A 97,763-nucleotide genomic window follows, 5' to 3' on the forward strand; every position below is an offset into this window, starting at 1 on the left:
TTACCATGAAATTAGTGCCAAGATACACAGATATTGCGGAAAACTTCGCGATTGAAGATTTCCCTGCAAGTGTTGCCTCCCCTCAGTTATTGCTGTGGAACGAGAGCTTAGCAAAACAGTTTAATATTAATGTCGCTGATGATTTACGTGCTAATACTTTTAGCGGTAATGAAAAGCAGGCGATTCCTGCAGTAGCACTTGGTTACTCTGGGCACCAATTTGGACATTTTTCACCACGTTTAGGTGACGGACGAGCCCACTTATTAGGGGCTATTACTGACAATGAAAACCAGTTATGGGATATTCAATTAAAGGGCTCTGGCGCTACTCCTTATTCAAGAGGGGGTGATGGCCGTTGTGCACTTGGGCCCGCTATTCGTGAATACGTAATGAGCGAAGCAATGCATGCACTAGGCATTAAAACTACCCGATGTTTAGCGGTCGTTGGCAGCGGTGAAACGGTTTATCGTAACCCACCACAAGCAGGCGCAATAGTTACTCGTTTAGCAACCAGTCATATCCGCGTTGGCTCGTTTCAATATTTAGCGACGCAAGGCGATGTTGAAGGGCTTAAAAATTTAGCTGATTTAGCTATAGAGCGACATTATCCAGAAATAACCGACACAGGACCACAGCGCTATTTAGCATTTTTAGGCGGTGTGATTAAAAACCAAGTTAAGCTAGTTGTGAGCTGGATGCGTGTTGGCTTTATTCATGGAGTAATGAATACCGATAATACGCTAGTGAGCGGAGAAACCATTGATTACGGCCCCTGCGCCATGATGAATAATTTTGATTTTGACACCGTATTTAGCTCTATCGATAAACAAGGTCGGTATGCCTTTGGGAATCAGCCAAATATGGCTAACTGGAACTGCGCACGCTTGGCCGAGAGTTTAATACCACTTATTAATAATAATGACGAGCAGGCTGTTACGTTAATGACGCCATATATTAATAGCTTTGCTGAGCAATTTAATATTGGGTTTACTGCTATGTGGGAACAAAAACTGGGTTTAAATGAATCTAGCAGCAGTGATGGCGAGTTAATCGCAGAGTTGTTAACACTATTAAAAGATAACCAGCTCGATTACACCAATACTTTCGATGTGCTTACTGAATCCTTAAAAGGAGAAACAGTCGTACCTGAGTCGCTAATTGAATGGAGAGCTAAGTGGGTAAGCTTAACTGACAATAATAGTTATGAAGTAATGAGAGCTGCAAATCCTCGTGTAATACCGCGTAATCATGTGATCGAAGAAATAATTACACAATATGACGCTACAGGGTCTAGTGAGTTACTACAGCGCTTTATAAAAGTAGCGGGTAGCCCGTATTCTGATAGTGAAAAATTATCAGAATTTCAAACTTCACCGATAAATGATAATGATTACCAAACCTTTTGTGGTACTTAATTCTTAACATTTAATATAACTACATGATTAAAAAGAGTCATTTTTTAATCAAATATGCGCATATATCTAGGGGAATGTTAATTCTGATGGTATTATGCGCCGAATTAAAGCCAAGCAATATTTCTTTGCATTTATAAGTGCATTTAATTGCTCTTACATTCCTTGCTAAGTACTAATTTACAAAAAACTACTATATTTATTTTTCAATAAAGTTTCAATTTCGCCTATAGTAAGTGGATGTGTGTTGTGACAGGGCATAGAAAAAAGTTATAAACTTTATTTTTCGTTAAGTATTGATTAACAAAGGCTCAGTTAGTCTATATAAAACTGATTGAGCTAGTATCGATTAGCTACAATTTAAAATTGTTCAAATGGGAAGAAAACAATGAAATTAAAATCACTTACAATTGCAATCGCGTTGGCTGCAACTAGCGCATCTACATTCGCTGCTGATAAAGAAGAAGGTTTCTACATTGGCGCATTTGGCGACTACTATGACGCATCTTGGAAAAACATGCGTGCTCAAGCTGGTCTTGACGTGAATGAATCAACTGGCTGGGGTGTTGAAGCTGGTTACCGTTTCAGTGATTACTGGAGCGCACGTCTTGAATATGCAGATATGGATTTTAATGCTTTTGATAAAGTTGCTGGTAACCGCAACAGTATTGATGGCGAGCGTTACGGTATTGATGCTCTTTACCATTTAAATGGCGGTCCTTTCTACGGTCTTTTCGGTATTAAAGAAATGGACGTAGTAGATGACAACACATTCTTAAATGCAGGTGTTGGTTACCAACATTTCATTACAGATGGCTTATTTGTTAATGCTGAAACAGCTGTATACCAAGGTCTTGACCGTGGTTACACTGATGTAGGCGCTAAAATAGGTATTAACTACTTATTCGGCCAAAATTCAGCACCAGTTGAGCCAGTTAAGCCAGCTCCTGAAGTTGTTGAAGTAGCTGTAGCTCCTACAGATAGCGACAACGATAACATTGCTGATGCAGACGATAAGTGTGCTAACACACCTATGACTGATGCAGTTGATGGCACTGGTTGTACTTTATATGAAGATAAAGAAGTAACTGTAAGCTTATTAGTGACTTTCCCTAACAATGCTTCAGCAGTATCTACTCAGTACTTAAACGATATTGAAAAAGTATCTGCATTCTTAAAAGAGTACCCAGATACAACAGTACTTTTAGAAGGTCACACTTCTTCTGTAGGTAAAGCAACTTACAACAAATGGTTATCTAAAAAACGTGCTGATGCAGTAGCTGAGCAATTAGTTTCTGATGGCATTGCTAAAGACCGTATTACTACAGTTGGTTTAGGTGAAGAGCGTCTTAAAAATGATGCAAACACTAAAGCTGCAAATGCAGAAAACCGTCGTGTAGAAGCGCATATCAAAACTATCAAAAACGTTAAAGTTTTACGTTAATTAAATAGTTTGTAATAAAAACCCAGCCAAGTGCTGGGTTTTTTTATGGCTATAATAAATTAATATTGGTTAATGGTAATGATTATTACTTAATAAGTATTCATGAAAATAGTTTTTACTACAACCACTATTCATAGTATTTATAATCGGTATAATCAGTTGCGCAACTGGATGGATTTTCATCTATCCATAAAAGCTTTATAATTACGCGTTAGAATACTATAAGTATTGGGTAACTTATTTGCGCTTGAAGCGCTACCGGATACTTTCACGTCACCAAGAGGGCAATATTGTGCTACAAGAATATCGTAAACACGTAGAAGAACGTGCCGCGTTAGGTATCGTACCAGCGCCATTAGATGCTCAGCAAACTGCTGATCTTATTGAATTAATAAAAACTCCACCAGCAGGTGAAGAAGAATTCATTTTAGATTTGTTCATTCAGCGTATACCAGCAGGTGTTGATGATGCTGCTTATATTAAAGCGGGATTTTTAGCAGCTTTAGCTAAAGGTGAAACTAATTCTCCACTTGTTTCTAAAGAAAAAGCGGCAGAATTGTTAGGTACAATGTTGGGCGGTTACAATATCGCACCAATGATTGACCTACTTGATGACGAAACACTTGCACCAATCGTAGTTAAAGGCCTTTCAAATACATTACTTATGTTTGATGCGTTCTACGATGTAGAAGAAAAAGCAAAGGCGGGTAACACATTCGCTAAGCAAATTATCGAATCTTGGGCAAATGCAGAATGGTTTACTAATAAGCCAGCTGTTGCTGAAAAGATCTCAGTTACTGTATTTAAAGTAACTGGCGAAACAAATACTGATGACTTGTCACCTGCACCAGATGCATGGTCTCGTCCAGATATCCCACTTCATGCTTTAGCAATGCTAAAAATTGAACGTGACGGTATTACACCTGATAAAGCGGGCGAAGTAGGTCCAATTACTCAGCTTGAAGAATTAAAAACTAAAGGTTTACCACTTGCTTACGTAGGTGATGTTGTTGGTACGGGTTCTTCTCGTAAGTCTGCAACTAACTCTGTACTTTGGTTTATGGGCGATGATATCCCGTTCGTACCAAACAAGCGTGTTGGCGGTGTATGTTTAGGTAATAAAATTGCTCCAATCTTCTTCAACACAATGGAAGATTCAGGCGCATTACCAATCGAATTAAATGTTGATGAACTCAACATGGGTGAGCAAATCGACATTTATCCGTACGAAGGTGTTGTTAAGCAACATGGTACTGATAAAGTGATTTCTACTTTTGAACTTAAATCTGATGTGATTTTAGATGAAGTTCGTGCTGGTGGTCGTATTCCACTAATCATCGGTCGTGGTTTAACTGATAAAGCGCGTACATCTCTTGGCTTAGGCGCAACTGATACATTTAAAGTACCAACAGCAACAGAAGTTTCTGATAAAGGCTTCACACTAGCGCAAAAAATGGTTGGTAAAGCTTGTAACGTTGCAGGTATTCGCCCAGGTCAGTACTGTGAGCCTAAAATGACAACTGTTGGTTCGCAAGATACAACAGGTCCTATGACACGTGATGAACTTAAAGATTTAGCATGTTTAGGTTTCTCTGCAGATTTAACAATGCAGTCATTCTGTCATACATCAGCTTATCCTAAGCCTATCGATGTAAGCACTCACCATACGCTTCCTGATTTCATCATGAACCGTGGCGGTGTTTCACTTCGTCCAGGTGATGGTATTATTCATTCGTGGTTAAACCGTATGTTATTACCAGATACCGTAGGTACTGGTGGTGATTCACATACACGTTTCCCATTAGGTATTTCATTCCCAGCAGGTTCGGGTGCAGTAGCATTCGCAGCAGCAACGGGTGTTATGCCACTTGATATGCCTGAATCTATTTTGGTTCGTTTTAAAGGCGAAATGCAACCAGGTATCACGTTACGTGACCTTGTTCATGCAATCCCTTACTACGGTATCAAACAAGGTTTATTAACAGTTGAGAAAAAAGGTAAAATTAACGAATTCTCTGGTCGCGTACTAGAAATTGAAGGCGTTGAGCACCTTACTGTTGAGCAAGCGTTTGAATTATCAGATGCATCTGCAGAGCGTTCTGCTGCTGGTTGTACTGTTAAGTTATCTAAAGAGTCTATCTCTGAGTACCTTGAGTCTAACATTGTTATGCTTAAGTGGATGATTTCTGAAGGTTACGGCGATGTACGTACGATTGAACGTCGTATTACTGCAATGCAAGATTGGTTAGCTAACCCAGAATTAATGGAAGCTGACGCTGATGCAGAGTACAAGCATATCGTTGAAATTGATTTAGCTGAGATTAAAGAGCCAGTTCTTTGTGCTCCCAATGACCCAGATGATGCGCGTCTTCTTTCTGATGTTGCTGGCGAGAAAATTGATGAAGTATTCATCGGTTCTTGTATGACTAACATTGGTCACTTCCGTGCTGCTGGTAAGTTGCTTGATGGCTTTAAAGGTCAACTTCCGACTCAGCTTTGGGTTGCTCCACCTACTAAGATGGACAAAGACCAACTTACAGAAGAAGGTTACTACGGTATTTTTGGTCGTGTTGGCGCACGTATCGAAACTCCAGGTTGTTCACTATGTATGGGTAACCAAGCACGTGTTGCAGATAAAGCAACGGTTGTGTCTACCTCTACACGTAACTTCCCTAACCGTTTAGGTAATGGCGCGAACGTATTCTTAGCATCATCTGAGCTTGCTGCAATTGCTGCAATCATAGGTAGACTACCTACAGCTGCTGAGTACCAAGAATATGCAGCGAAGATCAATGCAACGGCTTCAGATACATACCGTTACTTGAACTTCCACCGTATGCCTGCTTACACTAAAAAAGCAGACAACGTGATTATTCAACAAGCTGTATAATTTTTAGAGTTTGTTTAAAAACCCGCTTAGGCGGGTTTTTTATTGGCTAAAATAAATATTAGATAGTTCATGCTTCTTTTTTTATATTATTGTATTAAATCTAGTCTCAAGTTACTTTTAAAGTAATTAATCGCGCAAAAATTCCTATCAAAATGCATTAAAATCCTCATCAATATTCTCATTATTTTAGGCGAGATTTTATGACAGCATTAAACAACCAGAATTTATTGCAACTACGTTTTGTTAACCAAGCAAATATTGATTTGGTTAAGCCTTCTTTTGATAACCTGCCTGCTAATCCTTATGCAGATGGTGCCTTTCGTAAACGTCGTTACTCAGTAGTTAAAATGCAAAATGGTGAAATAAAGCTACAGCAAGCCAAAGCATTTGTTCAAGACGATTCAATTAATACTTTTCAAGGTAATGTAGAGCGCACTTACGAAAACTTAGAGCAAAGTTTACTTGAGTCAGAAGGTATGAAAAGCATTGTAAATGAGTTTCGCCAACTTACCGGCATTGATGAGCAGCGTGATATTGAAATTCATCAGTTCCGTATGCTTGCTATTAATAGTGATACGCCAGCAGCGCCAGAAGGCGTGCATCAAGATGGTTTTGACCATGTATGTATATGCGGTGTTTCTCATGAAAATTTAGAAGGTGGCGAGCTACTTGTATACGAAAACAAGCAAGCTGAGCCTTGTTTTAAAATGGAAATAAAAGACGGCATGTTTGCATTAATAAATGACCGTCAAGTGTGGCATAACGCAACACCTATGAACAAAATTGATGCTAGCAAACCAGGTTACCTGGATTGTTTTGTATTAACGTCTTAAGGGAGTTAGGCATGAACATAACACAATTACGTGAGCAGTATCCTGCATTAATGCAGACCGTTGATGGTAAATCGCCAATATTTTTAGATGGACCAGGCGGCTCGCAGGTACCAACATCGGTGCTTAATGCGATGACAGCTTATTTAGGGCACTACAACTCAAACTTAGGTGGCGCGTTTTTTTCAAGTGATAAAACGGTTGAATTGATGGCGAATGCGCGCCAAGCAGGCGCTGATTTACTTAATGCACCTAGCTCACAACAAATTGTGTTTGGTCCAAACATGACCAGCCTAACATTTAGCTTTAGCCGTGCTATTTCACGCGACTGGCAGGCTGGCGATGAAATAATTGTAACCAATGCCGATCACTTCTCAAATGTATCGTCGTGGCAGCAAGCCGCAGAAGATAAAGGCGTTGTTGTAAATACAGCGCTTATTAATGAAGCAGATTGCAGCTTAGATATGGTGCAATTTGAAAGCTTATTAAACAGCAATACTAGGCTTGTAGCGGTAACGTATGCGTCAAATACCACAGGTTCAATTAATAATATTAAACGCATTGTAGAGCTTGCTCACGCTGTAGGCGCACTTGTTTATGTTGATGCCGTACATTACGCACCGCACGAACTTGTTGATGTACAAGCGCTTGATTGCGACTTTTTAGCCTGCTCTGCATATAAGTTTTTTGGCCCGCATTTAGGTATGGTTTACGGTAAAAAAGAACATTTAGAAGGGTTTACACCGTACAAGGTAGAACCCGCTAAAGACGTAGCGCCAAGTCGCTGGGAAACTGGTACACAAAGCTTTGAAGCAATGGCGGGTTTTATCGCGGCAGTTGATTACATTGCGGCAATAAGCGAGCTTGATGATAGCCATTCACGCCGCGAAAAGTTAAGCGTCGCTTTTGCTAAAACTAAGCAGCATGAAATGGCGCTTAGTGAGCACTTTTTAACACGCTTAGTTAATTATCCACGCATTAAGTTGTTTGGTATTGATGACTTTGATCGCTTGGATGAGCGTACACCTACTTTTGCTTTAATTTTTGAAGGGCTTGAGCCACGCGCCGTTTCAGAATTTTTAGGTAAGCAGCATATATGTGTGTGGGATGGTAATTTTTACGCGCAAGGTTTATGCAAGCAGTTAGATGTGCTTGATAAAGGCGGTGTAGTGCGCATTGGTTGTATGCACTACAACACTATTAAAGAGCTTGATCAACTGTTTGATTTATTTGATGAGCTACTAGGTTAATCATATAAGCTATGGTGCGCTAACTTTTTGGCGCACCATATATTTGTTCTGCACGATTAAACAGCACCCACGAGGTTAAAATATACTTATCGTTTGATACTGGCTTATTACCTCTATGAGTATGTGTAAAGTAGCCTGGGGCTATTACCATAGTGCCTTTTTTAGGTGCTATTTTACGATTTTGATAGTAAAACTCAGTTTCACCACCTTCTTCTACATCGTTTAAATAAAACATAAATAACAACACGCGATGCAAAGCTTCATTGTGTTGTAGCTGCGGATATACCTCACTGTGCCAGTAAGGATAGCCACCCTTATTTACTTCGTATTTTTGCGCCTGGATATTGCCAAGTCTAAAAATTTGCTGTACTAAAACAGGTAGTTGCGGTTTACCTACTTCTTCAAAATTGTCTTGAGTTAAATCGACTACTTCACCTGTTTTTGGGTGATAGACCTTTAATCCAAACGCCCCAATCATCATAAAAATATGTTCTTCAACATACTTAAAAACATGCTGTGCAGTCGTTTGTTGTATATGTTTTAATTGTTGTGCATATTCGGGGTGATTATTTAAATGCAGATCGTGGCTGTCTTTTTTCTTTAAGTCGACACCGCCCGATGTTACCCCTTGTTTTACATGCGGGCTTTGCGCGAATGTGGTAATAAATTCATCGCAAAACTCATCGCTTAATGCGTTATCAATAACGCGTATAAAGTCCGTCATGGTTTACCTTTATATAATTATTATTGGATTTTTATGTTTATTGAAAAAGTGATGCCGCGCTTTAGCGAAACAGATGCACTCGGACACATTAACAATACCGTACTCCCTGTATGGTTTGAAGTCGCGCGTGGACCTATTTTTAAGTTTTTTACACCGGACTTAAATCCACATGATTGGAAGTTGATAATTGCCAAAGTAGAAGTGTCGTTTGTAGGCGAATTATTTTATGGTCACGAGGTGACAGTTAAAACCTCTGTAGAGCATATAGGCACTAGCTCTTTCACACTTCGACAAGAAGCATGGCAACACGATAAATGCTGTGCGATAGGCAAAGCCGTGATGGTGAGATACGATTTTATTGCTAAAACAAAGCAAGCGCTTAGCATTGACGAAAAAGCAGCGCTTAATGAGCATATTTACCAAAGCAGTTAACCTTACGAAGCTTATATTTTATATAAGCTCGTGCTGAGCTGAATTATTGTAAATATATGACGGCAACTGTAAATTTTTGTCGAGAAATTTTAACGCATTTAGATTGAGTTACAGGCTTCAGTTATATACTATTTATAATATATATTGTTGCGCCGTTATAACAGGAAATGTTAATTCGGTAATTTGATTGGAGTATGCGTGTGACATCTATTGCCAGTGACCAACCTTTACAAGTTATTCAGCTCAGTGATGGTGAAAATTTAACAGCTGAAATTTTGCCGTTTGGCGCAATAATAAAAAGCATTAAATTTAAAAAACAAGAGATGACGCTTAGCGTCGATGACCCTCAATACTATCTTGAAAATCCATTTTATCTTGGCGCTACAGTAGGTCGATACGCTAATCGCATTGCAAAGGGGCGTTTTAACTTATCTGGTACGCAGTATCAACTGGAAGCAAATAACGGTCCTAATAGCCTGCATGGCGGCGTTAAAGGCTTTAATAAAGTACTTTGGCAAGTAACCAAACAAACTGAAAGTCAAGTTGAGCTTTATTATTGCTCTCCCGACGGCGAACAAGGTTTCCCTGGTGAGTTGCAGGTTTGGCAAACTATTAGCGCTAAAAACGGCGAGCTTACTCTGCACTTTAAAGCGCTAACCAATAAAGAAACGCTCGTTAACTTTACCAACCATTGTTACTTTAATCTTGATGGCAGCGAATCAATTAATGAACACCTTGTTCAAGTTAATACCAATTACTATCTTCCTATCGATAAAACCAGTATTCCACTTAATGAATCCGCTTTAGTTACAGGCACCTGCTTTGATTTTACCAAGCCAGCTCAAGTTGGTGCGGCATTAAGCGCTGTTCATCCTCAGTTAGAAGCTGGAAATGGCTTTGATCACTGCTATATTTTTAATGATGACAGCAGTTTAAAGACGATGGCTACATTAACTTCGCCACACACGAAGGTTAATTTAACGCTTAAAAGCACTCAGCCAGGTATGCAACTATATACTGCTAACTTTGTTGGTGCGCCTTTTAAAGCACGGCAAGCTTTGTGTTTTGAAGCGCAAAATTGGCCTGATGCGCCAAATCGTGAAAATTTCCCAAAAGCTAATTTATTGCCGGGAGAGGATTACGAGCAGGTTATTATTTACTCTTTTTCTGAGTGAACACAGCCTTTCAATGTTAATTTAAAGAAAATTAAAAGCAAAAATACGGTGATTAAATGCTATCTATAATTCAGGAAAAGGTTGCACTTTTTGCTGTTTTAAAGTATTTATAATATAAATAGTATTTGAAACTATATGCACTACCACAACGACACAACGACTACACACAATCAGGAGTTTTTAAAAAATGATAATTAACAATAAGTTATCGTTCAACAAGAAAACCGCGATCAGTATTGCTATCACTGGCATATTGGCAAGCGGAAACGTTGCAGCTCAAGGCGCTGAAGGCAACACGCCTACAGTAGTAAATGAAGATGTTGAAGTTATCGCAGTAACGGGTATCCGCAGCAGCTTACGTTCATCAATGTTGGATAAAAAAGCATCTAATGTTGTCACAGACGGGATTAAAGCAGAAGATCTTGGTAAATTTCCTGATTTAAACGTAGCAGAATCTCTGCAACGTATTACAGGTGTAGCAATTGACCGTAGTGGTGGTGAAGGCCAAGCGGTAACTATTCGTGGTTTTGGTCCACAATTTAATACTGTACTTGTTAATGGTCGTCAAATTGCGACAGACAGCGCAGGTCGTGAATTTAACTTTGATGTATTGGCCGCGGATCAAATCACTGGTGCTGATATTTATAAAAGTAATACAGCAACTCTTCAAGAAGGCGGCATTGGTGGTACGGTTAACGTAACTACAGCACGTCCTTTTGATTTTGGTGGTTTACATATTTTAGGTTCAGTTAAAGGTATGTACGAAAGCCTTTCTGAAGAAGTATCTCCATCAACATCATTCTTAATAAGTAATACGTTTAACGATGACAAGCTAGGTGTGCTTTTTGCCATCACTAATCAACAACGTAAACTTCAAAATAACCAAATTTTAACGGCAGGTTGGCGCGGTGGCCAAACAATTTCTAACCCAACTGATGGTGTATTGTTTGAAAATGCTTACATTCCACGTAACTGGGACCAAGTAGTTGATGAGCAAGACCGCGAGCGTACAAATGCAAGTTTAGTACTTCAATACGCACCGTCTGACGATGTTACGATTACTGTTGATGGTATGATTTCAAAATTCGAAGTTGACTCAACAGTACGCGATTTAGCATCTTGGTTTGAACCAGACCGCGTAGGCAGTGCAACGATTGATCCTGAAACAGGCACGCTTTTAACTTTCTCTCAAGAAGTTGGCTTAGGCGCGCCAAGTGGCGACCCTGCAAGCGACTTTGTATCACATACACGTAACTCACGTGATGTAACTAATAAAGCATTTGGTATTAACGTTGACTGGCAAGTAAACGAGTCATTAAAAGCTAAATTTGATGTATCTCGCTCAACAGCCGAAAACGACCGTGCTGGTAGAGATCGTTTTAACGTTGTAGGTGTTATTAATAGCTATACTTTTGACGGTACAGGCAGCATTCCTACTGTACAGCATGACGGTTTTGAAAATGGTTCGTTGCCAGATCCAAGCCTAGCGCGACTTCATTACAACGAAATTGGTAATCAATTTACAGATGAAGATGAAATTACTGAAGTAAAAGCCGATTTTGAATATGTGCCAGATAAAGGCCCAGTTGATCGTATTAACTTTGGTGCTTATCGCCAAGAGCGTGAAAAATCAAGCTTTCAAATCTTTGGTAGTCAATGTCAGTTCTGTGGTTATGGTACACAAGCACCACTTGATGCAATTGATTTTGAAGCATACCAAGCAAGTAACTACTTTCCAGGCTTAATCGATACATTCTACACCTACGACGGTGATAAAATGCTTGATTACCTAGCCGATCAAGGTTTCCCAGTAGAGCCAACGCTACAAAATAACCGTTACACAATTAACGAAGACATCACTAGCTTATACATGGACTTTACGCTTGGTTTTGACCTAGCTGATATGCCAGTAACCGTTAATATGGGTGCTCGTTACTCAGAAACTGATATTGAAGTTGCTGCAATACAAAGCTTTATTAGCGATGTAATACCAACATCTGACGCAACATTGTTTCAGAATGTTTTTGGGCCTGCAACGAACATCGAGCAAGGCACTAGCTACTCAAACTTATTACCGTCTTTCAATGTTAAGTTAGAGCTGCAAGACAACATGATTTTACGCTTTGCGGCGTATGACAGTATTACTCGTCCAACGATGTCTCAGCTATCTCCTGCGACAAACTTTAACGAGCCACGTCGTCAAAACTTAACGGCAAGTGGTGGTAATCCAGCACTTAAACCATTCCAATCAGAAAACTGGGATATTTCTTACGAGTGGTACTACAACGATGCTAACTTATTTAGCTTTGCAGTATTTAGTAAAGAAGTAGATGACTTTATTGTTACCCTAACAGGTGCCGAAACATACGAAATGTCTGATCGTTCAGGCCCTGATTTTGCGTGTACTACATGTACAGATCAAACAGATGACGAACTTATTGGTAGTTCAGAAGTTTACACTGTAAGTCGTCCTCAAAATGGTGAGTCTGCAACTGTAACCGGCTTTGAAGTCGGTGTTACTCACATGTTTGAAAATGGCTTTGGTTTTATTGCTAATGCAACTGTTGTGAATAGCGACATTAGTGTGGGTGACGATACTACACAAACATTTGCACTAGAAGGTCTTGGGGATTCACAAAACTTAATATTTTTCTATGAGCAAGAAAACTGGCAAGCACGTGTTGCATTTAACAACCGTGAAGGCTTTTTACGCTTAGTTGATAACGGCTTTAACGGTGAACCAGTGAACGTAGAAACTTACGGCCAGTGGGATATTAGTGCAAGCTACGATATTAACGAAAACTTCACTATTTTTGCAGAAGGCATCAACATCACTGAAGAAGAGTTAGTGCAAACAGGTCGTTTTGCTAACCAAATCTATTCAGTAGAAGATAATGGCTCACGTTACGCGTTTGGTATTCGCGGATCGTTTTAATTAATGATGGAGGCGTATTTTTCGCCTCTTAGTTTTCATTACAGCACCAAGGTGCTAATACCAATTAGGTTAATTTAGCAGTAATGTATATTAGTTAACCTAATTGGCTAAAATGAATTCATATTAAATCAAAATGCCCTAACGGGCATTTGTTGTATAAAACGTTATCAAAAAATACTCAAAGAGTAGTCCATTATGAATAAAGCAATAAAAACAGTAGCGGTAGTTGGCGGTGGTACAGCAGGATGGCTGAGCGCTGCAATTATAGCTTCGTATCACCAAGGTCAAAATGGTGACGGCTTAAAAGTGATGTTGGTTGAATCGTCAGACATTCCAACTATTGGCGTAGGTGAAGGTACCTGGCCCACGATGAAAAACACACTTCAGCAAATAGGCTTGCGTGAAGTTGATGTGTTTAAAGCCTGTAATGCTACCTTCAAACAAGGCGGAAAGTTTGTAAATTGGACGCATGGCAATAATGACTTTTACTACCATCCATTTACTGTACCGCTAGGCTACGGCCGTATAGATTTAGCCCCATATTTAGATAATGTTGAAGACTTTGCACAGCAAACTAATTTTCAACATGATATTTGCGAAGCAAGCTTAGCCCCAAGAGGTATAGCGCAAGGTGAATATCAAGGTAATTGTAATTACGCTTATCACTTAGATGCCGGCGCTTTTGCCGAAATGCTTAAACAGCATTGTAAAAGTAAGCTTGGTGTAGAGCATATTATTGGTACTGTTGATCAGGTAAAGCTTGATGACGATGGCGCAATAAATGAGCTTACTCTAAAAGATCAAACCCGCACTATAAACGCCGACTTATTTATAGACTGTACTGGTTTTTCATCACTGTTATTAGGCCAAGCGCTCAACGTACCGTTTAAAAAAATGGACCACGTGCTATTTAACGACAGCGCACTGGCTATGCAAGTCCCTTATGATGAAAGCGACGACTCCTTGGCCAGCCATACCATAGCAACAGCGCAAAACGCTGGATGGATTTGGGATATAGGTTTAACGCACCGCCGAGGTGTAGGGCATGTTTATTCAAGCAAGTTTTTATCAGACGATGAAGCAGAGCAAAACCTAAGAAATTATTTAGGCGATGCAGCAAACGGTTTAACTGCCCGTAAAATTAACTTTGAATCAGGATACCGTGAGAAGTTTTGGCATAAAAACTGTGTTGCAGTGGGTATGTCAGCAGGGTTTGTAGAACCGCTTGAAGCAACCGCTATTATGCTTGTTGAAATTTCAGCACGCTTTGTAGCAGAGCATATGCCAGCAGATACACAAGTAATGCCTATTGTAGCTAAACGCTTTAACGAGCAGATGGATTACCGCTGGCAGCGTATTATCGACTTTTTAAAGCTGCATTACATGCTAACCAAGCGCCCAGAACCTTACTGGCAAGCACATGTACAGCCCGACACTATTCCACAAACCCTGCAAGAAGATTTACTGCTTTGGGGAAGCCGTGGCCCGCTAATTCAAGATTTTCATGGCGCATTAGAGTTATTCCCTGCTGCCAGTTATCAGTATGTTTTGTACGGTATGGGCTTTAAGCCTGACTTTACTAAACAAGCATATTTGTATTCACAACATGTGCAAGCCAAACAAATAATTGAACGTAACAGCCAGCTTACACAGCAGATGTTGCAAACTTTGCCGCCTCACCGTGCTTTTATAGAGCAGTGGTTAGCAGCTAACCCAGTTTAAGGATGTGTAACTATGGCTATTAGTGAACTAGTAAACACCAAACACCAAACATTAAAAATTAACCCCAATGCAGCTGTTGAATATGCAAAAACGCAGCATTTAGTTAATTTAAGAGCAAATGAAATAGCAAAAGCAGCCTGCGACTTACCTATTTTTTTAGCACGTAATACACAAAATGGTAGTTATACCGTATCAGCGTTAACCAGCTTTAGTGCAGGTCAAAGTTTATTGGTTAATAACAACCAATGGCAGGCACTTTACACACCGGTATGTATGCAAACCCAGCCTCTTTATTTAATGACCCGAGAAGCAAATAGTAGCGATTATTTTATTGCAATTGATGATCAAAGCTCAGCCGTAAACACGCAGCAAGGTGAGGCACTATTTGATGCTAAAGGTAACCCGAGTTTATTTTTAAATGCACAGCAAAAGCTGTTAGAAAGCGACTTAAAAAATGACTATCAAACGTATCAATTTACCCAAGAAGTTGCGCGGTTAGGGCTCATTAAAAACATAGATATTGTATTGCAGTTTGAACAAGGCGAAACCCAACCTATTCAAGGTTTGAGCACCGTTGATGAAGACAAACTGCAAACATTAAATAGCGATACCGTTGCAAACTTACACAAGCAAGGTTACTTGAGTGTGCTTAACAGCATGCTTATTTCACTGTTTCAGTTAAATGCATTGGTAAAGCTGCATAACCAACGTCCCGAACTTATGCCTTTAAAGCAGATTAAGTTAGAACTAAGTCGAGATGCGCACGCGCTGTAGCGTGCACTTTTTTATTACACAGACATTGCGTATAACGCGCAGGAGACACACACATGTCAGATAACATTTTACAGCTGGTGGTTTTTGTTTTTGTCACCGCTTTAATTGGTGGCCTTACTTATTGGAAATGCCGAGGCCAAAATCGCAATAACGGACAAAGCCAAACCAAAGAGTATTTTTTAGCGGGCGGTGGCCTTACTTGGATGTTTGTTGCAGGTTCAATCACATTAACTAATTTAAGTACTGATCAGCTTGTAGGTATGAATGGTAACCAAATGGCTTTACTGGTTTGGTGGGAGCTTGCAGCAATTATAGGTTTGATTATTTTAGCCAAAGTGTTCATTCCTGTTTATTACAAATACAACTGTACAACTACCACAGAGCTTTTAGAAAAGCGCTATAACAACAAACATATTCGCGCTGTTATTGGTGGTTTATTCTTTTTAGGTAATGCACTTATTTATATGCCAGCGGTTATTTATTCTGGCGCGCTATTTATGCAAACCATGTTTAAGGTTGATATTCCGCTAATGTATATTGCCACCGCATTTGCCATTATTGGTGCTGTTTATGCGTTTTTTGGTGGCCTGAGAGCAGTTGCTGTATCGGATACCTACAATGGCATACTTGTACTAGGCATGGCTGTTTTAGTCGTGTTTTTAGCACTTAATGCGATTGATTATGACTTTACGGGTATTCCTGAGGAGCGCTTAACACTCATAGGTGATGCTGACTCACCTATTCCGTGGCCAACACTTTTAACCGGTATGATCTTTATTCAAATGTATTACTGGGGTACTAACCAAACAATCACACAGCGAGCAATGGCAGCACCTAATGTTAAAGAAGCGCAAAAAGGTATATTTGCCGCAGCGGGTATTCGCTTTTTAATCGTCCCTGCAATTGTGGTATTACCGGGTATTATTTCGTTTAAACTTTATGGCGATATTGGCGACGCTGCTTATGGTCGAATTGTGGGTGATGTAATGCCAGCATGGTTAACCGGTGTGTTCGCAGCGGCAATGGCAGCAGCTGTACTCTCTACTTACAACAGCTTATTAAATTCAGCTACAGCACTATATGTGTGTGACATTCACGAAGCGTACTTTAATAAAGAGCCAAGTGTTGTAAAGCTAAGTGGTTACGTAACATTGCTACTAACAAGCTTAACACTGGTACTTGTACCAATTTACCAGCAAGCAGATAGCATTATTAACTTACTACAGCAATTAAATGGCTTATTAAGTATGCCTATATTCTCTATTTTTGTAGTGGGCTTATTATTTAAAAATGTTGATGCACGAGCGGGTATTGCTGCAGTAATTTTAGGTGTTGTAATGTACGGCATGCTTACATTTGCAAACTCACCACTACATACTGATATTCATTACATTCACTTAATGCCAATTACATTAATCGTATGTGTAGCTTTTGCATTGATAGTAAATAAAGTGGTATTTGGTTTGAATGCGCAGTGGGCAGGTAAAACACCGGCACTTGATGACGCAGGCCAAGCACAAGTACAAAAATAACGTATAAATAGTTTAAGCTGACAAAATCGGTCATGGGGAAACTCTGGCCGATTTTTTTATATGTATTAAAAGCAACATGACAACTTCAAAGCTAAGGTTAGTTTAATACTTTTTATTACAGTGGTACTTCCAGTGAGTTTATCTGACTATTTGCGATGTAAAGACTATCAAAATCTAATTTATATGATATATACTATTATTGTTGAATGTCACTGTCTAATAGATTGTGGCTCAAGCAATGAGATACATTTAGTACATAGTGTAGCTTACTAATTTTCGTTATATTTATAACTCATACAATGAACAAGAGGATAGGAAAATCATGGCCGACACTAAATCATTTTATCGATTAGACAGTGTAAACAGCACCGTTATTTTCGACTGCCAGAGCAAAACACCGGCGTTACTGTACTTTGGTAAATGCCTATCTGAGCAAACAACAGAAACAATGCTAACTCAGCTTGCTACGCGTCAAGAAGTAAAATGTGCCGTGGTTGAAGAAGCACCTATTTCTCTATCTCCATTACTAGGTGAGGGCTTTACTGGTGCGCCAGGGCTTGAGCTAGTAAACGACTCAATCGCATGGTCAGTAGGGCCAGAGCTTCAAGAAGTGCGTCAGCCTTCAGCCGCAACACTTGAATTTGTAAGCGTAGATAAGCTTCGTGGTATTGAAGTCGTGCACAGCATTACACTTGATAAAAACACTGATGTACTAAGCGCACATACTGTATTAACTAATTTAGGCGGCTTACCGCTAAGCGTGAACTTTTGCGCAGCACCAACATTTCAGCTACCAGATAGCGTAAGCAAAATAGTGAGCTTTGAAGGTCGTTGGTCAAACGAATTTCAACGTCAGTCGGTTGATTTAGTTTTAGGCAGTTTTGTTCGTGAAAACCGTAAAGGCAAAACATCACACGATGTATTTCCTGGTTTGTTAGTGCATAACGAAAATGCAGGCGAGCAACACGGCGAATGTTATGGCTTTCATTTAGGTTGGAGTGGCAATAATAAACTACGTGCAGAGCTTTTAGCTGAAGGTCGTCGTTATGTACAAATGGGTGAGCTATTACTTCCTGGTGAGCTTACGCTTGCTAAAGGTCAAACGTATCAAAGCCCGAGCATTTATGGCTCGTTTTCGAGTGAAGGTTTTAGTGCGCTTTCTCGTAATTTTCATCGTTTTGTTAAAGCTAATTTACTTAGCCAAGCACAGCGTGAAAAAACACGCCCTGTGCATTACAACACATGGGAAGGCATTTACTTTGATCACGATGTAGACACGCTTAAGCAACTAGCCGACAAAGTAGCGCCGTTAGGCATTGAACGTTTTGTACTTGATGATGGTTGGTTTAAAGGCCGCCGTGGCGATAACGCTGGTTTAGGTGATTGGACAGTAGATTATAAAATTTATCCAGATGGTTTATCACCAGTCATAGATCATGTGAATAGCTTAGGTATGGAGTTTGGTATTTGGTTTGAACCAGAAATGGTCAACCCAGATAGTGATTTATACCGCGCGCATCCAGATTGGGTTTTAGGATCTGAAAACAACGAACAGTTAAGCTTTAGAAATCAGCTAGTACTTGATTTAACGCGCTCTGAGGTTGTTGAGTACCTATACAAAGCCATCGACGATATTTTAGTTGAATACCCAACTATTAAGTACATTAAATGGGATATGAACCGCGATATTAACCATGCGGGTAATTTTGATGGTAAGCCAGCAGTGCACCAGCAAACATTAGCACTTTATCGTTTAATTGACCGTATTAAAGCGGCGCACCCAGGGCTTGAAATAGAAAGCTGTTCGTCAGGTGGTGCACGTGTAGATTACGGCGTACTTGCACACACAGACCGTGTATGGACGTCAGATTCAAACGATGCGCTTGATCGCCTTGAAATACAGCGTGGGTGTTCGTTCTTTTTCCCATCGTCGGTTATGGGTGCACACGTAGGTCCACGCGATTGTCATATCACAGGGCGTAATGTAAGTATTGAAATGCGTGCTGCGGTATCAATGTTTGGCCACATGGGCATTGAAATGGACCCACGTGAACTGACCGATCACGAATACAATGCACTTAAAGCGGCAATAGCACTTCATAAAGAGCATCGTGAGTTTATTCATAGCGCCGATTTATACCGCTTAGATAGCGACGATTTATCAATTAACTTTGGTTTAATCGATGAGCAAAAAACAAAAGCGTTATTTGCGTATAACAGCGTTCGCGAAACACCGCGTACAGCGCCTAATAAATTACGTTTTGTTGGCCTAGATGGCGATGCGCAGTACACACTTAATTTAGTGTGGCCGGTAAAATTTGAAGAGTATCGCCCATCTTCTATTGCTGCGGTAAATGGTCAAACATTTACAGGTGAAGCACTAATGCAGTTTGGTTTACAAATGCCAATATCATTCCCGCAAACATCGCTTATATTTGAGCTTAACAAAGCTTAAATTTAACTAAGAGCAGTAAAAGGCGCTAATCGCTTTTATGCTGCTTAGCTTAGATATCAGTAGTCAGCTCTATATTGTTTAGAGCTGACTTTTTTATATCCTTTGTAAATGCAAACGAATAAATTTAGCATCTCTAACTTAGTAAATTAACTTAGCAAACTCAAAAGTATCGAAAATAGAGTGGTTACGCTTGTGCGTAATTTTGCTTATTACCCAACCAACGTTGAATTAGTGGGTCAACAGCTTCAGGGTGTTGCTTAAGCATTTGCTGTGCAATCGGTCTAACTTGGTTAAGTATGTGCTTATCGCGGGTAAGGTCGGCAATTTTAAACTCGGCTAAACCTGTTTGTTTTGTACCAAGTACTTCACCAGGGCCACGAATTTCTAAATCGCGCTCAGCTATCACAAAACCATCGTTACTATCGCGTAGTACTCCTAATCGCTTTTGAGCAGTGTGAGACAGTGGTGCGTGGTATAAAAGTACGCAATGCGATGCCGTAGCGCCACGGCCAACTCGCCCACGTAATTGATGTAATTGTGCTAAGCCTAAGCGCTCGGGGTTTTCTATAATGATTAAGCTCGCATTAGGGACATCTACACCAACTTCAATAACCGTAGTGGCAACTAAAACATGTATATTACCTGCTTTAAACTCACTCATAATGGCTTGTTTTTCAGCTGATTTCATTCGTCCATGTACTAAGCCTACGTTTAGCTCTGGTAGCGCTTCTTTTAACTGCAGTGCGCTGTCCTCCGCTGCTTGGCACTGCAGTACTTCAGATTCATCAATAAGTGTACATACCCAATAAACTTGGCGGCCTTGCTCGTTACACGCTAATTTAACGCGAGCAATAATATCGTCTCTGCGAGTATCAGGAAGTGCCACTGTTGTGATTGGCGTACGCCCTGGTGGCAGCTCGTCAATCACAGAAGTTTCTAAGTCGGCGTAGGCGGTCATAGCGAGTGTACGTGGGATAGGTGTTGCGGTCATAACTAGTTGATGAGGGTAACAATCACCAAATTTACCCTTTTCGCGTAGTGATAAACGCTGGTGGACACCAAAGCGGTGTTGTTCGTCAATAACGATAAGCACTAAGTTATTAAACTTAACTTCATCTTGGAATAAAGCGTGAGTACCTACAATCATTTGCGCCTCACCAGAGGCGATTTTTTCAAGTGTTGCTACGCGCTCTTTGCCCTTTGTTTTACCGCCAAGCCACGCAACTGTTATGCCTAGTTGATTAAACCACGTTGTAAAATTAACACCATGTTGCTCTGATAAAATTTCAGTAGGAGCCATTAAAGCGACTTGAAAGCCCTGGGCAATGGCTGTTAGTGCACTAAGTGCTGCTACTAGGGTTTTACCTGAGCCTACATCGCCTTGTACTAAACGCATCATGGGATACGCGTGTTGCATGTCACCTTTAATTTCAGCAACTACGCGGCTTTGCGCATTTGTGGGTGCAAAAGGAAGTTGCTCTAAAAATTGGCTTTCTAATGTGTTGACCGGATTTAATGCCACGGCTTTAACTTGTTGCCCTTGCTCTCGTACTTTTAATAAGCTGAGATTTTGTGCAAGTAATTCTTCAAATACAAGGCGCTGTTGAGCAGGGTGAGTACCTTGCTCTAATGCAGTTACATCAACATCATTAGGTGGGCGATGTAGCAATAATAAGGCGTCGCTTAACGCCATACTTGATAGCTGCCATTTTGAGGGCAGTAGTTCTTCTACTGAATATTTGTGTAGTAAATCAATAGCCTGTTCGCTTAAAGCTCTAATCGATAGCTGCTTTAAACCTTCGGTTGTTGAATAAACGGGCGTTAATGTCGTTGCTACCGGCTGCTCGTTAGAGGTATCGCTGATGCTGTATTCAGGATGACTCATTTCAAAGCCAACACGGCCTCGGCGTATCTCACCAAAACAACGTATTATTTTACCTGCACTAAATGCGTTCTTTTGTGCGGCGGTAAAATTAAAAAATCGTAGTGTTAGCCTGCCAGNGGCTTCAACACTTACGTGGCTATGCAGTGACAACTCGCTAATCGCGTATAAGCGAGTACGATCTTCGTAGCGAAGTGGCAAATGAAAAAGCATATCTTGCACAGTTAAAATACCTAGCTTTAGCAAACGCTCAGCCATTTTTGGGCCGACCCCTTTGAGCTCTGTAATTGGGTATTGATTTAAGCTAGGTTTAGACAAATTGTATCAATCTTATTATTTGTGAGTAAGTTAAGTGTACTTACAGAGCTTTAGTCCATCAAGTATGTTTTAAAGCTTGCCAAAATTGCTCATCAGCGACGATTTCGCCGTTTTCGTCAAGTGCAGGGTAAGGTAATTTTTTTTGCTTGCACTGCCTTGCGATAATAGGATGGCAGCCTTCAAAGTAAAGTGGGTGCTTAACTTCGGCGCTCAGCATATCTCTATTATATAAACCAGCCAGCTCTCGTTGGCGCTGTGCTTCAAACAATATTAGCGCAGCAGCAACCGAAACATTTAGCGATTGCACCATGCCTTGCATTGGAATAATAATATTTTGATCGGCATATTCTAGGGCTTTTTCTGATATCCCTGTTTTTTCTTGTCCAACAATAATTGCAGTTGGCTTAGTGTAATCTACTTCTCTAAAATCAACGGCATCTTCTGATAGATGAGTTGCTAATATTTGTATTTCTGGATTGCTTTCACGCATTGCCACTACAGCATCATCAATATTTCTATGCAGGTGCGTCTCTAGCCAGTTTTTACTGCCACCCGAGGTATTGTTTGTTAGCCATTTTTGTTTTTCAGGCCATACAGCATGTACGTGATGGCAACCAACCGCATCAGCACTTCGTACTATTGCCGATAAGTTATGGTGTTTATGCACGTCTTCTAAGCACACGGTTAAGTCTGTTTGACGGCGCGAAAGTACGTCTTCGATTCTTTGATAGCGAGTTTGCTGCATGGTTATCCTCTTTTTTCGGCAATTATACGAGATTTTTACAGTTAAGGCATTACCGTACGGCTAATTGGGTTTTGTAGAGAAATAAGTGTTTCTGTTGATTGGATTGCTTCTATGGCCTGTATTTTATTAATCAGCACATCTTGTAAGTGATCAATGGATTTTGTCATTACTTTTATAAATATACTGTAGTTACCTGTTGTGTAATAAGCCTCTACCACTTCCTCCAATGCTTCTAGCTTTATAAGTGTTTGTGGATAATCACGTGCGTTATTTAAATTAATACCTATAAAGCAACACACATCGTAGCCTAGCTGTTTAGTATTAATCGTTAATTGGGTGCCTGTAATGATCCCTGCTTGCTTCATTTTTTCAATTCTTACGTGAATTGTCCCCGCGCTTACATTAAATCTTTTTGCTAATTCGGCGTACGCAGTACGGGCATTTGCCATTAACGCATGAAGTATCTGTTTATCGAGATTATCGATTAAATAATTTTCCATTATATTTTTCTCATAAAATTATCGAATATATGGTTTTTATACCACTTAATTAATGATTTTTATATATTAAGGCTATTTTTGTTATGGGATATTGAATTAATCCTTTAAATCGTTACATTAACTTCATTAAGGGGGCTAGTTAGAGCGCTTTTTATCAATTAAGCAAGTAACAATAACTGGGAATGAGGCCAATTATTATGAGTTCACACTATGTGCAGCAACAGCAGCAAATAAGTAAAGTTAAGCAATTTTTTTCACAACAACTAGAAACCCAACTTGGGCTGGTTGAGGTTCAAGCCCCAATTTTGGCTAAGGTTGGCGACGGCACGCAAGATAACTTAAGCGGCCATGAAAACGCAGTTGCTGTAAATGTGAAAGCGATTACAGATAGCCGCTACGAAGTGGTGCATTCACTGGCTAAGTGGAAACGTAAAACACTGGCTACTTATGGCTTTGGTGTTGGTGAGGGTATTTACACTCAAATGAAGGCCTTGCGCCCAGATGAAGATTCATTAAGTCCTATTCATTCTGTATATGTTGATCAGTGGGATTGGGAAAAAGTAATTAGCGAAACGACAGAGCGTTCGCTGGCAACACTAAAGCAAACTGTTCAGTCTATTTATAAAGGGATAAAAGAGACGGAAGCTTTTGTAAGTGAGTCTTATGGTTTAACGCCTTTTTTACCGGACGATATTAAGTTTGTGCACAGTGAGGAGCTACGTAAAATGTATCCTGACTTTAGTGCTAAGCAACGCGAAAAAGCCATTGCACAAGAATATGGTGCTGTATTTTTAATTGGTATAGGTGGCGCGCTTGGAGATGGCAAAATCCATGATGTAAGAGCCCCAGATTACGATGATTGGTCTACACCAACATGCGATCAATATATGGGTTTAAATGGCGATATTTTAGTATGGAACCCAGTGCTTGAAGATGCATTTGAAATATCATCAATGGGTATACGTGTAAGCCCTGAAGTTTTAAAAGCACAGTTAAGTACAACTGGAGATGAAGACCGTTTAGAGTTTGATTGGCATAAAGCGCTACTACAAAGTAAATTCCCGCAAACAATTGGCGGTGGAATAGGGCAGTCGCGCTTAGCGATGCTATTGCTACAAAAGCAGCATATTGGTCAAGTACAAGTGGGTGTATGGCCGCAGCAAACACATGTTGAGGTAAGTGGTTTACTTTAAAACATGAATTAATTTGAGTGCTCAATAGAGCACTCTGTTCTTAGCTTGTTTTAAACTCTATTTCAATTTTGTTATTCAAAAGTTTAACGTTGCACGGAGGGTAATTACGGATTGTTTTTAGCACTTTATCAAAAATATGAATTTCTACACCTGAATGCAAAACAGAATTTACCGCTAACTTAGCGTCGCTAAGTAAATCGTGCAAGTCGTGATCTAAGTTTGAAAGACGTTTTTCTAATAGCTCTGCTTGCTCACAATAATGTTTTTGAGTAGCGCCAATTTTGGTGATTAATATTTTCTTCTTTTCGGCATCCTTCACTAAATCAGTTTTTTCTAGCGCTGCTTGAAGCGTATCTAATTGTGCATCTGTTTTAGCTAAGTCTTTAAAGCAATTATCAGTATCCGCTGTTATTTCGGCGCCCGAAGCCGCTAGGTTAATAATCATTTTAGCGCCTGATTCATTCCCTATTTCGCCAGCAATGAGAGTTGTTGCATCAAGTATTTCGCCACCAAATATTTTACCCTTAGGTAAGTCTGGTTGGCCTACTTGCAGTAAACGCTTAGCTTTCATGACACAATGGCTTGTTTGACGCTCAATAAAAATATTATTTGCTTCTAGATAGCAATACTGTGAGTGAGATACATGAATATCACCCAGCGAAATTAGTTTGCAAGAAAGTGATTTACTATCCACTTTTTGATGGCCAATAATACCTTGTTTAACAGTGATGTTTCCGCCGGCGGTAAGCTCGCCAGATTCAACCGTGCCAAATATAGTAATATCGCCTTTGGCAGTTACTTTCATCCCTGGGTCTATATTGCGAGTAACAATAACACTGCCTTGAAAGTCAATATGGCCGCTTTTTACATTTACATCTGAAATGGTAAAAATATCGTCGACACGCATGCCATTATTAATTTCAACCGGAACACCAGCAATGGTAGAGACTAACTCAAGCGGATTCATTTTTGATATTTCAGTGCCTTCGCCAGCCACTAATTGTTTATTTTCTCCGGGTTTTGCAGGCAGTATGTCACCTATTACGGTAAATCCTTCTTTACCGGGAGTTGCTGGTTGTTGGCGTATAAGCACAGAGCCAGGCTCTACGCTTGCAAGCTTGCCAAAGTCGCGCATGTCCACACTGCCGTCTTCTTTGAGTTTGGGCGCTTTTAAACGATCTTTTAAAGTTTCTACCGTTGTTATTAGTTTAGTGGCTAAACCATCGCTTGGGAGTCTACCTTTAGCTAATATCCCCTTAACTACAGATCCCGCAGAGTGTTCAGATTGTTTTTGTAGCAGCTGTTCTAAAAAAGCTTGTTTATACCCACGCACAATACCTGCTTTAACGAGTTGTTTTTTTGCATCTTCTAAGCTTAATAACTTTCCACCTTGGGCAAGCGTTAGCTCGCCAATGGCCAGCATTTTATCGTCGCTAATTGTTACATTTAAAGTGGCATTGTGTTTTGTTGCTACAACCAGAGTTTGTTGTGTGTTTTCGTTTTTAAAAAAATCATTAATAGCGTCATGATCTATTTTACAGTCGCAAAAAGCTGACTTTTCGAGAGCCTCTAAAATAAATGCAGCGCTGGGAGGAATATGTTCTTTTACATCAAGTAAAACATTTCCATTGTTGGCAAGCTTAAACACGAGTTAATCCTTTTTTACTACTTAAGTTAAGTTTGTTTTTTAAAACACAACTACAGATTGCTAGAAATTTACATTTGAGTCAAGAAGTCAGAGAAAACGAAGTGCGGAGCGAGAAAATAAAGGCTATAGAGAAGCTCTATAGCCTGTAATACTTAATTGGTAGAAGGTAATTCCATTATTCCGTCTATTTCAACTTGTGCACCTTTTGGGAGTGCACGAACACCTAATGCAGCTCTCGCTGGGTAAGGTTGTTTAAAGTATTGGCTCATTACTTCATTTACAGTGGCGAAGTTAGATAGATCTGTTAGGTAAATATTGATTTTAACTAAGTCTTGGATTTTTCCGCCTGCTTCTTCACATACCGCAGTAATATTTTTAAATACTTGATGCGTTTGTTCGCTAAAGTCTTCTGAAATCATTTCCATCGTTTCTGGAACTAGTGGAATTTGACCAGATAAATAAACAGCGGTACCTACTTTAACTGCTTGGCTGTAAGTGCCAATAGCTGCAGGTGCTTTGTCGGTAGAGATAAATGCTTTATTCATGTGTTTCCTATTTTATTTTTTACGATAGACTTTTTGCACATCAGGCATAACGCGAATGCGGCGCATAATGTTGGCAACGTGGATACGGTTTTTAACGGTAACCCCTAAATCTATCACGTATAAATTACTTTCTTTTTCATCAGTGGCAATTTCTACAATATTGGCTTGGGTTGTAGCAACAACATTGGTTAGCTTAGCTAACGCGCCTTGATGGTTAATAATTTCAACTCTCAGAGCTGCAATATATTCTTTTTCTGGGCTATCGTCCCATTTTACAACTAAGTATTTAGAGCGCTCATTTTCCCAACCACGAATGTTTTTACATTCTTGGCGGTGAACAGTCAGGCCTTTACCTTGGCTTATGTGAGCTGTAATGGCATCACCTGGTACAGGTCGGCAGCACTTAGAGTAATTCACTAACATACCTTCAGTACCAATAATGGTCGCTTTGGCTTGGTTTGTTATATCAGTTAAATCGTCATTGTCATTTTGCAATAAGCGCTTGGCAATTAACATGCTCATTAAGTTACCAGAGCCAATTTCTACCAACAACTCTAAAACTGTGGAGAGTTCGTGTTCTTCAAGTACTCTCGCTATATTTTCATCAGCAATACTATCTAGTTTGTTTTCGCCTAATGCCGAATCAAGTAAACGACGCCCTAAAAGCATAGCTTCTTCATGATGCTGGCTTCTAAGGTAATTACGAACACCTAAGCGTGCTTTACCAGTAACAATAAAGTTTAGCCATGTTGCATTAGGGTGGGCACCTGAGCTTGTTATTATCTCTATGGTTTGCCCTGTATCTAACGGCCTACTTAAAGGATGTGGCTTGCGATTAACGCGTGCGCCTACACAAGTGTTGCCTACATCAGTATGAACTGCATACGCAAAATCGACTGCGGTAGCGCCCATTGGTAGCTCAACAATACGACCATCAGGTGTAAATACGTAAATTTCTTCTGGGAATAGCTCAGTTTTTACATTTTCAATAAATTCAAACGATGAACCCGCACTTTGCTGAAGCTCTAATAAGCTTTGCATCCATTGGCGAGCACGTTGCTGCGAAGTATTACCTGCACCATCACCTGATTTTTTATACATCCAGTGCGCCGCTACACCTTTGTCGGCCATCTGATCCATATCGTGAGTACGAATCTGAATCTCAACAGGTATTCCGTGTGGGCCAACTAATGAAGTATGAAGCGATTGGTAACCGTTAGTTTTTGGTACTGCAATATAATCTTTAAAGCGTGTTTCTATAGGCTTATAAAGACTATGAGCCACACCTAATACGCGATAACACGTATCCATAGAATCAACTGCAATTCTAAACGCGTAAATATCCATAACTTCGTTAAATAGCAGTTCTTTATTAAGCATTTTTTTATAAATACTATATAAATGTTTCTCACGGCCTGACACAGTCGCTTTAATGCCTGACTCTTCAAGACGTGCTTCTATTTCGTGTTGGATATTAGTGATAACTTCTTTGCGATTACCACGTGCTTTTGCTACTTCAGATTTAAGTGCGCGATGACGCATAGGATATAAAGCTTGAAAACCTAAGTCTTCAAGCTCATTTTTAATATCGTGGATACCTAAACGGTTTGCTATTGGCGCGTAAATTTCAAGCGTTTCACGTGCTATTCTGCGGCGCTTATCTGGGCGCAGTGCCCCTAAGGTACGCATGTTGTGTGTTCTATCAGCAAGCTTGATTAAAATAACTCGAATATCCTGAGTCATTGCCATAATCATTTTACGGTAGTTTTCGGCTTGGAATTCTTTTTTATCTTTAAAGCTAAGTTTATCGAGCTTACTTACACCTTCAACGAGTTCTGCCACTGTTTCGCCAAAAATTTCGGCTAAATCTTGTTGGCTAAAATCAGTATCTTCAATTACATCGTGCATTAGCGCGGCCATGAGCGTTTCATGGTCAAGATGCATGCCTGCAAGAATTTGGGTTACTTCAACAGGATGAGTAATATAAGGTTCGCCACTTGAGCGAGTTTGTCCTTCATGGGCCTCTCGGGCTACCACGTAAGATTTTTGAACCAGCTCTACATCAGCAGCGGGCAAGTATTCTGAAATTTTCTTTTTAAGACCTTCAAAAAGATACATTCACACTCCAATGTTCTAGGGCCTGTTGACCTTTCAGGATTAAAATTTGTTCAATCTAAGGGCGATTTAATCGCGGCGCGAGGTTTTTAGCCTAGCGAGCTAAGTAAAAATCGAGCAACAAAGAGTAAATTGCCCCTAGGCAGAACCCTTTGGGCAGCTCATGTTTGGCATTTATGCAAGCATACTACTGCAAATTTAACCTCGAAAGATAGACAGCCCTAGTGAAGCAAATTAGGTAAGTTACGAATATACGATGAAATGAAAGGATTGCCAACGGCTATAGTAGAAATACTGCGCCGTTGGCTAAATCAGACCGGGAGGTCGATTATTGGTTGCCACCAACAATGGCAGCAACAGCAGCTAATTCTGCTGCTTCTTGGTGTTGTTGTTCTTCACGGTCAATTAAGTCCATTGAAGAGCTATCAACTAAACCTAATTCAATTTCACGTAAAGCAACTACCGTTGGCTTATCGTTTTCAGGGTCTACTAGTGGAGTTTTACCACCAACAGCAATTTGGCGGGCACGACGAGCCGCAACTAAAATTAAGTCAAAACGATTACCAACTGCATCTACTGCATCTTCAACTGTTACGCGGGCCATCACAGCACTCCAAAAATAATTTAAAAGCAAAGGCGTAGTTTACTCCAAGGAGCCACTTTCGCCAATAGCCAGTGTTCAATTTTTATCAGTTTTACTTGCCTAAGCCTAATTTAAGTAGGCTTAAATTATTTAAGCAGACTATTTAGTAAAACTTGATGACGATCTTCTTGGGTTTTTAGCGTTAAGCGCTGAGCCATTACAATTGTTTCTATGTCGGCAAGTGCGCTCTCAAAGTCATCATTAACAATTACAAAGTCGTATTCGTTATAATGTGATGTTTCAGATTGTGCTTTTGCCATACGAGAGGCAATAACTTCAGCCGAATCTTGGCCACGGTTATTTAAGCGTTGCTCTAATTCTTCTTTTGAAGGCGGTAGAATAAAAATAGTTTGTACGCTTGGCATAATTTTGCGCACTTGCTGAGCGCCTTGCCAATCAATATCTAAAAACACATCAATACCTGCATCAAGTTGCGACTCAATAGCTTGCTTTGATGTGCCGTAGTAATTATCGAATACTTGAGCCCATTCAAAAAAGTCATCTTTGGCAATAAGCGCTTTAAATTCGTCTGTAGATACAAAGTGATAATGCACGCCATTTTCTTCACCTGGGCGAGGGGCGCGAGTTGTATGTGATACAGATACTTTCATGTCAGCGTGTTTTTTTAATAACGCATTGATTAAGCTTGATTTACCAGCACCAGAAGGGGCTGACAAAATAAATAAGTTACCGCGAGTTTGTGCCATTTTTTCTCTACCTAAAAATAAACAGGCCTGGGTTACAAGTAAGCCAAGCCTTTAATTAACTGCATTGTACTTTAATTAGCTCACCTTGCTCAAGTTAGTCATGCTCATGTTGGTCATGCCCAAATTGGCTTGGGCGTATTTTGCTAAGTTAGATTTTAAATAAAATTGCAGTTTAAAATTGTCAACAGAACTAGCCGCTAGATATAAGTATTTGATAAGGTGAAGTATCACCTAGTAAAGGAGCCTTTATGCTTAATAAAACCTTATTTACCGCACAACAAGTAAGAGACAATGAAGCTTTAGCGGCTAAAAATAGTCATTGTGATTTATTTACCCTAATGCAGCGTGCAGGCGAGGCTGTATATAAGCAGTGGCAGTTATTTGATGCACGGCATACATTAGTCATTGTTGGCCATGGTAACAACGCTGGAGACGGTTACGTTGTAGCTAGGCTTATTATGCAATCAGGTAAAAAGGTAACAGTATGCGCAGCTGAGCCTAATAAAGTATTAACCGGTGATGCAGCAAAAGCGCAGCAGTTATGGATTGAGGCGGGTGGGCTCGTTTCTCATTTTACAAAAGATGCCCTTAATGAGTGCAATATCGTTATTGATGCTCTCCTTGGTACTGGGCTTAAAAGCGCAGTGCGTGATAACTTTGCGAATATAATTAAGGCTGTAAATAACAGTGGTAAGCCCGTAATAAGCATTGATATTCCATCAGGCATTGAGGCTAATACAGGGCAGCCTTTAGGGTGCGCTGTACAAGCGACTTCAACCGTTACCTTTGTGGGTATAAAGCAAGGGCTCACAACGACTGCAGGTAAACAATATAGCGGTAAGTTAGTATTTGATGATTTAGCAATTGGCGATGCATTTACTTGTATAGCGCAATCTTCAGGAACCCTTGTCAATTTCAATAGCTTTAAAGGAATAGCCACGCGAGCAATCAATAGTCACAAAGGAAGCCACGGTAAACTTTTATGTGTTGGTGGCAATCAAGGTACTGCAGGTGCAATTAGGTTAAGTAGTGAAGCAGCTCTTAGAACGGGTGCTGGCATGGTAAGAGTGTATACACACGAAAGCTCAATAACGCCTATTAGCATTGGCAGACCAGAACTTATGGTGAGCAGTAATAACTTACATCAAGCGCTAGAGTGGGCAAGCTGCGCTGTTATTGGCCCAGGGCTTGGGCAAGACGAATGGGCACAGCAAACATTCGATGAAGTAATGCAATATTGCCAAAACAATAAAATGCCATTGGTTATAGATGCAGATGCCCTTAATTTACTAGTTAAGCAAGCTTCATCATATACGTTAGAGCAATGCGTACTTACGCCACATCCAGGCGAAGCCTCTAGACTGTTGAGTGTTAGCACCAGCGAAATCGAATCTGATCGTTTTAATTATGCCCGCCTTTGCGCCAAGCGCTATAACGCGACTTGTGTATTAAAAGGCGCAGGAACATTAATAGATAATGCCCAGCACACGTGGGTATGTGAAGATGGCAACCCGGCATTGGCAGTTGGCGGCAGTGGCGATGTACTTACCGGTATTATTGGTGCATTACTTGCTCAAGGTTTAAATATTGATGAAGCAGCACGCTATGGTGTAACACTGCACGCTAAAGCCGGTGATATCGCAAGTGAGCGAGATGGGCAAAGGGGAATGCTACCCAGTGATTTATTCCCAATTGTAAGAGAGTTAGTTAATAAAGTGACGCGAGTTTAAGCGTCACTTTATCTTGCTAATTATTAAGCTGTAGTAGATCCCATTTTGTACCATATAAATCTTCAAAAACCACGACGGTACCATAGGGTTCTACTCGAGGTTCTTCGTTAAATGTAACGCTTTTAGAAAGCATTAAATTATAATCTCGCCAAAAGTCATTGGTATGCAAAAATAAAAACACGCGACCACCCGTTTGATTACCAATAGCGCTCATCTGTTCGGGCGTTGTGGCTTTAGCAAGCAGTAGACTAGTCCTGCTCGAATTAGTCCCGTTTGAATTAGTCTCGTTTGAATTAGCCCCGTTTGAATTTGGAGGTGAAATTAACACCCAGCGTTTATCATCTCCTAAATCAGTATCCTCGACTAACTCAAAGTTGAGCTTTTGAGTATAAAACTCAATGGCATCGTCGTAGTCCTTAACAACTAATGCAATGCTGCCGATATGCTGTTGAACGTTAGTCATGTTTAGCTCACTCCGTACTATTAAATAAATGTGCTTTTTATCATATTTAGTAAACGATTACGCAGGGTATATGCCCGCAGTATGTAATATGAATTAACTTACGAGTTCGTCTTCATCATCGGGTGGATCACCTGAGTCTTCTTTGCGTTTACGCTGCTCTTGTTTAGCTTTTTGTACATTTTCGTATGTAGGCGGTGGGATAGGAATAATAGAAATAAGCGGAAAGAATGCTAAAAATAAATAAGCCCCCTTAGACATACTTTTACCCCACGTGACCATTTTGAGCATAGCCCAAACTACGAATGAAAATAACCCAGTCACAAGGGCAACAAAAACAAAGAAGATGAATATTGTGTTATTACTTAATAAATCCATTTAATATAAATCTTAGTTATACGTAACTTAGATATGGGTATAAATTAAACAATATCAGTGATTTTTATACCAAAAAGCAAAAAACCAGCCGAAGCTGGTTTTTTATATAAGCGAGGTGCTTAAACGGTGATGTTTATCACATCATTCCGCCCATACCACCCATTCCGCCCATGCCACCCATATCAGCGCCACCAGCTTCATCTTTTGGGATTTCAGCTACCATTGCTTCAGTAGTGATCATTAGACCCGCAATAGACCCTGCAAACTGTAATGCAGAGCGTGTTACTTTAGTTGGATCTAGGATACCCATTTCAATCATGTCGTTGTATTCGCCAGTTGCTGCGTTGTAACCAAAGTTACCGTCGCCGCCTTTAACTGCGTTAATTACAACTGATGCTTCTTCGCCAGCGTTAGTTACGATTTGACGAAGTGGTGCTTCCATTGCACGAAGTGCAACTTTAATACCGTGGTTTTGATCTTCGTTGTCGCCAACTAAATCTACCAGTTTGCTAGCTGCACGTACAAGTGCAACGCCGCCGCCAGGTACTACGCCTTCTTCAACCGCTGCACGAGTTGCATTTAATGCATCTTCAACGCGGTCTTTTTTCTCTTTCATTTCCATTTCAGTAGCAGCACCTACTTTGATTACTGCAACACCGCCAGCTAATTTAGCCATGCGCTCTTGTAGTTTCTCTTTATCGTAGTCTGATGTTGCTTCTTCGATTTGTGCTTTAATTTGTGAAACACGACCGCTAATACCCGCTTCTTCACCAGCACCATCAATGATTGTTGTATCATCTTTAGTGATAATTACGCGCTTAGCTGTACCTAGGTCTTCAACTGTTGCTTTTTCAAGCTCTAAGCCGATTTCTTCAGAAATAACAGTACCGCCAGTTAATACAGCGATATCTTGTAGCATTGCTTTACGACGGTCGCCAAAACCAGGTGCTTTAACTGCTGATACTTTAACAATACCGCGCATGTTATTAACTACTAATGTAGCTAGTGCTTCGCCTTCAAGGTCTTCTGCGATGATTAGTAGTGGTTTGCTTGCTTTAGCAACCGCTTCTAATGTTGGTAATAATTCGCGGATGTTAGATATTTTTTTATCTACAAGTAGAATAAATGGGTTATCTAGTTCAACAGTACCTTTTTCTGGGCTGTTGATAAAGTAAGGAGATAAGTAACCACGGTCAAACTGCATGCCTTCAACAACATCTAGTTCGTTTTCAAGTGATTGACCTTCTTCTACAGTAATAACACCACTGTTACGGCCTACTTTTTCCATTGCTTGTGCAATGATGTCGCCAATCTCTTTATCAGAGTTAGCTGAAATAGTACCTACTTGTGCAATTGCTTTAGTATCAGAACAAGGAACAGATAACGCTTTAAGCTCTGCAACAGCAGCAATAACTGCTTTGTCGATGCCGCGCTTAAGATCCATTGGGTTCATACCCGCTGCAACAGCTTTAAGGCCTTCATTAACAATAGACTGTGCAAGTACTGTAGCGGTAGTTGTACCATCGCCGGCTGCATCATTTGCTTTAGATGCAACTTCTTTAACCATTTGTGCGCCCATGTTTTCAAACTTGTCTTCAAGTTCGATTTCTTTTGCTACAGATACACCATCTTTAGTGATAACTGGTGAGCCAAATGATTTATCTAGTACAACGTTACGGCCTTTAGGACCTAATGTAACTTTTACTGCGTTTGCCAGGATGTTTACGCCAGTTAGCATTTTAGCGCGTGCGTCACCTGCAAAAAGTACTTCTTTTGCTGCCATGTTTTAAATTCCTCTAAATTCTTAAATGTTTATAAACGAAAAGTAGGTTTAGCCTACAATGCCTAAAATATTATCTTCACGCATGATCAGGTACTCTTGACCTTCGATCTTTTCAACTTTTTCAACATATGAGCCAAATAACACAGTGTCACCGGCTTTAACTTCTAACGCTCTCACGTCACCGTTTTCTAAAACGCGACCATTACCTACGGCTACAACTTCTCCGCGAGTTGATTTTTCAGCTGCAGAGCCAGTTAATACAATACCGCCAGCAGATTTTGTTTCTTCTTCTAGACGTTTAACGATTACGCGATCTTGTAAAGGACGAATGTTCATGTTTTTTAGTTCTCCTAACAGTTTCTGAACAGTACAGAAAAAAGCTTTTCTAATTTGCATTCATTAATGGGGGTAGAGTGAAAAATTCCAAGAGAAAAAACGATAAATTTTTAATCTTTTCTCTCATATTCACCATCAATAGTGGTTGGTCGTTCCATTTGCCCTTGCTCTCGTTCAGCATGTTGCTGCCCAGCAAACGGCGATGGCCCTTGTTGCATGCCTGCGCTCATTCTAACAGTTGCTTGGCTAGCAAGGCCTGCAGCCAATTTGTTACGAATTGCAGGGGTTAATAATAGTAGCCCAAATACGTCAGTCATAATGCCAGGAGTAAGGAGTAATACACCTGCAATTACAACGCATATTCCGGTAAATAATTCTTTGGCTGGCATTTGCCCTTGCGCCATTTGCGCTTGTACGTTTTGCAGCGCACCCATACCCTGTGTTTTAACCATTTTGGCACCTAAAATCGCAGTAATAACCACAAGTGCAATTGTTGCAAATCCGCCAATCACGTCGCTTACTTGAATCAGCAAAGCGATTTCGATAATAGGGATGATAATAAACAACACAAATAAAAATCTAAACATAGCGCTCTCTAAATAATGACACTCAAAAGAGTTGATGAAATATAAATGAGGGTGACGAGGTCTCTTTTCAAGGTTAGGGCATAGGTATCGTCATTTTACTGATATTTTAGCGTCTACACATTGTATCGGCTATCAGATACTATGATGATAGACACTGTCCAATAAGTATAGGTTCATAATGACTACGCATTTTAAAATGATTTTTACGACCTGCAAAGACGAAGCAGAAGCACGCACACTTGCAAGGGCGTTGGTAGAAAAAAAACTGGCTGCTTGTGTAAATATTTTACCTAACATGGGCTCTATTTATATGTGGGAAGGCGAAGTTGCAGAAGCAACTGAGGCTAAGCTACTTATAAAAACGAAATCAGATAAAATGAACGATGTGTTTCTAACAATAAAAGAGTTACATAGCTACGAAGTGCCAGAGATTCAGGTTTTAGAAGTTTCTACGGGAAATTTGGCGTATTTTAATTGGATGGACGAGGTACTGAATTAATGCGTTTTTTCTTTTTATTGTTGGTTACATTATTAACCGTACCTGTAAAGGCTGCGACTAATAATGTGCTTGGTGATCTACTTGGGCCTCCTCAACACACTTTTTTACCTGTAGACCAAGCGTTTGTATTTGACTTTGATCAGCAAGGCAGCACCTTGTTTGTAGGTTGGGATATAGCGCCAGACTATTATTTATATAAAAAGAAAATAGAAATCATTGCCAAGGGCGCAAACATCCAAGTAGGTGACTCTGGTAGTGGCGAAATTATTGAAGATGAATTTTTTGGTAAAACAGAAGTCTTTTTTAATACCGCGAGCGTTGTTAGTAAGTTAAGTAATATTACTGAGGGAGCGGTTGTTAAAGTTCGCTATCAGGGCTGTGCAAAAGCAGGGCTTTGTTATCCACCAGAAGTGATTAGTATCCCACTTAGTGTAATTAGTGGCGCACAGATTAAAAATGTAGATCAAAATAGCGCTACCGATGAAGCGGCAACAGCGCAAAGTACATTTGCAGCACTCAACGAGCCAACTACTGAACCTACAACAAATTTAGATGACACCGAAAAAGAACTGACTTTTACTGAGCAATTAGCCAGTCAGAGCTTAGTAACTAATTTACTCATATTTTTTGCTGTTGGTGTAGGCCTTGCTTTTACGCCATGCGTATTCCCAATGTTTCCAATTTTGTCGAGCTTAATTGCGGGTCAGCAAAACCTTTCAACTAAAAAAGCGTTTGCGTTGTCGTTTGTATATATACAAGGTATGGCAGTTACCTATGCAGCGCTTGGCTTAGTTGTTGCTGCGCTTGGTGGGCAAGTGCAGGGGTATTTACAGCATCCATTTGTGTTAATCAGCTTTAGTTTATTATTTGTATTGCTCGCTATGTCGATGTTTGGTTGGTACGAAATTAAACTGCCAAGCAGTATGATGAGCAAGCTAACCCAAGTAAGTAACAACCAAAAAGGCGGCAACTACGTTGGCGTATTTTTAATGGGTGTACTTTCGGGATTAATAGCATCACCTTGTACTACTGCGCCACTGTCGGCGGCGCTCTTATTTGTAGCGCAAAGTGGTGATTATTTAGTAGGTGGTTTAACACTGTACGTGCTTAGTTTAGGTATGGGGTTACCACTTTTATTACTTGGTACATCTGGCGGTAAACTGCTGCCTAAAGCAGGTGGTTGGATGGAGCAAGTTAAAACCTTGTTTGGTTTTGTGATGTTAATAGTGCCGCTTATATTACTTGAGCGACTAGTGAGCGCCGACATTATATTATTAATGGCAGGTGTGCTTGCATTAGCAACAGCACTGTACTTACATCATTGGCAAAGTAGCCAAACACAAAGCAAGTTAAAAACTGCATTATGGTTTGCTGCAACTCTATTAGTTATTACAGGCTTTACGTTAACTAAAAACTACTTTTGGCCGGTACAAGTACAAACAGTACAGGTAAGCTCACAAAATAATGAGTTTAAACAGGTTGCTGATTTAGCAGAACTAAAAGAAGCAGTTGCACAAGCAAACGACGAAGGTCGAATGGTTATGGTCGATTTATATGCCGACTGGTGTGTGGCGTGTAAAGAGTTTGAGCATTACACCTTTCCTGATGCCAAAGTGCAAAGTGAGTTTAGCCATTATCAGCTTATTCAAATTGATTTAACTGAAAGTGATAATAAAACAATTGAGCTAATGGAAGAGTACACTGTGTTTGGTTTACCTAGTATTTTGTTTTTTAACACTCAAGGACAAGAGCTTAGTATGCAGCGCGTAACGGGCTTTTTAAATGCTGAGGACTTTGCTAAACACCTAGCAGTTGTGCGCGCCAGCGCACAATAATAGTGCAATAGTGCCACTTGAATTGTCTAAGTGGCACCTTCATAATTCCCCTTATATTTGTACCCACGACACTGATAAGACCAGTATTTTGCTGCTATTTACGTCGAAATCACTATAATAGTTGGTTAACGTGAGAAATTGTTGCTACATTGCTTTTTCTGCTTACTTAAAAGTGAAAAATTAGTTAGTAACCGCTTAACTCATTACTTATAGGATATATCGCGTATTATGGCTGCAAAATTTAACCTTTTAGTTATAAATGGTCCAAATTTAAACATGCTGGGCAAACGTGAACCGGATAAATACGGTTTTCAAACGCTAAGTGAAATTATGAGCGAACTAACAAGTGCCGCTGATAGTCTAGATGTTGAGTTAACGCATTTTCAAAGTAATAGTGAGCAAGCACTCATTGAACGCATTCACAATGCTTGGCAAGCGGTTGATTACATAATTATCAATCCAGCTGCATTTACGCATACTAGCGTCGCATTACGTGATGCACTGCTGAGTGTTGATATTCCGTTTTTTGAGGTGCACTTAAGTAATGTGCACGCACGTGAAGCCTTTCGTCATCATTCGTATTTTTCTGATGTGGCACAAGGCGTAATATGTGGATTAGGTGCAATGGGTTATCACGCAGCATTAAACGCCGCTGTTAACCGGTTGCAAAGCGCAATTTAATTTAAATTAACACACAAACAACTTACAGGCGGGTCGTGTAATGGATATTCGCAAGATAAAGAAGCTTATCGAATTAGTAGAAGAATCAGGTATTGCTGAGCTAGAAATCACTGAAGGTGAAGAATCAGTACGTATTAACCGTAACAACATGAGTGCAGGCCCAGGTTACCCACAATTTGCTCCACAGCAATATGCACCAGCGCCAGCAGCACCAGTTGCAGCGGCTCCNCCTGTAGCTGTTGAAGCAGCAGCACCAGCTGAGCCTACGGGTCATCAAGTTAAATCACCAATGGTTGGTTCTTTTTACTCTGCTGCGTCTCCTGAAGCTCCAGCATATGTAGAAGTTGGTCAGCAAGTTAAAGTTGGCGATACACTTTGTATTATCGAAGCTATGAAAATGATGAACCAAATTGAATCAGATAAAGCCGGTACAGTAAGAGCTATCTTAGCTGAAAATGGCGAGCCAATAGAATTTGATCAACCTCTATTCATCATTGAATAATAGCGTAACCTAAAAGGCCAACTCTAATGTTAGATAAAGTAGTCATTGCAAACCGAGGTGAAATTGCACTTCGTATATTGCGCGCCTGCAAAGAGCTTGGGATCAAAACGGTTGCTGTGCATTCAACGGCAGATCGCGATCTTAAGCATGTATTGCTTGCAGATGAAACCATCTGTATTGGTAGACCATCAGCAACTGAAAGTTATTTAGATATTCCGCGCATTATTGCTGCGGCTGAAATAACTGACGCTGTAGCGATTCATCCTGGTTACGGTTTCCTTGCAGAAAATGCTGATTTTGCCGACCAAGTTGAGCAAAGTGGTTTTGTATTTATCGGTCCTCGTGGCGACACTATTCGCCTTATGGGTGATAAAGTGTCTGCTATCGCAGCAATGCGTAAAGCAGGTGTTCCATGTGTACCAGGCTCAGACGGTCCGGTATCAGATGATAAAGAACGTAACATGCAAATCGCTAAGCGTATCGGTTACCCGGTAATCATCAAAGCCGCTGGTGGCGGTGGTGGTCGTGGTATGCGTGTTGTTCGCAGCGAATCTGAACTTATTGATTCAATTGCATTAACACAGCAAGAAGCTAAGCAATTCTTTGGTAATAGCATGGTTTACATGGAAAAATTCCTTGAAAATCCACGCCATATCGAAGTCCAAGTATTAGCAGACGGCCAAGGTAATGCAGTGCATTTAGGTGAACGTGATTGTTCTATGCAACGTCGTCACCAAAAAGTAGTTGAAGAAGCGCCAGCACCAGGAATTACTGCTGAAACGCGTAAATTCATTGGCGAGCGCTGTACACGTGCATGTATCGAAATTGGATACCGCGGTGCAGGTACGTTTGAGTTTTTATACGAAAACGGCGAGTTTTACTTCATCGAAATGAATACACGTATTCAGGTTGAACACCCTGTAACTGAAATGGTTACTGGTATCGATTTAGTGAAAGAGCAGTTAAAAATTGCAGCGGGTCAGCCGTTATCATTCACTCAAGACGACGTTGTTATTCGTGGTCATGCTATTGAGTGTCGTATTAATGCTGAAGATCCTGAAACGTTTATCCCGTCACCGGGTAAAATTACACGTTTCCATCCAGCAGGTGGTTTAGGTATTCGTTGGGACAGCCATATTTACGCTGACTACACGGTTCCACCACATTATGATTCAATGATTGGTAAGTTAATTACTTACGGTGAAAACCGTGACGTAGCTATTGCCCGCGCGCGCAATGCACTTAACGAGCTAGTAATTGACGGAATTAAAACTAATACTCCTTTGCATAAGAGAATTCTTGCAGATGAAAACTTCCAAAATGGTGGTACTAACATCCACTATCTTGAGAAGAAATTAGGATTGTAATTCTAGCCTGCAAAAGGCGTTTTATCTCAGTTAATAACCAGAGTTGTTAATCTGATTTAAATAATTAAAAATCCGATATCAGGAGACTGATATCGGATTTTTTAATGCCTGTAATTTATATCAATTCGCTTAATTAAATGATCTATTTTGAGGGCGGAAAAACGTGTTGCTAGCTAGGCAAAAAATTCGCTATTTATTTGTTTTAAATGAGAATTTTTTAACGCAGGTAGCGACGCGTTTAGCCCCGCAAAATGATTAAGTATAAAATGATTAAGTATTATTGCGGATTGGTATTAAGCCTTATAGGTAATAAAAAAGTCCATAAAATATACTGCAAAGAGTAAATTCGATGGACTCAATATTTATACAATATGTTGAACTAACATTAAACTAATTTAGATTCAATTAACTGCAGTGCTTCTTCTAAAATTGTTTCTACTGCTTTTTTAGCGCGTTCAGGGTCGCGTGACTTTATGGTCTCTAAAATATCAGCGTGCTTAGCAACGTCTGCGCCCGGTACACCTTTAATGTGGTTTGTATAACGAATACTTACTCTAAGGGCTGTACTAATAAACTCAGTTAACTGCACAAAAAAGCGATTGTTACTGGCAACTAATATGCTGGTATGAAAAGCAATGTCAGCTTCTAGTGGATCGTCTAAGCCTTCGTCTGCTTCAGCCATACGGGCTAAAGCGTTATCAATTTCAGCGAGTTGTTCTGCAGTTGCATTTAGTGCAGCAAGCGCGGCCGCTTGTGGTTCGAGGGCAACACGTACTTGAGTAAACTCTTTTAATAATGACAGTGATGGCTTACTGCTTAAAATCCAACGTAGTACGTCGGTATCAAACATGTTCCAGCTGCTTTCAGGTAATACACGAATACCTTGCTTAGGACGAGAAGAAATTAATCCTTTAGCTGAGAGCATTTTTACCGCTTCGCGGGTGGCGCTGCGACTTACATCATATTTTATACATAAATCGGCTTCAGAAGGCAGGCCTTCGCTTACAGGGTAAACACCACGCACAATAGCAAAACCCAAATCGTGGGTTAATTGTTGTGTTAAATTTTGACGGGGTTGGCTTTTCATTGCGCAGGATTCCGAGTTGATATATTGCTTTATTATATATCATATATCATATTAATGTACTCAAGGATATGATATAAACTTTTAATTAGCTAAATATTTTAACACAGCAATAACAGCTTAGTTTGGCTCTTTATAGTGTAAGTATAAGTTTATAAAGAGTTTAAATGAAATTGAAAATGCGCTGTATGGAGAGTTGAATTTGAACACCCTCGCTCAATATCATAGTCTTTCTGGTAAAGTTATTTTTATTACTGGTGGTGCATCAGGCATCGGCAGAGCAATGGTTAAGTCCTTTGTAAACCAAAATGCAAAAGTAGCATTTATAGATATTGATGATAAGGCAGCGCAATCGCTTATTCGTGATTTACCCAATGCAAAACTATGGTATAGGCAAGTTGATGTAACTGACTCTCATGCACTTCAGCAATCACTTGTGGATGCATGCGCCGCTTTTGGTGCTATTAATGTACTAGTTAATAATGTAGCGAACGACCGCCGGCAAGCGAGCGAAGACGTTACCGTGCAAGATTGGGATCAGTGCTTACAAATAAACTTAAACCCTGCATTTTTTGCTTCTCAAGTTGCTATGTCTTTTATGAAAGGCGATGGAGCCGGCAGTATCATTAACTTTAGCTCTATTAACGCGATTATGGGCCAGCCANATTACGGCGAGTTCGGTATTCGCGTTAACGCTATTTTACCTGGATGGGTTGCTACCGACCGTCAACTAGCAAGTTGGTTTACCGAAGAAGAGCAAGTTAAGTGGATGGAAGCCATGGCGCTTAAAAAATTAGTAACACCTGAAGATGTTGCTAATTTGGCACTCTTTTTAGCCGCCGATGAAAGCAGTATGATCACCGGGCAGAGTATTAAAATCGACGGTGGGAGGCTTTAAAGCTTGGCTAATTCATCTCTTTTTATTGCTGTTGACTGGGGCACGAGCCATTTACGTGCTTATTTGTGCGAAGTACATGCGCAATCAACACTTAAGTTACTAGCACAGCGTGATGGCCCAGGAGTTGTTAAGGCGAATCAAAATTTTGAGCAAACCTTAATTGACACCATTGCGGTGTGGAAGCAAGAATATGGTAGTTTACCCGTTTATATTGCCGGGCAAATTACCTCAAGTATTGGCTGGCACGAAACGCCTTATTTAGAGTGCCCAATTAATCCTGAGGGGTTACTTAATGCTGCGGTTAGTTTTGATTGCGATGGGCATACTATTAAAGCGTTACCCGGCACAAAGTGTACGCTGCAAAATAGCTTATTTGATGTAATGCGCGGCGAAGAGCTGCAAATTTTAGGGTTTTTAAAACAAAATCCAGAGTATCAACAAGGTAAAATATTATTATGTTTGCCTGGCACACATACCAAATGGGTGCTTATAAATAATGGCGAAATCATTTGCTTTAAAACAGCCATGACCGGCGAGTTATATGATTTGTTATGTCATCAAAGTGTTTTAATTCCTAACGACTGCGCAGAAGGTGAGTTTGACTTTAAAGCATTTGAGCAAGGCTGCGAGCTAACTTTAGGTAGTGATAGCGGTAACTTGGCACATGGTATTTTTAGTGTGCGTACCCGCCAGCTTTCAAAGGAGCTAACACCAGTACAAGCAAAAGCCTATTTGTCGGGCGTATTAATAGGGAGCGATGTACGAGCAGCTCGCCATGCAAGCGAGTGGCAATTATTGAGTGATACACAAGTTGTGGTGATTGGTACAAAACAACTTAATATGTGTTTTACCACAGCACTTAAGCAAATTGGTGTTAAGTGTGTTGAGTTTGATATTAAAACTGCCACGCTAAGTGGCTTTAATTATTTATTTAATTTAGAGTCAAAAAAATAAACCCCTCTATAATAATCAATTATAAAGGGGTTGCACGGGAAGTTTTTAGGACTACAACAGCCAATTACTTTAGCGGTTATTAAGCAATTTTAGCCGCTTTGCTTTGCTCAATATAATCATTAAGCGTAGCAACTTGTGCCTCATTAAAACGTAGTCCTAATTTACTACGACGCCATAAAATATTGTATGCGTTTTCTGCCCACTCTTCATTTAGCAAGTAATTTACTTCTGCTGCAAATAAACCATGGCCAAAATCTTGGCCTAAATCACTCAGTCCAGTTGCACTACCTAGTATAATTTTAGCGCGAGTACCGTAAGTGCGCACAAAGCGTTTAAGTGTTATTTCAGGTAGCCATTCATATTTCGCTTTTAGCTCTGATTTAAGAGCTTCTACAGAGCTAAAATCGCCACCAGGGAGTGAGCTGTGCTTAGTCCACGCTTCGCTCATTTGTGGGTAAAATTCTTCAAGCTTATTAACTGCAGCTTCGGCGAGTTTACGATAAGTAGTAATTTTTCCACCAAACACACTCAATAGTGGTGTTTGCTTGGCGTCACTCGAAAGCTCTAATTTATAATCGCGAGTAACGGCTTGTGCATTAACTGATTCGTCATCAAGTAATGGGCGTACACCCGAGAAGGTATGTACTATATCTTCGCGTTTAATATGGTTTTTAAAGTAACTGTTAGTAATATCAATTAAGTAATCGATTTCTTCATCACTAATTTTAACGTCTTGCGCTTCACCTGTGTGTTCTACATCGGTTGTGCCAACAAGTGAGAAGTCATCTTCAAACGGAATAACAAATACAATACGCTGATCTTTATTTTGTAAAATGTAAGCTTGCTTCTCATCGTGAATGCGCGGCACCACAATGTGGCTGCCTTTCACAAGGCGAATATTTTGTGGCGACTTTTCTGCTAGCGCTTCATCAAATAATTTAGCAACCCAAGGGCCCGCAGCGTTAACAATACCTTTGGCAGAAATGCTGTATTTAGCTTTACTTTTTTGCTGCTCAAGCGTTACCTGCCACTTACCTTGCTCGCGTTTGGCATTTACACACTTAGTTTGCGTGGTAATAACGGCGCCTTTTTGCTGCGCTGCTAAGGCATTTAAAACGACTAAGCGAGAGTCATCAACCCAGCCATCTGAGTATTCAAAACCTTTGGTAATAGAAGGTTCTAGTACGCTATTTTCGCCAAACTTGATGCTTCGAGAACCCGCTAGTGTTTCGCGCTTTGCTAGGTTGTCATACATAAACAAACCAATGCGAATCATCCATGCAGGGCGTAGATGCTTTTGATGCGGCAATCTAAAAGTAAGTGGCCACATAATGTGAGGTGCATTTTTAAGTAGCACTTCACGCTCGGCTAAGGCTTCTTTTACTAATCTAAATTCGTAGTGCTCAAGGTAGCGCAGACCACCGTGGATCAGCTTAGAACTGTTTGAAGATGTTGCACAGGCAAGGTCTGATTGTTCGCACAAGAGTACTTTTAATCCTCTGCCTGCTGCATCAGCTGCTATTCCAGTGCCGTTTACACCGCCACCGATGACTAGTAAGTCATATTCGTTATCTGCTAATTCCACCGAGCTAACCTTTTTATTTGTAATATAAATAAGACATAAGCATCATAAAGCTGCTGTTTTCATTTGACAATAGAAAACCCAGTTTTTTATTCGTTAATTTTGACGCTGATCCATTTTCAATTTAAAGCAGTAAAGCATCCCTTTTAAATCTAGCTATTGGCTAAGTTAAAAAGGCGAAGTGGCTAAAGTATTCGCTTAGCCACTTAGTACTTACTCCGGACAGTTTTTATTCGTTAAACATACTTGAGCAACGCAGTGCTGCCATTTTGCATATAAATCGTTACGTTCGTCGGCGCTCATAGTTGGCTCAAAACGACGGTCGCATGTCCACATTTTAGATAACTGCTCGGTTGACTCGTACACACCTGTTTGTAAGCCAGCTAAATATGCTACGCCTAAAGAGGTGGTTTCGGTCACAGTTGGGCGCTCAACTGTTGCGCCTAAAATATTTGATAAGAAGGTCATAACCCAGTTATTTTTTACCATACCGCCATCTACACGAAGCACACTTGGGCGAAGACCATCACGCTCCATCGCTTTTTGTAAATCTTTGGTCTGGTAACCAACTGATTGCAGAGCAGCCGCAACAATAGTGCTAATACCTGAATCGCGTGTTAGACCTAAAATAGCGCCACGTGCATTAGGGTCCCAATAAGGAGCACCTAAACCCGTAAACGAAGGCACTAAAAATACACCATGATCGAGCGGTACATCTTTAACCATCGATTCACTTTCGCCAGCATGGCTAAGTAGCTTTAAGCCTTCAACAATCCACTGCATCGTTGCGCCAGCCATAAATATGCTGCCTTCAATGGCGTAAGTTGGTTTGCCGTTTAATCTATAGGCAACAGTGGTCAGTAAGCGATTTTCTGAGGTCAGTGCTTTTTCGCCAGTATTAAGCATTAAAAAACAGCCTGTGCCGTAAGTACTTTTTGCCATGCCTTGTTCAAAACATGCGTGACCAACAAGCGCAGCTTGCTGATCGCCTGCAATACCACAAACACGAATTGGCGCACCAAAAATGTCAGCACTGGTTGAGCCAAACTCGTCAGCTGAATCCATTACTTCTGGAAGCATAGATTCTGGAATATCGAATAACTCTAAAAGCTCTTGATCCCATTGCTGGGTATGTATATTAAATAACATGGTGCGCGATGCATTGGTTGCATCGGTGCGGTGCTCTTTGCCGCCTGTTAGCTGCCAAAGCAGGTAGGTGTCAACCGTACCAAAAGCGAGCTCACCTGCAAGAGCTTGTTCGCGTGCGCCTTCAACGTTATCTAAAATCCAACGAATTTTAGTGGCCGAAAAATAAGGGTCGAGCAATAAGCCTGTTTTTTCGCTTATCGTTTGGCAAAGCTCATCAGTTGTTAGGCTTTCGCAATAGTCACTTGTGCGACGGTCTTGCCATACAATAGCGTTATAAATTGTTTTGCCTGTTTTTTTGTTCCACACTAACGTGGTTTCGCGCTGGTTGGTGATACCAATGGCAATAATTTCTTCAGGCTTTACATCGTTTTTAGTTAAGACTTCGCGGCTAGTACTAAGCACTGTTTGCCAAATATCGTTAGGGTCGTGTTCTACCCAACCATTTTGTGGAAAATGCTGCGAAAATTCTTGTTGTGCTGTACCAAAAACGTCTGCATCTTTTGTAAACAAGATGGCCCGAGAGCTTGTGGTTCCTTGATCAATTGAGAGTATGTATTTGGACATGATATTTGTGTTATTTATCTTATCTTATATATGACTAGATTGCCTTTAACCGAAGTTAATGGCAATGGTTTTTTCTTAAAATAGCAGATTAAAAAATAAACACGCTAATATTTGTTGGTAACTCTTTTATATAAAAGGGGTTTTATTTTTGCATTATTTTAAGGGCGTACGCGGCTATTGATTAAAACAGCCGCTTAAAGCTTATTATTACTTGGTGTGAGGTTTAGCTTGTTGCCAATCCATACCGGTAGAAAAGCGATTATCAAATCCGCGCCACTGTGGCAGCGGCTTACCATCAACAACAGCTTGGTCGCCGTTTTGTGGTAAATCTAAGTATTTACACTCGCTGGCTATGCCTTTTACGTGGCAATCCATCATGGCAAGTACAAAGTGTTTGTTGATTTCGTTTAGTGTGCGCATAGACCACGAAGGCTCGTAGTAATGGCCTATATCTAGCTCACTGCTGCTTTGTGCAATAGCAGGGGCTGGGTGTGGTGCAATATTATGGCGTGCATTTTTGTAAGTAAGCATGTACTTATCTTCGCTGCCCGTTTGTTCATAAAGGTTTTTAATGCCTTCATAGCCTGATATGTCATCTAGGTTACCGGCTACATAAAGCGAAGGTACTTTAATATTTTCCATTGCTTTGGCATCAAATATAGCGTGCTGTCCGCCCCATGGTGCAAAGGCCACCATCGCTTTTATACGTGGGTCTACTTTTGGGTTTTGGTATTGCCCACCAGCGCAGCTGTTTAGTAATTGCTGTACTTTTTCAATTTGAGCAGGGTCTTTCATACCCGTAAACATAGCCGTAGTTTGCTCATTAAAAGCGTAACAGCCACCTATCGTATTTACAGCGCCATAGCCACCCATTGAGTAACCAATTACGCCTGCGCTTTTGTTATCTACTTGTTTGCTTGCAAAGTTGTTTTGCTCATTAAAGTAATTAATAACAAACTGCTGATCGCGAGAACGATTTATTAGCGTACTAAAAAAGCCAGAGAATGGTGCGTTTTTAAAATCAACATCGGCATTGGTCGAATCGGTATGATCAAGTGCAACAACAATGTAACCGTGCGATGCTAAATGCTCGCCAAGGTAGTACATAATTGTACGGTAACCGGTATAACCGTGCGAAAGCACAATGACAGGGTAGTGCTCTTTATTATTAATGGCGACATCACGCATTGCATCGGCTTGCAAAGTAAACTCTTTACCTGAGCGAGTTTCATCTGTGTAGCTGGTAAGTAGCGCTTTTGCTGTATTTGCAGCCGGATACCACACCTCTACTTTTAAAGGACGATCTTTTTGACCTTGTGTAGCGGGGTCAAATTGCGCAGGGTTAACTAAATCAAGTGTTTGCACACCTACATTGTAGCTACCTTTAGCTGCAAGTTCTGGGAGTACTTCGCTAGTGATTGGCGGATATAGCTGCTCTGGTTTATTAGATTCAGCAACAGCTACACTGACAGATAAACTGCACGTAGCAAGTAATATGGCTTTTGAAAGCGCCTTGAGTGTGTGTGTCATTGTGTGTCCTTGTTGTATTTTTATTTTTTAATTAGTCAGTTCAGCCGACTCGACGGCATTGCTATATTGCAGCTGCCATTGTGCTCGCAAGGTATCCATTATATTCATAACTCGTAAGCTAGTACTTAGTGGCAACACGCTGCTTTGGGTTTGTTTTTGTAATATACACTGCGTGACATGTGCAATTTCAAACTTAAAGTTTTCATCGTCGCTAAAGTTGTATTCAAAGTATTTAGGGTCTTGGTCACTTATATGTAGCTCTATAGATTGCGCGCCTACAAATTGAGGTATTCGAATATAGCCAAGCTCACCATTAATACATGCTTCTGTGGGGCCACTTTGTTGTAATGCGCTGGCAAGAGATGCAAATTGCCCGTTACCGTAATCAACTAAAGCAGTGCTTCGCTCATCAATACCGGTTGTGCTTTTATGTACAAAGGATTTGATGTGTTCAGGGGCTTTATTAAATACCACATCAGCAATCGAAATAGGGTAAATACCTAAATCGAGCAGGGCGCCACCCGCTGTTACAGGGTTCATTAATCGGTGAGTGTCTGCAAAGCTGCCAGGTAAACTAAAGTTGGCATTAACACTGTGCACATTACCAATAACACCTTCACTTAGGAGCTGTTGTAATTTTACTATAGCTGGTAAAAACCGCATCCAAACGCCTTCCATTAAAAAGCAGTTTTGTTGCTTGGCAAGCTTAGTGAGGCTTTGCAACTGCTTAGCATTAACGGTAATTGGTTTTTCGCTTAGCACGTGCTTATTGTGTTTTAAGCATTGGGCTATCGTTTTAAAGTGTTGATCGTGCGTATTTGCAATATATATGGCATCTATATTTGGGCACTGCATAAGAGCTTGATAGCTCTCATAGCCTTGGATATTGTATGGTGTGGCAAATTCTTTAGCGCGCTGCATACTCGTTGATGCCGCGCCAATAAGCTGTGCATCACTACAATGCGCAATGCTTTTAGCAAAGGTGTGAGCTATATTGCCACACCCAATAATTCCCCAATTAACCTTTGCCATGCTTATTCCTTAGTTTTATTTAAAAAGACGTAATTTGTAATCCTGAGCCCGCTGAACATACATAAATATCAGCATTTAAGTTAAAGCGTTCAAAGTAGTGCTGCTCAACCGCTGCTTTAATAAGAGGTACTTCCGCATCACGACATAAACATACAATAGCACCACCAAAGCCACCACCCGTCATACGTACTGCGCCGCGATCGCCCATGGCTTCTTTACAAATCTCTACTAGGCCATCGGTTGCAGGTACGGTTACTTCAAAGTCGTGTTTAAGTGATTGATGCGATGCAGCCATTAGGGTGCGAAGTGCATCCATATCGTTATTTTGTAGTGCAGTTGTTGCTGCAATTACGCGGTCGTTTTCGCTAATTACGTGGTGTGCACGTTTATATTCGTTTTCGCTTAATGTCGCTTTTACTGCTTGCAGGGCAGTCATGGTTGCTTGGCGAAGTGTTTCTACACCCATTTTTACAGCAGCTTGTTCGCAGTCAATACGGCGCTGGTTGTATTCGCTATCAACTAATTTACGCGGGTAGTTAGAGTTAACAATAACAATATTTAAATCATCAGGAACTTTAACTGATTTAGTTGCTAGGTTTTCACAATCAATTAATAGCGCATGACCGTTTTCGCCTTTGGCTGAAATAAGCTGATCCATAATGCCGCATTGGCAATGCATAAAGTCGTTTTCGGCTTCTTGGCCAAATAGCGCAATTTGCTCTGGCGGTAAACCAAGCTGTGCAATATGGTTAAACATACCGCCTACAGCAACTTCTAGTGCGGCCGATGACGACAAGCCACTACCTTGCGGTAAGTTACTGTCAATTAGTAGGTCGGCACCACGCAGAGTGTAACCCGCTCTTTTAAGAACGTAAGTAACAGCACGAATGTAGTTACCCCATTGCGATTGGCCTTCAGTGATTTCTTCATCAACACTAAAGCTGTCTTTTTCGCCTGGGTAATTTAAAGAATGCACAGTGATAATATTGTCGTCGCGCTCTTTAAACATTACTTGGGTACGAAATTCTAACGAACACGGTAAAACAAAACCGTCGTTGTAGTCGGTAAATTCGCCAATAAGGTTTACACGGCCCGGTGCTGCTGCAATACCTTGAGCAGGCGCGCCATACAGTGACAAAAATTGTTGTTGGAATTCGTTAAGCTTCATCTGTGTGTCCTGCTGTATTTTTATAGTGTGTTGTACTGGCTGCTTTTAAAATAGAAGCAGCAGTTTCTGCGCTTAAATCGCGTTGGCTTTCGCCTAGCATTTCGTAGCCTACCATGTGTTTTTTAACAGTAGCAGAGCGAAGTAGCGGCGGATAAAAATGGGCATGCAAACGCCAATGTTGCTCATCAGAGCCTCTATTAGCCGGTGCATTGTGCCAACCCATTGAGTAGGGAAAGCTGCAATTAAATACGTTGTCGTACTTAGTGGTTAATACTTTAAGTGCCTGAGCCAAAGAGTCGGTTTGCGCATCGTTTAGCTGGCTAAAGTTTTGAATGTTATCTTTAGTTACTAGCATTGTTTCAAACGGCCACGCTGCCCAAAATGGCACAACAACAAGCCAATGTTCGTTTTCAAATACAACACGTGTTTGATCTGCTTGCTCTTTTTGCGCGTAATCGGCAAGCATGGCTGTGCCATGCTTTTTATAATAGTTAAGCTGCTGGTTATCTTCGGCTTCTATTTCGGTTGATAAATGCGAGTGAGCCCATACTTGGCCGTGAGGATGAGGTTGCGAACAACCCATGATCTCGCCTTTATTTTCAAAAACTTGTACGCATTCGTACTGCTGTGCAAGCTCTGTGTAATTTTGTTTCCAGGTTTTTACTACTTCGTGCAATGCGTTTTGGCTAAGCTCTGGTAGTGTTTTATTATGCTCTGGCGAAAAACAAATTACGCGGCATTCGCCACTGGCTTCGTCGGCAATAAATAAATCGCTGTCTGATTCTAAGCTTTGTAATTGCTCGCTGGCATTAGGTGTGAGTGCACCAAAGTCATTTCTAAATACGTGTGTGTATTTATAATCTGGGTTACTGTCGCCATTTGCACGGGTATTACTTGGGCAAAGAGGGCAGCTTTCATCGTGTTTTGGTAATACGTTTTCGTTAACGGCTTCTGTTGCGCCTAACCATGGGCGGTTATTACGATGTGGTGAAACTAATACCCAACGACCCGTTAGCGGGTTTTTACGTCTGTGAGTACTTTCTAATAAAGCCATGTTAACTCTCCAACCCACTAGGGTAATTAGTTTGCCAGCGCCATGTATCGTTGGTCATGTCGCTAAGTGTTAGTTCTGCGTGCCAGTTAAGTGTGTTTTGCGCTTTTGTAGCATCGGCGTAATTACAGGCAATATCGCCTGCTCGGCGCGGTGCACTTTTATAAGGAATATCTTTATTGGCTGATGCGCTAAATGCTTTGATCATATCGAGCACTGAATAGCCTTGCCCGGTGCCTAGGTTATAAGCATGAAAGGCGGTATCTGTTTTATGCTGCATAAAAGCGGCAACGTGGCCTTTAGCTAAATCTAAAACGTGAATATAGTCGCGTACGCCTGTGCCATCTTCGGTGTCATAGTCGTCACCAAAAATATTAACCACGTCGCGTTTACCTACCGCTGTTTGAGCAATAAATGGCATTAAGTTGTTAGGAATGCCATTAGGACTCTCACCTAATAAACCACTTGGGTGTGCACCTACAGGATTGAAGTAACGCAGCGCAATGCCCATAAATTTACTGTTGGCATTACATACGTCTTGCATGGCTTGTTCAACCATGACTTTAGTCCAACCATAAGGGTTAGTTGCGCGTATAGGGTGCTTTTCGTCAATAGGGAGGTAGTCGGGTTCGCCGTACACAGTAGCCGATGAGCTAAATATAATGTGGTTAACGTCTGCCTCTTGCATGCTTTGTAACATACTTAATGTGCCCGACACATTATTTTGATAATAACGAAGTGGCTGCTCAGTTGATTCGCCAACGGCTTTTAGTGCTGCAAAGTGAAAAACAGCCTCGGCTTTAGTGTGTTTTAGAGCGAGCTTAAATTGTTGCTCGTCTTGAATGTCACCCAATATAAACTCAAACCGAGTGCCAGTAATCTTTTCGAGTTGGTCAAGTACCCGCGAACTAGCATTAGACAAGTTATCATAAATAACAGGTGTAATACCTGCTTCATGCAATGCAATACATGTGTGGCTACCTATGTAACCCATGCCGCCAGTGACTAAAACTTTCATGTTTATTCTCGAAAAGTGTATTTATATGATAAATACTACTATTAAGGTGATTTAAAAACAATAGTTATGATTGCTGGATAATTCAAATAAAAGCATAAAAAACATTCAGATTAAACACTCGCCTGCCTTTAAATAGCATACTTTTATTTTAACTAACATAGGCTTAGCTTTATCAATTGATTAGATAAACTGTTTCGATTATTGACCTAATTTTCAGCGGTAGGGGGGCTGCTAATATAGCGAGAACAAAGTTAGGAGAGAGCAACATAAATAAAACAGTTTTACTTACCGGTGCTACCGATAGCACTTGCCAGAAACGCAAAGATGTTATTAACCCAAGTACTGTATTTATGAAATCTGTGGGTGGCTTTGTAAAGTTTTAGAAAAAATCCTTATGGTTGATCTAAAGAGCTCACTTGTCAGTGAGCTCTTTTTTAGCTGCATTACTGCTCTTGCTGCAAGCGCTCGTATAGCCAATCTTTTAATTCTGTACGTTCATGTTTTAGCTGATGCATTTGCTCATCGCTTATGGGCGCATCTTTGAGCTCTAACACTCTAATTTCTTTATCTAGCTTGTCGTACTTATCTGCTTTCTTTGCAAATTCAGTATCGCTTTCATTTAACTCGGCAATTGTCCTTAAGTACTCTGGAAAGTCATTTGTTAATGAGTGGTCTTCGCCTAACATATTCGCTCCTTAATAGGATATAAATGAGCTCACAAGTAAGTGAGTTGTATGAGTGAATTACTGCCTTTCATATAATACACTGGGGCTTATATAGATATAATTCAACCATTGAGCCACTAATTTGATGCAGCTCAAACAATCTGTTTATTTTGCTCAGTAAGGCATTTCACTAAAGTATTTAATAGAGCGATCAATAAACGCACGTACTTTAGGGTCAATAATTTATTGTTGGGGTATACAGCCTAAATAGGTGTGTTAACTACTCGCGAAAAGCTTATAGCTCGATATTATTGCTCAAGGGGCAAGGAATCTCTGGCTAGAGAAAATAAATTTAAATATCACCATGATTTAATACGTTAATAAATCTCTTAACCAGTACCCACTAAAGACTTTAAAGAGCTTTTAGCAAAAACAGTTAATTTTTAACGCTTTTTGCTAATTTATGTTGGCTAATTAATAGTGGTAGAATGCAGCGCTTAGTACCATTTGTGTGAAGTAAGTGGTCAATAATTTATAAGGTTTGTTGTGTAATGCTGTTAATGATCGATAACTACGATTCGTTTACTTACAACTTAGTGCAATATTTTCAGCGTTTAGATCAAGACGTTTTAGTAAAACGTAATGACGAGCTAAGCATTGCACAAATAAAACAGTTAAACCCGCAGCACATCGTGTTATCGCCGGGACCATGCACGCCTAACGAAGCGGGTATTTCATTAAATGTTGTTGAGCAACTAAAAGGACAATATCCTATTCTAGGGATTTGCTTGGGGCATCAAACTATCGCGCAAGCTTTAGGGGGAGATGTAATTCGTGCTAAAAAAGTTATGCATGGTAAAACATCACCCATAGTTCACACTAATAAAGGTGTGTTTAAAGGTTTAGCTAACCCGTTAACAGTGTGTCGTTACCATTCTTTAGTGGTTAAAGAGCAAACTCTACCTAAAGATCTTGAAGTAACAGCATGGACTCAAACTGAGCAAGGCGAGTTTGACGAAATTATGGGATTGCTTCATAAAGAATTAGCAATCGAAGGTGTGCAGTTTCACCCCGAAGCTATTCTAACTGATCAAGGCTTAGAACTGCTTGATAACTTTTTAACTCGCTTCTAATGTTATAATACACAGAGCATTTAATACTTTATTAATGGATGTCATGACTGAACTTGAAGCGCAACAGCGTACTGCCAAAATATTAAGCCAACGGGCTCATGACTTATTGCTTGGGCACAGCTTTGCGCATCAGCAAATTGGTTTCATTCATACATTAGATATAGATTACGGCGAACCGATGAAGCAACGTACTTTGCTTCAGGTTGAAGTGGCCGCACAGAATAAACGCCAGCAAAGCAGTACTGCACATCATAAGTATCGCGCTCAAGCGAGTGAGCAACTACACAAAACAATTGAAACAGCTATATATAAGCAGCTCGAAGATATAGATGGCGTAATTCATAGCACCATAGGCATTGAAGATGGCATTGCCAATATACTCGATATATTAGCTGTAAAGTCGGCATCGGTAGGGCGCTTAGAGCCATTGGTAAATGATATAGGCTGGTTGGGTAGGGAGTTAGTCACGCTCGTTAACTTACCCTACTATCGTAATCAACGTAGTAAAAACACGTCTGTAAAAGTAGATAAACCATCGCTTGCTCTTCGCTATATTGGTCTTGATAACTTACAGCTAGTTATACCTACATTTGCTACGCGTCATTGGATGCCACATAGCACCGAGCCATTTTCATTATTAAAACGCCGGCTACGCGACAGCGCGATGGCAAACGCGATTGCTGCGCAAAAAATTGCACAAATTAATAATGTGAACGACGTTCATGCATTTACCCTTGGTATGCTTTTAGATGTAGGGCGAATTGCATTGGTGCGTTTGTACTTAAAAACGTTTGAGAAAGTATGGCAACGTAAAGTGCAGTTAGCCCGAAATGAAAACCAAAAAGATTTACACACCGCATTATTAGAGCTACAGCCTGACCCGCTATTTTTAACCACTCTACTTAGCAATAAGTCGATAGAGGTAAGCGCCAAGGTAATAGACAAAATGGCTTTTAAATATTTACCATTTAAAGGTGTAATGCAGCAGCTAGTAAATGGGGTAGATAAGGGCGATACATTACTGCCGTTAACACAAGTAATGCTAAAGGCACGTTGCTACTCTCAATATCTTAATTTAAAAGAGCATCAACTTATTGAACCTGACGAAACTCTAAGCTGGTTTTCGTACTTTAAGTTCACTAAAACGGAACTAAAAACCCTCCAATCGAGTAATTTTACCAATTTAGCTATTCAAATTGACTAAAAATCTGAATTTTTTGTTAATTTTTTTGCGACTAACCATTCATTCTCACTCTATTGTTATATTGCATATTTGCCGATTAAAGCGTCCGCGCCTCGGTGCTCATGCGGTTAGTTGCCTAAAAATAAGCATAAATAGTTATGCAAATAGTTATTCACTATCTATGAAATAATATCTTTAGCCCTTTATTTTCAAGGGATACATGAAAGTTTTTAACGAGACAGATATAAGTAATTCTGAAATAATGTGCGTCTGAAAATTGAACCACAAAGCAATTTTGCGCAATTATCAGGTTACTGATCTTGCCTATAAAGTTGGTTACAAATATTAACCAAACACCTATTTTGATGTTTTGTGTTGCTCACAATTAAGAGGAAATAAAATGACAGTCAATCGCGAATTATTTGATCACGTAATGGTTCCTAACTACGCACCTTCAAGCGTAATTCCTGTTCGAGGCGAAGGTTCTCGCGTATGGGATCAAGAAGGTCGAGAGTTTATCGACTTTGCTGGTGGTATTGCAGTTAACTGTCTTGGCCATTGCCACCCTGCATTAGTAGGCGCATTAAAAGAGCAAGGCGAAAAAATCTGGCATCTATCAAATGTAATGACCAATGAGCCGGCACTTCGCCTAGCTAAAAAAATGGTTGATGCGACATTTGCTGAAAAAGTTTACTTTGCCAACTCTGGCGCAGAAGCAAACGAAGCAGCGCTTAAATTAGCGCGTCGTTTTGCACTTGATAAGTTTGGCGCAGAAAAATCACAAATCATCGCGTTCAACAAAGGTTTCCACGGTCGTACATTCTTTACCGTAACTGTTGGCGGCCAAGCTGCATATTCAGATGGTTTTGGTCCTAAGCCTGGCGACATTGTGCATTGTGATTACAATGACCTAGCTGCTTTTGAAGCGCTTATTAGCGACAAAACATGTGCCGTAATGATGGAACCTCTACAAGGTGAAGGCGGTATTGTTTCGCCAACTGACGAGTTTGCTCAAGGCGTTCGCGATTTATGTACTAAACATAACGCACTGCTTATTTTTGATGAAGTTCAAACAGGTGTTGGCCGTACTGGCGATTTATACGCATACCAAGGCTTAAACATAGTACCTGATATTTTAACTTCAGCTAAAGCACTTGGCGGCGGTTTCCCTATTGGCGCTATGATCACAACAACTGAAATTGCACAGCATCTTAAAGTAGGTACTCATGGTTCTACTTATGGCGGCAACCCGCTTGCGTGTGCTGTTGCAGAAGCTGCATTTGATACAGTAAATACCCCAGAAGTACTTGCTGGCGTAAAAGCTAAAGCAGCATTATTTAATGAACTACTTACTGCGGTTAACGAAAAATACAACGTATTTAGCGAAATCCGTGGCCAAGGTTTATTAATTGGTGCAGTAGTGAACGAGCAATATAAAGGTCGTGCAAAAGAGTTTTTAGTGGCAGGGACTGAGCAAGGCCTTATGTCATTAGTTGCTGGTGCAGACGTAATACGTTTCACTCCATCTTTAGTAATTCCTGAAGCGGACATTCGCGAAGGTATGGCACGCTTTGAAAAAGCAGTAGCAAGCGTAGTAAACGCATAAGCGACTTAAGCCAACCAATTAAGGGCAAGCACTGCTTGCCCTGCAATTCCTATTTACCGTTATTTATAAGGGAGCAAGCGGACTCATGATGATCCTTCGCCCAATCCAGCAAAATGATTATTCAGCATTACTGAAAATTGCCCACGAATCAGGGCATGGTTTTACGTCTTTGCCATTAAACGAAGAACTATTGCAAAAAAAGATCGACCATTCAGTAAGCTCTTTTGCTAAACAAACGTCACAACCTGGTGACGAAGGCTACCTGTTTGTTCTTGAAGATAGCGAAACCGGTGAAGTTGTAGGAACGTCTGCAATTGAAGCGGCGGTAGGGCTTGATGATGCATTTTATCATTATCACTTAAGTAAAGTGATTCACTCTTCGCGCACATTAGACGTATACAAAGCGGTTGATATTCTAACGCTATGTAACGACTACACAGGTGCTACAGAGCTTTGCACATTGTTTTTAAAAGATGGTTATCGTAAAAATTGTAACGGTAAACTACTTTCAAAAGCGCGCTTTATGTTTATAAAACAGCATCAAGAGCGTTTTGCACAAACGGTAATAGCAGAAATGCGCGGTGTGTCTGACGAAAACGGCAGTAGCCCTTTTTGGCAGTGGCTAGAAGAGCATTTTTTCTCAATGGATTTTCCAACAGCCGATTACCTAACAGGTATTGGCCAAAAGGTTTTCATTGCTGAACTAATGCCTAAATATCCAATTTACGTAAATTTGCTAAGTAAAGATGCGCAAGCTGTAATAGGTAAGGTGCACGACAATACACGCCCAGCAATTGAATTATTAAAAAGCGAAGGCTTTACGTTTAATGGCTACGTAGATATTTTTGACGCGGGCCCAACTGTTGAAGCCAAAGTAGATAACATTGCGACTATTCGTAATGCGCATAACTTTAAAGTTGAAATAGGCCAAATGACTGGCGACACCATGGTGTTACTAGCTAACGAAAAGCTTAATGACTTTAGAGCGACTGTTGCGCCAATGTCGTTTGACGATCGAGCTAAAAGCCTTATTTTATCGCAAGAAATAGCAGATGCACTGCATTTGCAAGCTGGCGATATTGTTAGCGCAACCCCAGTTTAATTTAGGAGAAAGTATATGACTCATCCTGCACAATTTATAAATGGTCAATGGTCACAAGGCCAAGGCACAGAATTTAATTCAGTAAACCCTGCAAATAACGACGTTATTTGGCAGGCTTCATCGGCAACTGCGGCGCAAGTAGACACCGCAGTAAATGCAGCGCGCGAAGCGTTTTATGCATGGGCTGATAAAAGCTTTACTGAGCGTTTAGAAATAATTAAAGCATTCGCAGCGCAATTAAAAGAAAACAGCGAAGAGCTCGCTATTACTATCGCACAAGAAACAGGTAAGCCACTGTGGGAAACTCGCACAGAAGCGGGTGCTATGGTTGGTAAAATTGCCATTTCTGAAAAAGCATTTTTAGAGCGCACTGGCGACGTAGAAAACGCAATGCCACTTGGCCGTGCGATGATTCGCCATAAGCCACATGGTGTTGTAGCTGTATTTGGTCCGTATAACTTTCCGGGTCACTTACCTAATGGGCATATTGTTCCAGCGCTTTTAGCGGGTAACACAGTTGTGTTTAAACCGTCTGAACTTACTCCTAAAGTTGCTGAGCTTACGCTTAAGCTGTGGGAAAAAGCAGGTTTACCAGCAGGTGTAATTAACCTTGTACAAGGTGAAGTAGAAACGGGTAAAGCCCTTGCTGCTCACAAAGGTATTGATGGCTTGTTCTTTACGGGTTCTTCGCGCACTGGTCATATTTTACATGAACAGTTTGCGGGTCAACCGGGTAAAATTTTAGCGTTAGAAATGGGTGGCAACAACCCACTTATTATTACCGACGTTGAAGACACTAAAGCGGTTGTTCACGATATTATTCAATCAGCGTTTATCTCAAGTGGCCAGCGTTGTACGTGTGCACGTAAACTATTTTTACCAACTGGTAGCAAAGGCGATGTGATACTGGAGCGTTTAATCACAGCAACTAAAGCGATTAAAGTAGGTAACTATGACGATGCAGACCAGCCATTTATGGGTTCTATGATCTCATCAGCTGCAGCAGCAGGCATGGTTAAAGCGCAAAACGAGCTTGTTGAGCTTGGCGCTCAAGTATTAGTAGAACTTGAGCACACAGCCAATACCGGCTTTGTAACACCAGGTATTATTGAGTGTACAAATATTAGTGACTTCCCAGATGAAGAGCATTTTGGACCACTTTTAAAAGTATTCCGCTTTGACGACTTTGACCAAGCCATTGATAAAGCAAACGATACAACCTTTGGTTTATCGGCTGGTTTATTAAGTGATAGTGCAGCAGATTACGACCACTTCTTACGTCGTATTCGTGCAGGTATTGTTAACTGGAATCGCCCAATTACTGGCGCATCTAGCGCAGCACCGTTTGGTGGTATTGGTGCATCGGGCAACCACAGAGCAAGCGCGTATTATGCAGCTGATTACTGTGCATACCCAGTTGCTTCGGTAGAGCTTGAAAAAGTAGCGATGCCAGCAACACTTAGCCCAGGCTTAAAAATAGATTAAGTAGTAATACTACTTAATTATTATAAAAGCAGCTTCGGCTGCTTTTTTTGTATTGCTAACGCGCAAAGCTAGCAATCAACAGCGCTTTCTGCTTAAATCAAAAATAATTAATTATACAAAGGTGGTACAAAAATGGTTTTAGATAGGCAAGGGTACGATGATTTGATCATGTATCTAACTCAAAATTTAGCATTGTTTGAGAAGCCAGGCGAAATAAAACCAGGTGCCCCAACAGTAATGGAATTAATCGAAGACGTTATTGCACAAAATGTGATGCTTATTTGCGAGCAGCACACAAACCTCAACACAGAGCAGCGTAGTCAAATTGTACGTGAAGTTGATGGCATAGTTTACGATTTAGAAGAAGTCCTCAGCAGCATCACCTCACAGCCTGTCACGGTTGAACAGCATGCCTTTATAGACGAATTTGCAGGTTTAGTAAAAAACCTCTTTGATAGTGCTTTAACGCAATAATCTTAGTCATTTTATAGCCCTGCGTTGCATTTTCATTTGCAACTACGGCTAACTTGCTTACAATCAAGAAAATATTTTTTGAGATATAACAATGCAAGCAAATGTAAAATGGGTTGAAGGCGATACGTTTATTGGTCGTTCTAATTCTAACCACAATGTTGTGTTTGATGGCGGCAGCGATAGTGCAGCACCAAGCCCAATGGAAATGGTTTTAATGTCAGTTGGCTGTTGTTCATCAGTTGATGTGGTTAGTATTTTAAAAAAAGCCAAACAAGATTTTTCAGATGTACAAGTACAACTAAGTGCAGAGCGCGCCGAAACAGCCCCTCGCGTGTTTACCAAAATCAACTTACACTTTGTTGTTAAAGGCAATAATGTGTCTGAAAAGCACCTTGCACGCGCCGTTTCACTCTCTGCTGAAAAGTATTGCTCGGTTGCATTAATGCTTGATAAAACAGTAGAAATTACGCATAGCCACGAAGTTGTGCAAGAACAAGCAAAATAACGCTTTTTCCTCGAGGAAAATTCGTATAAAATCCGCGAACTTTTCATTCTGCAGGTGCAGAACCCACTAATTTATAGGTTGGTTTATTATGAACAAACCCTTCGATAAACTTAAACTTCATGGTTTTAACAATTTAACCAAAAGTTTAAGCTTTAGTATTTATGATATTTGTTACGCAAAGACCGAGCAACAACGTAAAGAATATATTGAATATATCGATGAGCAGTACAGTGCAGATAGACTAACCGACATTTTAGGTGAAGTTGTTGATATTATTGGTGCTAACATTTTAAATGTAGCGCGCCAAGATTATGAACCGCAAGGCGCAAGTGTAACTATTTTGGTTTCAGAAGAACCAGTAGAAGAGCAGCAAAATTACGATGCTGACGAAGCACCAGGCCCATTACCTGATTCAGTTGTTGCGCACCTAGATAAAAGCCACATTTGTGTACACACATACCCAGAAGCTCACCCTGATGATGGTATTTGTACATTCCGTGCTGATATTGAAGTGTCTACTTGTGGCATTATTTCGCCACTTAAAGCGTTAAACTTCTTAATTCATAGCCTTGAATCAGACGTAGTAACAATTGACTACCGCGTTCGTGGTTTTACCCGCGACATAAACGGTGTTAAGCACTACATTGATCATGCTATTAGCTCGATTCAAAACTTCATGACAGAAGATACAAAAGAAGCGTACCAAATGATGGACGTGAACGTGTATCAAGAAAACCTGTTCCATACCAAAATGATGTTAAAAGAAACCGATCTAAACACGTATTTATTCGGCCTTTCTACGGCAGATTTATCTGAGGGCGAAGAAGACGAAATTCGCTCAAAGCTGACCCGTGAAATGCAAGAAATATTCTATGGCCGTAACCTGCCAGATACAGAATAATAGCAACGAATTAAATTAAAAATGGCGCTCAATGAGCGCCATTTTTTTATGCTTTATTTTACAAGCAATAGCTGTGTTTGTCGGCCATTTAAATACCAGACACCGCTTTTATCAAAAATAGCATCTTCCTCTAGCATTATTCTTATTTCTTTATTCCACTGTTTTATAAACACAGCATTGTTAAGCTCAATTGAGTAAGCTGTATTTAAATGTAGCGGATAGTCACCATCTCCCGGTACACCTTGCTGAGAATCCCACATACCTAATGTAGTGCCAGCAGCGTGGCCATGATAGCCAAGAGGATGAGTATAAATAGTGGGTTTTAATCCCTGATCAATAGCGGCTTTTCGTGCTGCAGCTAAAACCTCATTACCGGTTTTACCTACCGCAAATTGATTGGTAAATATGTCTTGTAGTTTATTACCGCTTTTTAGTGCTTCAACTAAGTAACTAGGCGCACTCGTTTCGTTTTCTTTGAGCACATACGCATGCTGCTGCGTGTCGGTATTTAAGCGTAAATAAGTAATCCCAAAATCTACATGAAGCAAGTCACCGGCTTGTATAACGTTATCATCGTAGCCATTGGTAAAGCTTTCTTCATGATCGAACGACTTCGCATCGGCGCGCTGAATAGCAATACTTGGATGAAACCATGTTTGTAGTTTTAGCTCTTTTACGCGCTCTCTAAACCACCATACCAAGTCATCGCTAGTTGTTTCACCAACTGTAATTGTTTTACCCGAAAACCCCTCTGCAATAATATGATGGGCAATAGCGACAATATGTTTATACATTTTAACTTCTTCAGGAATGCGTTGCTCTAACCACGCAACAGCAAGCGGCTCTGCAGAAATTATTTTATTGTGATAAGTGGCGGGCAAGTTAGCCATTAAGGTTTTGTAATCGCCTAGCACAAGGCCATCGGCATGTGCCCAGTCGGTAGAAGTATTAAGCGCAATGTTGCGAGGTTTGTATTGCTCAATAAGTGTATTGAGTGCTTCCCACTGGCTTGGTTGTGTTTGTTTATCCCACCCTTTTTTAAATACGTTACCTATTTTATAAGGCGCAATAGCGTAAGCATCAACACCACCTTGTTTATTAAGTGCAAATAGTAAAATAGTGGTACGTCTGGCTGAAAGCCATGTTGCAGGCAGCATTGTTTTTAATATTGGATCTTCGTTATATTCACGACTTATAAGTAGCCACATATCAGTGTTGTGCTGCTTCATTAATGAGGGCATTAAGGTATTAACTCTAAGCTCAGTTATTTTATCTATAAAAGCAGCGCGCTCTTTCATCGATAAAATAGCGGGAGCGTCATCAGCTTTAACAAAGAGGCTTAAAACAAGCGTAGTTAGCAAGCTTACATAAAGTAGGAGTTGTTTAGTAAAGTGCATAATTGTTTTATTTTTAGGCTAGTTAATTTATAACATGCCTGAAGAGCGACTATAAAAAAACAATTTGAGATAAACAGCACACAAAAAAGCCCAGCTAAAAAGTAGCCGGGCTTTTGTATAAACAGTTTTATTACTTAAGCATACTGTATAAAAGTGCAAATACAGCAAGTGAGCCAATCGCTAATATAAATAGCGTGCTAAAGCGATTTCGGTATTTATGAAGTGCAGGTACTTTATAAACTGCAATCATTGGCATGATGAATAAAATCATCGCAATGATAGGGCCTGACAACTGATCCATCATGTCTAAAATACTTGGGTTTTTAACTGCACAAAACCAAATAGCTAAAAACATGATTAACACACCAATTTTATCGGTAACGCCAGCGCTTAAGCCTGTTTGTTTAGTTACTAAACCTGTAAAGCTTTCGCGTGCACCTAAGAAGTGCCCCAAAAACGACGATGTAATAGCAATAAAGGCAACAAGCGGCCCTAGTGTGGCAATAAACGAGTTATCAGTAATATTGGCAAGGTAGGATAAAACCGACACGTTAGCTGCTTTAGCCGCCGCCATTTGTTCGCCTGTAAGCGACAGCACGCAAGAGAATACAAATAACAGTACAAAGGTAATAAGTAGCAAGCTAGTGCGCTTTAAAATCGCCTCAGACTTGTGTGTAGCTTGTTCGCCGTAATGACCGCGTTGCACATTTACAAAGCTTGAGATAGCCGCTGCGTGGCTAAACGAAAACACAATAATAGGAATCGATAACCACAAAGTTTTACCAAAGCTGCCCATTTCAGGCACAGTCATATCTGGCATCTGCCAGCTAGGGATTAAATAAAGTGATAAAAAGAACAATATGCCCACAAGCGGATACACTAAAATAGCAAAGGCACGTAGCATTAAGCGCTCTCCGCCCATCATTAAGCTAATCATACCTGCAACTAATACGCCCGAAAGTAGCACGCGAGATGGTGATTCCATCCCCATTTGATTAACCATAAAACTATCAACAGTATTGGTTAAACCCACACCGTAAATAAGCAAAATTGGGAATATAGATAAAAAGTACAATAAGGAAATTAACCGGCCCGCAGTCACACCAAAGTGCTCTTCAACTACATCGGTAAAGTCGGCATCTTTATTTTTTGATGAAAGTACAAAACGCGCTAATCCACGGTGCGCAAAAAAGGTCATTGGGAACGCTAAGCACGCCATAATAATTAATGGCCAAAAACCGCCAATCCCAATGTTAATAGGCAAAAATAAAATACCCGCACCAACGGCGGTACCAAATAAACTTAATGTCCACTGCGTATCGTGCAGGTTCCATTTAGTTTTTGAGTCTGAACTTGTGCTTGTGTGTGTGTTTGGCGATGCATTTGAAAGTGTTGCATCTTGAGATGTTGTCATGTGTGTGTGCTCATCCATTATTTAAATAATAACTGCGCCGAAGGGTATAGTTTTTAGCTTAAAATTTCATGTTTTGAGGGGGCTTGCAGGCTAATTAATTAGGCTCAATTGCAGGGTAAGTGTCATGAATACTAAACAGCGGTGTAAAAGTGAGCAAAAGCCTTAAATGACAACACCACATTATAATTTTAGAGTAGGTTGGTTAGAGCGCAGCGAAACCCAACACGCTATAGCGACACGCGAGCAGCAAAGCCAAGATAGGCGGTTTTCATAACGTAAAAACAGGGGAAGGTCATTTTTATTGGTTTTCATTTAAAATCAAAATTTGCTCCCAAAAGCTGTTAAGTAGAAGGCATTGATCAGAACTTCATAAGAGATTTTTTCTAAACTCCGTTATACTTCCTACAATTGAATACGCCAAACGAAGTAAATAGGCCACTAACTGCAATGAGCAAAGACATTCTTTTCCATACTATTTTTGTGCACGAAACCAGTAAAATATGGGTTGTATTTGTCCATGGAGCAGGTGGTAGTTCGGCAATTTGGTTTCGTCAGCTTAAGGCTTATAAAAAAGAATATAATGTATTGTTGCTTGATCTTCGTGGTCACGGTAAATCGAATAACTTAGTACAAAACTTTGTTGATAATAATTATTCGTTTAATAATGTCTCTAAAGACATTATCGATGTGTTAGATCATAACAATATCACCAGCGCACACTTTGTTGGCATTTCATTGGGCACAATTATTATTCGAAATATTGCTGAAATTGCGCCGCAATATGTTTCTAGCATGGTGCTAGGTGGAGCGGTTACTCGTTTTAATACTCGCAGTAATACATTGGTTTATTTAGGTAATACTTTTAAACACTTCCTGCCTTATATGTGGCTGTATCGCTTATTTGCTTTTATTATGATGCCGAAAAAGCGCCATAAAGAATCTCGACTTTTGTTTGTTCGTGAAGCAAAACGCTTGTGCCAAAAAGAGTTTATAAAGTGGTTTAAATTAGCCATGGACGTAAACCCTTTAATGCAGTATTTCAAAGAAAAAGATATCGATATACCCATTCTGTACATTATGGGCAAAGAAGATCATATGTTCCTTGGCCCTGTTAAAGAAATGGTTAAGCGTCATAAAAACAGCGTACTGCAAACTATTCACCATTGCGGCCATGTTTGTAACGTAGAACGCCCTGACTTATTCAATCAACACTCGCTTGCTTTTATCGCCCAGCAAAATCGTTAAGGGTTGTCGCTTTTAAAAAACTTTCAATTAATGGCAAGTCCTAAAAACTTATAATAGCCATCATTAGTTAATTGGATCAGGTTATTTTTTGTCTTTTTCCCTAAACTAAAAACATAGCCTTACTGTAGGTCACACCCTTTTACACATAGTAAAATACCTTACTTAAATATAATTTTATAATTGGCAATCACTTACACAGTTTGCTACTAATAGATGTTCACAAAATAAGAACACGCTCAAGTTAACTATAAGAGTGTAATTTGAGCAAGTTACTAGAGTGCAGGGAAGTTTGTGAGAATATTTTTAGTTTTAATACCATTACTGCTTAATGGGTGTTCTCCAATTTGGGAGGAGCAACCTTATGAGGTGTATTACATTGGCGGCACTAAAAAGTTAGGTTACAGTCTTGGTCAGGGCACATATATTGGGCGACTCGATGAACCAATAAATATTAAATCTAACGAAAAATATATTTCGGCTTATGCTTGTCCGCATAAAATTTGTGCTTTTTACTATATTGATAAAACCAAAGATAACAAGTTTGCTGAACACAACGAGTTTGTTTATGGGCCATACAAAAAAGTTCAATTTGCAGCGATAGCCAAATAGTTAGGGTTACCGACTATAAATTCCAACGCTAACAACGCAATTTAATAAAGGTTAAAAACTTTACTTAGATTTTCAAAGGGTGCAACACTTCCAAATTTAGTAATTAAAACGCCCTCTAGGGTTTATAAATACAGAACTTAAAGAAAAAGTAGTACAGGAAAGTGGGGATGAATAAGATAAAAGTGATTGTTATATTATTCGGCATAATATGGTTTGTGTTAGGGGCTGCTTTTTTTATAGGTTTTGAGTCAGTAGAAAAGTTATTGTTCTGCATGTTTGTATTTTCTTTCTGTTATAGATATATCTATGCATTTATTTTAAAAAGGAGTCTTTATGCACCATATACCGGTGAGGAAATTCCTCCTACTGAAGGTAATTTAGTAAAGCGGCTTTTTATGCTGATTATAGCTATCGGTGTGTGTAGCTATTTTACTTTCTTTATTTCTTAAAAAATATATTTACCCATAGCCTTTATGTTTGGGAGAGCAGTATATGGCAATTTTATCGCTTGGTATATTTATAACGTTGCTGTGTTTTAGTACGCTTATTAGGTTAATTTATACATAATAAATAACTCAAGCATATCTACGGTATTTGCCTTTATGCTAACTGAGCAACTTTAATAGTTAAAGCTATCACTTGCCTTTCTGGCAACTGATAGCTAACCACTTAAAACTGCGCTTACTCTTCTATCGCACTCACCACAAAATAAGGGTTTAAGTATTCATCTTTGGTATTGTAAATAAGCGCTGTGCCATCAAGTTGGGTCACTTTAGCACCGGCAATTTCGGCAATAGCATGGCCTGCGCCTGTATCCCATTCGCAGGTTGGACCTAAGCGCGGGTAAATATCGGCGCTGCCCTCAGCCACTAAACACAGCTTTAGAGAGCTGCCTTTAGACACCATTTCAACATCGTCAAAGCGTTTTACAAACTCGGCTAAATCGGGTGATGGATGCGAGCGACTGCCAACAACACGTATTAACCCTTTGTTAGGTTTAGTCGTTACTTTAAGCTCAATTCGCTCATCGCCTTTATCTTTAAATGCGCCAATGGCTTCGGCGGCTAAGTACGATACGCCAAGGGCAGGTGCATCGACTACCGCTAAAATAGGAATACCATTTTTAATTAGGGCGATGTTTACGGTAAATTCACCGTTCTTTTTAATAAATTCTTTAGTGCCGTCGATTGGGTCAACTAACCAGTAGCTTTTCCACGTTTGGCGTACATCCCAGCTTATGTCGGCGTTTTCTTCACTGAGTATTGGAATGTCGGGTGTGAGCTGTTGAAGCCCTGCCACAATCAGTTTATGAGCTGCTAAATCGGCGTCAGTTACGGGGCTTTCATCGGCTTTGTACTCAACGTTAAAATCCTTTTCGTAAATTCCCATTATCGCTTGGCCTGCTTTGCGGGCAAGGATGAGGGTTTCTTCTAGCAGTTCGGTTTGATTCATGGGGTTAACCTATATTATGTGCTTTTGTTTTAGATACGTTATCAGTTGTGTAACCGATTGGTCTAGGGTGTTTTTACTTGTATCTAAAATTATTTCTGGATTGTTTGGCACTTCGTAGCTTGAATCGATACCAGTGAAGTGTTTTATCTCCCCTGCGCGGGCTTTTTTGTATAAGCCTTTTGGATCGCGGCTTTCGCATACATCCAGTGGGGTATCGATAAATACTTCAATAAATTCGCCTTCGTCTACTAAGCTACGCACCATGTCGCGTTCTGCTCTAAAAGGCGATATAAACGCAGTAAGCACTAACAAGCCAGCGTCGGTCATCAGCTTTGCGGTTTCGCCCACGCGGCGTATGTTTTCAATGCGGTCTTCGTCGCTAAAGCCTAGGTCTTTACATAAACCGTGGCGTACGTTGTCGCCATCTAGCAGGTAAGTGTGCGTACCTTGTTGGTTAAGCGCTGCTTCTAGTGCGTTGGCTACAGTACTTTTGCCAGAGCCTGAAAAGCCGGTAAACCATAAAATAGCGGGCTTATGTTTTTTTTGCTCACTACGCTGTGCTTTTGTAGTTGCGTAGTTATGCCAAACTATATTTTCATCCATAGTGAGAGTCTCTTATGCTGTGAGCGCAGGTATTAAAACGGAAATACCAGCGGGATCAAGGTTAATACCGTGATTGAATAAATAATAGAAAGGGGTAAGCCCATCACTATGTAATCTTTTAAGCGATAGTTACCCGCGCTATAAACCATTAGATTAGTTTGATACCCAAATGGCGATATAAAGCTGGCTGATGCGCCAAAGGCAACCGCCATAATAAACGGTAGCGGGTCTACATTAAAACCAACCGCGAGTGAGTAAGCAACAGGGAACGACAAGGCAGCTGCTGCGTTATTAGTAATAAGCTCGGTAAATAATACGGTCATTAAAAATATGGCAATAAATGCGCCGTAAGGGCCAAAGTCGCCAAGTACCATAAACATGGCGTCGGATATTTGCCCGGCAAGTCCGGTGCCTATCATTAACTTGGCAAGGCCAATGGCGCTGCCTACTACCACTAATAACTCGAGTGGAAAACGGCGTTTAACTTCGTTAAGTTTTATGGTGCCACTGAGCATTAAGCCAATTAGTAATACTAATAAGCCTTTAACCAGCGGCACTATGCCAATAATGCTTAAACCCAGTACTGCGGCAAAGCTTAGTAGCACAATGTTTGATTGTTTAGGTGCAAGGTGGGCTTGTAAGTCAAACCCTGAAATATACACAAATTCGCGCTTTAAATTAGGCAAGGTGTAAAAGTTTTTACCTGGTGCGAGTATAAGCGAGTCGCCAGCTTGTAATTGCACTTGACCAAGGCCGCCTTGTAAGCGGTCGTGACCACGGCGAATGGCAATAACAGCAGCATGAAATTGCTCTCTAAAGCGGGCTTCTTTTACGGTTTTACCTATAAATTTTGAAGACTGACTTACAACTACTTCTACTAAGTGTTCTATGTCTTTTTGATGATTTTCGTGTACTACTTTTAGGCCGTCGAAACGGGTAAGTAATGGCACCGATTTTATGTCACCTACAAAAAGCAGCACGTCATCTTTTTGAATAATTTGCTGCGGGGTGACTGCGCAAATGCGGCTGCCATCGCGAATGATTTCAGCGAGGAATAAGTCTTTTAAATCACGCAGGCCGTTTTCTTCAACGGTTTGGCCTATTAACTTTGAGTTTGCTTGTACTTTGCCTTCTAGGTAAAAAGGCACGACTTCTTGGTCGCTTTTACCGTTGTCGGGTAAGTATTTAAGCATCACTAAAATGGTAATTAGGCCTACGCTTAACGCGCCTAAACCCACTAAGGTAAAGTCAAAAAAGCCCAGCGGTTCCATGCCCGCATCAACTGCAAAGCCATTGACGATTAAGTTGGTTGATGTACCAATAAGCGTAATAGTGCCGCCCAAAATAGCAGTGTACGACAGCGGTAATAATAGCTTTGAAGGGGAGTGATTAGGGTTGTCTTTTATCGCGGTAATAAGCGATGCAACAACGGCGGTATTGTTAGTAAACGACGATAAAAAGGCGGTTGATAACCCCAATTTTGTTACCGATTTTACTAAACTACCTTTAGATAGCGATTGCGCTAACTTTTGAATTAGGGTGGTTTTTTCTATTGCGGTCGACACTAACACCAATAGTACTAAGGTGATAAGCGACGGGTTAGCATAATTAATCAACATGCTTTCAAGATCGATTAGCCCTGCTAAGTAGCTGGTGCCAATGGCGCTTACAAATAACCATGCTGGATTAATACGGGTGCCAAAAAGGCACCCGACTAAGGTAAGCATAATGCCTGTTAAAACGAGCTGTTCTACCATGCTTTTAAATTCCTAACAGGCTAAAGTTAACTTATAACTTAGAAATATCAAGCGCTTGCCAATGCGGAAAGTGCTTGCGTACTAAGGTGTTAAATTCAACTTCAAATTCGCTAAAGTTACTTTCCTGTGCTTGGCTTTGCAGTACTTGTTCAATCATGCCCGCAGCAACCGTTAGGTTTGATAAGCGATCGATTAGTATAAACGAGCCTGTTTCGTGATTGCTGTGGTACTCGTCTGCCAAAATAGTTTCGGTTAGTTCAAGTGTCACAATTGCAATTTCGTTTAACTGTAATGAGTCGCTAGTGCCGTGCTCAAGCGTGTTTACATCAATTGTGTAATCAATCTTTGTAACAATAGCTGATGTGTTTTTGCTGCCTAGTTTTAGGTTATAGCTTTTACCTAATACTAATGGCGATTCGTGCATCCATACAATTTTAGCTTGTAGCTGGTTAGTGACAACAGCTGTTGAATTTGCAGGTACTATTACATCCCCTCGGCTAATATCAATTTCGTTATTTAGGGTAACGGTGATTGCTTGGCCTGCTTCGGCGCTGTCCAGGTTGCCATCAAAGGTAACAATTTCTTTAATGCTTGATGTTTTACCCGACGGTAATACTTTTATTGCATCGCCTACGTGTATCTTGCCTGATGTAAGTGTGCCCTGAAAACCACGGAAGTTTAAGTTAGGACGCACTACATATTGCACTGGTAGGCGCGCTTCAAAGCCTGTATCTGTTTCGGCTGCTGGCGAATCTTCTAGTAATTCTAGTAGCGGCTTGTCGGTGTAATACGGTGTATGTGCAGAGCGTGTTACTACGTTGTCGCCTTTAAGCGCCGACATAGGCACAAACTTAATGTTTGATACGTTAAGTTGCTCAGCAAATTTAAGGTAATCAGCCTTAATTTTTTCATATACGGTTTCGTCAAAATCAACGATATCCATTTTATTAACGGCAACAACAAACTGCTTAATGCCCAGCGAGTCACAAATAAAGCTATGGCGCTTAGTTTGTACTTGTACGCCGTAACGCGCATCAACCAAAATAATGGCGACATCGCTAGTTGATGCACCCGTTACCATGTTGCGCGTGTATTGCTCGTGCCCAGGTGTGTCGGCAATAATAAATTTACGCTTAGCCGTTGAAAAGTAACGGTACGCTACGTCAATGGTAATGCCTTGCTCGCGCTCAGCTTGTAGGCCATCAACTAATAATGCAAGGTCAAGATCTTCACCTGCATTACCTACTTTTTCGTTATCTTTATGAAGGGCTGCTAGCTGATCTTCATAAATTTGGTGGCTGTCGTGCAGTAGGCGGCCAATCAATGTTGATTTACCGTCATCTACACTGCCACACGTAAGCATACGCAATAAGCTTTTGTCTTGTTGGCGTGCTAGGTAGGCGTCTATGCCTATTTCTTTTACTTCGTTAAATGTATCGTTATTTTGGCTAGACATTAAAAATACCCCTCACGTTTTTTCTTCTCCATTGAGCCGGCTGAATCATGGTCGATAACACGACCTTCACGTTCAGATGACGTAGATAGCAGCATTTCTTCAATAATTTCGGTTAAAGTACTGGCTGTTGACTCAACTGCACCGGTAAGTGGGTAGCAGCCTAATGTACGAAAACGTACAGATTTCATTTGCGGTACTTCACCTTCGTTAAGTGGCATACGCTCATCGTCAACCATTATTAGGGTGCCATCACGGTCAACAACAGGGCGCTCTTTTGCTAGGTAAAGCGGTACCATGTCGATGTTTTCTTGGTAAATGTATTGCCAAATATCAAGCTCAGTCCAGTTAGACAAAGGGAAAACACGAATGCTTTCGCCCGGATTAACTTGGCTGTTATAAGTATTCCAAAGCTCAGGACGTTGGTTTTTAGGGTCCCAACGGTGGTGTTTGTCGCGGAACGAGTAAACACGTTCTTTTGCGCGTGACTTTTCTTCGTCGCGGCGTGCGCCACCAAATGCAGCATCAAAACCATATTTGTTAAGTGCCTGCTTTAAGCCTTGGGTTTTCATTATATCGGTATGTTTACCCGAGCCATGCGTAAACGGGCCTACACCCATTTCAATGCCTTCTGGATTTTTGTGTACCAGTAGGTCAAAACCGTATTCTTTAGCTATACGGTCGCGAAACTCAATCATTTCACGAAACTTCCAATTGGTGTCTACGTGTAATAACGGAAACGGAATTTTTGCAGGGTAAAATGCTTTACGCGCTAAGTGCAAAAGTACCGACGAATCTTTACCAATAGAGTAAAGCATTACTGGGTTCTCAAACTCAGCGGCGACTTCGCGCATGATTTTGATACTTTCAGCTTCAAGTTGCTGAAGGTGAGTTAAAGCCATTGTTAGTCGTCCTACTAAAATGATTAAAAGTTACAAATTTAAAATTCGGTTATGTATTTGATACATCTGTTAGCGGCTGTGCAAAGCTGCTTGTTTGTTCGTTTTTCCCAAACCACGCTAGTTGCGAGTGCAGGGCGGCTACTTCACCAATAATGAGTAGCGCAGGCGATATAATGCTGTTGCGTTCAATTAAGTCGGCAAGTTCGCCTAATTGGCCTGTTACTACACGCTGATTTTTACGTGTACCGTTTTCGATAATGGCAACAGGGGTGTCGGCTTTGCGGCCATGCTTTAAAAGCTCGCTTTGTATGTGCGGCGATTTAATTACGCCCATGTAAATAGCAAGCGTTTGATTTGCTTTTGCCAGTGATTGCCAATCAAGTTCTTGACCGTCTTTTTTACAGTGGCCCGTTACAAATTGAATGGCTTGTGCATGGTCACGATGCGTAAGCGGAATACCCGCATACGCACTACAACCTGCAGCAGCTGTAATACCCGGTACAATTTGATAATTTACGTTGTTAGCAGCCAGTACTTGTACTTCTTCGCCACCACGACCATAAATAAACGGGTCGCCACCTTTAATGCGGCACACTTTTTTGCCTTGTTTAGCAAGGTCGACCAGCATTTGGTTGGTGTCGTCTTGAACAACACTATGATCGCCTAAACGTTTGCCTACACAAATAAGGTCAGCATCACGACGCACTAATTCCATAATTTCGTCAGACACTAAAAAGTCGTATACAACCACATCGGCTTGTTGCATAAGTTGCAGTGCTTTAAGTGTTAAAAGCTCTGGATCGCCTGGGCCTGCACCTACTACATATACTTCGCCTTCAGGCTCGGCTTTGGCATCTAACATTTGCTCTAGTTGTTGCTGTGCGGCTTGAGTGTCACCGGTTTGTACTTTACTCACGACAGATGAGTCGAACACGCCTTCCCAAAATTGGCGGCGGTCTGAAAAATGTTTAAAGCGTTTTTTTACTTTGTCTCTAAAGCCGCCTACAAGTGTTGCAAGTGGCCCAATATGATGCGGAATAAGGGTTTCGAGTTTTTCGCGTAAGCGACGTGCAAGTACCGGCGCTGTGCCTGCACTTGATATAGCAATCGTAATTGGGTCGCGGTCAACAATGGATGGGAATATAAACGTACACTTAGGTTGGTCATCAACCACATTCACAAATACATTGCGGGCATTGGCAAGTTCAAATACGTTGTTGTTTACTTCATCGCGGTCAGTGGCTGCTATAACCAGCATTTTGCCATCAAGATGTGATTCATCAAAATAGGCATCAATAAGCGTTACTTCATTATTATGTGCATGCTCTTTTAGCTCGTCGCAAAACCAAGGTGCTACTAAAGTAACGCTCGCTCTCGCTTTTAAAAACGCGCGACATTTGCGTAATGCGACCTCTCCACCGCCAACAACCAATACTGGTTTGTTGTCGAGTTTGGTAAAGATAGGTAAATACTGCACGTTAATAAGACCCCTAAACAAATTCAAATATAAGAAAACGCTTTATTCTGATAAGCAGAATATAGCGGCTATCAATAAGTAAAAAATAATTAAAACCAAGTTGATATAACCAAAAGTTATAATAGGTGGGCTTTTTAGGCCTAAGAGTTAGTTAACAAGGGATTGCGCCGAGTTACAAGTAAAATATACAGCTTATAGTGTTTGGTTATGAGCTATAGCGAGTTTGGTTTAATTTGTTAATATGGAAGCATATTCTATTTTGTACTTATACCAATTGCATTAAATTAGTGATCTATTATAGCGACAAGAAAATAGCTCAATAACAAGGCTAAAATTATGATACATAGTTGTTCTATATAAATAATTTTTAACGTAGTTAGTGAGTTATTTAATACGCTAAAATGATTATGTTTTTAATAAAATTGGTATTACATAAGCAACGGAGCTCTAATGACACAACACCAAAAAGATGCCGCATTAGCAGTCGCACTGATGGATTTAACAAGCTTAAACACTAGCGATACCACCAAAAGCATTCAAGCGCTTGTTGATAGTATAAACCCGATGCTGGGCACACCTGCCGCTGTATGTGTTTATAGCGACTTTGTTGATGATGCAAAAATAGCACTCGCAGCACGTGAGCTTAACCACGTAAAAGTTGCAACGGTCACTAACTTTCCAACGGGTGATGCGCCACTGAGTGATGTAATTAACGAAACACTTATTGCAATAGAGCGCGGCGCTGACGAAATTGATCTTGTTATTCCTTATAAAAAGTTAATAGCGGGCGATGTTCAAACAGTACTTAGCTATGTAAGCGAAAGTAAAAAAGTGTGTGGGTCGCGTGCCCAGCTAAAAGTAATAATAGAAAGCGGCGAGCTAAAAACCGAAGCGCTCATAACACAAGCCACGAAGCTTGCAATTGAAGGCGGTGCTGATTTTGTAAAAACCAGTACGGGTAAAGNCAGCCATTAAGAACTCGGATAAACGTGTTGGCTTTAAAGCTGCCGGTGGTGTTAAAACAGTGGCTGATGCTAGTGATTATTTAACGCTTACGCGCGCAATAATGGGGGATGATTATTTGCAAGCAAATACATTCAGATTTGGTGCTTCAAGCTTGTTAAGTGACGTTTATACAATATTAAAAAGTAATTAAAGGAAAGATGATGAGAGCAAGAAACTCCGGGACACAAACATTGTTTAATAACCTATTTAAAGGTGCATTGGTTGTAGGAGTCGTTGGTTTTGGATTAACTGCATGCACTAACCCAAGCACACCCGCAGGTGAAGAAGGCTACGTATTCGAAAAGCCGCGTGTATTTGGTGAAGGTGGTTATCAAGGTACAATGAAGGGCCCATCTAATTACGGTATGTCGTTACTGCGAAATGAAGTGGTAAACATCGATATGCGACCTAATACATATACCGAGACATTTAGAATTTTAGCGAATGATGATTTAAATATTAAATTTGATTTTCATGCTGTTATTGCTATTGAGAGTGGCACTGTTAAAACTGTGGTAGAGCAGTACGGCGCCGAAAATTGGTATAAACGCTTTGTACGTGAAACTTTCAGAACGTATGTGCGCGATACAGTACAAAAATACGATAGTGGCGAGCTTAAAACAAATCGTGAGAAAATTGCGAAGGAAGTGACTCTGCGCCTGCAAAGTTATTTATCGACAACGCCGTTTAAACTTGCAAACGTTGTAGTAGGCAATATTAATTACCCCGATATTGTTGCTAATGCAGTTGAGAAAAAATTGGCAGCTCAGCAGCTATTATCGGAAAAAGAAACACAAAAAGAGATTGCCAAAAAAGACGCTGAAATTAGGGTTGAAGAAGCCAAAGGGATTGCTCAAGCTCAGAAGATCATTAACGCAACACTAACAGCTAATTACATTCAACATGAAGCTATTAATGCACAAATAAAAATGGCTGAGTCACCTAATCATACAACTGTTTATATTCCGGTAGGTAATAACGGAGTACCACTTGTTAAAGGCGCTAACTAGATAGTGAGTACTTGGGTAGCTCTTTTTATTAGCTACCCAAGCCAAAGCCATTAATTAAACTTAAACATGTTGCTTATACTTTCGAGGCTTGATTTGTTCGTTTTAGCAATACAACCACTATCATCAAGTGACTTTTTAGTTGTTTCATCAGCTAAGCCCGTTACCTTTAGTTTTTTGTCTTGTTGGTACTCGCGAAGTGCAATAACTGTTTTACGATCATACTCAACATCCTGTGTTTCAAATTCTTCATAATCAGGCTGGTTTCTTAGGTAGCCCAAACATACCAAGCTTAGGCGCGACATTGCTAAATCCATTTTTTCATAATGTGGCATTCTATGGGTTGGTACATCAACTGTTACAGCGCTCTTGCTGGCTGTTTTTGCGCGTTTAGTAGCTGGTGGCGGCGCAGTGTAACCCGGTGCTAAAGTGTTGTTACTATTATAGCGATAGTAGGTATCTGGAATTTTAGTTTCTAAAAACTCAACCGCTTTAATAATAACTTCACGAAGGGCTTTTTCTTTAGGGGTATCAGACCATCCACTAATATTACCGCCAACAAGTGCGCCACCAAAGTTGGTTGCGGCTCCAGTAAAGTCAAAATCTTTACTGCCACCTTCAACACTTGTTGCTGCTAAAATTCGTGATGTGCGTGTGTCGATAAGGCGTAGGTCAATTGCCATATGAGAACCTGAAAAACCAGCTGATACAGAGCTAAATACATCGCCCATAAAGCCGCCACTGCCAACACTTGCACCAGAGCTGTCATCATCAAATTCAGTTACCGCTGCAATAACGACTATTTCAGCGCCTTCAATCTCACCATAAGCGGCACCCGATGATGCACTAACGCGACCTGAGGCTGCTAGGTCTTGTTCTGATAAAACAGCATCAAGCGCTTGGCGCTCTAAAACAATAAAGCGATTTGTTGATACGAGTGCCGTAGTTAATTGATCAGCCATACCGTCGCCTATTTCTTTACGCCACCATTTTGAGTTGTTTGATTTGTCGGTAAAGCGTGCAACAGCAATACGAGCTTTAGGCCCATTGTATTGTTCTTGGGCGACAGTGTTTATGTCTGGTGAATTTTGACCTGACGTAACATTTGTGGAGGTGCTTTGACAAGCGCTCAGAGTGGTAGTTAATAGTGCCGTTAATAATAGTTTTTGTGGTGCTTTTAACATATGACTGTCCTTAATTAATATGCTCAAGGGAAATGCAGTGCATTTCCTTTAATATTTAAATTCATGTTAATTTAGTTAAATCAGTAGGTTAATAATAGTACTGGTGCGAAATATTTAGTCACACAGGCGAAATTTATCTGGATTTTTCACGAAACTGTTTTGGGGACATATTATATTTTGCTTTAAAGCACCGGGCAAAGTAGCTTTGTGAATTAAAGCCAATTTGCTGTGCTACTAGACCAATTGCAAGCTCACTATTTTTTAAAAGCTCTTGTGCAAATTCCAAACGAATATTTCGAATGTAATCGCTTGGTGTTAGGTTGTACAAGGCTTTCATTTTTAATTGTAAAGCGCGAGGGCTAAGGTAGAGCGCTGCTGCAAATTCTTCTACGCTAAATGCTTCGTCTTGGTAATGCTCTTTTACTGTTGTTTTTACACGCTCGGTAAATGCATAATCTTTACTTTGCGCCATTTGTGGGTCGAGCTGGGCTGTTTGTGATAAAGCAGGTAGTTGTTGTTTTAAATGTTGATTAAGTACTTCTCTAATCGTTAATAATCCTTGAACGCGGCTGAGTAACAGCTGCGGCTCAAAAGGTTTACTCAAATAGTCATCAGCAAGTAAGTCTAGGCCCTTTAATTTACTATGCGTATCTGCCTTTGCTGAAAGTAATAACACCGGAATATGGCTAATAGCCGTGTCGCTGCGCAGTGCTTTAATAAACTGATAGCCATCCATAACAGGCATCATTACATCACTTATTACCAAGTCAGGCATTTCGTTTTTACATAAAGCTAAACCTAGCTCTCCGTTAGCTGTACTTATACACGTGAAGCTACTAATAAATAGTGAAGTTATTAAATCACGCATTTCATCGTTGTCTTCAATAATAAGAATCTTATTACTTTTTACTGCACATAAATTATTGTTTTTAGACACAGCAAGAGCAGTAAGGTTAGAGGTTTCGTCTATTTGAGTTGTTGGGAGTGAAACAGTAAAACAACTTCCTTTGTTTAATTCACTTTTAAGTTCAATAGTTCCTCCATATTGTTCAACTAGCTGCTTCACCAGCGCTAAGCCAATACCGCTACCACTTTGATTACTCGTATCTATGCGTGTAAATCGTTGAAAAACGGTCTCAAGGTGCTCTTTATCTATACCAACACCAGTATCTGAGACTGTGATGATTAATGTTTGTTTTTGAGTTAATAGCTGAAGTAATACTTTGCCAGTGTTTGGAGTGTATTTTTGGGCGTTACTCAATAAGTTACTGATAATAGAAATTGTATGATTTAGCTCTAATTTAATGGGAATAGTTTTTTGCGTTAGATCTTCAAACTCGAACGTAATATTTTTTTGTTTAAATAAAGGGATGAAATCTTCAATTAATTGTTCAACTACCGGATTTATAGCATAGGGTGTGACGTGTTTCACTGCAGTGCTTGGGCGCTGGCTGAGCTGTAAAAGTTGGTTTATTTGATCTAATAGCTTATAGCTATTACGTTGAATCATAGCTAATTTTTGTTGGGTGTCTGAATCCTTATGGCTTTCTTGTAAACTCTCAAGTGGCGCTAATATTAGGCTTAATGGTGTTTTAAGTTCATGGCTAACATTATCTAATAGTTGAGTTTTTAAGTTGCTAAGTTCTTTCTCTTTTAAGTTTGCTTGCTCTGCAACGTTAGCCCTATATCTTGCTGTTATAATTAACCACATTATAAATAATACGATAATGATGTAAGTGACATAGGCAACATTGTTCTTCCACCAAGGTGGAGTAACTGTAAGCGCAACCATTGTTTTATCATCACTCCATTGACCGTATTGATCTTTAACTTTTACAATAAAGTGATAGCTTCCAGCGGGAAGTTGAGAATAGCTAACTTGCCTCTGGTTTTTGCTTGCGTATAAAAACTGCTTATCTAACCCAGCTAACTTGTAAGCATATTGGTATTGAGAAGGGGGCTCTGCACCGTTTAAAGCAGAAAATTTAAAGCCGATAACACCATCTTCTTCTTTAAAAAATAGTCTGTCTGTATAGCTTATAAGCTTAGGCGTTTGAGTCTTGTTTTTTATATATTGCTGCGTTGCGACTGACTGGTTATAAATAAGTAAGTCTGTAATAACAGGTTCTGGGGGTTGAGTTGCTAGAGTCAGTTTTAACGGATCAAATTGATTAAAACCGTTAATACCACCAAAAAATAGCTCGCCGTCATCTGCTTGAAAAGCAGCGCCTAAAATAAAAGAATGATGCTGTATACCGTTTGCGGGTAAAAAATGCTGCATTTGTTGGGTTTGAGGAGCGTAACGGGTTAGGCCTTGGTTGCTGCTTAGCCACAAGTAACCACTGGTATCTTGTTTAATTGCAAAAATATTATCGTTAAGTAAACCATCAAACTCTGTAATGTTTATTACTTTGTTTGTTTGGATATTTAACTTATTGAGCCCGCCAAAAGTACCTACCCATAAAGTGTTTTTATCTTGTAAATGCAAGGATGTAACCATGTCGTGCGTTAAACTATTAGGCTTTTTAAGATCGCTTTTGTAATGAGTGAATGTTTCATCATGTAAAGAAAGTTTATTTAACCCTGCGCGGGTTCCTGCCCATATAGCGTTGTTGTCGCTGTCATAAGTAACACTAAAAACAGTATTATTTGAGATGCTATTTTTATCTGCGCTGTATTTAAAATTTGTAACCTGTAAAGTATCGGGATTAAATCGTGTTAAGCCTTCATTACTGCCAAGCCATAAATTACCACTTAGATCACCTTCTATTGCATAAATACGGTTACTACTGAGTTGATGGCTTTGCACAGTAAAAGCCGAAAAGCTATCATTAATTGGGTTGTAAAGCAGTAAACCACCTCCGTATGTACCTATCCATACGCGTTTATTAGCATCTTCATAAAGACTAAATATATTGTTATTAGTTAAGCCTATATCTTTATTTTTATCTGTTTTATAGCGTTTAAAGCCTGTGTCAGTTTGCTTATTAAGTCCGTCGCGCGTGCCCACCCAAAGTAAGTTGTTACTGTCTTTGAGTATTGCTCTTACAAAGTCATTCGAGATAGAAGCTGGGTTATTACTTTGATGTTTTTGATGACCAAACTGAGTCTGCCTTTTATCATAGCGATGTAACCCATAGCCGTCTGTACCAATCCAAATAATGCCTTGAGGGTCTTGGTAAAGTGACAATAGGTGATCGTTAGCTAAGCCATGTTTTAAATCTGGAGAGTGAGTAAGTTGATGAAACTCGCTACTTAATAAATTATCTGTAGCTTGGTAATAAAGACCATGACCATAAGTGCTTACCCATAATTTTTTTTCATCATCAAAAAGTATATCTGTAACCCAAACATTTTTGAGTTGCTCAAAGTTATAAAATGCGAGTGTGTTTGAGTCAAAAACACTTAGACCAGTCTTACCTCCTATAATAAATTTGCTATTTGTTGCTTTTTTTAATTGCCAGAGCTGTTTAGGGCTATTAGGTATATGTTCGAACCGATGTGTTTGTGTATCGAACTTAATCAGCCCGATACTACTTGCTAACCAAAGGTTTTTTTTATCATCAAAAAGCACATCCTTAAAAACAACATTTAAGTGATTCGTGCCCTGATAAGAAAATAATTCGGTAGTACCTGTGTATGTATCTAAACGAGTAAGTTGCCCTTTATCGTGACCAATCCAAATGATTTGTGGCGAATTAGAAGAAATTGATGAAATACGTTCGTTTGTAATAGGAGGGGCTGAATACTGGTTAAAAACACTAAAACTTCCTGTTTCAGTATTTAATAAGTTGAGGCCATTACTTGTTGTAGCAAACCAAATGTGGCCATTTTCTAAATTCAGGCAGTCTGTAATCCAATTCCCCGAAATACTAGGGTGTAAAGGATTGAATTTATAGTGCTTAAATTCATACCCATCAAATCGATTTAAGCCACCTTGGGTAGCAAACCAATGAAATCCTTTTTCATCAGTGGTACTACATGTAATTGAATTTTGTGATAAACCTTGTTCATTTGTATATGTATCTAAGTACAATGGCAGGGCATAAGAGCTAATATGAAATAATAATAAAAAGCTAATAATTTTATATCTTATGATTGTTTTTATTGCTTTCACAGATTTCCTATCTAATTATGAGTCCCTATAATTTAGACAATCATAAACTGCTTTTTAATCAATGTTAAGATTGATTTTTTAATGCAATGCCGAGATTTTCCAATGTGGGTATCTTTTAGGCTTGTGTTAATGGACTGCGTAAGTATAATAGGCATCCACTTTGCAGGGGCGTAGTTCCAATTGGTAGAACAGCGGTCTCCAAAACCGATGGTTGGGAGTTCGAATCTCTCCGCCCCTGCCAGTTTTACTTGTAGTTTGAGTAGTCTGAGATTAAAAACCGGTTTAAATTAAGTCTGTTTTTAAGTTTAGATTTTAATGGATTAACCTTACCGTAGTGTAGGGTTGTTGTGTCTGTAGTTAAGGTAATAATATTATGAGCACGAATGTAGAAACACCATCAAGTGCGATGGAGTCAGTAAAGTGGTTAGTAGCAATCGCGCTACTTGCAGGCGCAGTTGTTGGTAATCACATGTATGCAGATCAATCTGTACTACTACGTGCTATCGGCGTTGTTGTTGCAATAGCGGCCGGATTAGCAATTGCCTCGCAAACATTTAAGGGACGTAACTTTCTTGCTTTCGCTAAAGAAGCTCGAATTGAAGTACGCAAAGTTATTTGGCCAACGCGCCAAGAAACTACCCACACGACATTAATTGTAATGGTTGCAACAGTGATTATGGCACTTATCCTTTGGGGATTAGATGGCATTTTATTCCGCGCTGTAGGCTTTTTAACTGGATTGGAGATCTGATCCCATGTCGGATGAGAACGAGAACAAAGAAATTAAGTTACGTTGGTATGTAGTACAAGCCTTTTCTGGTTACGAAAAGCGTGTAGCTCAAACGTTAACTGAACACATTAAAATCGAAGGTCTTGAATCGAGCTTCGGTGAGATACTAGTACCAACTGAAGAAGTTGTTGAGATGCGCGCTGGCCAAAAGCGTAAATCTGAGCGTAAATTCTTTCCAGGTTATGTATTAGTACAAATGGATATGAACGACGCAAGCTGGCACTTAGTGAACAGCACTGAACGTGTAATGGGCTTTATTGGTGGAACGTCTGATCGTCCTGCTCCAATCAGTCCTAAAGAAGCAGAACGCATTCTTAATCGCCTTCAAGAAAATGCTGAAGCACCTAAACCTGCTACATTATTTGAACCAGGTGAAGTTGTTCGCGTTACTGATGGACCATTTGCAGATTTCAGTGGTGTAGTTGAAGAAGTTGACTACGAAAAGAGCCGCGTAAAAGTATCTGTACTTATCTTTGGTCGTTCTACGCCAGTTGAGCTTGAATTCGGTCAAGTTGAGCAAGATAAGTAATTGATTAAAAAAGCTTCGCTAATTTTTATTTAAATTTTGGCATGAAGCTTGAAAAAGGCCGCTGATTAACTTATAATCAGCGGCCTTTTTGTATTAAGGTAAAATTTATTTTTACTGTGCAAAAAGTACGAAACCAATTTTTAAACTGGGAAGCCGTTAGAGTACGCGTCCTCGCGCGCACAAGGCTGAGACCCACCAAATGAGGTATTTATAATGGCTAAAAAAGTTGAAGCTCTAATCAAGCTACAAGTTGCCGCTGGTATGGCTAATCCTAGTCCTCCAGTAGGTCCTGCACTAGGTCAACACGGTGTAAACATCATGGAATTCTGTAAAGCGTTTAACGCACGTACAGAGTCTATCGAAAAAGGCGCTCCAGTTCCTGTAGTGATCTCTGTTTACGGTGACCGTTCATTTACGTTCGACATGAAAACGCCACCTGCTGCTTACTTACTTAAGAAAGCTGCTGGTATTAAGTCAGGCTCAGGCCGTCCTAACACTGATAAAGTAGGCACAGTAACTCGTGCTCAACTTGAAGAAATTGTTGAGACAAAACGAACTGACCTTACAGCTGCCGATATGGACGCAGCGGTTCGCACTATCGCAGGTTCTGCGCGTGCGATGGGCTTGAACGTAGAGGACTAAGAAATGGCTAAATTAACTAAACGTATGCGTACTATCCGCGAAAAAGTGGAAGTAACAAAAGATTACGAAATCAATGAAGCAGTTGCTCTTTTAAAAGAGTTAGCGACAGCTAAATTCGTAGAAAGTGTTGACGTTGCCGTTAACCTTGGTATCGATGCTCGTAAATCTGATCAAAACGTTCGTGGTGCTACTGTACTACCTAACGGTACTGGTCGTGACGTTCGTGTTGCTGTATTCACACAAGGCGCTAATGCAGAAGCTGCAAAAGAAGCCGGTGCTGAATTAGTAGGTATGGAAGATCTTGCTGAGCTAGTTAAAAAAGGCGAGATGAACTTTGACGTTGTTGTTGCATCACCAGACGCTATGCGTGTTGTTGGTCAACTAGGTCAAATCTTAGGCCCACGTGGTCTAATGCCAAACCCTAAAACTGGTACTGTAACGCCTAACGTTGCAGAAGCAGTTAAAAATGCTAAAGCAGGTCAAGTACGTTACCGTAATGACAAAAATGGCATCATCCATACTACTATTGGTAAGGTTGATTTCACTGCTGAGCAATTACAACAAAACCTTGAGTCACTAATTGTTGCACTTAAGAAGGCTAAGCCTTCTCAAGCTAAAGGTGTTTACTTGAAGAAAGTAACTATCTCTACAACAATGGGCGCAGGCGTTTCTGTTGACCAAAACACTTTAAGCACTGTTGTAGCTTAATTAGTGTTTACATGGCGTGAAATTTGTACTATAATTTTGCGCCATTTTGTTGATTAATTTATTAATTGGCAAAGTAAAGAATTCGGGTTGAAGTCCATAATTTCGCTAAGCCTTTGGCAAAGCGATAAATTGGGCTTCCGTCCAAGACCGTAGGTGGCTTAGGCCTTAATATTCACCTACGTAGACGGTGTAGACCCCAGATAGATTTTTCCTAATCCTTCTGGCTCTCGCCGTAAAAAGCATCTCTACCTTGTTTGGTAGGGAAGAGTAGAACAGGGGAATCCGATAATCGGTATCCCCATTAAACCAGGAGTAACACCCATGGCTTTAAATCTTCAAGGCAAAAAAGCAATAGTTGCTGAAGTCAACGAAGCAGCCAATGGTGCTCTATCTGCAGTTGTTGCAGATTCTCGTGGTGTAACAGTTGGCGCAATCACTGCCCTTCGTAAAGAAGCTCGTGCAAATGGTGTTTGGATGAAAGTTGTCCGTAACACTTTAGCAAAACGTGCTCTTGAAGGAACAGATTTTGAGTGTCTTTCTGATTCATTTGTTGGTCCAAGCTTAATCGCTTTCTCATCAGAGCACCCAGGTGCTGCTGCGCGTATCTTTTCAGATTTCGCGAAAAAGAATGAGAAATTCGAGCTTAAAACGGCCGCTTTTGAAGGAAATGTTGTTGATGCAGCAATGCTTGCTACATTACCTACATACGACGAAGCTGTTGCACGCTTAATGAGTGCTATGAAAGAAGCGTCTGCTGGCAAATTGTGTAAAACAATTGAAGCAGTACGTGTACAGAAAGAAGAGCAAGCTGCTTAATTTTAAGCTGTTTAATCTCACTTTCGGTGTAAAATTTATTTGGACGTAATGTCCGTTAATTATTAGGAAATTTGTAATGTCTGTATCTAAAGACCAAATCCTTGACGCAATTGCTGAAATGTCAGTAATGGACGTTGTTGCTCTTATCGAAGCAATGGAAGAAAAATTCGGCGTAACTGCTGCAGCTGCAATGGTAGCTGGTCCAGCTGCTGAAGCTGCTGAAGAGAAAACAGAATTTGACGTAATCCTTACTGGCGCTGGCGCTAACAAGGTTTCTGCAATCAAAGCTGTTCGTAGCGCAACTGGCCTTGGCCTTAAAGAAGCGAAAGCTCTTGTTGAAGCTGCTCCTACACCTGTTAAAGAAGGTGTATCTAAAGAAGAAGCTGAAGCACTTGCAAAAGATCTTACTGAAGCTGGTGCTGAAGTTGAGGTTAAGTAATTTAGCTTTTGCTAAGTTCGCTGCCTGAGAAATCAGGCAAGGGCTGGTGATTATTTAATCACCGGCCTTTTTGCGCTATAGAGTGATGCACTCTTTTAGTTCAAATAAAATCTGATTTTTTCTTTACTTTCAACGCTTTATAGTTTGCTAGTGTTAAAGTGAGATCTAATTAGAACAACAGTTAAATGTTGTAAAATCTTGGCATAGCTGCCAGTTAAGTCTGTTCTTACAAGAACAGGTCGGGTCAAAGATCAGCAAGCTGAGGAACCCCATGGCTTACTCTTATTCTGAAAAGAAACGTATCCGTAAGGATTTTGGTAAACGTCCACAAGTTTTGGATATACCTTTTTTACTGTCTACACAGTTAGAATCGTTTAAAAAATTCTTAGTGCCGGACGCTGATGGCGATCATGGTTTGGAAGCTGCCTTCCGTTCTGTGTTCCCTATTAAAAGCTACTCGGGAAATTCTGAGCTTCAATACGTAAGTTATCGTATTGGTGAGCCAGTTTTCGATGTAAAAGAATGTCAAATTCGCGGTGTGACTTATTCTGCTCCACTTCGCGTGAAACTGCGTCTTGTTGTTATGGACAAAGAAGCACCAGGCACAGTTAAAGACATTAAAGAGCAAGAAGTTTACATGGGCGAAATTCCGCTCATGACAGATACCGGTACTTTTGTAATCAATGGTACAGAGCGTGTTATCGTTTCTCAGCTACACCGTAGCCCTGGTGTATTCTTTGATAACGACCGCGGTAAAACCCATTCATCGGGTAAAGTATTATATAACGCACGCGTTATACCTTACCGTGGTTCATGGTTAGACTTCGAATTTGATGCAAAAGATAACTTATATGTACGTATTGACCGCCGTCGTAAATTACCGGCGTCTATCATCCTACGTGCACTAGAGTATTCTAGCGAACAAATCCTAGATATGTTCTTCGATAACACTACGTTTGAAGTAACGAACGGTAAAGTTCTTATGGAACTTGTACCTTCGCGTTTACGTGGTGAAACTGCCGCTTTTGATATCAAGAGCGAAGACGGTGAAGTATTTGTTGAAAGCGGTCGTCGTGTTACGGCTCGCCACATCAAGAGCATCGAGAAGAAAGGCATTAAGCAATTAGAAGTACCACATGAGTACATCATTGGCCGTATTGTAGCTAAAAACTATGTTGATGAGTCAACTGGTGAAGTTATTGCAAATGCAAATGACGAGCTAACTCTAGAGCTAATGGCTGAATTGGTTAAAGCTGGTTACACTAAAATTGATACGTTATATATCAATGAAGTGGACAGCGGTGCTTACATGTCAAATACTTTGAACATTGACTCTGCAAGCAGCCGTTTAGAAGCACTAGTAGAAATTTATCGCATGATGCGCCCAGGCGAGCCACCGACGAAAGACGCGGCTGAAGCCTTATTCCAGAACTTGTTCTTCTCTGAAGAACGTTACGACTTATCTACTGTAGGTCGTATGAAGTTCAATAGCCGTGTTGGTTACGATACAGACACAGGCCCTGGCACATTAAGCAAAGAAGACATCGTGTCTGTTATGAAAGTATTAATTGCTATTCGTAACGGTCAAGGCGATGTTGATGATATCGACCACTTAGGCAACCGTCGTATACGTAGTGTTGGCGAAATGGCTGAGAACCAATTCCGTGTTGGTCTAGTACGTGTTGAACGTGCTGTACGTGAGCGTTTAAGCTTAGGTGACCTTGACGCGATAATGCCACAAGATCTTATTAACGCTAAGCCTATTTCGGCAGCTGTTAAAGAGTTCTTCGGCTCGTCTCAGTTATCACAGTTTATGGACCAAAATAACCCACTATCAGAAGTTACGCATAAACGTCGTATCTCTGCATTAGGTCCGGGCGGTCTAACTCGTGAACGCGCAGGCTTTGAAGTACGTGACGTTCACGTAACTCACTATGGTCGCGTATGTCCAATCGAGACTCCTGAGGGTCCAAACATCGGTCTAATTAACTCGTTGTCTACGTACGCACGTACAAATGACTACGGTTTCTTAGAAACACCTTACCGCAAAGTGGTAGACGGTGTTGTAACTGATGAAGTTGATTATTTATCAGCCATTGAAGAAGGTCAGTTTGTTATTGCACAGGCGAACTCAAACTTAACTGAAACCAATGAGTTTGTTGATGAACTTATCCCATGTCGTCACAAAGGTGAATCTACCTTTATGGGTCGCATGGACCAGCAGTATATGGATGTATCACCACAACAGGTGATCTCTGTAGCGGCAGCACTTATCCCGTTCCTAGAACACGATGATGCTAACCGTGCATTGATGGGTTCAAACATGCAACGTCAAGCAGTACCAACATTGAAAGCGGATAAGCCGTTAGTAGGTACTGGTATTGAGTTAACACTAGCGAAAGATTCTGGTGTAACTATCGTTGCTAAACGTGGTGGTGAAGTAATGTATGCTGACGCAAGTCGCATCGTTGTAAATGTACATGAAGAAGAACGCATTCCTGGTGAAGCGGGCATCGACATCTACAACTTAACCAAATACACACGTTCAAACCAAAATACATGTATTAACCAAAAGCCAACTTGTATGGTTGGCGAACCGGTTACTCGTGGTGACGTGTTAGCAGATGGTCCTTCGACTGACTTAGGTGACTTAGCCCTTGGTCAAAACCTTCGCGTGGCATTCATGCCATGGAACGGTTACAACTTCGAAGATTCAATCTTGTTATCAGAGCGCGTAGTTGAAGAAGATCGTCTAACGACTATCCATATTCAAGAACTACAGTGTGTTGCCCGTGATACTAAATTAGGTCCAGAAGAGATCACTGCAGATATCCCGAATGTGGGTGAGTCTGCGCTAGGCAAGCTTGATGAATCAGGCGTTGTATATATTGGTGCTGAAGTTAAAGGCGGCGATATCCTAGTAGGTAAAGTGACTCCTAAAGGCGAGACACAGCTTACACCTGAAGAGAAGCTACTGCGTGCTATCTTCGGCGAAAAAGCGTCTGACGTTAAAGACAGCTCTTTACGTGTACCAAATTCTGTAACTGGTACAGTAATTGACGTGCAAGTTTTCACCCGTGATGGTGTTGAAAAAGATAAACGCGCGTTAGAAGTTGAAGACATGCAGCTTCGCGAAGCGAAGAAAGACTTCAACGAAGAGTTCCGTATTTTAGAAGCAGGCGTTTTAGACCGTGCACGTAAGCTACTTATAGCTGCTGGTTTTGATGAAGATAAACTTGCATCTCTAAATGCTGAAAAAGTACTTACGCAAAGCCTTGCTGAAGAAGACAAGCAAGCTGAGCTTGAGCAACTAGCTGCACAGTACGATGAACTTAAAGCTGAATACGATAAGAAGTTTGAAAACAAACGTCGTAAAATTACCCAAGGTGATGACCTAGCACCAGGCGTACTTAAGATTGTTAAAGTATACCTAGCTGTTAAACGTCGTATCCAACCGGGTGATAAAATGGCGGGTCGTCACGGTAACAAAGGTGTTATCTCGACTATCGTACCAGTAGAAGATATGCCTTACGATGACAAAGGTCGTACGGTAGATATCGTATTGAATCCACTAGGTGTACCATCGCGTATGAACATCGGTCAGATCCTTGAAACACATATGGGTCTTGCTGCACGTGGTATCGGTGAACGTATTGAAGAGATGATGAAAGAACAACGTGAGCTTCATGAGCTACGTGAATTCATCAAGCAAGCTTACGAAATTGGTGAATCTCGCCAAGTTGTAGACATTGCTAGCTTCACTGATGACGAAATTCGTCGTCTAGCTGAAAACTTAAAAGGTGGTTTACCAATAGCTACTCCTGCATTTGATGGCGCGAAAGAAAACGAAATCAAAGACATGCTTGAGCTTGCGGGCTATCCTCGTAGTGGTCAGGTTACACTTTATGATGGCCGTACTGGTGATCAGTTTGAACGTCAAGTAACTGTTGGTTACATGTACATGCTTAAACTTAACCACTTGGTTGACGATAAGATGCATGCACGTTCTACTGGTTCTTACAGCCTTGTTACTCAGCAGCCGCTGGGTGGTAAAGCACAGTTCGGTGGCCAGCGTTTTGGTGAGATGGAAGTATGGGCACTTGAAGCTTACGGTGCTGCTTACACTCTACAAGAAATGCTAACAGTGAAATCGGATGACGTGAACGGTCGTACTAAGATGTATAAAAACATCGTTGATGGTAACCATAAAATGGAACCCGGTATGCCAGAATCGTTCAACGTATTGTTGAAAGAAATCCGCTCACTGGGTATCAACATCGAGTTGGAAGAAAATTAAGCCAATTAGATGCTGCAGTTAACGCTGCAGCATCTGTTACGGCTGAATAGAATGTAGGGACGAGACTATCCGTCCTCAAGATTAACTCCGACAGGAGAGCTAAGGTGAAAGACTTACTTAAGTTTCTGAAGCAACAAAATAAGACCGAAGAATTCGATGCAATTCGCATTGGTCTTGCTTCACCAGACATGGTTCGTTCATGGTCATACGGTGAAGTAAAGAAACCTGAGACTATTAACTACCGTACTTTCAAGCCTGAGCGCGATGGCTTATTCTGTGCCCGTATTTTCGGCCCAGTGAAAGATTATGAGTGTTTATGTGGTAAATATAAACGCCTTAAACACCGTGGTGTGATCTGTGAAAAGTGTGGCGTTGAAGTAACACTCACTAAAGTGCGACGCGATCGTATGGGTCATATCGACCTTGCGAGCCCAGTTGCACATATATGGTTTTTAAAATCATTACCGTCACGTATTGGCTTAATGCTAGATATGACGCTTCGTGATATTGAACGTGTTCTTTACTTCGAATCATTCGTAGTAACTGAGCCTGGTATGACAACGCTTGAGCGTGGTCAGCTATTAGGTGAAGAAGAATACTTAGATTCACTAGAAGAGCATGGTGATGAGTTTGAAGCGAAGATGGGTGCTGAAGCAGTTTTAGACTTGCTTCGTGAACTCGATCTTGCTCAATTAATTGCTGAGATGCGTGAAGAGTTACCAACAATTAACTCTGAAACTAAGCGTAAAAAAATCACTAAACGTCTTAAGTTAATGGAATCGTTCCACCAATCAGGTAATAACCCTGAGTGGATGATCATGACAGTACTTCCAGTATTGCCACCAGATCTACGCCCATTAGTACCATTAGACGGTGGTCGTTTTGCGACATCTGATCTAAACGACCTTTACCGCCGTGTTATTAACCGTAATAACCGTCTTAAGCGTCTACTAGATTTAGCAGCACCAGACATTATTGTACGTAACGAAAAACGTATGTTACAAGAAGCGGTAGATGCGCTACTTGATAACGGTCGTCGTGGTCGTGCAATTACAGGTTCTAACAAGCGTCCTCTTAAATCTCTTGCTGATATGATCAAGGGTAAGCAAGGTCGTTTCCGTCAGAACTTACTTGGTAAGCGTGTAGATTATTCAGGCCGTTCTGTAATCACAGTTGGTCCTACACTTAAGCTTCACCAATGTGGTCTTCCTAAGAAGATGGCACTAGAGCTATTTAAACCATTCATCTATGGCAAATTAGAGCGTCGCGGCATGGCTACGACAATCAAAGCAGCTAAGAAGATGGTTGAACGTGAAGTTCCGGAAGTATGGGATGTACTTGACGAAGTAATTCGTGAACATCCAGTATTACTTAACCGTGCACCAACACTTCACCGTTTGGGTATCCAAGCGTTTGAGCCTGTGCTTATCGAAGGTAAAGCGATTCATTTGCATCCATTAGTATGTGCGGCTTACAACGCCGATTTCGATGGTGACCAAATGGCGGTACACGTACCGTTAACAATCGAAGCGCAGCTTGAAGCTCGTGCATTGATGATGTCAACAAACAACATTCTATCTCCTGCGAATGGTGAGCCAATCATCGTTCCTTCACAGGATGTTGTATTGGGTCTTTATTACATGACTCGTGACCGCATTAACGCTAAAGGCGAAGGCGCGATATTTAAAGATCCAAAAGAAGCAGAAAAAGCATACCGTAGTGGCAATGCAGACCTTCACGCTATTGTGAAAGTACGTATTAGCCAATCAGTTAAAAACGAAGACGGCGTAGTAGAAGATACTATCACTGTTATCGATACAACTGTTGGTCGTGCAATTTTGTCTCTAATTTTACCTAAAGGCATGCCGTTTGCGTCAATCAACCAGCCGCTAGGTAAAAAGCAGATTTCTGGCTTATTGAATGAGTGTTACCGTCGTCTAGGTCTTAAAGATACAGTTATCTTTGCTGACCAAGTTATGTACACCGGTTTCCATTACGCAATGAAGTCAGGTGTTTCTATCGGTATTGATGACTTAGTTATCCCACCGGTTAAAGCACAGATAATTGAATCAGCTGAAGCTGAAGTTACTGAAATCAACCAACAATTCCAATCAGGTCTTGTAACGGCTGGTGAAAAGTACAATAAAGTTATCGATATCTGGTCACGTGTAAACGAAAACTTATCACGTGAAATGATGTCTAACTTGTCGAAAGACACAGTTATTAATGCTAAAGGTGAAGAAGTAGAGCAACCGTCATTTAACTCAGTGTTTATGATGGCCGACTCAGGTGCTCGTGGTAGTGCTGCACAGATTCGTCAGTTGGCGGGTATGCGTGGTCTAATGGCACGTCCAGATGGTTCAATCATCGAGACGCCAATCACAGCTAACTTCCGTGAAGGTCTAAACGTACTTCAGTACTTCATCTCAACGCATGGTGCGCGTAAAGGTCTTGCCGATACAGCACTTAAAACAGCTAACTCGGGTTACCTAACGCGTCGTCTAGTAGACGTTGCACAAGATTTGGTAATCAATGAAGATGACTGTGGCACAGAAGATGGCTTAACAATGAAACCGCTTATTGAAGGTGGTGATGTTGTAGAAGCACTTCGTGAACGTGTTCTAGGTCGTGTTGTTGCTGAAGATATTGTAATTCCAGGTACTAATACAGTACTTGTTGAACGTAATATCATGCTTGATGAAAAACTGTGTGATCTTTTAGAAGAGCACTCAGTGGATGAAGTTCGCGTACGTTCTGTTATCACATGTGATAACGACTTTGGTGTATGTGCTAAGTGTTATGGTCGTGACCTTGCACGTGGTCATATCATTAACGCGGGTGAATCAGTCGGTGTTATCGCGGCGCAGTCAATCGGTGAGCCGGGTACACAGCTTACGATGCGTACATTCCACATCGGTGGTGCAGCATCAAGAGCGTCAGCAGAAAACAACGTACAAGTTAAAACTAACGGTACATTAAAACTGCACAACGCTAAATATGTATTAAATACAGATGGTAAGATTGTTATTACCTCACGTTCTACTGAGATCACTATCATTGATAGCTATGGTCGTGAAAAAGAGCGTTATAAAGTACCTTACGGTGCGGTATTAACAGTGCAAGATAATGCTGAAGTTCAAGGTAACGACATCGTTGCTACTTGGGACCCGCATAGTCACCCAATCGTTCTTGAGCATAAATCAAAAGTATCGTTTAGCGATATCGATGATTCAAATACAGAAACGCAGACTGATGAACTAACCGGTTTAACCCGTATAGTTGTTAAAGATCTTGCTAAAGTAAATACGAAAGAACCAAAGCTTATCATTGAAAATGAAGAGCGCGGTCTGCAAGAAACACGTCTTCCTTCATTCACGACGATTGAAGTTATTGACGGCGTTACAGCAAACCCAGGTGACGTGTTAGCACGTATTCCGCAAGAAGGTTCGAAAACTCGTGATATCACGGGTGGTCTACCACGCGTAGCCGACTTATTTGAAGCTCGTAAGCCAAAAGAACCAGCTATATTAGCTGAAGTAACTGGTACTATTAGCTTCGGTAAAGAGACCAAAGGTAAGAAGCGTTTAGTTATTACTCCAGCAGAAGGCGATCATTACGAAGAAATGATTCCTAAGTGGCGTCAACTTAACGTGTTTGAAGGTGAGCAAGTGTCTAAAGGTGAAGTTATCGCCGATGGTCCTGAATCGCCGCATGACATCTTACGCCTACGTGGTGTGACTCATGTTGCTAACTACATCGTTAACGAAGTGCAAGAGGTTTACCGTTTGCAAGGCGTTAAGATCAATGACAAGCACATTGAAACAATTATCCGTCAGATGATTCGTAAATGTACCATCATACACGGTGGTGATACTGACTTCTTAGCCGGTGAACAAATCGAAGTGGCGCGCGTTAATATCGCAAACCGTGACCTTGAAAAACAAGGTAAGATACCAGCTAAGTTTGAAATCCAGTTAATGGGTATCACAAAAGCATCACTAGCAACAGAATCTTTCATCTCTGCAGCGTCTTTCCAAGAGACAACACGTGTTCTTACAGATGCGGCAGTGAATGGTAAGAGCGATGAGCTTCGCGGTCTGAAAGAAAACGTAATTGTGGGTCGTTTGATCCCAGCCGGTACCGGTTTTGCGTATCATCAAGAACGTATGGCTCGCCGTAAACAAAGCAAAGTAGTAGTAGAAGAGCAAACAGTAAGTGCAGAAGAGGCAACTCAAGCACTTACAGACGCTCTAAATGCTGATTTGTCTGGAAATCAATAAACTGTTCTTAATCAATAGATTAAGTGATCGTGAGGCAGTTATATGCTGTCTTACGGTTAGTTTAGGTTGACAGGTTAAACTTTGCTCATTAAAATTCCGCCACCCATTTACTTGTGTGCTCAATGCAGGCTCGTAAATAAAGGGCGGATTTTTTATTTTTTTCAGTAGTAATTTTAATTTCAGGAGCTATTTAAATGGCAACTATTAACCAGCTAGTGCGTAAGCCACGCCGTAGCAAGGTTACGAAAAGTAACTCAGCTGCACTAAAAGCGTGTCCGCAAAAGCGCGGTGTATGTACTCGCGTATATACAACTACACCTAAGAAACCTAACTCGGCGTTACGTAAAGTAGCACGTGTACGTTTAACTAACGGTTTCGAAGTAACTTCATACATTGGCGGTGAAGGTCATAACCTTCAAGAGCATAGTGTAATCCTAATCCGTGGTGGTCGTGTTAAAGATTTACCAGGTGTGCGTTTTCACACTGTTCGTGGTGCACTTGACTGTGCAGGCGTTAGCGATCGTCGTCAAGCTCGTTCTAAATACGGTGCAAAACGCCCTAAAGGCTAATTGTTTTCCGTTAGTAAGGCCAAGCACTAAATATTTATAATTATTGTTTTGGGTGATTGACTCGAAAGAGCAAACCTGAATAAACCGGAGATACAAAATGCCTAGAAGACGCGTAATCGGTCAACGTAAAATTCTTCCAGATCCTAAGTTCGGATCGGAACTTCTTGCTAAATTCGTTAACATCGTGATGTTAGACGGCAAGAAATCTACTGCTGAAAAAATTGTTTATGGTGCGCTAGACGTGGCTGCTGAGAAATCAGGCAAGTCGCACCTAGAAATCTTTGAAACTGCACTTGATAACATTCGCCCACAGGTAGAAGTTAAATCTCGCCGTGTTGGTGGTTCAACTTATCAAGTACCAGTTGAAGTACGTCCAGTTCGTCGTAACGCATTAGGTATGCGTTGGTTAGTAGACGCTGCACGTAAGCGTGGCGAAAAATCTATGGGCTTACGTTTAGCTCAAGAAATCGTTGACGCTTCTGATAATAAAGGCACTGCGGTTAAGAAACGTGAAGACGTTCACCGTATGGCTGAAGCGAATAAAGCATTCGCTCATTACCGTTGGTAATCTGTCTTTAACCTTTAAGAGGATCATATGGCACGTACAACTCCACTTGAGCGCTATCGTAATATAGGTATTGTTGCTCACGTAGATGCAGGCAAAACCACCACAACAGAACGTGTTCTGTTCTACACAGGTCTTTCTCATAAGATCGGTGAAGTACATGATGGCGCTGCAACTATGGATTGGATGGAGCAGGAACAAGAGCGTGGTATCACAATCACTTCTGCTGCAACAACGTGTTTTTGGAAAGGGATGGACGCTCAATTTGACGCCCATCGTATCAATATTATTGATACTCCAGGACACGTAGATTTCACTATTGAAGTAGAGCGTTCTTTACGTGTACTTGATGGTGCGGTAGTTGTTCTTTGTGCTTCATCTGGTGTACAGCCGCAAACTGAAACAGTTTGGCGTCAAGCGAACAAATACGAAGTTCCGAGAATGATCTTCGTAAATAAAATGGATCGCACGGGCGCTGACTTTTTAGCAGTGGTTAGCCAGGTGAAATCTCGTCTTGGAGCAACGCCTGTTCCAATTCAGTTGCCTGTAGGCGCTGAGGACGACTTTAAAGGTGTTATTGACCTTATTAAAATGAAAGTGATTAACTGGAACGAAGCGGACCAGGGTATGACTTTCTCTTATGAGGCAATACCGGCAGAACTTCTGGAATTAGCTGAAGAATGGCGCTCTCATTTAGTTGAAAGCGCTGCTGAAGCAACAGAAGAACTAATGGATAAATACTTAGAAGGTGAAGAGTTAAGTGAAGCAGAAATTAAAAATGCTTTACGCCAACGAACATTAGCGAATGAGATTGTTCCAGTTACTTGTGGTAGCGCATTTAAAAACAAAGGCGTTCAAGCTGTGCTTGATGGCGTTGTTGAGTATATGCCGTCACCAGAGCAAGTGAAACAAATCCAAGGTATTCTAGAAAATGGTACTGAGGAAGAACGTCCAGCTAATGATAAAGCGCCGTTTGCTGCACTCGCTTTTAAGATTGCAACAGACCCGTTTGTTGGAACCTTGACCTTTTTCCGTGTTTACTCTGGTACTGTTAAACAGGGTGACACGGTATATAATCCAGTAAAAAGTAAGCGTGAGCGACTTGGCCGTATCGTACAGATGCATTCAAACTCTCGTGAAGAGATCAAAGAAGTTTTCGCAGGCGACATCGCGGCAGCTATTGGTCTTAAAGACGTAACAACAGGTGAAACACTGTGTGATCCGAATTCTATAATTACGCTTGAGCGTATGGAATTCCCTGAACCAGTAATCTCTATTGCGGTTGAGCCTCGCACTATAGCTGACCAAGATAAGATGGGTATCGCGCTAGGTAAACTAGCTGCTGAAGACCCTTCTTTTCGCGTACAAACTGACGAAGAATCAGGCCAGGTTATAATCTCTGGCATGGGTGAGCTTCACCTAGATATCATCGTCGACCGTATGAAACGTGAATTCAGTGTTGAATGTAACGTTGGTAAGCCGCAGGTCTCATACCGAGAAGCTATTCGTTCAACTGTTAAGGTTGAAGGGAAGTTTATACGTCAGTCAGGTGGTCGTGGTCAATATGGTCACGTTTGGCTTAAACTTGAACCGATGGACATTACGGATGATGAGTCACCAATCTATGAGTTCGTTAACGAAACCGTAGGTGGTTCTGTTCCTAAAGAGTTCGTTCCTGCGGTAGACAAAGGTATCCAAGAGCAAATGTCTCAAGGTGTACTGGCAGGCTACCCATTACTTGGCGTTAAAGCGACTTTATATGATGGTTCATTCCATGATGTAGATTCGAATGAAATGGCATTTAAAATAGCAGGTTCACTGGCAATGAGAGATGGGGCGCGTAAAGCTGACCCTGTACTTTTAGAGCCAGTAATGAAGGTTGAAGTACTCACTCCTGATTCAAATATGGGTGATGTAGTTGGCGACTTAAACCGTCGCCGCGGCATAATCGAAGGCATGGAAGATGCATTAGGTGGACTTAAGCAAATTAATGCGCAAGTTCCTCTTTCTGAAATGTTTGGTTATGCGACTGCTTTACGATCTGCAACACAGGGCCGTGCCTCATACTCTATGGAGTTTGTGAAGTACGCTGAAGCCTCTAAAAATGTTGCAGATACAATAATTTCAGCTCGCGCTGTTATATAATTTTAGCTTGTCTGGCTCAATAGTGAGTCAGGCTTTAATTTCTTTATTAGGAATTTTTTAAGATGGCAAAAGAAAAGTTTGAACGCGTAAAACCGCACGTAAACGTTGGTACAATCGGCCACGTTGACCACGGTAAAACTACACTAACTGCAGCAATCACTAACGTACTTGCAAAAGTATACGGCGGTGTTGCTAAAGATTTCGCATCAATCGATAACGCTCCAGAAGAGCGCGAACGTGGTATCACTATTTCAACGTCTCACGTTGAATACGATACACCTACACGTCACTACGCACACGTAGATTGTCCTGGTCACGCCGATTATGTTAAAAACATGATCACTGGTGCTGCTCAAATGGACGGCGCGATCTTAGTAGTTGCTGCGACAGATGGCCCTATGCCACAAACGCGTGAGCACATCCTTCTTTCTCGTCAAGTTGGCGTTCCTTACATCATCGTGTTCATGAACAAATGTGACATGGTAGATGACGAAGAACTACTTGAACTAGTAGAAATGGAAGTTCGTGAACTTCTTTCAGAATACGATTTCCCAGGTGATGACTTACCTCTAATCGCTGGTTCTGCGCTTAAAGCGTTAGAAGGCGAGAAAGAGTGGGAAGATAAGATTGTTGAGCTTGCAAACGCACTTGATTCTTACATCCCAGAGCCAGAGCGTGACATCGATAAGCCATTCATCATGCCTATCGAAGACGTTTTCTCAATCCAGGGTCGTGGTACAGTTGTAACTGGTCGTGTTGAAGCTGGTATCATCCGCATCAATGACGAAGTAGAAATTGTTGGTATCAATGATACAACTCGTTCTACTTGTACTGGTGTTGAAATGTTCCGTAAGCTTCTAGACGAAGGTCGTGCTGGCGAAAACATCGGCGCACTTCTACGTGGTACTAAACGTGAAGACGTTGAACGTGGTCAAGTACTAGCTAAGCCTGGTTCAATCAACCCACATACTACATTCACTTCAGAAGTATACGTACTTTCGAAAGATGAAGGTGGTCGTCATACTCCATTCTTCAAAGGTTACCGTCCACAGTTCTACTTCCGTACAACTGACGTAACGGGTGACGTACAGTTACCAGAAGGCGTAGAAATGGTAATGCCTGGTGATAACATCAAGATGACAGTAACTCTAATCGCACCAATCGCGATGGATGAAGGTCTTCGTTTTGCTATCCGTGAAGGTGGCCGTACTGTAGGTGCTGGTGTTGTAGCAACTATCGTAGCGTAAT

General features: G+C 40.7%; 78 protein-coding genes, 1 tRNA gene and 1 pseudogene. 47 read left to right on the top strand and 33 right to left on the bottom strand.

Annotated elements, in window-relative coordinates:
• Positions 1-5: 5 nt before the first annotated feature.
• The 5 genes from L656_RS0116575 (at position 6) to L656_RS0116595 (ending at position 7,826) form a co-directional block, all read left to right on the top strand.
• On the top strand, positions 6-1,415 hold the full coding sequence (locus L656_RS0116575; protein ID WP_024600033.1) for a protein adenylyltransferase SelO: 1,410 nt from the start codon (positions 6-8) through the stop codon (positions 1,413-1,415).
• A 385-nt stretch (positions 1,416-1,800) separates the two neighbouring features.
• Complete coding sequence (locus tag L656_RS0116580; protein ID WP_024600034.1) at positions 1,801-2,856, top strand: OmpA family protein; 1,056 nt, start codon at positions 1,801-1,803, stop codon at positions 2,854-2,856.
• Between the two features lie 292 nt (positions 2,857-3,148).
• Positions 3,149-5,746, top strand: a complete 2,598-nt coding sequence (gene acnB, locus L656_RS0116585) for a bifunctional aconitate hydratase 2/2-methylisocitrate dehydratase (RefSeq protein ID WP_024600035.1) — start codon at positions 3,149-3,151, stop codon at positions 5,744-5,746.
• Positions 5,747-5,946: 200 nt separating this feature from the next.
• Complete coding sequence (locus L656_RS0116590; protein ID WP_024600036.1) at positions 5,947-6,579, top strand: 2OG-Fe dioxygenase family protein; 633 nt, start codon at positions 5,947-5,949, stop codon at positions 6,577-6,579.
• 11 nt (positions 6,580-6,590) lie between these two features.
• Positions 6,591-7,826 carry a cysteine desulfurase-like protein gene (locus L656_RS0116595; protein WP_024600037.1) on the top strand — a complete coding sequence of 412 codons (1,236 nt, stop codon included), beginning with the start codon at positions 6,591-6,593 and terminating at the stop codon, positions 7,824-7,826.
• Between the two features lie 19 nt (positions 7,827-7,845).
• Here L656_RS0116595 and L656_RS0116600 read toward each other — a convergent pair whose 3' ends face one another.
• Positions 7,846-8,550 carry a 2OG-Fe(II) oxygenase gene (locus L656_RS0116600; RefSeq protein WP_024600038.1) on the bottom strand — a complete coding sequence of 235 codons (705 nt, stop codon included), beginning with the start codon at positions 8,548-8,550 and terminating at the stop codon, positions 7,846-7,848.
• A 33-nt stretch (positions 8,551-8,583) separates the two neighbouring features.
• On the opposite strand from L656_RS0116600, the gene L656_RS0116605 reads away from it, so the two are divergent.
• The 7 genes from L656_RS0116605 to L656_RS0116635 all read left to right on the top strand — a co-directional run bounded on the left by L656_RS0116605 (position 8,584) and on the right by L656_RS0116635 (position 19,575).
• Complete coding sequence (locus L656_RS0116605) at positions 8,584-8,982, top strand: acyl-CoA thioesterase (RefSeq protein WP_024600039.1); 399 nt, start codon at positions 8,584-8,586, stop codon at positions 8,980-8,982.
• A 200-nt stretch (positions 8,983-9,182) separates the two neighbouring features.
• Positions 9,183-10,157, top strand: coding sequence for an aldose epimerase family protein (locus L656_RS0116610; RefSeq protein ID WP_024600040.1), 975 nt, complete (start codon positions 9,183-9,185; stop codon positions 10,155-10,157).
• 187 nt (positions 10,158-10,344) lie between these two features.
• Positions 10,345-13,092, top strand: a complete 2,748-nt coding sequence (locus L656_RS0116615; protein ID WP_024600041.1) for a TonB-dependent receptor — start codon at positions 10,345-10,347, stop codon at positions 13,090-13,092.
• A 195-nt stretch (positions 13,093-13,287) separates the two neighbouring features.
• A complete protein-coding gene (locus tag L656_RS0116620; protein WP_024600042.1) occupies positions 13,288-14,814 on the top strand; it encodes a tryptophan halogenase family protein in 1,527 nt (508 codons plus the stop codon).
• 12 nt (positions 14,815-14,826) lie between these two features.
• Positions 14,827-15,588 (top strand): SapC family protein, encoded by a 762-nt coding sequence (locus L656_RS0116625; protein ID WP_024600043.1) that lies wholly within the window; start codon positions 14,827-14,829, stop codon positions 15,586-15,588.
• Positions 15,589-15,641: 53 nt separating this feature from the next.
• Entirely contained in the window at positions 15,642-17,120 is a 1,479-nt protein-coding gene (locus tag L656_RS0116630; RefSeq protein ID WP_007580003.1) for an SLC5 family protein, read from the top strand.
• 322 nt (positions 17,121-17,442) lie between these two features.
• On the top strand, positions 17,443-19,575 hold the full coding sequence (locus L656_RS0116635; RefSeq protein WP_024600044.1) for an alpha-galactosidase: 2,133 nt from the start codon (positions 17,443-17,445) through the stop codon (positions 19,573-19,575).
• Positions 19,576-19,759: 184 nt separating this feature from the next.
• Here L656_RS0116635 and recG read toward each other — a convergent pair whose 3' ends face one another.
• From recG to asnC, 3 genes are read right to left on the bottom strand one after another with little or no spacing between them, the layout of a single operon-like run.
• Positions 19,760-21,775: an ATP-dependent DNA helicase RecG gene (recG, locus tag L656_RS0116640; protein ID WP_024600045.1), complete on the bottom strand. Its 2,016-nt coding sequence runs from the start codon at positions 21,773-21,775 to the stop codon at positions 19,760-19,762.
• Positions 21,776-21,833: 58 nt separating this feature from the next.
• A complete protein-coding gene (gene trmH / locus L656_RS0116645) occupies positions 21,834-22,520 on the bottom strand; it encodes a tRNA (guanosine(18)-2'-O)-methyltransferase TrmH (RefSeq protein WP_024600046.1) in 687 nt (228 codons plus the stop codon).
• 41 nt (positions 22,521-22,561) lie between these two features.
• Positions 22,562-23,020 (bottom strand): transcriptional regulator AsnC, encoded by a 459-nt coding sequence (gene asnC, locus L656_RS0116650; RefSeq protein WP_002958822.1) that lies wholly within the window; start codon positions 23,018-23,020, stop codon positions 22,562-22,564.
• 197 nt (positions 23,021-23,217) lie between these two features.
• Between asnC and asnA the strand changes: the two genes are divergently transcribed.
• Positions 23,218-24,213 carry an aspartate--ammonia ligase gene (gene asnA / locus L656_RS0116655; protein ID WP_024600047.1) on the top strand — a complete coding sequence of 332 codons (996 nt, stop codon included), beginning with the start codon at positions 23,218-23,220 and terminating at the stop codon, positions 24,211-24,213.
• A gap of 40 nt (positions 24,214-24,253) precedes the next feature.
• Here the strand turns inward: asnA and L656_RS0116660 are convergent, their stop codons facing one another.
• The 5 genes from L656_RS0116660 to gmk form a co-directional block, all read right to left on the bottom strand.
• The gene (locus L656_RS0116660; protein WP_024600048.1) at positions 24,254-25,861 is read right to left on the bottom strand and encodes a DUF342 domain-containing protein; all 1,608 of its coding nucleotides are present in this window, start codon (positions 25,859-25,861) and stop codon (positions 24,254-24,256) included.
• A gap of 152 nt (positions 25,862-26,013) precedes the next feature.
• Positions 26,014-26,406 (bottom strand): RidA family protein, encoded by a 393-nt coding sequence (locus L656_RS0116665; RefSeq protein ID WP_024600049.1) that lies wholly within the window; start codon positions 26,404-26,406, stop codon positions 26,014-26,016.
• Between the two features lie 12 nt (positions 26,407-26,418).
• Positions 26,419-28,524, bottom strand: coding sequence for a bifunctional GTP diphosphokinase/guanosine-3',5'-bis pyrophosphate 3'-pyrophosphohydrolase (spoT, locus tag L656_RS0116670; RefSeq protein WP_024600050.1), 2,106 nt, complete (start codon positions 28,522-28,524; stop codon positions 26,419-26,421).
• Between the two features lie 325 nt (positions 28,525-28,849).
• Positions 28,850-29,125 (bottom strand): DNA-directed RNA polymerase subunit omega, encoded by a 276-nt coding sequence (gene rpoZ, locus L656_RS0116675; RefSeq protein WP_002958829.1) that lies wholly within the window; start codon positions 29,123-29,125, stop codon positions 28,850-28,852.
• Positions 29,126-29,250: 125 nt separating this feature from the next.
• Complete coding sequence (gmk, locus tag L656_RS0116680; RefSeq protein ID WP_024600051.1) at positions 29,251-29,871, bottom strand: guanylate kinase; 621 nt, start codon at positions 29,869-29,871, stop codon at positions 29,251-29,253.
• Between the two features lie 248 nt (positions 29,872-30,119).
• On the opposite strand from gmk, the gene L656_RS0116685 reads away from it, so the two are divergent.
• Positions 30,120-31,601, top strand: a complete 1,482-nt coding sequence (locus tag L656_RS0116685; RefSeq protein ID WP_024600052.1) for a bifunctional ADP-dependent NAD(P)H-hydrate dehydratase/NAD(P)H-hydrate epimerase — start codon at positions 30,120-30,122, stop codon at positions 31,599-31,601.
• A 16-nt stretch (positions 31,602-31,617) separates the two neighbouring features.
• Here the strand turns inward: L656_RS0116685 and L656_RS0116690 are convergent, their stop codons facing one another.
• The 5 genes from L656_RS0116690 to L656_RS0116710 form a co-directional block, all read right to left on the bottom strand.
• Positions 31,618-32,064 (bottom strand): VOC family protein, encoded by a 447-nt coding sequence (locus L656_RS0116690; RefSeq protein WP_024600053.1) that lies wholly within the window; start codon positions 32,062-32,064, stop codon positions 31,618-31,620.
• A gap of 93 nt (positions 32,065-32,157) precedes the next feature.
• Entirely contained in the window at positions 32,158-32,439 is a 282-nt protein-coding gene (locus L656_RS01000000122375) for a hypothetical protein (RefSeq protein WP_024600054.1), read from the bottom strand.
• 136 nt (positions 32,440-32,575) lie between these two features.
• A complete protein-coding gene (gene groL / locus L656_RS0116700; protein ID WP_007580030.1) occupies positions 32,576-34,222 on the bottom strand; it encodes a chaperonin GroEL in 1,647 nt (548 codons plus the stop codon).
• A gap of 48 nt (positions 34,223-34,270) precedes the next feature.
• Positions 34,271-34,558, bottom strand: a complete 288-nt coding sequence (locus L656_RS0116705) for a co-chaperone GroES (protein ID WP_007580032.1) — start codon at positions 34,556-34,558, stop codon at positions 34,271-34,273.
• Between the two features lie 110 nt (positions 34,559-34,668).
• Positions 34,669-35,145: an FxsA family protein gene (locus tag L656_RS0116710; RefSeq protein WP_007580034.1), complete on the bottom strand. Its 477-nt coding sequence runs from the start codon at positions 35,143-35,145 to the stop codon at positions 34,669-34,671.
• Positions 35,146-35,323: 178 nt separating this feature from the next.
• Between L656_RS0116710 and cutA the strand changes: the two genes are divergently transcribed.
• From cutA to accC, 5 genes are all read left to right on the top strand, one after another.
• Positions 35,324-35,644 (top strand): divalent-cation tolerance protein CutA, encoded by a 321-nt coding sequence (gene cutA / locus L656_RS0116715; RefSeq protein WP_007580036.1) that lies wholly within the window; start codon positions 35,324-35,326, stop codon positions 35,642-35,644.
• Complete coding sequence (locus L656_RS0116720) at positions 35,644-37,479, top strand: protein-disulfide reductase DsbD (protein WP_024600055.1); 1,836 nt, start codon at positions 35,644-35,646, stop codon at positions 37,477-37,479. Before cutA ends, L656_RS0116720 begins: the two co-directional genes overlap by 1 nt.
• A 228-nt stretch (positions 37,480-37,707) precedes the next feature.
• Positions 37,708-38,160 carry a type II 3-dehydroquinate dehydratase gene (gene aroQ, locus L656_RS0116725; RefSeq protein WP_024600056.1) on the top strand — a complete coding sequence of 151 codons (453 nt, stop codon included), beginning with the start codon at positions 37,708-37,710 and terminating at the stop codon, positions 38,158-38,160.
• A gap of 40 nt (positions 38,161-38,200) precedes the next feature.
• A complete protein-coding gene (gene accB / locus L656_RS0116730; protein WP_024600057.1) occupies positions 38,201-38,662 on the top strand; it encodes an acetyl-CoA carboxylase biotin carboxyl carrier protein in 462 nt (153 codons plus the stop codon).
• A gap of 26 nt (positions 38,663-38,688) precedes the next feature.
• On the top strand, positions 38,689-40,029 hold the full coding sequence (accC, locus tag L656_RS0116735; protein WP_007580045.1) for an acetyl-CoA carboxylase biotin carboxylase subunit: 1,341 nt from the start codon (positions 38,689-38,691) through the stop codon (positions 40,027-40,029).
• Between the two features lie 385 nt (positions 40,030-40,414).
• Here the strand turns inward: accC and L656_RS0116740 are convergent, their stop codons facing one another.
• The gene (locus L656_RS0116740; protein ID WP_007580047.1) at positions 40,415-41,116 is read right to left on the bottom strand and encodes a FadR/GntR family transcriptional regulator; all 702 of its coding nucleotides are present in this window, start codon (positions 41,114-41,116) and stop codon (positions 40,415-40,417) included.
• Positions 41,117-41,315: 199 nt separating this feature from the next.
• Here L656_RS0116740 and L656_RS0116745 point away from each other — a divergent pair, with 199 nt between their 5' ends.
• Together L656_RS0116745 and L656_RS0116750 are read left to right on the top strand one after the other, a co-directional pair.
• Positions 41,316-42,011: an SDR family NAD(P)-dependent oxidoreductase gene (locus L656_RS0116745; protein ID WP_024600058.1), complete on the top strand. Its 696-nt coding sequence runs from the start codon at positions 41,316-41,318 to the stop codon at positions 42,009-42,011.
• Between the two features lie 3 nt (positions 42,012-42,014).
• A complete protein-coding gene (locus L656_RS0116750) occupies positions 42,015-42,965 on the top strand; it encodes a 2-dehydro-3-deoxygalactonokinase (protein WP_024600059.1) in 951 nt (316 codons plus the stop codon).
• A gap of 79 nt (positions 42,966-43,044) precedes the next feature.
• On the opposite strand, the gene glpD is transcribed toward L656_RS0116750, so the two are convergent.
• From glpD to L656_RS0116790, 8 genes are all read right to left on the bottom strand, one after another.
• The gene (glpD, locus tag L656_RS0116755) at positions 43,045-44,550 is read right to left on the bottom strand and encodes a glycerol-3-phosphate dehydrogenase (protein ID WP_024600060.1); all 1,506 of its coding nucleotides are present in this window, start codon (positions 44,548-44,550) and stop codon (positions 43,045-43,047) included.
• A 210-nt stretch (positions 44,551-44,760) separates the two neighbouring features.
• A complete protein-coding gene (glpK, locus tag L656_RS0116760) occupies positions 44,761-46,260 on the bottom strand; it encodes a glycerol kinase GlpK (protein WP_033037088.1) in 1,500 nt (499 codons plus the stop codon).
• A 207-nt stretch (positions 46,261-46,467) separates the two neighbouring features.
• Positions 46,468-47,790, bottom strand: a complete 1,323-nt coding sequence (locus tag L656_RS0116765; protein WP_024600062.1) for an alpha/beta hydrolase family protein — start codon at positions 47,788-47,790, stop codon at positions 46,468-46,470.
• Positions 47,791-47,817: 27 nt separating this feature from the next.
• Positions 47,818-48,822: a Gfo/Idh/MocA family protein gene (locus L656_RS0116770; protein ID WP_024600063.1), complete on the bottom strand. Its 1,005-nt coding sequence runs from the start codon at positions 48,820-48,822 to the stop codon at positions 47,818-47,820.
• 19 nt (positions 48,823-48,841) lie between these two features.
• Positions 48,842-49,990, bottom strand: coding sequence for a galactokinase (gene galK, locus L656_RS0116775; RefSeq protein WP_024600064.1), 1,149 nt, complete (start codon positions 49,988-49,990; stop codon positions 48,842-48,844).
• Complete coding sequence (locus L656_RS0116780) at positions 49,980-51,044, bottom strand: UDP-glucose--hexose-1-phosphate uridylyltransferase (RefSeq protein ID WP_024600065.1); 1,065 nt, start codon at positions 51,042-51,044, stop codon at positions 49,980-49,982. Before L656_RS0116780 ends, galK begins: the two co-directional genes overlap by 11 nt.
• A 1-nt stretch (position 51,045) precedes the next feature.
• Positions 51,046-52,059, bottom strand: a complete 1,014-nt coding sequence (gene galE / locus L656_RS0116785) for a UDP-glucose 4-epimerase GalE (RefSeq protein ID WP_024600066.1) — start codon at positions 52,057-52,059, stop codon at positions 51,046-51,048.
• Between the two features lie 443 nt (positions 52,060-52,502).
• Complete coding sequence (locus L656_RS0116790) at positions 52,503-52,745, bottom strand: YdcH family protein (protein WP_024600067.1); 243 nt, start codon at positions 52,743-52,745, stop codon at positions 52,503-52,505.
• A gap of 530 nt (positions 52,746-53,275) precedes the next feature.
• Between L656_RS0116790 and L656_RS0116795 the strand changes: the two genes are divergently transcribed.
• From L656_RS0116795 to speD, 8 genes are all read left to right on the top strand, one after another.
• On the top strand, positions 53,276-53,857 hold the full coding sequence (locus L656_RS0116795; protein ID WP_024600068.1) for an anthranilate synthase component II: 582 nt from the start codon (positions 53,276-53,278) through the stop codon (positions 53,855-53,857).
• A gap of 43 nt (positions 53,858-53,900) precedes the next feature.
• Entirely contained in the window at positions 53,901-55,061 is a 1,161-nt protein-coding gene (locus L656_RS0116800; RefSeq protein ID WP_024600069.1) for an HDOD domain-containing protein, read from the top strand.
• 379 nt (positions 55,062-55,440) lie between these two features.
• Positions 55,441-56,646 carry an aspartate aminotransferase family protein gene (locus L656_RS0116805; protein WP_024600070.1) on the top strand — a complete coding sequence of 402 codons (1,206 nt, stop codon included), beginning with the start codon at positions 55,441-55,443 and terminating at the stop codon, positions 56,644-56,646.
• 85 nt (positions 56,647-56,731) lie between these two features.
• Complete coding sequence (gene astA / locus L656_RS0116810) at positions 56,732-57,748, top strand: arginine N-succinyltransferase (RefSeq protein ID WP_024600071.1); 1,017 nt, start codon at positions 56,732-56,734, stop codon at positions 57,746-57,748.
• A gap of 15 nt (positions 57,749-57,763) precedes the next feature.
• Positions 57,764-59,233 carry a succinylglutamate-semialdehyde dehydrogenase gene (gene astD, locus L656_RS0116815; protein WP_024600072.1) on the top strand — a complete coding sequence of 490 codons (1,470 nt, stop codon included), beginning with the start codon at positions 57,764-57,766 and terminating at the stop codon, positions 59,231-59,233.
• Between the two features lie 132 nt (positions 59,234-59,365).
• Positions 59,366-59,707, top strand: coding sequence for a DUF3802 family protein (locus tag L656_RS0116820; protein ID WP_029750919.1), 342 nt, complete (start codon positions 59,366-59,368; stop codon positions 59,705-59,707).
• A gap of 91 nt (positions 59,708-59,798) precedes the next feature.
• Complete coding sequence (locus tag L656_RS0116825) at positions 59,799-60,212, top strand: OsmC family protein (RefSeq protein WP_024600073.1); 414 nt, start codon at positions 59,799-59,801, stop codon at positions 60,210-60,212.
• A gap of 88 nt (positions 60,213-60,300) precedes the next feature.
• The gene (speD, locus tag L656_RS0116830; RefSeq protein ID WP_007376266.1) at positions 60,301-61,113 is read left to right on the top strand and encodes an adenosylmethionine decarboxylase; all 813 of its coding nucleotides are present in this window, start codon (positions 60,301-60,303) and stop codon (positions 61,111-61,113) included.
• 53 nt (positions 61,114-61,166) lie between these two features.
• Here the strand turns inward: speD and L656_RS0116835 are convergent, their stop codons facing one another.
• Together L656_RS0116835 and L656_RS0116840 are read right to left on the bottom strand one after the other, a co-directional pair.
• Positions 61,167-62,510 carry a M24 family metallopeptidase gene (locus L656_RS0116835; RefSeq protein WP_024600074.1) on the bottom strand — a complete coding sequence of 448 codons (1,344 nt, stop codon included), beginning with the start codon at positions 62,508-62,510 and terminating at the stop codon, positions 61,167-61,169.
• A gap of 130 nt (positions 62,511-62,640) precedes the next feature.
• Complete coding sequence (locus L656_RS0116840) at positions 62,641-63,924, bottom strand: aromatic amino acid transport family protein (protein WP_024600075.1); 1,284 nt, start codon at positions 63,922-63,924, stop codon at positions 62,641-62,643.
• Positions 63,925-64,371: 447 nt separating this feature from the next.
• Here L656_RS0116840 and L656_RS0116850 point away from each other — a divergent pair, with 447 nt between their 5' ends.
• From L656_RS0116850 to L656_RS0116860, 3 genes are all read left to right on the top strand, one after another.
• The gene (locus tag L656_RS0116850; RefSeq protein WP_024600076.1) at positions 64,372-65,169 is read left to right on the top strand and encodes an alpha/beta fold hydrolase; all 798 of its coding nucleotides are present in this window, start codon (positions 64,372-64,374) and stop codon (positions 65,167-65,169) included.
• A gap of 291 nt (positions 65,170-65,460) precedes the next feature.
• A complete protein-coding gene (locus L656_RS0116855) occupies positions 65,461-65,778 on the top strand; it encodes a hypothetical protein (RefSeq protein ID WP_029750920.1) in 318 nt (105 codons plus the stop codon).
• A gap of 167 nt (positions 65,779-65,945) precedes the next feature.
• The gene (locus tag L656_RS0116860; protein WP_024600077.1) at positions 65,946-66,227 is read left to right on the top strand and encodes a hypothetical protein; all 282 of its coding nucleotides are present in this window, start codon (positions 65,946-65,948) and stop codon (positions 66,225-66,227) included.
• 232 nt (positions 66,228-66,459) lie between these two features.
• Here the strand turns inward: L656_RS0116860 and cysQ are convergent, their stop codons facing one another.
• The 6 genes from cysQ to cysG are packed head-to-tail and all read right to left on the bottom strand — an operon-like array spanning position 66,460 to position 73,422.
• Complete coding sequence (gene cysQ / locus L656_RS0116865) at positions 66,460-67,230, bottom strand: 3'(2'),5'-bisphosphate nucleotidase CysQ (protein WP_024600078.1); 771 nt, start codon at positions 67,228-67,230, stop codon at positions 66,460-66,462.
• A gap of 9 nt (positions 67,231-67,239) precedes the next feature.
• Complete coding sequence (gene cysC, locus L656_RS0116870; RefSeq protein WP_007378439.1) at positions 67,240-67,833, bottom strand: adenylyl-sulfate kinase; 594 nt, start codon at positions 67,831-67,833, stop codon at positions 67,240-67,242.
• Positions 67,834-67,865: 32 nt separating this feature from the next.
• Entirely contained in the window at positions 67,866-69,590 is a 1,725-nt protein-coding gene (locus L656_RS0116875; RefSeq protein ID WP_024600079.1) for an SLC13 family permease, read from the bottom strand.
• 31 nt (positions 69,591-69,621) lie between these two features.
• Positions 69,622-71,046 (bottom strand): sulfate adenylyltransferase subunit CysN, encoded by a 1,425-nt coding sequence (cysN, locus tag L656_RS0116880; protein ID WP_024600080.1) that lies wholly within the window; start codon positions 71,044-71,046, stop codon positions 69,622-69,624.
• Entirely contained in the window at positions 71,046-71,945 is a 900-nt protein-coding gene (gene cysD / locus L656_RS0116885) for a sulfate adenylyltransferase subunit CysD (protein WP_008133447.1), read from the bottom strand. The genes cysN and cysD overlap by 1 nt, the downstream gene beginning before the upstream one ends.
• Before the next feature lie 49 nt (positions 71,946-71,994).
• Entirely contained in the window at positions 71,995-73,422 is a 1,428-nt protein-coding gene (gene cysG, locus L656_RS0116890) for a siroheme synthase CysG (protein WP_024600081.1), read from the bottom strand.
• A 450-nt stretch (positions 73,423-73,872) separates the two neighbouring features.
• Here cysG and deoC point away from each other — a divergent pair.
• A pseudogene (gene deoC, locus L656_RS01000000122380) lies at positions 73,873-74,578 on the top strand (deoxyribose-phosphate aldolase).
• A gap of 10 nt (positions 74,579-74,588) precedes the next feature.
• Entirely contained in the window at positions 74,589-75,437 is an 849-nt protein-coding gene (locus L656_RS0116900; protein WP_024600082.1) for an SPFH domain-containing protein, read from the top strand.
• A 50-nt stretch (positions 75,438-75,487) separates the two neighbouring features.
• On the opposite strand, the gene L656_RS0116905 is transcribed toward L656_RS0116900, so the two are convergent.
• Both L656_RS0116905 and L656_RS0116910 read right to left on the bottom strand, forming a co-directional pair.
• Positions 75,488-76,618 (bottom strand): CsgG/HfaB family protein, encoded by a 1,131-nt coding sequence (locus L656_RS0116905; protein WP_024600083.1) that lies wholly within the window; start codon positions 76,616-76,618, stop codon positions 75,488-75,490.
• Between the two features lie 133 nt (positions 76,619-76,751).
• Entirely contained in the window at positions 76,752-80,735 is a 3,984-nt protein-coding gene (locus tag L656_RS0116910; RefSeq protein WP_024600084.1) for a hybrid sensor histidine kinase/response regulator transcription factor, read from the bottom strand.
• A 164-nt stretch (positions 80,736-80,899) separates the two neighbouring features.
• Between L656_RS0116910 and L656_RS0116915 the strand changes: the two genes are divergently transcribed.
• From L656_RS0116915 to tuf, 13 genes are all read left to right on the top strand, one after another.
• A tRNA-Trp gene (locus L656_RS0116915) sits at positions 80,900-80,976 on the top strand.
• Positions 80,977-81,108: 132 nt separating this feature from the next.
• On the top strand, positions 81,109-81,486 hold the full coding sequence (gene secE / locus L656_RS0116920) for a preprotein translocase subunit SecE (RefSeq protein ID WP_002958877.1): 378 nt from the start codon (positions 81,109-81,111) through the stop codon (positions 81,484-81,486).
• A 4-nt stretch (positions 81,487-81,490) separates the two neighbouring features.
• The gene (gene nusG, locus L656_RS0116925) at positions 81,491-82,054 is read left to right on the top strand and encodes a transcription termination/antitermination protein NusG (protein WP_024600085.1); all 564 of its coding nucleotides are present in this window, start codon (positions 81,491-81,493) and stop codon (positions 82,052-82,054) included.
• 213 nt (positions 82,055-82,267) lie between these two features.
• Positions 82,268-82,696 carry a 50S ribosomal protein L11 gene (gene rplK / locus L656_RS0116930; protein ID WP_002958879.1) on the top strand — a complete coding sequence of 143 codons (429 nt, stop codon included), beginning with the start codon at positions 82,268-82,270 and terminating at the stop codon, positions 82,694-82,696.
• 3 nt (positions 82,697-82,699) lie between these two features.
• Positions 82,700-83,404, top strand: a complete 705-nt coding sequence (gene rplA / locus L656_RS0116935; protein ID WP_024600086.1) for a 50S ribosomal protein L1 — start codon at positions 82,700-82,702, stop codon at positions 83,402-83,404.
• Between the two features lie 321 nt (positions 83,405-83,725).
• The gene (gene rplJ, locus L656_RS0116940) at positions 83,726-84,220 is read left to right on the top strand and encodes a 50S ribosomal protein L10 (RefSeq protein WP_002958881.1); all 495 of its coding nucleotides are present in this window, start codon (positions 83,726-83,728) and stop codon (positions 84,218-84,220) included.
• Positions 84,221-84,296: 76 nt separating this feature from the next.
• On the top strand, positions 84,297-84,659 hold the full coding sequence (rplL, locus tag L656_RS0116945) for a 50S ribosomal protein L7/L12 (RefSeq protein ID WP_002958882.1): 363 nt from the start codon (positions 84,297-84,299) through the stop codon (positions 84,657-84,659).
• Between the two features lie 271 nt (positions 84,660-84,930).
• Positions 84,931-88,956, top strand: a complete 4,026-nt coding sequence (gene rpoB / locus L656_RS0116950; RefSeq protein ID WP_024600087.1) for a DNA-directed RNA polymerase subunit beta — start codon at positions 84,931-84,933, stop codon at positions 88,954-88,956.
• Between the two features lie 104 nt (positions 88,957-89,060).
• On the top strand, positions 89,061-93,236 hold the full coding sequence (rpoC, locus tag L656_RS0116955) for a DNA-directed RNA polymerase subunit beta' (protein ID WP_024600088.1): 4,176 nt from the start codon (positions 89,061-89,063) through the stop codon (positions 93,234-93,236).
• A 194-nt stretch (positions 93,237-93,430) separates the two neighbouring features.
• Positions 93,431-93,805, top strand: a complete 375-nt coding sequence (gene rpsL, locus L656_RS0116960; RefSeq protein WP_002958885.1) for a 30S ribosomal protein S12 — start codon at positions 93,431-93,433, stop codon at positions 93,803-93,805.
• A gap of 97 nt (positions 93,806-93,902) precedes the next feature.
• On the top strand, positions 93,903-94,373 hold the full coding sequence (gene rpsG / locus L656_RS0116965; protein ID WP_010555004.1) for a 30S ribosomal protein S7: 471 nt from the start codon (positions 93,903-93,905) through the stop codon (positions 94,371-94,373).
• A gap of 27 nt (positions 94,374-94,400) precedes the next feature.
• Positions 94,401-96,515, top strand: coding sequence for an elongation factor G (gene fusA, locus L656_RS0116970; protein WP_024600089.1), 2,115 nt, complete (start codon positions 94,401-94,403; stop codon positions 96,513-96,515).
• 62 nt (positions 96,516-96,577) lie between these two features.
• Positions 96,578-97,762, top strand: a complete 1,185-nt coding sequence (gene tuf / locus L656_RS0116975) for an elongation factor Tu (protein ID WP_024596766.1) — start codon at positions 96,578-96,580, stop codon at positions 97,760-97,762.
• Position 97,763: the final 1 nt, after the last annotated feature.

This window comes from Pseudoalteromonas sp. TAE56, from assembly GCF_000497955.1.
Lineage (GTDB): Bacteria > Pseudomonadota > Gammaproteobacteria > Enterobacterales > Alteromonadaceae > Pseudoalteromonas.

Bases quoted from the DNA above. Each gene is read 5' to 3' on its own strand.
- L656_RS0116575 (WP_024600033.1), top strand. From the start codon at position 6: ATGAAATTAGTGCCAAGATACACAGATATTGCGGAAAACTTCGCGATT.
- L656_RS0116580 (WP_024600034.1), top strand. From the start codon at position 1,801: ATGAAATTAAAATCACTTACAATTGCAATCGCGTTGGCTGCAACTAGC.
- L656_RS0116590 (WP_024600036.1), top strand. From the start codon at position 5,947: ATGACAGCATTAAACAACCAGAATTTATTGCAACTACGTTTTGTTAAC.
- L656_RS0116595 (WP_024600037.1), top strand. From the start codon at position 6,591: ATGAACATAACACAATTACGTGAGCAGTATCCTGCATTAATGCAGACC.
- L656_RS0116600 (WP_024600038.1), bottom strand. From the start codon at position 8,550: ATGACGGACTTTATACGCGTTATTGATAACGCATTAAGCGATGAGTTT.
- L656_RS0116605 (WP_024600039.1), top strand. From the start codon at position 8,584: ATGTTTATTGAAAAAGTGATGCCGCGCTTTAGCGAAACAGATGCACTC.
- L656_RS0116615 (WP_024600041.1), top strand. From the start codon at position 10,345: ATGATAATTAACAATAAGTTATCGTTCAACAAGAAAACCGCGATCAGT.
- L656_RS0116620 (WP_024600042.1), top strand. From the start codon at position 13,288: ATGAATAAAGCAATAAAAACAGTAGCGGTAGTTGGCGGTGGTACAGCA.
- L656_RS0116625 (WP_024600043.1), top strand. From the start codon at position 14,827: ATGGCTATTAGTGAACTAGTAAACACCAAACACCAAACATTAAAAATT.
- L656_RS0116630 (WP_007580003.1), top strand. From the start codon at position 15,642: ATGTCAGATAACATTTTACAGCTGGTGGTTTTTGTTTTTGTCACCGCT.
- L656_RS0116635 (WP_024600044.1), top strand. From the start codon at position 17,443: ATGGCCGACACTAAATCATTTTATCGATTAGACAGTGTAAACAGCACC.
- trmH (WP_024600046.1), bottom strand. From the start codon at position 22,520: ATGCAGCAAACTCGCTATCAAAGAATCGAAGACGTACTTTCGCGCCGT.
- asnC (WP_002958822.1), bottom strand. From the start codon at position 23,020: ATGGAAAATTATTTAATCGATAATCTCGATAAACAGATACTTCATGCG.
- asnA (WP_024600047.1), top strand. From the start codon at position 23,218: ATGAGTTCACACTATGTGCAGCAACAGCAGCAAATAAGTAAAGTTAAG.
- L656_RS0116665 (WP_024600049.1), bottom strand. From the start codon at position 26,406: ATGAATAAAGCATTTATCTCTACCGACAAAGCACCTGCAGCTATTGGC.
- spoT (WP_024600050.1), bottom strand. From the start codon at position 28,524: ATGTATCTTTTTGAAGGTCTTAAAAAGAAAATTTCAGAATACTTGCCC.
- rpoZ (WP_002958829.1), bottom strand. From the start codon at position 29,125: ATGGCCCGCGTAACAGTTGAAGATGCAGTAGATGCAGTTGGTAATCGT.
- gmk (WP_024600051.1), bottom strand. From the start codon at position 29,871: ATGGCACAAACTCGCGGTAACTTATTTATTTTGTCAGCCCCTTCTGGT.
- L656_RS0116685 (WP_024600052.1), top strand. From the start codon at position 30,120: ATGCTTAATAAAACCTTATTTACCGCACAACAAGTAAGAGACAATGAA.
- L656_RS0116690 (WP_024600053.1), bottom strand. From the start codon at position 32,064: ATGACTAACGTTCAACAGCATATCGGCAGCATTGCATTAGTTGTTAAG.
- L656_RS01000000122375 (WP_024600054.1), bottom strand. From the start codon at position 32,439: ATGGATTTATTAAGTAATAACACAATATTCATCTTCTTTGTTTTTGTT.
- groL (WP_007580030.1), bottom strand. From the start codon at position 34,222: ATGGCAGCAAAAGAAGTACTTTTTGCAGGTGACGCACGCGCTAAAATG.
- L656_RS0116705 (WP_007580032.1), bottom strand. From the start codon at position 34,558: ATGAACATTCGTCCTTTACAAGATCGCGTAATCGTTAAACGTCTAGAA.
- L656_RS0116710 (WP_007580034.1), bottom strand. From the start codon at position 35,145: ATGTTTAGATTTTTATTTGTGTTGTTTATTATCATCCCTATTATCGAA.
- cutA (WP_007580036.1), top strand. From the start codon at position 35,324: ATGACTACGCATTTTAAAATGATTTTTACGACCTGCAAAGACGAAGCA.
- L656_RS0116720 (WP_024600055.1), top strand. From the start codon at position 35,644: ATGCGTTTTTTCTTTTTATTGTTGGTTACATTATTAACCGTACCTGTA.
- aroQ (WP_024600056.1), top strand. From the start codon at position 37,708: ATGGCTGCAAAATTTAACCTTTTAGTTATAAATGGTCCAAATTTAAAC.
- accC (WP_007580045.1), top strand. From the start codon at position 38,689: ATGTTAGATAAAGTAGTCATTGCAAACCGAGGTGAAATTGCACTTCGT.
- L656_RS0116740 (WP_007580047.1), bottom strand. From the start codon at position 41,116: ATGAAAAGCCAACCCCGTCAAAATTTAACACAACAATTAACCCACGAT.
- glpK (WP_033037088.1), bottom strand. From the start codon at position 46,260: ATGTCCAAATACATACTCTCAATTGATCAAGGAACCACAAGCTCTCGG.
- L656_RS0116765 (WP_024600062.1), bottom strand. From the start codon at position 47,790: ATGACACACACACTCAAGGCGCTTTCAAAAGCCATATTACTTGCTACG.
- L656_RS0116770 (WP_024600063.1), bottom strand. From the start codon at position 48,822: ATGGCAAAGGTTAATTGGGGAATTATTGGGTGTGGCAATATAGCTCAC.
- galK (WP_024600064.1), bottom strand. From the start codon at position 49,990: ATGAAGCTTAACGAATTCCAACAACAATTTTTGTCACTGTATGGCGCG.
- L656_RS0116780 (WP_024600065.1), bottom strand. From the start codon at position 51,044: ATGGCTTTATTAGAAAGTACTCACAGACGTAAAAACCCGCTAACGGGT.
- galE (WP_024600066.1), bottom strand. From the start codon at position 52,059: ATGAAAGTTTTAGTCACTGGCGGCATGGGTTACATAGGTAGCCACACA.
- L656_RS0116790 (WP_024600067.1), bottom strand. From the start codon at position 52,745: ATGTTAGGCGAAGACCACTCATTAACAAATGACTTTCCAGAGTACTTA.
- L656_RS0116795 (WP_024600068.1), top strand. From the start codon at position 53,276: ATGCTGTTAATGATCGATAACTACGATTCGTTTACTTACAACTTAGTG.
- L656_RS0116800 (WP_024600069.1), top strand. From the start codon at position 53,901: ATGACTGAACTTGAAGCGCAACAGCGTACTGCCAAAATATTAAGCCAA.
- L656_RS0116805 (WP_024600070.1), top strand. From the start codon at position 55,441: ATGACAGTCAATCGCGAATTATTTGATCACGTAATGGTTCCTAACTAC.
- astA (WP_024600071.1), top strand. From the start codon at position 56,732: ATGATGATCCTTCGCCCAATCCAGCAAAATGATTATTCAGCATTACTG.
- astD (WP_024600072.1), top strand. From the start codon at position 57,764: ATGACTCATCCTGCACAATTTATAAATGGTCAATGGTCACAAGGCCAA.
- L656_RS0116820 (WP_029750919.1), top strand. From the start codon at position 59,366: ATGGTTTTAGATAGGCAAGGGTACGATGATTTGATCATGTATCTAACT.
- L656_RS0116825 (WP_024600073.1), top strand. From the start codon at position 59,799: ATGCAAGCAAATGTAAAATGGGTTGAAGGCGATACGTTTATTGGTCGT.
- speD (WP_007376266.1), top strand. From the start codon at position 60,301: ATGAACAAACCCTTCGATAAACTTAAACTTCATGGTTTTAACAATTTA.
- L656_RS0116835 (WP_024600074.1), bottom strand. From the start codon at position 62,510: ATGCACTTTACTAAACAACTCCTACTTTATGTAAGCTTGCTAACTACG.
- L656_RS0116840 (WP_024600075.1), bottom strand. From the start codon at position 63,924: ATGACAACATCTCAAGATGCAACACTTTCAAATGCATCGCCAAACACA.
- L656_RS0116850 (WP_024600076.1), top strand. From the start codon at position 64,372: ATGAGCAAAGACATTCTTTTCCATACTATTTTTGTGCACGAAACCAGT.
- L656_RS0116860 (WP_024600077.1), top strand. From the start codon at position 65,946: ATGAATAAGATAAAAGTGATTGTTATATTATTCGGCATAATATGGTTT.
- cysQ (WP_024600078.1), bottom strand. From the start codon at position 67,230: ATGAATCAAACCGAACTGCTAGAAGAAACCCTCATCCTTGCCCGCAAA.
- cysC (WP_007378439.1), bottom strand. From the start codon at position 67,833: ATGGATGAAAATATAGTTTGGCATAACTACGCAACTACAAAAGCACAG.
- L656_RS0116875 (WP_024600079.1), bottom strand. From the start codon at position 69,590: ATGGTAGAACAGCTCGTTTTAACAGGCATTATGCTTACCTTAGTCGGG.
- cysN (WP_024600080.1), bottom strand. From the start codon at position 71,046: ATGTCTAGCCAAAATAACGATACATTTAACGAAGTAAAAGAAATAGGC.
- cysD (WP_008133447.1), bottom strand. From the start codon at position 71,945: ATGGCTTTAACTCACCTTCAGCAACTTGAAGCTGAAAGTATCAAAATC.
- L656_RS0116900 (WP_024600082.1), top strand. From the start codon at position 74,589: ATGAGAGCAAGAAACTCCGGGACACAAACATTGTTTAATAACCTATTT.
- L656_RS0116905 (WP_024600083.1), bottom strand. From the start codon at position 76,618: ATGTTAAAAGCACCACAAAAACTATTATTAACGGCACTATTAACTACC.
- secE (WP_002958877.1), top strand. From the start codon at position 81,109: ATGAGCACGAATGTAGAAACACCATCAAGTGCGATGGAGTCAGTAAAG.
- nusG (WP_024600085.1), top strand. From the start codon at position 81,491: ATGTCGGATGAGAACGAGAACAAAGAAATTAAGTTACGTTGGTATGTA.
- rplK (WP_002958879.1), top strand. From the start codon at position 82,268: ATGGCTAAAAAAGTTGAAGCTCTAATCAAGCTACAAGTTGCCGCTGGT.
- rplA (WP_024600086.1), top strand. From the start codon at position 82,700: ATGGCTAAATTAACTAAACGTATGCGTACTATCCGCGAAAAAGTGGAA.
- rplJ (WP_002958881.1), top strand. From the start codon at position 83,726: ATGGCTTTAAATCTTCAAGGCAAAAAAGCAATAGTTGCTGAAGTCAAC.
- rplL (WP_002958882.1), top strand. From the start codon at position 84,297: ATGTCTGTATCTAAAGACCAAATCCTTGACGCAATTGCTGAAATGTCA.
- rpoB (WP_024600087.1), top strand. From the start codon at position 84,931: ATGGCTTACTCTTATTCTGAAAAGAAACGTATCCGTAAGGATTTTGGT.
- rpsL (WP_002958885.1), top strand. From the start codon at position 93,431: ATGGCAACTATTAACCAGCTAGTGCGTAAGCCACGCCGTAGCAAGGTT.
- rpsG (WP_010555004.1), top strand. From the start codon at position 93,903: ATGCCTAGAAGACGCGTAATCGGTCAACGTAAAATTCTTCCAGATCCT.
- fusA (WP_024600089.1), top strand. From the start codon at position 94,401: ATGGCACGTACAACTCCACTTGAGCGCTATCGTAATATAGGTATTGTT.
- tuf (WP_024596766.1), top strand. From the start codon at position 96,578: ATGGCAAAAGAAAAGTTTGAACGCGTAAAACCGCACGTAAACGTTGGT.